The sequence below is a fragment of the Spirosoma harenae genome (assembly GCF_054776975.1).
In genome coordinates, this window is record NZ_BAAHBD010000006.1 from 1 (window position 1) to 115,343 (window position 115,343).

A 115,343-nucleotide genomic window follows, 5' to 3' on the forward strand; every position below is an offset into this window, starting at 1 on the left:
GGACAGTTGTTGCGCAGGTTATGCACCAGCGGTGGCATCACCGGTTGGGCAATGTTCACCACTACCTCCTCCGACTTGACCGAGCTACACCCATTTGCGTCCATGAGTTGCACGCTATACGTTCCGCTCTGCTTGACGACGATGGCCTGCGTGGTCGCCCCATTGCTCCACTTATAACCGGCACCCGCAGATGCTTTCAGGATGACCGAGTCCCCGTAACACAGACTCAACCCACCCACGGCACTAACCGATGGCGGTGTTTTGATGCCGTTGATGGTGAGTAGCATCGCATCACTAGCCACCGGGCAGCTGGCGTTGTTGGTGCTCACCGACAGCGTCAAGGTCACCATACCCGCATCGACATCCCCGGCACTGGCCGTATAGATGGCATTCAGCGCGTATGGGTTATCGAAGCTACCCGTACCGCTGGTGGTCCAGTGGGCCAGGCTACCCGCCCCGCCCATGGTACCCGCCAGTTGATAGGTCTTGGCCGCACACACACTCGCATCAGGACCCGCAGAAGCCGTGGCTGGGTTCTGAGCATCGCAAGGCGAGGGATCACTGCAGGGGATGATCTGCACATGGATCGCCAGCGGCAGGCTGGTGCAGCCATCGATGGTGCGTTCCACCACGTAGTAGGTCCCCGCTCCCACGTGGGCTGGATTCGCTACTTTCGACGTCAGGCTGGCATCACTGTAGTACTCGAACACCCCACCCACCGTTTTCGGACTGCTGGTGACGGCTTTAGCCAGTTCAGCAGTGGTCATCGGGCAGGTATTGGTGATGTCACTCACCGTTGGCTGGGCCACCTTCTTGAGGACCGTTACCAAGACGCTGTTGGAGGGTTCACTCTTACAAGCCGCCGAGTTGCAGCAGCGGGCGGTGAAGGTTTCCGAAGAAGCCAGCGAGACGGTGATCGAGTTACCCACCTGATTGTTGGACCAGGTGACGTAGCTATTCGGTGAACAGCCCTGAGCCGTCAGCGTTACGGGTGCTCCGAAGCAGGCGGTGGCACTGGTGCCGCCATTGACCGTAACGGTCGGCGCGAACGGTTGACCCACGTTGATGGTCGTCAGCGCTGACCAGTCGCCTTCGCACTGACCGACCTGACACTTGACGCGGAAGCTCACATCCTGGGTTGGGGTGACGGTGAGTACCGAACCGGTGCTGCCATCCGACCACAGGTAAGTTCCAGCGCCACAGCCCGTCGCCGTCAGCGATACTGTTTCGCCTACGCAGATGGCCGACTTGTCGCTCACCACGATCGGCACGGCGGTGCTACCCAGACTGATCTGTACGCCGGCTGATGGTTTGCTGGCGCAACCATTCACGGTGCAGATCGCCGTCAGCCCTTGATCGGTGAGGATCGCTTTGGTGTAGGCGGCTCCTACCGTACCATCCGACCAGGTTATTGTCCCATTAGCACAGCCCGTTGCCGTTAGCGACACGGTTCCACCGCTACAGACGGTGAGCGAGGAAGCCGATAACACGGGTGGTTCGACAACCGATACATTGACACTTGCCCCCGTCGCATCCAGAGCGGCACACTTACCGAGGATCAGCTGAGCCACATCCGTTGCGGTCGTAACATTTAGATTCACCTGGGCCAGATCGAAGTAGTTCGCGTCGCCAGCGTTCGCATCGTATACCAAAGTATGGATACTGTAGTTAGCAGCCTCAGCTGGTACTGTGAACTGTGGTGTCACACTGATTTGTGTGATCACACCTGCTTTCGCTAACAGGTAGGAAACAGAGTAGCTGGCTGGTTGTGTTAGCCCACCGTTTGGCGTAGCCGATACCAGCACGGTGCTGCTCGAACCGGCACAGATCGTACCACTCGACGCCAGCGTACCCGCGTTGACCGCACAGTCGCCTGGGTTGAGAACAACCGTATTCGACGGATTGCTCAGACAAGCCCGGAACTGACATTGTGCGTAGTAGCTCTGCGTACCCTGTGGCATCACCACGATCGAAGACCCTTTATTATTGCCATTCACATCATTGGCCGACCAGATCACCGTACCCGCACAGCCCGAAGCTGTTAGGGTCACCGAACCACCTGCCGTTACCGCCGAAGCTGAAGCCGTAATCGTCGGAGCCGCTACTGGAATCACCGTGATGGTGTACGGTGCGGTGCTCGTGCTCTGGCAAGCGCCATCCTGGCAGTAGACGCTGTAGCCCGTGGTGACCGTTGGCGATACGATGATGCTAGTCGTTGTCTCGCCATTGCTCCAGTGCGGAGTACCCTGGCAATTTTTCACCGAGAGTTTGACGTTTTCACCCGGACAGATCGTATCGGCACTGCACAGGCAGCGAACGATCGATGGAGTCGGGGTTGGTGTCACACTCACGTTGATGACGTTTGATTTATCTGATCCTGCGCATGCGGTTCCGTTGGTTGGCGGTACACACACAGCATAGAACTCATGATTCGTTGGCGTCGGAGTAACGGTAACCACGGCTCCAGTCTGACCAGTAGACCATTGGATCGTACCATCGCAACCCGTTGCTGTCAGCGATACAGTTCCACCGCTGCAGATCGATGTCGACGAAGCGATCACCACAGGAGCTGGGGCTTTCGACGTGCTCACCGTTACCCGAACGGAATTAGAAGCGGTGCTTTCACAAGCGCCTAGTTTACAGGTCGCATAGTATTCTTTGCTTTCCGTTGGGTAGATCGTGATCACCGAGCCCGTCAGATTCACCCCGTGCCATTGTACTGTACCCGCACAGCCTGTCGCCGTTAACGATACCGGCTGACCGCTACAGATTCGGGTCGTGCTCACCTTCACAATCGGTGCCGTTGGGTTGACCACGACCACACTCGCTGTGTTCGACTGCGCACTCAGGCAACTACGGAACTTACACTGGGCATAGTAGCTGATGTTGGCCGTTGGCGATACGGTGATGCTGGCCCCGGTTTCACCCGTTGACCATTGAACCGTACCGTTGCAATCTTCCGCCGTCAGTTTCACCGAGCCACCCACGCAGATCGTGTCGGCGCTGGCGGTGATGGTTGGGATGACCGGGGCCACCACGTTGATGGTGTAGATCGGCGACGACTGGCTCACGCAGGTACCATTCTTACAGTAGACTGAGTAGGTGTTGCTACCCAGCGATGGGGTCACAATGATGCTGCTGGTGGTGGCCGTGGTACTGTTCCAGACGGGCGTACCGATGCAGCCTTGTACGGTCAGCGTAGCGGTTTCACCGGGGCATACCACCGAGCAGCAACTCACAATCGTTGGTGCTGGCAGATCCGTCATCATATTGATGGTGATCTGAGCGGGATTGCTCAAGCAGTTATTCAGACGACACTGAGCGGTGTAGGTCGTTTTGCCATACGGCATGACCACAATCGAAGCGCCGGTCTGGGCTTTGTCGGACCATTCGATCACACCACCCGCGCAGCCCGAAGCGGTCAGGGTCACGGAAGTACCGGGGCAAACCTCGGTCGCACTAGCCGTGATGACTGGCGTTTCTGGCTCGGTTACGGTCACCGTGATCGGTGCCGAGGCTGCGCTGGTACAACCGTTGACGACGCAGCTCGCGCTGTAGGTAGTCGTCACGCTTGGCGTAGCGAAGATGGTGACTCCGGTGCTGCCATTGCTCCAGCGGACGGTGCCGTTCTCACAGCCTTTGGCGCTGAGCGTTGTGGTATTTCCCTTACAGATCTGGGTGATCGCACAGATCAGCGTTGGCGGCTGCACGTTGCAGTTAATCACTGGGGTTACCACACGGGAAGTATCGTTGCTTGTAAGCGCCGGATCGTTGTTGGTTCCGCCGATGATAGCCGTATTCGTCAACGAATTAACCCCACCAGTGATCGTCGCTTCGATCAAGAGCACTCGGCTCGAACCGGCCGTCAGCGTACCGATGTTCCAGATACCCGTTGCTGGGTTATACTGGTTAACTGGCGTCGCACTCACAAAAGTCAGCGTTGGTGGCAGCAGATCGGTCACTTTCACATCGGTTCCCGTTGCAGGCCCGTTGTTGGACGCCATAATCGAATAGGTGATTTTCTGACCAACCGAGAACGGTCCAGCCGACACCACATCTTTCAAGACTTCCAGATCAGCCAGACACTGACCTACCGTGATCGTTAGTGACGAACGAGTGCTACTCACGCAACCTTCGGCACTAATGGCTTCAGCCGTGTACACCACTGCGCCAACCTTACCCGGAGTAATGGTCAGTTTACCACCACTAACGGTAGTGCCGATCAGCGTTCCAGCTTCATCATACCAGTTTATTTTTCCATTCGGTACAAAACCAATCAACATTGTACTGTTACCCTGACAAACGATTGTATCGTCGCAGGCAACACCCAATGGCGCATCTGGTCGTTTGTTTATTTGCACCAATACTGAGTAGGTAGCAGGCGTACAGATACCGCCTTGTCCATCAGGATCATTCGTCGTAGCTGTAATCAGTACACTACCCGCTGCTATATCAGACGGAGTTGGTGTGTAGCTCGCTGTCAGGCTCGTGCTGAATGCACCACCTGCCGAGGTACTCCAGGTAACACTCGTTGCTGAACCACCCAGTACAGCCTGAAGCGGGATCGCATCACCGCTGCAGATCGATGCAATAGCCGTAGCCGTTACGCTTGCAGGATTCTGACAGTTACAATCAACGATGCTAACTGTCAATACTTCTGGCGTGCTATAGCAAGTACCCAATCTGCCGAATACGTAGTATGTACCTGAGCCAACTGACGTCAGATTCGCGACTGGCGTTGTCCGGTTAACATCTGCATACCATTCGTAGGTCACACCAGAAGCTGCGTTTTGGATCGCAACCTGAGCCAGGTTAACCGTTCTGGCTGGGCAGGCATTGGTAGCCGAGCCAGCAATAATTGGTTTTTCGACCACATTAACTGTTACCGAAACCGGCTGACGTGGGCTTACACAACCGTCTGCATTGAAAGCTTCAGCGTAGTATATAGTCGTTGTTGACGGTGTAACGGTTAGCGACGCACCATTCGATGTCGTTGCAAACGAAGTCGGATCACTTCCTGCATGCCAGTGAATCTGCGCTGCCGTTACCGACGAGGAAGCCGTTAATGTCGCAGCCTCACCCACACAGATCGCCAAACTATTCGAGACAATCAGGCTGAAGTTAACTGGACACGTAAAGAAGCCAGCATCCAGTGATAGATTCTGCTCAACAGCCGCCAGAGTCACGGATTGTGTACGACCCGTTATTGGATCGGCATCACTATCCTTCTCATCATCACCCTGGTTGGCGAGCGTAGCGGTATAACCTGCTGGCGCTGTGAATCCAACTGAGTAGCTGAAGCTGCTGCCTGGTGTTAAGCCCGTGAACGAGTAGAGGCCAGAAGCATCCGTAGTAGTTGTCAGAGACGCTACATTATTGACATACAGCGTAACGACTACATTCGGAATGCCAGGTTCGGTGCTCGGATCTCCCTGAATACCATTTTTATCGGTATCTACCCACACATAATTACCTAAAGTAGCCGTCGGTAGCGTGATGTTGATGATTGAGTAATCACTATCATCTTCATCATCAGCCGGATTGGCTTTATGATTTTCAGTGATCACATCATCCTTCGGCGTACCATCGTTGGTCGGATCATTGTCCGGAGTCGAATCGATGTCCGTTGGTGGGGTGTTGGTCGGATCATTGTCATCATCCGCAGCACTGATTTCAGCGACGTTGGTCAGGCTGGTGCCCTGGAAGTTAGCCGCAACCGTCATCACTAACGATACGACCGTATCCCGACCAGCAGCCAACGTACCACTGATGGTGCGCGTGGCGATGTTACCAGTTTGACTCCAGTTGGCATCTGCCAATACTAAGCCCGTTGGTAAATAGTCGCTTACTTCAATGCGTTGTGCAGCCACTGTTCCCTGGTTAACAACCCGAAGCTGGAACGTTACCTGAGAACCAGGCGTAATTGGCTGCGTTTGCGATGGAGACAGGCTTTTCACTAGAGCTAGATCAAAGACTGGTGTTGCTACGACTCGTATCGGAGCGACATCACTATCGTCCTCTCTTGGTGTACCATCGTTGTTTGGATCATTGTCCGGTGTCGAGTCTACATCCGTTGGTGGTGTATTGTTCGGATCTTTATCGTCGTCTGCTTTGCTGATTTCAGCCACGTTGATCACGTCGGTGCCTGCCTGAGCCGATACGAGTGTTAGGACGAGCGGAATGTTGATCGAATCTCCAACCGCCAGCGAATCAACCGTATGGGTAATTAAACCAGTGGCTGATCCTGTCCAGGTGCTGGCTGCTGCCAGACTCATGCCCGTCGGAATGTAGTCAGTCACTTCGATGGCATACGCTTTTACGTTGCCCTGGTTGTACACTGTAATGGTATAAGGAACATTCTGGCCCACTGTTGCCGTGGTAGCAAGAACTCTCTTTTTCAGAGCCAGATCAAACACACCTGGGATGTAGAAGCCAGCATCCAGCGTCTCGTTGTTTTCGCCAGCCGCCAGAATGATCGGCGAGGTTTTTCCATCGACATCCGCATCGCTGTCCTTCGTATCATCAGCGCCCTGATTAGCCAGTGTAGCCGTAAAGCCTGCTGGTGTAGTGAAGCCGACTACATAGCTATAGCTGCTGCCCGGTGTTAAGCCCGTAAAGCTGTAGTAACCTGTTGATGACGTTACCGTCGTAGCCGACATTGCTCCGTTGACGTACAGCGTAACAACTACGTTCGGAATGCCAGGTTCATTCGTATCCTGGATACCATCCTTATCAAGGTCATTCCAGACGTAATTACCCAGGCTCGCATCAGGTACATAGAAGCCAGCATCCAGTGAGAAGTTCTGCTCACCAGCCGCCAGAGTCACAGATTGTGTACGACCCGTTATTGGATCAGCATCACTATCATTCTCATCATCAGCGCCCTGATTAGCCGCTGTAGCTGTATGACCTCCCGGAGTCGTGAAGCCCACTGAGTAGCTGAAGCTGCTACCCGGTGTTAAGCCTGTGAAGCTATAGAAGCCAGTCGGACTAGTATAGGTTGTATCGGTTGGATTGCCATTGGTATAGAGAATAACCATGACACCCGCTAAACCTGGCTCACTTCCATCCTGAATACCATCCCGATCCGTATCGTTCCATACGTAATCACCCAGGCTGGCAGTTGGCAGATAGAAACCAGCATCGACCGTAGGATTATTGCGGGCTGTGCTCGATATCGGCTGGCTTGTATCAATTGTATAAATGCCCGTAAAGCCGTTTACACCCGCGTCACTATCTAAGTCATCCGTAACCCCTGCGGCATTAACCGACGAAGACTGATAACCCGTTGGTGAAATGAATCGGACGATATAGTTCCCATCCGTAAGGCTATCAAACTGGTATAGACCGCCACCAGCGGTAACGGTTGAATCTAATAGGGTTGTGCCAAGCTGATCGTACAGGTAAACTTTTACCCCATCGATACCGGGTTCGCCATTATCCTGTTTTCCATCATGATTACTGTCAGCCCAAACAAAATCGCCCAGACTTCCATAAGGTCCCTGCTCTACCTGTATATCGCAGCAATTTGACGAAGGACAACTATTCCGGTAGGTTACAAATCGATAAACGCCGGGGCTTTTGATTGTCAGCGACGAATCACTGTTCACCTCGGCTAAAGAAGTCGATACAGCCGATGTGCTGATTGGGACACCATTCCGATACCAAACAATCTGGTCATACCCCGATGGAACCTGTACGGTGTATTCATCGCCAGTGTACCAGAGAATAGGGACCGAAAAGCAAACCGCGTCAATATCATCTTCAACCAGAACATGGTTATTCGGACTTGAGTCAATATCGGTCTGGTCAGCGGCTGTTACTTCGGCCGTATTGAACCAAACCCCTTGTCCCATCACGGTAGCCTGAAACACCAAAACGGCCGAGTCGCCAGCAGCAATGGAAGGAATATTCCAGAGAAGACTGGTAGCTGTAGCCGATCCGGTTGCCGTGATCGTACCCGATGCTCCGTGCGTAACACTGGCCGAGTTCGGAATATAGGCGACCCCTCCAATGGGAAGGTCATTTTTAACAGATACGCCAGTAGCCGTTGTTAGGCTGGTGGCAGTTGAACTTGTTGTATTGGCTACAACAACGGTATAAGTAAGAATGCTACCACTAGCTGGCAACTGGCTACTAACCGTTGTACGGACATTCAGATCGACTCCTGGTGCCTGCTGGGCCTGCGCTGTCAATGAGGCAAAGCTAGCTAGCAACAACAGGACCATCGATACCATTCCATTCAGAATAGGTCTGGCTGTAAACGTAAGATGATCCGCAAACGAGGATAGCGGGACAACCAGGTTGCCTCGCCCGAACGGATTCTTTCTTACAGTCACCGATCCTGTTTCCGTTGCTACGGACAAATTCGTCTTATGAGGTGATTCGCTTAGTAAAAGTTGCTCATTCATTGGACATTGTACTAAAAAATAATAAGCTTTTTTTATCGCATACAGCAGATACCCTGGGGGACCGGAATCGATAAAATTAGGCGGGTCCTGGTCAATCTCAGCGAGATAATGATCTGCTTTTTCACGCCGGATTGATTGTGGAGAAGCGCTTGTGAGGTGTCTATTTTTTTGAGCGTGTTGAGTAGCCTGAGTGAGTCTACTTCCTCGATGCATTAATTCCCAGATAAAGCGAATTATCCGCCCGATAAATGGAACGATCCGGCCTGAATCATCCGTGGTTTGATGACTCTTCGTTAACCTGAAATAGGTATTTACAGGCTTGGGATGTTCTGTTTGTAGTGTAGACATTTTCTCCATCTGAAACTGGTTTGGGACGTTCTCCTGGTAGCCTGATAAACTCTGGCTATCCTATCATAAAATAAGTTACGGCGAATAAGCCTTGTGTTACAGGGCTTTTTGCTACCCAAAAATCAACTAAAACTATGCCAAACAACCGTTTCTAACCGGCGTTTAGGCCAATAAGCCTAAAAAGTCTGTTTTACAGATATTTATTAAATCGTAACCTCAGACCTGGTATATCGTAAATGGGTACGGTGGGGCCGCTGACTCTACAGTAGCGACTAGTAGACGGGGTAATGGATGGTTAGCGAAAACTATGCCAACTGTATGTAAACAGCTTCGCGACTAGTATTAATTTATGGAAAAGTCAGCTCACTATACAAATATGACCTGATTTAATCCGTCGGAAGATGTCCTGAAGAAGTATACGGCATCCATCTATATTCGCTTATCTACCCTAAGTGAATCTATTCGGAGCACACTGGGATGAATAAGGCATTTACTTTTCGGCCATGATGGAACATAAAGAAAGCCACCCTTTTTAGAGTGGCTTTCTGATACTATCGGGTAAGTTCGTCAGTTAAAAATCATAACCCAGTGTGAGGTAAGCAATTGGCTTGCCAACCGTTTTGTCCTCAAGGCCCCAGGCGTAATCGAATTTCACGAAGTAGCCAAAAATCATGGTTCTGGCCCCGGCACCGTATCCAATTAAGAATGGATTTTTAAAATTGGTCACAATTGCCCGGAACGGGATTGGGTATCCACCCACAACCTCCGTATTCAGACTATTCTGCTGACTGAATGGACCATTTCCTGTCCATGCCGTTCCAATGTCGGAGAAGGCTACTAACTGAAGATTACGCAGGAAATTCGAAGTTATATTCCCTCTGTATAAGTATCGAATTAACGGTACGCGAAGCTCGGCGTTGAACAGCATGTAGCTATTTCCGGTCAACTTGCCCTGACGGAAACCCCGTAAAGGAGCCGCAAAATCCAGGAAGAACACATCCCGATAATCATAAGGGACTTCGTTCCGCATGGTATTGGGTACGATAAGCGGATTCGAAGCAACGGCTTCCTGCGTGGCCTGCTTGGTACCGATCCAGTTTTCCATTCCACCCAACGTAGCCTTCTTTGGCGCTGCACCACCCGACTGACTAAAAGCAAACCGAGCCGCTAAAATGAGGTCGCGATGAATTTTCTGATAGTGCCTCAGGTCAAGTGATAAACGGCGGAATCCATCCGATGATGATCGCAAACCGGCGTACTCTTCGTAACGAAGTTTGGCCTTGGTCCCTTCCACCATGTTCATGCCGTTCATCTTCGTATTATCAAAGACAAATTCGCCCCGCAGGCCAGCAAAATCAGAAACGCGATCAGCTTCGGCAAATGACGATAAATCGATCAGGCGAGTCATCGCATAAAAAGGCGATACCGTGAACCGGCTGTTGACTGAAATCGGGTATGAAGCGGATACCGCAAACCGGTTATACCGATATTTTTGCAATAATCCGGCTCCATCAACAAAAAGTGTTTGCCGGTCAATTCGAGCACCGTAATCGATTCGATGCGTCAGGTTTGTGTATTCAGCAAACAACTCACTGTTACGGAGTGTATTCGTCAGACTGATAAAACCACCAGCTCGCACCACGTGATTTTCCAACAAATCGGTCAGCGTAACATCCTGAGCATACCCAAATCCTTTAATTGGATCGATTCGCCAGCTTGAGGGTGCTTCGTTGATGCCAAATGTGCCCTTGTATTCAAATGGTCCCCGAATGGTAATATTTTCGCGACGGCGATTTCGCGGCAGCGTCGTTGTCAGGCCAGGCGATACCCCCGTTGTAGAGCGACGCTGGCGATATTCCGTCGCTTTCAGTACATCCGCATCGAACTGGTAATTATCGGTATCCACTTCACCCGGATCCAGGGCCAATCGTTTTATAGAATCGGGTTTTGCCTGAATTGTCGCATTCCGAGCCGTTGCGCTTGAATCGGATAACGTTGGTTTAACCTGACCAGTCGAGTCAGGTTTCGCCTTTACGATCGCTGTTCCATTAGCCCGGACGTTAGCCTGGCTGCGTTGTGTAGGAGGAGATTGTAACGGCTGAGTCAGATTGATCTGCGAACGAAATCCAATAAATTCATTCCCGTTTTTCAAACTGCTGTAGACAAATCCACCGTTGGATGGATTTAGATCATATAACCGGATGCTTTGCGGAAAAGCCGTTAGTTGCACTACAGAACGACCTTCTGTTTGTAGTCGATATAAATTCCGAATGCCATTAACGTCATTCAGGAAATAAATTGTGTTTTCGTCGGCGGGAATTGGCTGTGTAGCATGGTAGAGCGAATCCGTTAGGCGAACCACCGATAAATCGCGGGCACTTCCCTCGTGTGAGAAAAGCACCATCTGATCCCGAATGGTTTTATAAGACCCTTTGTCGACACCCAATGTATCTTCCCGACGGTTCGAGCTAAAGACAACCTGCCGAGCGGTGCGGCCAATAAAGGACGGATACATGTCGTCATAAAGATCGTTTGTCAGTTGCTGATACGAACCACGGTTGATGCTGTACAGAAACAAATCGTTCTGCCCTTTTCGATCAGCACTCAAAATCAGACTACCGCCATCCTCAGAAGCATCCATCCAGACAACCTGCGATAAACTATTGACCTTGCGTTTAAATTCACGCTTGGGCTTTTTCTCGATCGAGTATTTATACAGATTCGTTTCGCCTAGTTCATCCGTGATAATAAGCAGATTATTGTCCTTCTGCCAGGCAACCAGGGGTGTGCTTGCCCGATTAGCCTCACCATCAAGTCGATACCCACCCGACAGAACCGACATTTTTTTGCGGTTTGTGGTGTTAACGACTTCTATATGAAACTTACCATCGCGCAGAATTGAATAAGCAATAAATTGTTTATCAGGGCTTAACTTCAAACTAACCAGGTTAGTCTTATCGTCAGCCGAACCAACTTTAAATTCAAACGAATCGGCTGAATGTTGATACGACTGCGCGATGCTGTTCGCCATACCGGCATAGTATTCACGCCATTCGCGCAGGAATCGACTATAAGGTATGCCCAGCGTACTGGAAATACTATTCTGCTCATTGCGAATGATCCGGGTCAGGTTCAGGATATTCGATACATTATCACGACCGTAGCGCTGAACAATGTAATTCCAGATTGAATGGCCAACTTTTTCGGCATCAGCTCCCGACAGTAGGGATGGTTTTCGAACAGGGCGAGTCAGCGAAACATCGCGCATGTAATCATCCAATTCCAGGCTATTCCCTTCCGCTATGTACGACGCAATACCGGGCATAAACCAGTCGGGAAGGGTAAGCAGCAGCGAACTCTGGAGGGCGTCTTTCAAACTTCCGCCATACAGCATATCATACACGAACAGCATGGACACATCGTGTATAATCTGTCGTCGGAAACTAATCTGATCACCGGTAAACGCCAGTTCGATCCGCGATTTAGACAGATTTTGTTCGCGGCTATTCAGGCCACTCTGCGCGTTCAGACCAATATTGCTCTGCGTAAGTTCGGAGGGGGAATTAAACAGAAAAATCTTGACCCGATTGTAAGGTGTATACCCCAGCAATTCAGTAATCCGATCAAACTCGGATTCAGCATATTGTGCCGTCAGATTAGCAACCTGGGTTCCATCCTGATAATAGTAAATTTCGAAGTTCGACGTTCGGATGATTTTCCACTCAAAATTCCGGTACTGAATTCGATTTTTCCCGAATCGCTCCAGCGATGGATAGTTTTGTGCCGTAGCTACGCTCAATCCGCCCAGCCACAAGCCCAACATGACTATGTATTGATTGCGCATAAGTTTATAAATACGCCTAATAACTAATTACTATTATTTTTCTCCTCCTAATAACGAAACACATCGGCTAATATTCGCTTCCGGCTCCAAATCTTCGCCATCTAATAAATACCTCGCAAATTGTTCGGCCAAATAGGGCGCTAATGATACGCCTTTTGTGCCCATTCCACCAAAAATACCAATGGTTGGGTGGCTGGGATGCAGTCCAATAAAGGGACGTCGGTCTTTTGTCGATGGGCGAATACCGGCTTGTTGCCCTACCACGGTATAAGGCACTTTCAACAACTCACGGACTTTCGACTCTAAAAACGCCCGACCGTCATCGGTTGTTTGCCAATCCAAATCATGCCAGCTATAGGTTGCTCCTATTTTCAGCAAACCTTTCCGAACGGGCAACATAAAAATTCCCTGATTGACGATATTGGAAATCGAATAATTCTCAACTACCGCCGTCAGAATCTGACCTTTCACAGGGTTGTAGGGAAGCCAGCTGAACAACGGATTTTCGCGGGCCATAACGCCATCACAAAATATAACTTTTCCAATAGTCAAGCCTTTCCATTCAACGTCACTATCGCTAATTTTCAGGTCAGCTATTCTGACTTTCCCCTCGAAATATTGATTCTTTTTTATGAAATACCCTTTAATAATTCTGCCAAACTCCGTTAAATCCAGCCAGCCTGCCTGCGTGACTTCAATGCCCCCAAAAGGATTGTTGATAAAACCACTATAATTCTCATTATCAACATTTTCAATCACATACGATTGAATTTCCGGTTCGCTCGTAAATGCTAAATAAGCTTTTTTTTCTTCGGTTGACCGGAAGGGACGATAGATATTTTTTGGATGGTAGAACCGAACAGCAAGATCCTCTTCTATCTGGCTATAAAATTGATGCAAAAAGGGAAATAACGCATCGGCTTTCCAGGTTCGAACGAGTTTCCGCCCGGTTAGGGGATTGACTATACCAGCCGCTACACCCGATGCAGATGGTAGCCCAGGGTCGTCAGCCAGTATGACCGAACAACCACGTTGATCGAGTGTCCAGGCTAATACTGAACCAGCCACACCCTGGCCAACAATCAGAAAATCAACGTTCATATTTTTAAAAACAAAAAAGGATGTTTTTGTCATACTGAGAAACGAAGCGTCTTAACGTCTCTTACCTCATAGGTTAGGAAACATTAAGACGCTTCGTTTCTCAGTATGACAAAAACATCCTTTTTTAGTCGATTTCAATAACTGAAACAACTTCTATTTGAGCAATAGCTTTTTTTCCCGTTTCCGATGCAATTCCGCCAATCGTCGGTCGGCAAGTTCGATTACCCAATCTACCTGTTCTTCAATGGTCATGTAGGATGTATCGAGCAAAACGGCGTCGGGGGCCTGAACGAGCGGGCTCTCAGCACGCGTTGTATCAATGAGGTCGCGTTTTTCCAGATTTTGGATAATCTCCTCAAGGTTAACCAATTCACCTTTGGCCAGTAGCTCCTGTTGTCGGCGTTTGGCCCGCGTGTAGGTGTCGGCCGTCATAAACACTTTTACTTCGGCATCGGGGAAGACTTTGGTACCAATATCGCGGCCATCCATCACCAATCCTCGTTTACGCCCCATCTGCTGTTGCTGCGCCACCATTGACCAGCGCACCTCAGGAATGGCACTAACCTCACTGACTATATTGGAAATGTACATTTTACGAATTTCCTCTTCCACGTTCAACCCGTTCAGACAAGTTTCGTTCTTGCCCGTACGCGGGTTATGTTTGAATGCGATGTGGATTTTTTCCAGTGCTAATACAACATCTCTATGACTGGAAAGGGAAATACGTTCCTGTATAAAATACAGGCTGACAGCGCGATACATTGCACCAGTATCGATGTATCCGTAGCCCATCCGGGCCGCTACAGCTTTAGCAGTTGTGCTTTTTCCGCAGCTCGAATATCCGTCAATGGCAATAACGATCTTCGGCATGAATGGTCGATCCGCCGAAGCGGTTAGGTTCCTACAAAGTAACCACAAAAATGGCGTATAGTTAAGGAAGTTTTCGTCTGTCGACTCTGAAATTTGGTTAATATCAGCTAATCAACAGCAAATGACTACGTTATATCCCTATGTTCGCTACGAAGAATAGCGAAAATATGCTCGTCTAAATACTGATTATTTTTCACAGCCGCTTTTTTCAGAACAGCCTCGTGTCGATAACCCGCATGTTCGAGTACGCACATCGATCCGATGTTGCCTTCAAGCACACAGGCAAAAATGCGATTTACCTGAAAATTCTGAAATATATACTTCGTCATGATCGGTACGGCCTCTGTCATTACGCCCTGCCCCCAATAATCTTCACTGATCCAGTAGCCGATTTCAGCATTGTAGCGGTAGATATCATCTTTCACGGTAAATCCAATGTTGCCGACGGCCTCGCCATTTATTTCAATAGCCAGGTTACTCGGTTGCTGATACGACTTGTTTGAGCGTATCCAGGAGTGCGCATCGCGCGGGGTGTATGGATAGGGGAAAAAATCACGAACGTAATTCCATATATGCCGATTGCTGGCATGATGAATTAACGAATCTTCATCTCCTTCACGCCAGGGGCGTAATTGACCAATAGAAATCGGAAAAGAAATCAAAGCAATAGTAGTGGTTAAGCCAGGCTATGGGTTAAATAAACCCTAACAAAGTATACGAATAAAAGTTACTCAAGGCCGCTAATTACTGAGGCTAAGTTAACGTTCGCCACCCAATACTACGAAATAACTTTATCCTTCGTTTATCCACTTTCACACCTTTCTTGCTGGGATTCGTCGGAAAAGGCAGGTAGTACGCTACTTAGTATACTAGTTTTGAGTCATTCCCGTTCACCTCACCCCTAGCCTCTTTCCTAAAGGAGGAAAACTGGCAACAACTTGTAAATCAATCCAATTTCACAACTATGAAAACTGCCGTTGCTCAAACAGACGAAAGTGCCGTTCGACAGGTATTCGACAGGCTGGCGGTTGCCTGGAATGCGGGAGATGCTCATGCCTTTGCGCAATGCCTGACCGACGATTGTGATTACGTCACCTTTGCGGGGCAGCATATAAAAGGTCGGCAGGAAAACGAACAGATCCACCAGGATTTATTTACCTCATGGGCACTCAACGGATCAACTATGCATTCAGACGGGTCGAAATCATCCATTACTTTTTTGAGTGATACAATCGCGTTGGTTCATTCGACCGGCACCATACAACTACGGTTTCAGAAAAAGCCACCTCTGGATCGTCTTTCGATTCAAACGACCGTTTTGGTAAAAGAAGCTGACGAGTGGAAAATCCGGGCGTTTCATAACTGTCGAATTCAAAAGCCGGGGTTATTTCAACGAATTCTGATGGCGTTGAAAAGTAAATAAGACCACCGAAAATTTAGTACATTTAAACCAACCGTAAACTAAGAAAATGACTCGCGAGCAACTCATTGGGACAATTGGCAAAAATGGCCGACGAATCAATATGATGGGGTCTGACCTGGAAAGGTTTGACTTCAGTGATCTCGACCTAACCCAGGCTGACCTTAGTTTCTCTAATCTGGAGGGGGCTAATTTCCGGGGAGCTATCCTGCGACAAGCTAATCTGAGTTTCTCTAATCTGGGTGGAGCCGATTTTACCGATGCGGATCTTTACGAGGCCAACCTGAATTTCAGTTCACTCGAAGGGGTGAACTTAACGGGCGCTAATGTCGAAGGGGCTACGTTTAATTTTTCCGGACGTAGCCGCTACCGCCCGGACTCAGAACTACGAGCTGAGCCGATTACGCTGACGACCGTTTTGCAAAAACCTGGCTGGGGTACAGTTATTGGCGCTTTGTTGGGAGCACTGCTGATCTATGGTTCGAATGCGATCATCTTCTTCACGAACCTAATTGCCAAAACCGATGACCCCGTGATGGCGGGTCTGTATCGGTATTTAATTGTTCAGAACTTATCCGAAGGTAGCATTTCCTTCCTGGTCACCTGGGCACTTTCCGGCTGGCTCCTGCATCAGTTTTCATCCGTCTGGGCACGCCATTTAGCTATTAGCTTTGTAGCGCTTGTTTGCTTTTTCGTGGTTAACTCAACGGCCTATTTGTTGATGGGAAGGCAATATATTGAGGAGTTGATTAAGCGGCCCGAAGGCATTCAGGAAACAGCCAGCTGGTACTTTTTTGCTTTAGGCAACCTAGTGATTGCCAACCTATTTCTATACGTATTGCATCAGGGTCGGCAGCTGTCGCGGAAGCTGTCGGAACAGGAATTTCAGTTGCTGAATCTGGAAAAGCTGAAAACTCGTGCTGAATTAGATGCACTACAGGCCAAAATCAACCCCCATTTTCTGTACAACGCTCTCAACAGCATTGCTAGTTTAGTACACGACGACCCCGATAAGGCCGAAGAAATGACGCTTTTACTATCGAAACTATTTCGGTATTCGACCGGGCGGGATGGTGAACTGTTCTCAACCCTGGCCGACGAACTGGAAATGGTCCGTACATACCTGAAGGTAGAGCAGGTGCGATTCGGGAATCGGCTCACGTTCAGCGTCGAAGTCGCTGATCCAGCTCTGAATGAGTTGAAATTACCTCAGTTTCTACTGCAACCTGTAGTCGAAAATGCAATCAAACATGGCATCGCTAAACGAGCCGATTCGGGCCGAATTGACGTTCGAATTTATGAAAAAGCGGGTGAGCTGAATCTATGTGTCCACGATAACGGCCCAGCCTTTCCGGATGATATGGATGGCGGTTACGGACTACGCAGTATTCAGGATAAACTGAAATTGTTGTACGGCAACGATGCCAAGGTTGAACTTCAAAATTGGCCCCTCAAACAAGTATTGCTCTCAATTAGCATGATGAAAATCAAAAATTCCGATAACGCCGTAACTCCCAATACATAATCTCAACATCCCTATGACATTTCCTTTAAAAACCATCCTGGTTGACGACGAACCCTTGGCAATCAATCGTTTACGTCGATTATTAGATAAGCATCGCGATACATTTGAGATTATTGGCGAAGCAACCAACGGAGCTGAAGGACTCACCCTGATCGAAGCCGAGCGACCAGATATTATTTTTCTGGACATTGAGATGCCTTTATTGAATGGCTTCGAAATGCTGGCGAAAGTAACGGCTGTTCCGATGGTTGTTTTCGCAACCGCGTTTAATCAATATGCCATTCGCGCTTTTGAAGAAAACTCAGTAGACTACCTGCTCAAACCCATCGAAGCGGAACGACTGACTCGCACAGCGCAGAAAATCCGGACACTAGTCGAACGAAACGATACAGGCCCGCCCGCCAATAATCCGATGACAGACAGCGTCATGCGCTTGTTGGCCCAGATGCAGCCCAAGAAAGAAATTTATTCGATTTCGGTAAAAACTGGCGAAAAAATCATCCTCGTTCCACTCTCCGACATCGCCTATTTCGAAGCAGAAGACAAATATGTTTTCCTTGCTACGATCGATGGTCAGAAGTACCTGACGAATTATACGCTCACCACATTAGCCGAAAAACTACCGGATACGTTTGTACGCATCAGCCGTTCAATCATGATAAACCGGCATAAAATAGGCGAAGTGCACCGCCATTTCGACGGGAAATTCGTGCTGTCCATGAATGATAAAAAAGGCACAAAACTGAGTAGTGGAAGTACCTATGGTGACGCCGTAAAGCAATTGCTGGAACTGTAAAACAAGACGATGAAAGCAGCTACTGAACGAAAAATCATCCGCTGGTTCCATATTCTAGCCAGCATTCCAATACTTGGCTACATCTACGGTCCGGTTGCTACCTTACCGGAACCGGCCTTTGCTGTTCGCTTCGTCATTCTCCCAGCGGTTATTTTATCCGGTTTCTGGCTCTGGCTGGGTCATTATGCCAAAAAATGGTGGCGTACCCGAGTGCGTTAGTGCAAGTTTTTATCAGCCCATGACTTTAGTCGTGGGTTGCCATATAATCGCACCAAAGCCTTAGCTTTGCTTATAAAGAATCGTTTTATGAGCAAGAAAAACCGGTCTGGCGTAGTGTACTCCACCAATCCAGATTTTCAATACGAATCGAACGAGCAACCTCAGGCCGAAACTCTCCCTCCTACCCAGCAGAATCTCAAAATCTGGCTAGTCAAATTAGGTGGTAATAAAGTCGTGACGACTATTCGAGGGTTCATTGGCACCGAAGCCGATCTGGCCGATCTGGGGAAACAGCTAAAATCAGCCTGTGGAGCGGGCGGTTCTACGAAAGACGATGAAATTCTAATTCAGGGCGACCATCGTGACAAAGCATTGGCGTGGCTCACTGGCAAAGGCTTTAAAGCCAAGAAAGCGGGCGGTTGATTACAAAAATCGCTAAACCTTTGCACAGGCTTCGTCGTTATCGGCGAAAGTTTTCACGTCAATTCAGTACATAATTTTCATGGCAGATAGTATAAAAACAGCTCTCATCACGGGCGGTTCGAAAGGAATTGGGTACGGCATCGCCGAAGTGTTGATCAACGCGGGAATCAAAGTGGCTATCACCAGCCGCTCCTCTGTAGCCGCTGAATTAGCCGCTACTAAATTGAACGAAATCAAACCCGGCTATGCGCTAGGCATCGGTGCCGATGTACGGGATCTGGTATCGCAACAAAAAGCGGTTGAACACATCATAAACACTTGGGGGCAATTGGATTATGTCATCGCCAATGCGGGTGTCGGCCATTTTGCTTCCATACAGGAGTTAACGCCAGAACAATGGCAGGAAACTATTGATATTAACCTGACGGGCGTATTCAACACCGCCAAAGCCACACTCGATTCCCTTAAAAAATCGGAAGGTTATTTTATTACGATTGCCAGTTTAGCGGGCACCAATTTCTTTGAAAAAGGAGCGGCTTACAACGCCAGTAAATTCGGCCTGGTTGGTTTCACGCAAGCCGTCATGCTCGATTTACGGAACGAAGGCATTAAAGTAACCACGATCATGCCCGGCTCCGTAGCCAGCTATTTCAACGATCACCAACCCAGCGAGAAAGACGCCTGGAAAATTCAACCGGAAGACATCGGACAGATTGTCGTCGATCTGATCCGAATGCCAGCCCGTACTTTACCCAGCAAAATTGAAGTACGCCCCACCCGGCCGGGTGGGAAGTGATCATCTGAGAATTAATGAGGGAGCCATTGTAGAGCTTCCTCATTTTCTTTTTCAATAGCAAGATCACGAGCCGTTAATCCGCGACTATCTCGCAGCGAAGCGTCAGCCCCACTGTCAAGCAGCAGTTTAACCAGTTTATTCTGGCTAAACATAACAGCATACATCAGGGCCGTACCACTACTGGCATTTTGCAGATTCACATTAGCACCACTCTCGATTAACTGACGGGCGATATCCGTATAGCCTTTAAAGGCCACCCCCATAAGCGCTGTACTACCGCTGGCATCCTGCATATTCACATCTGCGTTTGCATCCAGCAAAACGCGAACCGCTGCCAACTGACCACTGTAGGCGGCAAGCGTTAGCGGAGTAAATCCTTTGTCATTTTGGATATTTACTTCCACACCACTATCAATAAGTTGATTCAGGTAACGAACGTCACCCTTACGGGCAGCATCAAACAATAAATCTTCTGGACGATTCAATTGAGACGACATACAGAGTCAGAGTTTTCAGGTTGTTAATTAGCCGAGAGCAAACAAGTGGCTATCGATTGCTTGTTTTTAGAAAAACCCCGGTCATGGCAGAGAGTTCCCAACATCAGGAAACGCTACAAACCCGCTGCTGCCTTATTGGTGGCCCCGCCGATATCATGTTAGGGTCGGTACAGATGGACGACATTCGATCATCCAGGAAAAAGCGGGGCTAGGTGCACAGAATTTCAGTGTACCGATTGACATACTCTGGATGCACATTCCAAAAGATCCGGCTATTGGCGAACAATCGCTTGGCTACGTGAAGGGCGATAAATTTATGGTGCTCATTGACCGACACGACTACTTCCAATGTAGCTTTCTGATCCCTAAAGGGCAATATGACTCTATAAAAAAAGCGCGGTCTACCAGCGTTCCAGGCCAATATTCTTGATTTGGCCACCGTTAATACTGACCGGCTGCGACAGTAATATAAGCAGGGATTACTATGCCTTGGGATGCGGCTCATGCCATGTCGCCAGCGGGTAGTGCTGGCGTAAATCTGGCGATTCAGGATGCGGTGGCTACGGCGCATCAGTTAACGAAATCACTTCAGAAAGGACCTGTAAATACCAATGAATTATCCCAAATTCAACGTCGTTGAATGCGGCCATGTCTAATCATGCATAAAGGCAATCCCTTGTCGAATGAATGGCCGTAAACTCCCCGTGTCTGTGCGGCCAGCGTCCCGGTCCTCACAGACACCCGTGCGTCAGCAAGTGTTGCCATCCGGTAAGGGGTCTGTGAGGACCGGGACGCTGGCCGCACAGACCTTGGAAGCGAGAAGCTAATCTCTACTTTACTTCTTCACTGCCTTTACTTCCTGGCCGTCGCGGATTTCTTCAGATGCGGTTCTGACGATAGCCATTCCGGGTTTTACATCACCGAAAACTTCCACCAAGCTATCCAATACATTACCTTTTTGCACAGAAACCCATTGCGCCCGGTTGTCCTTCACGTTGATCAAAAACATCTTTTCGCTGGAACTGACAACGGCCGTTTTAGGAACAAACATTGTTTTCCCTGTCCGTTCAATCGGCATTTGTACTTCGGCATACATACCTGCTTTGAGTTCATGCGATGTATTTGGTACATCGAATTCAGCCATCATCGAGCGATTGGCTTCGACTAAACTCTCAGCCGAACGGGCGAGTTTGGCGTTGAATTGACGGTTTGGCATAGCGTTTACGGTGAACGAAACGGAACTCTTCGCCTGCAATTGATTGGCAAATGTTTCTGGAATAGCGACTGTCAGACGTAACGTTCGGCTGTCTTCCAGTACGAAAAGCGGTTTACCGGCATCACCCGCGCCGACCAATGCGCCGGGGCTGATATTCCGCTCAATGATTATACCGTCAAATGGAGCGGTAATCGTCAGATATTGACGTAGTTGCGTTTTCGCCTGGATGTTCGAACGAGAAGCCTGTACGGTTCCGCGCGCTACGGCGACCATTGCGCTATCGGCTTCCATACGAGCCTGCGCCTGATCGATTTCGTTAGCTGATACGGCCCCTTCCGTTTTGGCAGTTTGCATCAATCGCTGATAAATCAGCCGACTAGCCCTTGCACGAGTCGTTTGCTCAACCAACGTAGCTTCCTGCGACTGCAATTGAGCCTGCGCCCCGCTTAGTTCGGCTACTACTTCAGGAGCGTCGAGACGAGCGAGCAGCTGGCCTTTGTGCACAACCGTTCCCCGATCAACGGGAATGTCGCGAACGAATCCTTTTACTTTGGCGTAGATATTTACCCGATTCCAGGGTTTCAGTTCGCCGGGCAATGAAACGCGTTTGCTAGGCTGTAATTCCTGTACATCTGTCACGACAACCTGTTGTACTTCAGGCTCTTTAGCGGCTGGTTTTTTCTCACTGCTGGCCGATGAACAGGCAGTAATAACAACAGGAACAAAGAGCGAAAGAGTGCCGCAACGGATGTTGAAAGAATGAAAGAGCGAATAGCTACGTCGCGGATTAATACGTGAGTGATTTATGATTGACGGATTCATATCGATTTCCTTTAGAGACAGTTGATGGATGACACTTTCCTTACCCCTAAATCCCCTAAAGGGGACTTTACTTACTCTCTGACGAAGTCCCCTTTAGGGGATTTAGGGGTATTTATGTTACAGGCTATGACTCAGTTCCTGCGATTCCTGATGGTAAAATTTGCTTTCGGGATCTTCGGGATCGAGCGAAACGGATTGCGTAGTGGCTTTGGCCTGAAGTTGGGTAAATACGCAAGGCAGAATCAGGAGAGCAGCTAGCGTAGAGGCAATCAACCCGCCGATAACGGCCTGACCGAGTGGGGCAATCTGATCACCCCCTTCCCCTAATCCCGACGCCATTGGCACCATCCCGGCAATCATGGCGATACTAGTCATCAGAATTGGACGAATTCGGCTGTTGGCCGCCAGGATGGCTGCTTTGCGGGTTTGTCCAATTTCCAGCCGCAGATTTTCGGCATTAGTGACCATCAGAATGGCGTTGGCCACCGATACACCCACCGACATAATCAGGCCCATATACGATTGCAGGTTCAGCGTAGCGCCACAGGCCAATAGCATGAGCAATGCTCCAGCTACTACCGCCGGAATGGCCGCCAGAATTACCAGTGACAACTTAAATGACTGATAATTAGCCGCTAGCAACAGGAAGATAATGACGATAGCCACCAGCAATCCCGTTTGCAAGCTACTTAGCGTATCGGTCAACAGGTTGGTCTGTCCACCCATTTCGACAATGACCCCGCGAGGTGGATCGCCGGCTTCCTTGATTGCCTGTTCAACCGCTTTCTGCGCTGAACCAAGGTCTTTCTTCTGCAAATTAGCCGTAACGGTTACGAGGTTATTCGGTCCAGCGCGGTCGTATTCACCAGGTGCCGTTCCTTCCGAAAACGTCGCTACATCCGACAGAACCGGGTGCATTTCGCCACTTTTCAGGGGAATGTTACCGATGTCATTAGCGCTGCTCATCTGGTATTCCGGAATTTGCACCTGCACCTGATACGCCAGCCCTTTCGATTCATCGAGCCAGAGATTCTTGTCCGTGAAACGGCTTGATGATGTAGCGGCTACCATCGAGCGAGCTACCTGCGTCGACGTTACGCCCAGTTGACCGGCGCGTTCGCGATTCATGGTCACTTTTAGAATCGGGTACGAAAGCGGTTGCGAAATCTGTACGTCGCGCAGGAAGTCAATTTTCGCCATCCGCTCCCGAATTTTATTGGCGAAACGCCCCGCTTCGGCCAGGTTCTTGGCCGCTACGGTTACTTCAATAGGCGTCGACGCGCCCTGACTCATGATTTTTTCGGTCAACTCAATTGGTTCAAACGAAATGCTTGCATTGGGCAGGGCCTTGCCAATCCGCGTCCGAAGTTCTTCTTTTAGATCATCCATTTTCACAGAATGCTCTTCGTTTAGCGACACCTGCAACACGGCTTCGTGCGGACCGCTGTTGAACACGAAAATGTTCGACGTACCGTAACTGGACGGCACCGTTCCAACATAAGCCGACGAAATATCGACGTTCTCGGCTCCTACCGTTTCTTTGATGATATTTAGCACTTTTAGCGTCGCCATTTCGGTTCGTTCCACCCGCGTACCATCGGGAATGCGTAGGCGCATCTGAAACTGATGGCTGTTGCCATGCGGCAAAATGTCCGTACCGATCACCATGAAACAAACAACAATCAGAGCCAGACTTCCGATCAGGTAACTACCCACAACGATTCCGCGACGGTTCAGTATTTTCTCGAGCAGAGCCGAATACCGCTGCTTGAACTTCTCAAATCCTTTGGCGTTGGCGACTGGTTGTTCATTCTCAATCATGTGACGCTCCTCGGCGTCGAGAGCCAGCGTCGGGGCTTCGTGTTCGGGATGGCTTTTCAGCAGCCAGTTAGCCATTACCGGTACGAACGTCTGCGAAAGCAGGAATGACGCAATCATGGCGAAACCCACGGAAAGCGACAGCGGCAGGAACATCGAGCGCGGTACACCACTCATCACGAAGGCGGGCGCAAACACGGCCAGAATTGCCAGCAAGATCAGGAATTCGGGGAATACAATTTCCTTACAGGCATCCCAAATAGCAACAGCCTTTGGCTTGCCCATTTCCAGATGCTGGTGAATATTTTCAATCGTCACTGTGGCCTGGTCGACCAGAATCCCGATAGCCAGCGCCAGTCCCGACAGGGTCATGATGTTGATGGTTTGCCCAAACAGATTGAGCATAATCACTGCCGACAGAATCGAAATTGGGATGGTCAGAACCACGATAATCACACTTCGCCAGTCGCGCAGGAAGAGCAACACCATTAAGCCCGTTAATACCGCCCCCAGAATTCCCTCCGATACCAGGCTTTTCAGGGCGTTGGTCACATAAACTGACTGATCAAATTCGTACGAAATTTTGACGTCTTCGGGTACAGCAGCCTGCAATTCGGGCAAAGCTTTACGGATGTTATTTACAACATCGAGTGTCGACGCATCCGATTTTTTTACGACCGGAATGTATACCGCTCGACGACCATTGACCAGCGCATAACTCACCGTTACGTCGGCACCGTCTTCCACTGTACCAATATCGCGCACGAACACCGTTGGTCCTGAACCGACCCGAATGGGGATGTTTAGAAAATCCTCTGGCCTTTTTACCAGCGAGTTTACCGGTGTCATCATCGCTTTATCGCCAACCCGAATGTTCCCGGCGGGCGATGGCTGGTTGTTGGTTACAATGGACTTGATGACTTCCTCCGGCGTCAGTTGATAACTACGCACCAGTTGCGGATTTACCTTGATCAGGATTGTCCGCTGGTTACCACCGAATGGCGGTGGGCTGGATACGCCCGGAATCCGGGAAAACATCGGCCGCACCCGCGAGGACGCGTAATCCTGAATTTCATTCAGCGAACGGGTGGGGCTTTCAAACACCAATTGCCCGACCGGCACTGAACTTGCATCGAATCGGACAACCTGGGGCGGCACGGTTCCTTCAGGCATGTAGGCCTTCGCCCGCGATACGTTATTAGCCACCTCAGCCGCAGCTTGTGCCATATCGGTACCCGGATAGAACGAAAGCTTGATCAGCGATAACCCCTGAATGGTTTTTACATCAATATCGCGGATACCCGACACATACAGAAAGTGATCCTGATAACGGGTCGCGATGAAACCGTCCATCTGATCAGGCGCCATACCGCCATACGGCTGCACCACATAAATAGTAGGAAGGTCAAGATTCGGAAAAATGTCCACCGGAATGGTGAACAGCGACATCACCGAGAAAAACAGCAGACCCATAACCGCCACTACCACTGAGATGGGTTTCCGAAGTGCCGAGCGAATGATATTGTACATAGTGTTTAAATTTTGTAGAGACCAATTCGCCGGTCTCTACGCGATTATTTTACCTGATTCATAAACAAGGACAGATCACCGTCGGCGGCTGCTTTGAGGAGCAGGAATCGCCAGACGTTGCTGATAGCGACATAGCCATCGACTTCCGCACGATTTAGCGTAACGACGCTTTGAAGCAGCGTAGGCAAGTCGGTCAGGCCACTTTCGTAGCGTGATTTTGCCTGATTAAATGCTTGTCGGGCGGCTCGTAGTTGGATGGGAGCCTGCCGAGCCTGCTCCAGTCCCAGTTCATATTGCGTGTCGGCTTCCTGATACTGGCGATTAATTCGTAATCGCTGTTCATTGAGAAGCTGACGAGATCGTTCAACCAGAAATTGATCGGCCAGATAATCGTGCCGGGTACGAAGACGATTCGTAATATTCCAGCGGGCCACTACGCCAACCAGATAGTTACCAACCTGATAACCAAGTCCATTAACTTGATTGTTCAGGAAAATATCTCCCTGATTCGAAAAGCCTGAACCCCGTGCATTGCCTACGCCCACCAGTGAAATCATCGGCATGCCTGATCGCTGAGTAGCTAAACTTCGAGCCGCTGATAAGGTAATCTGCGACTCGAATAATCGCAGCGTTGGGTTCTTAGGCGAAATAGAATCTGACAAAAAAGCATCAGTCGGCAAATCGGCGTAAAAACGCATACTATCGACCCGCAGATTATGTTGAAGTAAACCCGTTAGTTCGGATAAGCGTAGCCGCTGTACTTGCTCTTGTTGCTGGCTGTTTAGTAATAGTAATCGAGCGCGAACGGATTCGGCTGTCGCCAGCGAACTATCCACACCCGCCCGCATCCCTGAGCGAACACCCGCATCGACTACGCGCTTGAACGTCTGCGCCCGGTCGAGGTTAGCCTGCTGAATCTGAACCAGTTTCTGATTAACCAGCAACAATAGATAGGCATCAATGGTACGTACCTGATGCTGAAAAATCTCGTTTTCGTAATCGATCTGACTACGCTGTAAATCAGCTTTGGCGACACCAATATTCGCTTTCACTCGGCCAAACGTAATGGCTCGCCATTCGATGGATGCCGTTGAAAAACTCCCGAAACTAGCCTGCGAAACCGCCGTAGGACGTACTCCGCCCGATGTTGAAATATTGACCGCTTCGTTCGGAAAAAATGATCCGTTCAGGCTATTACTGGTTGCGTAATTGTGCTGGTGCTGAAGCATCATAATGGGTAACAACTCCGTCTGACTGGCCTGAACCCGGCGTTCAGCACTGCTGATTTCAGCCTGTTTGGCCCTCAGAAACGGGTATTGTCTGACACTTTGTTCAACAACCTGATTCAGGTTCATCGGCTGCCCACTAGCAGAGGCTATTATAGCCTGGATTCCCAAGGCAATTAGTGCAGTCCGTTGGTAGAGCGAGCGCTGTCGAAAACAGGAGAAAGGGAACTTTATCATGCACAACAACCTGACCGCGTTTAGGCGAACGTACGGTCAAGTGCCTGCAAAACAAGACGTCAATTTTGGAAACATTTGGGAAAAGCGTCAGTAAGCAGTGGATTTAGCGCGTCTTTGATTGAAAAACAGAACAAATAGAAAACCGATTTTTATAGCTCCATAAACTTTACCCTAATGTCATTTGAGGAACCACAAAGGATAAACGAGCTTTTTGCAAATTACACAGGAATCTGGGCAATTGCAGGTGGCTGGGCGATAGACTTATTTTTAAACGCAACAACCAGATATCATAAAGATATTGAGATTGTTATAGCTCGTAACGAACAGCAAAAACTACGAGATTATCTGCCCGACTGGACGTTTAGATATGCTCTTGAAGGTCTTTTATTGACCTGGAACAAAAGCCATCATTTAGTATTACCCATTCATGAAATTTACGCTACTGCTCCAGACGGTAAAATGCAGATTGAAATCCTGCTGAATGAGTTCGTTTATGATCACTGGGTGTTCAGGCGTAATCCGGAAATCACCTATCCAAGCGCGCAACTAATTACTCTTTCGCGTCAGCAGATTCCTATTCTTGCGCCTGAAATTGTCCTGCTTTATAAAGCCAAAATAGATAAAATCAAAGACCAAGCCGACTTGTTGAATACCGTCCCTCATCTAGCCCCAACGGCACTGGATTGGTTGAAAAACGCTATACAATCCACTCATCCAAATCATGACTGGCTAACACTGCTCGAAACTATTTAATTGGTTAGCTTTACGGCAGTTAACTAGACAAATACGCATTTATGAACCTCCTCCCCATTCACCAAACGCTTCCGGAAAACGACCAATTTCAGCATCATCCCGACCTCGAATTGGTGTTACCAATGACAATCGATTTTTTTGACAGAATTGGCTATAATCCGCCCTGGATTGGTTATGTTGTTCAACTCGATGATATGCTGGTCGGTAGCGCGGCTTACAAAGGCAAACCCAAGGATGGCCGAGTTGAAATTGCCTATGGCGTGTTTCCGCCATATCAACAAAAAGGTATTGGCGCTGAGATCTGTCGGCAGTTGGTTACGCTTGCTTTTCAGACCGACCCGACGGTTACCGTTACGGCCCGAACGCTGCCGGAACCGAATTATTCAACCCGAATTCTACAGAAAAATGATTTCGTTCATATCGGCACCGTCTGGGACGACGAAGATGGCGACGTCTGGGAATGGGAATACCAGGGGGCGATGGCGAATAAGCAATAAATCAATACATTTGAGTAGATCTATTTTCCCCCCTATTCCTCATGACATTCTCTCCTAAATTCACCAAAACCTTAGACTGGACATTATCGACGATCCGGTTTTGCCAACATCATTTTCTGTTCATTTTCAGTCTCGGATTGGTTGCAGCTTTTGGGCGGGCTATTCAATTACGAGCGTTCGGCCCTATCAGCCCGACAGCACATGCGTTGCTGGAAATTGTCGTGGAATCAGCCCGTATTCTGATTTTTCTGTATGCGCTCGGATTTACGAATATTAGAAAAGGCGTTAGTCGGCTAGTTCAATTTGTTACGAATAAACAGGAGCGTAAACAAAATTGGCGGGTGGCTATGCAAACTTTAAAGTCAAAATGGGGAGCACTATTGATAAATTTTCTGGCGTTTTCGGTCATTGCCTTTTTGTTCAACTACCTGATTGATCACATTGCCTACGAAACCTGCCTGTACATCACGCTGAAAGCTCGCCAACTTATTTCCGATCAAACGTCAGAATGGGCTATTATCCTGTTTTTCAAGAACATATCCGTAATCCCATTCACCTTGATTTTCAACGCACTATTCTGTCTTTGGTTAGTCAATCGACTGCCGAAAGCCGTTGCTTATCGCTAATGGCGTTCGTTTGATAAAATCGTCGATCAAAAAGCACGGAAACGAGTTAAGGAAGTAGACAACCTTTTATTCGGATGACTTTTGAGCTATATACAGCGCCAGCCGCTGACTCGTCGGACACTGTTGAATCACCCATTTCAAACATTACTGGCGAACTTCCCGAACAGGAACCGGACATTAATCAAGATAATCTGCTGGGTAGTTTCGATACGCGGGAAGAAGCGATGGAATTTGTGCAATCCGGAACAATAGAACCAAATCAATCCATTATCGACAGTCACATCAAGCCATTCAACGATTATACGCACGTTGAATTATTGACGGTTACTGTTCAAAACGGCGATCAATCCAGCTTTTCCAGACGGTATTATTTGGTGAATGACGAAGGCTATTAGCGCGCTTATTTACGCGCTACCTGCGCCCGAATCCGGCTTAGCGAAGGTCCTTTGATGCCCAGATAGGAAGAAATATGGCCGAGCGATACGCGGTTCAGTATATCGGGCTGATTGTTTAGCAGATCCATATATCGTTCTTCGGCATTCTGCGTTAGTAGACTTTCCGAGCGCATCTGATTGAACATGAAATACTGCTCAGCCAGAATTCGGCCAAATCGCTCCCAACCATGCGATTGCCTATACAATTGCTGAAGACGCTCATAATCAATCACTAACAATTCCGAATCTTCCAGCGCTTCAATCAGATAAGGGCAAGCGGATTGCGTCAATAATCCTTTTAGCGAAGTTAGAAAGGCGTATTCGGGAATGAAATAAAGATTGTGTTCCTGCTCGGTTTTCGGATCGACGTAATACACGCGAAAAATGCCTTTCAACAGAAATCCCACCTGCCGACAAATCGAATTCTGAAACGTAAAATAATCGTGTTTGGCAATATGTCGGATGTGCCAGAATTCGTCGGCCAATCGAATGTCTTCTTCCGAAAGCTGGGCAAATTGATATAAGTGCTGATGTAGTGTAGTGCGTTCAGGCGATAGCATATTTTGTGGGTGCGATTCTTTTTTGACGAGCGATTTCACTTTTTAACATAGGTGAAAAAACGGCCGAAAATGGGCGTCTACCTTTGTCACAACAAAAACAAATCGCTCACAAAACTAAATCATACACACATGAAAATTTCACGGAATGCATCAGCACATTGGGCCGGAACCGGCAAAGATGGTAAAGGAACGCTGACCACAGCCAGTACAGTACTTAATGAAACGCAATATTCGTTCAATACTCGTTTCGCTGATGGCGTAGGCACCAATCCCGAAGAATTGGTTGCGGCTGCTCACGCGGGTTGCTTTGCGATGCAGTTGGCGTTCAACATTCAACAGGCTGGTTTTGCGGCCGATTCGCTGGATGTAAAATGTACGATTACCCTGGAAGATAGCGGCATTACCAGCTCGAAACTAACGCTGAATGCTAGTGTTCCAGGTCTGGACAAAGCCAAATTTGACGAACTGGTCGATCATGCCGAACACAATTGCCCTATTTCGAAACTGTTCAACACCAGCATCAGCGTCGACGCTACGCTGGCTTAAGAAGTAAGATAGGATTATATAGCAACAGGTGGACGAGATTGGGTTCGTCCACCTGTTGGCGTTTATGGATGAAGCGGTTGCGCAGTCAAAATAGCTTTTTGCTGTGCCTGAATGCTGTGCGACACCAGCGCACTAATCATGAGTAAGGACAGAAAAAGACTGAGTAGTAATATATTCTTAAATTTCATGGTAACGGTTGTTTACTGGTTGCAGAGGATGATACAAAATTGATCGACAACCAGTCAAACTCCTATTGTAATTTGATAAGACGTCAGTTTTATCGGATAAACTGTATAAAAACAGCGATAAGTCGCATTAGGTCGTTTAGGAAAAAAGCGATTTTGAAAAAAGTGAAAGTTTTTCTTGACTCTCCCCTTACGTCATAGTCTACATTTGCTTGCGTCAATCAGATAAAGCGAAGTATATGAAACAATATTCGGTCAATACCCTGGCGAAACTGGCGGGCGTAAGTATCCGCACGCTACACCATTACGACCGAATGGGTCTGTTAAAACCATCCGTCCGTACCGAGGCCAGGTATCGACTGTATGGCGAAAACGAGTTAATCCGACTGCAGCAGATTCTCTTTTACAAGGAACTGGATTTCTCGCTCGACGAGATTCACCACATCCTGAACGACCCGAATTTCGACGCACTAACCGCTCTGGAAAGCCACAAACTGGCGCTCCAGGCCCGACAATATCGACTCTCGAAACTGTTGGTGACGATTGACAAAACCATTTCAACTTTAAAAGGAGAACGAGTTATGTTAACCAACGACGAATTATACGAAGGCTTCCCAAAAGGTCAGGAGTACCGCCAGGAAGCCATTGAGAAATACGGAGCTAAAACCGTTGAATGTAGCGAAGCCAAATTGCGGCAGATGGGTAAAGCGGGTTTCGAGCAACTTAAAGCCGAACAGCTGGATATCGCCAAAAAATTAGCGAATTTAGTGGCGCAAGACCCGACGAGCGCAGTGTTACAGCAGCAAATTGCGCGTCATTACGCCAACATTCGGGGATTCTGGGGCGAAGAAACCTGTCAATCGAAAGATATGGCTAAAGCGTACAAAGGCCTAGCGCAATTGTACATCGACGATCCACGATTTACCGCCCAAAATGGTCAGGAAAACCCTGAATACGCAGCGTTTCTGAACAAGGCGATGGTGTATTTCGCCGATACGCAGATTAAATAACGTTATAAACCTAAAAGGTCTTGGAGACCTTTTAGGTTTGATTAAAAACTTCCAGAATCTTTCCAACATTGGCTTATACCTTCGTACTTCCAATGAGCTCACAACGGAATGAAAGTACTGGTCGTTGAAGATGAACAGGGGTTAGCCGAGAGCATAACCGATTACATGGAAAAAGACGGGTATGTTTGCGAAACAGCCGCTACGTTCCGCGATGCCGAAGAGAAAATCCATCTCTATACCTACGATTGTGTCATTGTTGATCTGACCCTACCCGATGGCAACGGCTTTCAGATTATCGAGATGCTAAAACGGCTCATTGCCACCACGGGCGTTATTATCATTTCGGCGCGTAACGCACTGGAAGATAAGCTCAAAGGCCTTGAAATCGGCTCAGATGACTATCTAACGAAACCGTTTCATTTGTCGGAATTGAATGCGCGGGTAAAGTCGTTATTACGGCGCAGGCAGTTTGGCGGGCATACTGAAATTCGATTTCAGGAAATTACCGTTGTGCCGCATACACGCAAGGTTTTTGTGAACGGTCAACTCACAACTTTATCGCGCAAGGAATACGATTTACTGCTTTATTTCCTCTCAAATGTAGACGTCGCCCTGACGAAAGCATCCATCGCCGAACACCTCTGGGGCGACAACATCGACTCGGCGGATTCGTTCGATATGGTGTATTCGCATATTAAGAATCTACGTCGGAAATTGCTGGAAAAAGGCGCTGCCGATTACGTTCAATCGATTTACGGCATTGGCTATAAATTCAGTCAACCTTGAAGCTGCTCACAAAAACCAACCGGATTTACCTTGCTTTCTCGCTGGTCATTTACCTACTGACGGCGCTGGTATTTTACCAGATTATCCGACTGTTGATTTACGACGAAGTGGAGAGTCGGCTGCGGGTTGAACGACGTGATTTTGAAGCGTACGTGCGTACGCATAATACCTGGACGACTAGCCCGTATTTTGTTGAGAATAAGATCGAAGTGATTCCCGTTTACAAGCGAGCATCATTTAAGGAATCGTTTATCGATACACTGATCCGCAATCGATATGATAACGAGCTAACTCCGTTCCGACAACTGACTTTTTATGAGCCCATTCAGGGCAAAATGCACCGGGTATCCATCCGTAAATCACTGATTCAGACCTATCGGCTTATTGAGGTTATAACCGCCACGATGCTCGTATTTCTGGGTTTGCTGCTCCTCGGTACGTTCTGGTTTCAACGTCGATTATCAGGCCGAATCTGGCAGCCTTTCTATGATACGCTTTCCCGCACCAAGCGCTTCGATCTAAGTCACGACACATCATTGGATCTGGATAATTCGGAGATTACGGAGTTCAATGAACTCAATGACGTTCTGCAAAAAATGTCGGCCAAAATGCAGCAGGATTACCGGAGCCTGAAGGAATTTACGGAAAATGCGTCGCACGAAATGCAAACGCCACTGGCACTAATTAACGCCAAAGTTGAACAACTAATCCAGACTGAGCAACTGACTGAGATTCAGACGAACTGGATTGAAACAATCTACCAGGCTTCCCGGCGTATCTCCCGGCTGAACCAAGGTTTACTGTTGTTAGCCAAAATAGAAAACCGACAATTCAACGATAGCCAGACCATCGATTTAGCAAGTTTACTGGCCGAAAAACTAGCCGATATGGACGAAGTCTTGTCGTTCAAAGAATTATCGGTGCAGGTAAATAGAGAAGCATCTTTTGACGTGGATTTACCAGCGGCACTGGCCGAAAGCCTGGTCACAAATCTGGTCAACAATGCCATCAAGCATAATCATCCGAATGGACGCATTGAGTTATCCTCAACCACCGATCAGCTTTGCCTGCGTAATACGGGGGGAAAACTACTATCGGAACCCGAGCGTCTATTTGAGCGCTTCAAGAAAGAAAGTACGGGAACCGATTCAGTTGGTTTGGGACTGGCTATTGTGCGGCAAATCTGTGATAGTCATGGACTAAACATTGCCTATCAGGAAACAAATGGCATTCACGAATTCTGTATCACACATGCAGCCGATTAATCAGGTTGCGTCGGCAAACTCTCGACTGTACTGCGTCGCTTCAGGCGATAAATCAATCCTATTACAACGTTATTTTTCCCACTTGCTGATTGCGGTGTAAATACGCCACTCTCAAACGTAGCCGGGTTATAGTTCGTCTGGTTCACCATACCCAATTGCAAAATCAGGTGTTGATCGAACTGGTAGCCAACACCGGCATAAACCCGATTTCGCTCAAAGACAGGCCCAATTGGATTAACGAAAATCTCGTCGTAGGCTGAAAAGAAGAACGTTTTATCCGTCACGGTTCGGTTGTTGATCGGGACAAACATATTCAACCGATAACGAATTCGGTTTCGGAAGGGCGCTGATCCATCGCGATACGTAAACCAGCGCTGCTCAATCCGATAGCGATGTTCAAACTTCAATCGATTTAGGTATTGATTGATGGTCAATTGCTCCCATAACCGTTTTTCGGTGTTGAGCGGACCTGTCGATAAATCCTGATAATCGTACGTAGCGTATCGGCCACCAGCGACCATTACCGAGAAATTTTTATCGACATCGTAGCTAATTCCCCCTTTCAATTCATTGTAAAAAAACTGCTTAAACACAGCGTTACTTCGCAGTTGTATTTCAGCAAATCCGCCCCATTTTTTTTCTCCACCCGGTAAGACAAGTGTACCAATTAACCAGGTTCCGGTGGGCGTTGATGGCGTGAGGGAGGTTTGTGCTAGAGATCGGTTGATCGTACTGAAGAAGAAACTGACAATCAGATAAAAAGCGAAGCGAGAACGGTTCACAACAGATACTTATTACGGTAACTAATCCTTAAGTAGAATTACTCCACAAAAGTAGGATACATGAACCGAACGTAAACTTCGCAGGCCAATAGTTAACAATTTCATAATTTCTCAACACACGGCTTAACAATTTGATAACATTACTCTCACCAGAGAAAAATTGGCCTATCTAATTTATTCAATCTGGACTATGCTCGTAGTCCGGTTAGAGTGGACTTTTGTAGAAAATAGGCATCGTATGAAATCTCGAATGAGTATAAAGGAAACGGAACCTCGTATTTATAAGGCCATGATGGAAGCCGAAAAACAGCTAGCGTCGTTTGGTCTTGACCCTATATTGGTTCAGTTAATTAAGATGCGGGTGTCTCAGTTGAATGGTTGTGGTTATTGTCTGAATAAGCACGCCAAAGAAGCCCGACACATTGGCGAAACGGAACAACGGCTTTATACGCTAAGCGCCTGGTGGGAAGTCCCGTTTTTCACCGAAACGGAACAGATAGTTTTGACATTATCGGAGGAATTGACGGACCTATCAAATCGCGGGATTTCCGACGAGATTTATGATAAAGCTGTCGTTCTGTTCGGAGAGCAAATGGTTGCTCAACTCATCTTTGCCATCATCACGATCAACAGCTGGAATCGAATAGCCATCGCAACACACATGATTGCTGAGTAAACCTTAAATCCCCTAACTCTATGAAACATCCTCTCCTTTTGAGCTTGATTTTTATCAGTTTAGTATCAACAAAACTCTTCGCACAGCACGTGCATCCTGCTACTAGCGGAGCAACCCCACCGACTTATGCTACAATTCTTCAACAGGCATTTACTGAGCAGGATTTAGCCAATCGGGAAGTTAAAATGCTGATTGTCGATTACCCGCCGAATAGTGCATCAGCCCCGCACCGTCATCCCTGCCCAACATTTGGCTACATTTTGGAAGGCGAAATCGAATCTACGTTTGAAGGAAAAACGCGCCAGTATAAAAAGGGTGATACGTTCTACGAATTTGCCAATGGTCTTCACAGTTCAGCCAAGAATAATCATCCAACCCAACCCGCTAAACTTCTGGTGTTCTTTCTGGCAGAAAAAGGAAAACCTACATCGATTCCCGAAAAATAATTCCTATTGCCGACTGCTTATCTTTCCCTTAATTGATCTGCAAAACTTCCTAACTTGCCCGAAATCAATCGTTTCATCAAATTTCTGGCAATGAAGAAGATCTTTCTAGCGATAGGCTTATTCGTCTACGCCCACGGAATACTGGCGAATCCAGCCCCAAAAAAGGCGGTGCCTAAATACACCATCGAGCAGTTCATGAAAACGATCCGATTCGGAGGTTCGGATATTTCGCCCGATGAGCAGACGGTATTGTTTAGCAGCAATCAGGATGGCGTTTTCAATCTCTACGAAATTCCATTCAACGGTGGAGGTCAGCCCAAGCAACTAACCTCTTCCAAAACCAACGCCATCTTTGCGATTGGGTATTTACCCGATGGGCGGATTCTGTACAGCAGCGATCAGGGCGGAAATGAACTGAGCCACATCTACCTGCGCGACAAAGATGGTACGGTAAAAGATTTGACAACCGCCGAAAAAGCGAAGTTTCAATTTGCTGGCCTCAGCCACGATCGCAAGAGTTTCTTCTATCAATCGAATCAGCGGAACAAAGCTGCTTTTGATGTGTACGAATTAGATCTAGCGACATTAACGCCAAAACTGATTTTCGAAAATCCAGGCGGTTTCTTCCCCGGCGATATCTCACCCGACAAACGTTACATAGCTCTCGCGAAAACCATTACGACCACCAATGGTGATGTATACCTGTACGACACAAAAACGAAAGAAAATAAACTTCTGACCAAACACACGGGTGACGTCAACAATGGCCCGGAAGGATTCACACCCGATGGCAAAAAACTACTTTTTTCTACCGATGAAGGTGCTGAATTTGCCTACGTAAAAGCCTACGATCTGGCAACGGGCCAAAGTACGGTACTTGACAAAGCCAATTGGGATATTGTCGCCGATAATCTGTCTTACAAAGGGCGCTACCGTGTGCTATCCGTCAATGAAGATGCCCGTACAGCCCTGAAAATCATTGATACCAAAACAAATCAGCCAATCAAATTACCTACTCTCCCCGGTGGCGACATAACGGGCGTGAACATTACGGACAGCGAAAATCGGATGACGTTCTATATCAACAGTTCCAACTCGCCCGCTACACTGTATTCCTATGATTTCAGATCGGGCAAAGTAACTCCGTTGGTACGCGGTTTAAATCCGGAAATCAATCCTGACGATCTGGTAGCGGGTGAAGTCATTCGATACAAATCATTCGATGGTATGGAAATTCCGGCGCTGCTCTACAAACCCAAAGATGCGAAAGCCGGGGATAGATTACCCGCTATTCTGTCGATTCATGGCGGACCAGGCGGTCAAACACGATTAACGTATTCACCCTTAGTACAATATCTGGTCAATAACGGGTATGTGGTATTGGCCGTTAACAACCGGGGTAGTTCAGGTTATGGGAAAACATTCTATGCGGCCGATGATCGGAAACATGGCGATGCCGATTTAAAAGATTGTGTAGAATCGAAGAAGTTTCTGGCCGGAACAGGCTACGTTGATCCCGCCAAAATCGGCATCATGGGCGGTTCCTACGGCGGATACATGACGCTGGCCGGTTTGACCTTTACACCCGATGAATTTGCCGTAGGTGTTGATATTTTTGGCGTAGCGAACTGGCTTCGTACGTTGAACAGCATGCCTGAGTGGTGGGGACCACAGCGCGATGCCATGTTTAAAGAAATCGGCCATCCGAAAACGGATTCAGTTGCTCTGTATAATAAATCGCCGTTGTTCCATACGAAGCGCATCAAAAAACCACTTCTGGTTATTCAGGGGGCAAATGATCCGCGCGTATTGAAAATCGAATCCGACGAAATTGTAGCCAATGTGAAACAAAACGGCGTACCAGTCGAGTACGTTACGTTTCCGAATGAGGGCCACGGTTTTGTAAAAAAAGAAAACGAAATCACGGCCAACAAAGCCATCAAAGAATTCCTGGATAAATTCCTCAAAGGACCAGGACAGTGACGGGGTTTAAATAGTGTCAAACTATTTTTTGTCATTCTGACCGAAGAGAAGAACCCGCTCCAGTGGCCCGGTCAAAGTCCCTTCGCAGGCAAACTTAAGATTCTTTCCTACGGTCAGAATGACAAACTAAAAGGCTATCTACTGGCCGAATTGAACGGTGCTACCCTGCTCGAATACTAGCTGCTGTCCTGCATCGTAGCTTACCCGTCTGACCTGCGCCTGATAACTAGCCGGAATGGTTACTACGTGTTTCAGCTGCACCAGATCGGAACTAAGCGGAATACGACCACACGACCAGACAGTAGGATCAGTCCATAAACCAGTCTTAACCGTATACATCGATGGGCAGGGATTTACCGTTTGAAATAGATTAGATGACGTAAAATTTGAGCTTGATGTAGGTGAACAGATTGTCTTTATTTGCCATTCATACTGCGCATTACCAGCCAGTCCGGTCAGGTCGAACGTACCAATCCCTCTGTCACTACTTAGATTGGTGAGCGTTATCCAATCCGGTGCCCCTACCAACCGATAGCGGCCTTCATAGCGAGTATTGGCGTCAGCCGCTGCAATGACCCAGGTTAAGCGAGCGGAGTTTGTAGTAATGTTGACGGCATACAACGCAAAGGGAGTGAGACAGGGCGTTGTTGTAAAACCAGCTATACTCGAAAATTCCGAGTCGCCCCCACCCCCACAACGAGTTCTGACCTGCCATTCATAATTTGTATTTGTGGTTAAGCCTGACACCAACACGCTTGTGCTGGTTAGATTACTGATCGTAATCCAATCCGGTGCGCCTACCAATCGATAACGCACGTCATACGTCACTCCGTATCCCGGTTGTACCCAGGTTAAGGTAGCGGCTGTAGGATGAGGAGTCACATTGAGCGTATGAGGAATTGAGCAGCATGTAAAGAAATCAAGACCGACGGCAAAACCAGACGTTTCGTTGGCTGAACAGATCGTTCTAAGCTGCCATTTATACTGCTTGTCAGGAATCAACCCCGTCAGCTCGAACGTGCCACGACCATTATCTGTACTAAGCCCAGCAACACGCGTATATTCATTCTCTTCGAGTGTCCGGTAAGCCAGTTCGAAGCGTGTATTAGGGTCCGCAACGCCAATATTCCAGGTAAAAAAGGCGGAGGTTGTGTTGGCCTTGGCGACCATATTGAACGGCATATCACAGGTAGTCGTTCGAAAAAATCCGGTTGAGAATCCAGAATACGAACCATCCGCACAACGGGCACGAACCTGCCATTCATAGTTTGTATTACCCGTTAAACCCTCCGGTATAGTCAGATTAGTACTGGTTATATTGCTAACCATTGTCCAGTCAGTAGTACTTTCTTTTCGGTACCAAACGTCATACGTTGAGCCGGGTTCAGTCGGGTTCCACCCCACCGATGCCGACGCCACTTTAGGAAGAACTGTCAACGAATTGGGTTGTGAACAGCGTGTAGTGAAATTTGGGCCCGGCGTGAACGTTGAACTTTCTGTAGGTGAACATACCACCTTGAGCTGCCATTCGAATTCGGTATTGTTTGGTAATTCGGTCAGGCGAACACTACCGCCATTAGAGCTGGTGGCCGTCAAGCTATTGAGAGTAGTCCAGTCGGGTGCCCCAACGGATCTATAGCGTAAGGAGAAAGTTGTACCGGGATCAGTGGACAGATACCAGGCGAGATCAGCTGATGATGAGAACAGCGAGTTGATCTGGAGATTGCCAGGAGCCGGTGCAAAACAACCCGTTGAGAAAGTGGCTACCGATGAATAATCCGAGAACGTATTAGCTGTACAGGCCGTTCGCATTCGCCATTCATAGCTTGTATTGGTTGCCAATCCGGTTACCGTTCGCGAGCCGTACGAGCTATTTATAGGCCCCGTAAACAGTGTCCAGTTGGGGTTGCCTACCTGGCGGAACTGTATTTCGTAAGTACTACCCGGTTGTGGTACGCCCGCAAAGCCAAACGTCAGGAAAGCAGTCGTAGCGGTGGCAAAACTGCTTATTCCAACCGGTCCCAGGCAAAAGGTTGTGAAGGTAGTTAGTGAGCTATAATCTGACGATTCAGTAGGGGAGCAAATACTTTTCACCTGCCATTCGTACTGCGTATTGTTTGCCAGCCCCGTTAACGAATACGTTTGGGTCGTAAGATTAGAAATAGTGACCCAGTTCGGGTTCCCCACGGGCCGGTAACGAAGCTCGTAGGTTCTATTGGGTTCATTGAAAGAACTAGACCAGGTTAACCCTGCCGAACTTGACCTGACGGTGTTTGTATACGCATAAGGAACCAGGCATGGATACGTACTAAACACCTGTAGGCTGCTAAACGCTGAATTAGCCGTAGCTGAACAAACACCCTGCACCTGCCATTCATAGGCGGTTCCTGACGTTAATCCCGTTAGCGAATATACTGAACCTGTAATGGGACTGACCGTATTCCAGTTGGGCGAACCCTGCGCCCGCCACTGGAGCGTATAAGACTGATATGAATAGCTACCTCCCCAATTTAAAGAAGCTGAAACACGAGCTGGGTTGCTGAAGGCATATTGAGGTCCAGTAGATGGGCAGAGTGTAGTGAATGTTACGGGACCAGAATACGTTTCGCTGTCGGTTGCTTTAACTTGCCACTCGTAGGTTGAATAGCCATTTAGAAAAAATAAGGATACGGTTGTTTGGGCTATATTGGTTATGGAATTCCAGGTAGGGCTGCCCTGCAACCGCCATTGTACATCATAGTTTATACCATCACCCAGGCTGTTCCAGTTTAGTTGAGCTTGATTCTCGGTGATGTTGGTCGTTGCCAGTCCGGTAACGGCCCCGATTGCTTCAGGCGTGACAATATCCGCGATTTGGCTAATGCTGGCGGTTGTAGTGTTCGATGGGCGGATGCGGTAATAATAATGCGTATTTACTTTTATATCACTGTCGTAAAATGTAGTCGTATTCGCAGCAACACCCCCAATGTAGACAAATCCGGTAGTCGGTGAGGTAGAGCGTTCAATAAAATAGCCCATCTCGTTGTCAGCATTGTCCTGCCAGGTAAGCGATATACGACGCCTATCCAGCGAGGCCGCTAAGTTGGTAGGCGTAGTTACAACGGAGGGAAGATACGTAAGCGAATAATACGTGTGCGTTTGTCGGAGTGCCAGCCCGGCCAGCATCCGCTCATGCTGGCCAGGGGTAAACATTGGATTGCAGCCTACATAATAGGACATAATATTGCCTGTCGACGGGTTGAACGGGTCGCCATTAGCATCGCGAACGGTGTTGCTGGGCGAATATACCGGGCAACCATTGTTGTCATAATCAAGAGTTGGAGGGGCGCTCGATAAGAACGGATCAGCCGGTGTATCGCAGACCAGATCACCAGCGAGGGTACAGTTGGCACCCGCTCCTCGGGTTACTAATTCATCGGTGAAGTATTCGCCATTAAAAAATCCGAATGTATGTGCCAGATCAAACCCATGTCCTAACTCATGGGGAACCAGATGTTTAATCATAAACTCTTCCCCATACGTAACATTGATATAGGAGCGGGTCGAAACGATATTATCATGCGGATAACGTGCAAACCCAGATACGACATTGGGCGAAAAGTTATTGACATAGTATTGGTTCATCGCGTTGGGCGCATCCCGATCATCGACTATGTGTCCTTCAGGAAGCGACGAACCTGCTTTATATGGAATAGCGGCAAATAAGGCATCGTCGTCGATATAATCGGGGGTGGTACCCGCGAAAAAAAATTGAATGCCTGCGCCATTGTTCATGAAATAGTTATTGGTTTTGGCCATCACCTGATTGAGGCTAGCCAGGCTCAACCCTCCTGTGCCATCGCTTCGGCGAAGGATATGCGGTCGGAGCGGGATATAGCTTATACCCTCGGCGGCAGTCCGGGCAGAGGCTCTTTTGCGCTGAAGAGCCAGATTAGCCTGCCGCACCAACGACAGAGCCTGAGCGCGCGTTAGTGTTGGGGCACCACACGCAAGTGTGCTCGAAACAGGCGCTTTCTGAGCATGGGCACTACGCCATGGACTAAGTCCTGGCATAAACCCGATCAACAATAAGACAAGTAAAATTTTATACATCATACGATCAACAAGGTCAGGGGAGACTAATTTTTTCGGGACAAAGCGCTTGTATTTAGACCTTTATCCAATGGGTCTATGGAAGGTCATTCGCAAACGGCCGTTGAGCGGCTTTTTGGATAGGGTCAAATTAGAAATAGCCACCAGACTATCTCATACCGACTAATAAATTGCCCCAAAAGTGACAGAGATAGTCCCCAATTTTAAAGCTTCGAGTAAAGCCCTGCTGACACAATTCAGCCAGCATCTCCAGATCCTTGATTGATTAGCCTAAAATAGTGCTCGACTCAATATCTGTTCAGTCTTTAAACGTGGTCAATTTAAGTTCATTGGATTCAAATGTCTCCGGCAAGGCTATGTAATAGGTTTGCCCTTTTATTTTGATAGTAGTCTCTTTGACTTTTGCTTCTAGCTGAAGTGGAAAATATTTATATCGATAAGTGCCCGACAAATTGAGTTCTCGTCTGAAATACTTTAAATCTCTAAATACTTGTTTAGGATTTATGATTATACCGAAGAGTTTATTGTGAACTGATGAATCTGTGGCATGTATGCCTAATTGGGCTAGCTCTTTCGTTGAAATTTCAATTAATTCCTGTTGATTCTCACTGTTTTTAGTTATTAATTTTTCGTATAATCCGTTATAATTTGGCCTAGAAAAACCTTTTCGATTTTCAAATTTTTTACTTACCGAACTAGCATTAATACTATCAATAAAAATTTTAATATGATCTCGAATTGGCTTATTATGTAAAATAATTTGCGGTTGGTTAGAGATATTTTCCAGTTCAACCAGGATAGCTTTTTCTTCAATATCTGACACCGTAATATCTTCAGAAGTCACGCTATTAATTACAATTGATAAATTAGCTTTTATGGCTATTTGTGCATTACTATTGGAATTTACGGCTAGAAAAATGCTTACTAAAAGACTTTTGGACGCTTTCATGGTAAAAGTTTAGTATGTTCAACATCATCGTCATAACCACCACATAAACAGCTGGGATAGATAGAATGAACCTACCGTCTGCGGAGAAAACCCTGACGTCGGCATGAAAAATTAGCGGTAATTTCCTGGTCTAAAAGTTTAAATAGCTTCTATTGAGAGCGGTGCAGTTGGGTTCATTGCATACGGCTGTAAGACTAGTTGAAACCAGGCTACACTATGCCAATCCCCCATTTTGTAGCCAATATTTTTATAGATGCCAACGGGTTCAAATCCCATAGTCTGATGGAACGCTTCACTCTTTGGATTAGGTAGCGTTATACCTGCATATGCATTATAATATCCCTGCTGACGAAGCAAGTCAAATAATCGGGTGTATAATTGCCGGGCAATACCTTGTCGATGTCCATCAGGATGAATATAAACGGACGTTTCGACCGACCATTGATAAGCCGTTCGGTCACGATGTTTCGAGGCATACGCATAGCCCATTATCCGCCCCTCGACCTCGGCTACCAGATATGGGAATTGTTTCTGAATCATCTGGATACGTCCCGTAAATTCCTCTACAGTTGGAACCTCATATTCAAATGACGTGGAAGAGTCCGTAATAAAAGGCGCATAAATCGCCAGAATAGCGGGCGCATCGGCCAGGGTAGCAAAGCGAATGGTCATAACAATAATGTGAACAAGTAGACCGAATACAGGCTTTTTGTATCTTTACAGAAACGAATTACAATCGAATGCAGGAAACTACATTAAAAAGCATTGTATGGCAAGAGGGTGCCCATTTCATCGCACAGTGTCTGGCGGTTGATGTATCGAGTTTTGGCGATACACGCGAAGAAGCCTTACAGAATTTAGACGAAGCTTTAGCTTTATATTTTGATGATGAGCCAGTTCATGAGCTACCTGTAGTAATGAATCCTGAGATTGTTGACGCGCACGTTAGGTATGCCTAAATTGTATTCGTCAGCGCATATTATAGCTGTTTTGCTCCAGAACGGCTTTTTATTTGTGTCTCAGAAAGGAAGTCACGCCAAATATCGTAAAGTAGGGAACCCTACCCGGACAGCTATTATACCCGTAGGACGTAAAGAAATTCCATACGGCACGTTTCGATCCATTGTTCGCCAATCTGGCTTAGCGGAAGCCGACTTCAATTAGCAATCATCATACCTCGGCTAGCAACGCCTGGGCGATCAGGAAATAAACGCCAATGCCGATCAGGTCATTCGCCGTAGTAATAAATGGTCCCGATGCTACAGCCGGGTTAACGCCGATTTGATTAAGGATCAATGGGGTAACGGTACCCATAAACGATGCCAGTAATACGACAGCTAAAAGTGAAGTGGCTACCACAAAAAACAACCGGGGTTCACCGATGATAAACGTATAGGTTCCGGCTATCAGGCCAACCACTAAACCATTAATGATTGCTACCAGTAATGTTCGAAGCAACCGTTTAGCCATCGTCATACTCAACCCCGACGTGTCAGTCAAACTTTGTAGAATCAGCGACGAAGTTTGAATGCCTACATTCCCACCCGTTGACCCGATAATCGGTATAAAGGCTGCGAGTGCCGCCACTTTCCCAAGTTGACTTTGGAAACCATTGATAACTGTAGCGGCCAGCAAACTTCCAACCGCTCCAGCCACGAGCCAGGGCAGTTGTACTTTAGAGCGTTGCCAGACAGTATCGCTTTCCTCAGCCTCACCTGATAAACCCGAAATCACCTGAATATCTTCTTCAGCCTGATCAGTAATCACGTCTACCACGTCGTCAATCGTAATCCGACCTAACAAACGTTGCTGCACATTCACAACTGGAATAGCGTCTAAGTCATATTTCTGCATCACCTCGGCGACTTCAGCGACGGGGCGGTAGGTTTCGACAAATACCACATCTTCGTCGTAGATGTCAGCGATTTTGGCGTTTTTACGAGCCAGCACAATCTTCTTAAGCGAGATCAGGCCGAGCAGTTTACCCGCATCATCGACCACGTACACGGCATACACATTTTCAACATCTTCAGCTTGCTTCCGAATTTCCTCAATACAGGCATTTACGGTTAGATTGACGTTGATTTTAATCAACTCTTTCTGCATCAAACTACCGGCAACGCCATCCTCATAATGCAACAGATCCAGAATGAAGCGAGCCTGTTCGCGGTCTTCCAGCAAACCCATGACTTCCTCACGAACCTGAATAGACTGTTCATTCAACACGTCCACCGCATCATCCGAATCCATTTGATTGACTAACGGAGCCAGCTCTTCCGATGTGAACAGTTTAAGCAGGTTCGTCCGCTCAGTCGATTCGATGTTGGCCAGAATTTCGGCCCCAACCGATTTATCCAGTAAACTCAGCAGATAATGAGCCGATTCGGGTTCCAGTTCATCCAGAATCCCCGAAATATCAGCCGGAAACAATTCCTCCATTTCCGTCTTCAACAGCGCATCATCCCGCGTGTCAATAGCTGACTGAATATGATCGAGATAGTCTTTGGTGAGTTCGAACGTCACGATTGCAATGAGTTAACGATGAACGATGAGTGTGAACGATGAATGTGATTAGGATTCATCACTCATCATTAACCTTGTCAGTTCCACAAATTGTGCCACACTAAGTTGTTCAGCGCGCTTTTCCAGGTAGGGACTCGCAATTGCAGCTTCCGTCAAGCCTAGTGGTTTTAGCGCATTTCGGAGTGTTTTACGTCGTTGGTTGAATCCATGTTTTACGACCTGAACAAATTTGCGTTCATCACAACCCAGTTCAGTCTTTTCGTTACGTCGAATAGAAAGCACTCCTGAATGGACTTTAGGAGGTGGATTGAATACGTCCGGTTCAACGGTGAACTCATATTTGACGTCGTACCAGGCCTGTAGCAGCACACTCAGAATGCCGTAATCTTTATTGCCCGGACCGGAAGCTACTCGTTGGGCCACCTCGCGCTGAAACATACCCACAACTTCGGGTACGCGGTCGCGCATATCCAGCACTTTGAAGAGAATCTGACTTGAGATATTATAGGGAAAGTTGCCAATAACGGCAAATTTCTCCGTGCTTTCAGGTTGTTTGTCAGGCAATAAATCCGGTCGAATATTCAGAAAATCAGCTGGTAGAATATGTCCATCTAAAGCTGGAAAATGCTGCTTCAGATAATCAACGGATTCGCGATCAATCTCAATAACGTATGTCTCGAATCGACTATCTTTCAGCAAAAATTGGGTCAATACGCCCATACCCGGCCCAATTTCAAGGATTTTACGATACCCCCCGTGCCCTGTCAGCAAATCAGCGATGCGTTGGGCAATGCTGAGGTCTTTCAAAAAGTGTTGACCAAGTTCTTTTTTGGGCTTTACAAACATAGCACGGGTAGTTTTCGGACGCAGACGTAATCGATGCAAAGGTACAAGGCATCGGGCAAATTCCCGGCGATTAATCAAATCCGAAAACTGATTCGTCTACGCTACTAATCGGCTATGCTGATATTCCGATGGCGTATAGCCAGTGTATTTTTTAAATGCTATCGAAAAATGTTGTGAATGTTCGTAGCTCAATCGGTCGGCTACTTCATCAACGGAAAGGTTGTGATGGCGCAATAGTTCTCCGGCATAATCCATACGCAGTTTGCGGAGATAATTAAACACCGTAGTGTCAAACAACTGTTTAAAACCCTTCTTCACTTTAAATTCATTCAGCGCACAAAAACGGCTGAGATGCGCTAACGTATGATCGGCCAGAAAGTTAACATCGAGGTAGGCTTTCAATTGGTACAATTTCTCGACCTCGTCGAATGGAAGTGAATTGGAAAATGTAATAGCAGGTAGTCGAAACTGGTCGATCTGAAGCGCCACTAATTCCAGTATCCGCGATTGAATCAATAGATTACGCATGGGACCCGTAGCCCGACAATTTCGAATTTCGTCAATCAGAAAAGCCATCTGGGGTGTGATGGATTGCGTTTCGCGTACGCCCATAACAGGTCGTTGATGCTCCAGATCGTTATGCACAGCCTCGCTCCAGGCATCATCATGTCCAATCGACGACGTAAAAAAATCTTTCTCCAGATCAATCAGGAGCATCGATAGGGACTGCCCTCCGTGTATCTGATTCACATGACCCACTTCGGGCGTGTGGACCAGATTATGCGTACCCGAACGCATTGGTAGCTCATGCGACAAGCCTTTAAATCGCGAATTCAACCGCCCTTCTTCGACAAAATTGAGGCTAATCGTTTCGACAGGATCAGGATCAAGCAGTGTAAAATCGCTATTCGTTTGCCAGTGTAAATCCATAAGCTGCAAATGGGGGAAAGCCGTATGTTTAACCCGCACTTGGCCAGCTTCAGGATGTGTAAAACAAAAGCCCAAAGCAGGATCAGCTGGTGAATGAACCAGAAACTGCGGGTCAAAAATAGCGTTGGCTTGTAGAACTGGCGCTGCCATAGATCGAAAAGAAAAGAGGTTGATCAGTTGTATTACCTGATTCTAAGTAATTGTAAATCTACCAAACTGCTTATCGCTACCCCACCCATTTTACTTTGAACGGTGAAATCCTACCTCTGGAATGGGCTTTTCCAGTTATAAACTGTTTAAGCATGTTCAACAAGGCGCATTAAGATTGGTAATCCCTTTTGCGTAGGTGCTAATCCGTTTTGCGTAGGCATCGGAGCCGGTTGAAGGCTGAATTTTGTCCCAGTCAAACGCAATACCAGCGTGGACATCCTTCAACAAATCCTCATGAACACACGTAAAAAAATTGGAAAATGGGTTGGCCTCAGCCTGCTAACGCTGATCGTCATTGGGTTGCTGACCTATGGCTTTATAGCCTATAACATCAATCAACGATCCCAGAAAACCTACGCATTCGCCAAAGAATCCTTACCCATCTCGCACGATAGCGCAACGTTGAAGGCGGGAGAGCATTTGGCAACCATCAAAGGATGTATTGAATGCCACGGCACCAATCTGGCCGGGAAAATTATGGTCGATGACCCAGCTTTGGGCCGACTGGTAGCCTCAAATCTAACAAAAGGCAAAGGCGGCTTACCTGCCGATTACAGTACCACCGACTGGCTCACTGCACTCCGACATGGCGTTGATCGAGCCGGACGACCGCTTTTGTTTATGCCTTCACACGAAACGACGCTACTCTCCGAAGCCGATTTGCAAGCTTTAATTGCGTATTGTCAGCAAGCCCCTTCTGTTGATAATACCCTTCCGAGCAATGATCTCGGGCCTGTGGTCAATGTAATGGCGTACTTTGACAAGATGCCTCTCCTGTCAGTCGAGAAGATTGATCACGCCAAACCTATGGTAGCTCGCGTGGATACGACCGAAGGAATTGCCTTAGGAGAATATCTGGCGGTATCGTGTACGGGTTGCCATCAGCCTTCCCTGAAAGGTGGTGATCCACTGGCTCCTGGGCAGCCGCCCGTACCGGATATTACCCGCACAGGTAACGTGGGTCGATGGACACAGGCTCAATTTGTGAATACGCTGCGCACAGGTAAAACACCGACGGGCCATCAGATCAATAATGACGATATGCCCTGGAAGATGACGGCTCAATACAGCGACAAAGAATTGGCCTCCCTTTACCGCTATTTCCGCTCGATTCAGTAATACCGGTATTCATTGCCACTCATCTGATGATCTCCAATCTCATGATAGTCAACCATTTTCTGTTAATGGGATTAGGCCCACCGCATCCCCAGTCCAGCAGGTCGCAATCAGGAAGTAGTTCAATCCTAACCAAACGGGATAGCCACATTGAACTTATAATCGACGGCCATACACGACGATACGATAACGTAAATGATTGCCAGTTTACCGAACAGGGTACTACCCAATTCTGGTACCTCAATGTAGGCTTCGGCACCACAACATATCTGTCCATCGCCCTTTGTGGGGACTGCCAGGGCATTTTTTCACTCGGCAATAATCCGCCTGAACAAAGTGGAATGGGTGTAATGACCTATTCGTCGAGCCAATTCATCTACTCATCCTACGGATCTACCGCCTGGGTAACTTCCGAATCGATACTCACGCATGGTCAGGTCATAGTCGAACGATTTGATCGCAACAGGCTGGTCGAACTGACATTTACGGGTACACTGCTCTCGCTCAGTAGTGGCAAAAATCCAGATCGAACAGTGTCCATTAGTGGCCATGTTTGCCTGAATCGGAGCTGATTCTGAACACCAAGTTTTTCTTTCAATTTCTCTTTTTCTCAATTTTCTAAACAACAATACAATGTTCTCTTCAACAAAAATTACGTTTTCGTCGGGTTGCCCGGCAGACTCTGTTTCCAGTATAAGCCTTCGTCGCTTCTTCCTATTCTTTGTGCTAGCTAGCCTCTATCTTACGGGCTGCAAAAAGGATAAAATTGACCCAATACCTACGCTGGTAGCTAATGCTGGTACTGATCAAGCTGTTCAGGTAGGCCAACTCGTAACCCTCGACGGAACAGCTTCCCGCGACGCTCAGGGAGCGCCCCTCACCTATCAGTGGACGTTCATTCGCAAACCTGCCAAGAGCGCTGTCACCATAACAGCTCCAACAACCGCCAAACCAACATTCAAGCCGGATGAAGTTGGCGAATACGAACTGACGCTTACAGTGTCGAACGGCAAAGAGACGCATTCCGATAATGTACTGATTTCAGCATCGGTAGCGCAGCCCATCGCAATCAGCGCGGATATTACCGTACAAACGGTGCTGGAAGATCGCATTCTGAACCCCGCCCTACCGGATTACATCGTCACGAAAAGCATTGCGGTCAAACATCAATTGACTATCAAACCCGGTGTAGTCATTGCCTTCGAGCGCGACGTTCGATTCGACATCAATGCCAACGGTGGTCAGTTGATTGCTCAGGGTACCGCCGACCAAAAAATCCGTTTCGATGGTGTTAATCAGACCAAAGGTTTCTGGACAGGAATCATGCTTTTCTCAGGAAGCAGCGCTAACGTACTGGAGTATGTAGAAATCCGCAATGCTGGTAGTCAGACGCTTCTCGACAACAAAAAGGCAGGACTGGTTCTATTTAAAGAAAGCCAGTTAGCTGTGAAAAACTCACTGTTCGCTCAAAACAATGGCTATGGTCTGTTCGTAGCTGAAGGGGCTCAATTACGCGAACTCTCGACGAACTCATTTCAAAGCAATACTGAAGCCGGTATTCTTCTCTCCACTGACAACGTCGCTAAACTGGATGCAGCGTCGACATTTACGGGTAATAATGGCCGTAACGTAGTCGAAATTAACGGCGATTATATTGGCGAAACAGGCCAGCGCAATGAAATAATCTGGGGTGGATTTACCGACAAAACGCCGTACCGAATCCTGAACGATGTAGCCGTACGGTCGGCCTGGAAACTGAATCCAGGTGTAACTGTTGAGCTGGGCCGCGATGTGTCGATTCACATCAACGAGTCGGGCTACCTGAATGCGAAAGGAACAGATACACAGAAGATTCGCTTCTCGAGCGTGGGTAATACAGCGGCTTACTGGAAAGGAATTCTTTGCCTGTCGCCAAGTACGCAAAACGCTATTGAAAACGCCGAGATTCTAAACGCCGGAAGTACGCCATTAGCCGCTGGTAACCGAGCCAACCTACTACTCTATGGTGATAACGTTACGATGTTGGTTCGTAAAACGCTGATCAGTGGTAGCGGTGGTTATGGAATTTATGTGGGTTCCGGTGCCGAACTCAATGCCGATGCAGCAACCAGCAACACATTTAATCAAAACGCTCAGGCCAACGTAGAACGCGAAAACTAGCGCAGAGCCATGTCTACTCACTCTTTTTTCCTATCAGGCATAGCCCTGCTAACTTGCCTACTTATAGGGTGTAAACACGATTCCGAACTTGTTGTCGCACCCATTACTCCGACCTACGCTATTGGCGAGCCTACGAGTCCTCAAACGACCTTCACTGTTACGCCAGCCGGGGGCGAATTCAGGTCTCCCGATCAGTCGGTCAAATTGATTATTCCTGCTGGGGCTGTTAGCAAAGAAACTCAAATCAGTATGCAAGCCGTTGAAAATACGGCCCCTGCTGGCACTGGACCGAGTATTCGACTGCTTCCACATAACATACAATTTGAGCGTCCTGTCACGATTCAATTCTCGTATGCCAAACAAGAAAGCATGCCCGAAAACACATTGGGGCTAGGACTGGCTTTTCAGGAGGAAACCGGCATCTGGCGATTTGCGGCTAAACCCGTCGTGGACCAGACCGCAAAAACAGTTTCGGTCGCAACGACTCACTTCAGCGATTGGGTAATGGCCCATTATTACAAACTCATTCCGGTAAAAACGTCCGTTATGGCGGGTGAAGACGTAGCACTACAGGTCGTAACGTATTTTGCGGATGACTTACTCGCTCCGTTAATTATTCCTGAGAAAAAGCGACCTATGGGCGATGCGGTTCCTTTAGATCCCAAATACATCAAAAACCAAGGTAAAGGATCAGCCTGGACGCTGGGCGGCATCGGTACATTAACGGCGATAGGTTCTGGAGCAACGTATGGATCACCGAAATCCGTCGCGAAACCAACGCAGGTAAATGTCATGGTAGAACTAAACAATCCAAATCCGGACGATCCAGGAAAACACTGGTTGGTATCGACTATTACCGTCGTACCTACAGGAGGAACCATTTATCGCATCAACGGCGGTGTCTGGGAATTCGCGGAAAGTGCATCCGTGATCAAAATGAATCAGGACGTATTTACGATTACCTCTCCTCATCCTGAGAAAGAATTTCACTTTACACTCACCTGGAAAGGGGGCGTTGGCACTCATCCCTGGAACACACAATCAGATCCTACCCCAGACCATGCGAACGTGGTTCAATTAATTGATCATCAGGTTGGGCTAGCCTCCTGGTGGTATGATGAACAGGAAGGATTTTTAAATAGTGAGGGAGGAATTATTATCGAAGATTTGGGCGAGAAAGACGGGTTTGTCAAAGGAACATTTCGGGCAACGTCAGCCGGAATTTTCAACCTCAAGACCGGCAAAATGCTGGAGAAGACCACAATTGAAGGATCGTTTAAAGTCAAGCGCTTATTTTGAGAATAACCTGTTTACAAAACGCGTCAATCGCCCTAAAAACATGGATTTTCGGGCGATTGACGCGTTTGTTAATATCCTGATATACTGCTTATCGCTGTAGTATTTCACCGTCTATGATCAAAATAAGCGTAGAAGTTGTTTAGTTTTATAACAAAATAGCCCAAACATATGACACTTGTTCTGGAGACTCAAAATAAAGCCGACTACCAGCTCTTTATTGAACTGGCTAAACGTCTTCAGATTGCTTACCGAGAGGAGCCGCAATCACTAGAGGAGTTAGCGTCAACGGAAGATGACTTCTTCGCATTGGCAGGGAGTTGGCAGAGTGACCAATCTACTGACGAATTAATTCACCTTATCGAGTCTACCCGTACGACCAAAACAGACGACTTACGGCTCTAAATGTATTTGCTAGACACCAATATTCTGATCCATCACTTAAACGATAGACATGGAATCAGTCAGAAAATCCGCGAAATAGGGTTTGCAAATTGCTTCATCTCTGAAATTAGTATCCTTGAACTTTTGTATGGAGTAGCTAATAGCAGCCTAGCCAAACGAGTTGAAAATCGGGCAAAAGTCCAAGCATTAGAAAATTCGCTAAAAGGTCGAATCATCCCAATTCGTTTAGCATTTGACGCATTTGCAGAACAGAAAACAACCCTGCGCCAACAAGGATTACTTATTAGCGATTTCGATTTATTGATTGGAAGCACCGCCCTTGTTCATGGCTATACACTCGTTAGTGTTAATACCAAAGAAATGCAACGAATAGAAGGGTTAAAGTTAGAAAACTGGGTTGCGGCTTAATTGAAGCCAACAAGGTAATCAGAGACTGACTCAAAAATCAATATCTGTCAGTTCGAAATTCTGTTTGACTCGGATGGTTCCGTTTTCTTCGGTACCCGGTGCGTAGATAATTCGTTCGGGCTGAATTCCTTTCTGAACATTCCCGATATCGCGCTTGCGATTACCGTTGCCATCGATAATCAGTCGAATCCTATACATACCCGGCTTCAATCGCCCGAAGCTGTAATTAGGCGTTCCGTAGACTGATCGGACAACTTTGTATTTTTCATCTAATAATTCGACAATAATCTTATTTCCCGCGGCCCCAACAGTGGCTAGACTTACCCGTCCGGCGAGCAATCCATAGTCGTCATCTGTGGCGATTGTATAACGAGCTGAATACCGGGGCAATGTATCGCCTTGAACACTAATGAAGGACCCTTTCTTTAACCTGAAAAGCAAACTATCCTTTAGGGTCGTTTTCTGCTTGATTACCAATCGGGAGAAATTATTACTCCAAACCAGATCAGCAGCTGAAAATTTGAGCGGCTTTGTACTGTCAGGACCGACAATAACCTGATCCATATGATATTGCAGTACAGGTTTGTTGAATGTCAGTGTAAATTCCAGATTATTATCAATCGGATCACTGGTTGGCGGACTCACTTGCACACTTAAGCCCGTTCGGTTTTTAGCTCGGGTTTTTAGGGGCGAAAAATAAACGCGCTCCCGCAATTCCGTCACGTTGCCCACGGAATCTTCGGCCATAATCGTTACATGAATTGTATCATCAGCAGCTCGATTGGCTGGCCGGAACAACCGAATCATCTTCGGGCTTTCCAGAAACGAAATCAACGTATCTCCTGATGAAGCTGACGAGGAATTTGCTACCGTCGTCGTTGCTTTTGTGGTCGATGTTACGGTTGATGAAGTCGCGGAGGTAGAGGCAGCCGACGTAGATGTGGCTGTAGTAGCCGTAGCCGATGTAGACACGGGTTTTCCGAATCGGATAGTGTACCCAGCAATAGCACTGCTTAATTCCAGACCAAGCGTTTCATCCGTACGCTCCCGCCGACTAATGCGCGGCTTGCCATATCCGCGAAAGGCTACCAGGTTGATATCGGTATAATTCCGGTTCAGGTTCAACACACTATCTCGAAAAGCCACTCGCTCACCGGGCGTATTATTCACCAAATTCAAGTCCTTATCATCGAACCCATACACTTTATAAGGCCCAGCTTTCACGTTTTCGATTCGGAAATTGCCGTTGCTATCCGTCCGGGCAAAATACTGCGGACGTTTTCGATTGATGGGCAGCGTATCATTTGGACCAAATAGCCCAACGACAAAACTCAACAGCGGTGTCCGACTTTCATCATCGACCACATTACCCGTCAGGTAGAGCGAATCGATTACTGACCCTGTACTGAATACCACCTTCGTATCTTTGGCAATGTTCCGCTCGGTAATATCTTTGATGCCGTCGGCGAAGTCGATGGTATACGTTGTGTTCTTGAGAAATGGCTTGTTAAAATTCAGTCGAATACCCTTCGGAAGCGATTTTACGACGAACGTATTGCTGTCCTGCGGGGTGATCGTAATTTTTTGCTGAAGATTTTCACTGTTCACGTACTCATCAAACTCCAGTTCAACGAACTTGCCATCGTAATTCAACTGCCGGTTGGCTGGCATACTGCTCACTAACTTGGGCGCCAACGTATCTTTCTTGCCACCAGGGGGTTGAGCAACCTGTGCACAGTTCTGCAGAAAAATCGGGAGAGCCAGTAAAAGAAAAAAAACGAAATGGCGAAACGTCATATTGGGTGTAATCAGATTACAAAGGTAAACGTCCGTTCATCGTTTAAGCGTACCGATTGACATAAAATGGATGGTGTCTTCGTTACGTTCTATAGAAATTTAAGAAATTTTAACCATTCATGATTTGTACCCGTTTTTGCGCACTGCTGTTCTTCATTGCTTCGCTCGGCGGATTGGTGGCCTGTTCCAGCTCTACCGATAAGCTGGACGAGCAAATTAGCGATGCGCTGGATGACAACACCATCGACGTAGCCGAAGCCGATGCGCTCCGGGTTTTTATTGGCCAGGAAAGCAAAGAATTAGGCAAGGACAAGAAAACCGTCGCGTTGCTAACGCCCGATGGAAAGCTGGATGAATCGGCATTAGTGGCCTACATCAAGCGCAATCGCACCTATCGAAAGTTAGCGAAAGACGGTAAAAACCCTACGATCAACTTATCGGGCGCAGCTACTTCGGGCAAACCACTTCGGCTGAAACTCTACCTCGAAGCCAGCGCCAGTATGTTTCCGTACGATGCGCCCAATGGCAATGGTGCCTTTAAGCGAACACTCAATAATGTACTGACGCAATTTGACGCGGTGAATCCCAATCAGGGGAAACTGTTTGTGGTGAATACCGAAGTCAACGACTTAGGTTTATCGCTGTCGCAGTTTTTTAAGGAGCGCGACATTTTTACGGTCGCCAAAACCAAAGGAAAAACAACCAGCACCGATTTTGAAGGCATTTTCAGCGACATCCTCAAAAACACGTCTGGCGACGATCTGAGCGTGCTGGTTTCCGACCTGATCTATTCAGACCCCAGCCTGACAGGCATGAGTGCGCAGAAAACGCTGGATGCCGCCAGTTCCTTACTAACTACGGTATTTAACCCATACGCTAATACGCATTCGATGCTGGTTATCAAGCTCAAAAGCGATTTTGATGGTACGTATTATAGCTGGAACAATGCGAAGAAAAAGTACGCTGGCGAACGTCCTTATTACCTCTGTCTGATTGGCCGCAACGAAGCGATGCAGCGATTGTATCAGGATCAAACCTACCAAACCATTCGACGTTTTGAGCAATTACCAGGCTATCAGGATTCCTGGTTTTTCGGTCGAGATGACAAAGCTGTGACGCCGTTTTATAGCATTCTGGTAACCGATCCAGCCCGGAAAGGGCGCTTTAAACGGTCGGCTGAAGAAGTAAAAAACCATTCCAAAGCGATTCATTCGCTGACCGATATACAACCTGATGTGACGGATAAAAGCCTAACCATTCCGGTAGCTGTCGATTTATCCGCTTTGCGCGTCCCCGCTAGTTTATTGACCGATGCCAGTCAATATGCGGTGTCGGGGAAAGATAATTTCCGAGTATCGGCGGTTCAGTCGTACGCAGGGGCAAACGGCACCACACACAAGCTGTTACTAACGACCGATAAGCCCGCTCGGGGTGAACGGACCGCAACCATTCGGCTTCGTCGCGAGTTTCCTCCTCGATGGATTACCAACACGAACACGACTAATGACCTATCACCCGATGCCAGCTCAACATTCGGCCTCCAAAACCTATTACAAGGCGTCGAACGAGCCTACAATCCCAACAATCAAACCGACTACTTTACACTAACAATCAATTTAGAATGAGAGAATGGTAGAATGATTGAATAGGGTTTTCGCCAATATTATTCACTCATTCTACCATTCTCTCATTCAATCATTGGACTATGGAAGAATCGCTTTATAATTTTTACAACCTGTTCGTAAACAGCGCGTTGCTTGAAGATTTATATCAGGAAGAGTTGCTCTCTCCACTTACTCTGACGGCCATTGGTATCTCGCTCGTCGTTGCGTTTGCCTTCTACATCTGGCCTTTCAACAAAGTGAGTTTCAGCGAAATGAGTAGCTGGTTACTAATGATGGGTGTAAGTTCCATCTTTGTGTTTATCATTACACTGGTCACCTGTTACCAGAAAGCAGGGCAGGATATTCCACGCGACGAAGCCGATCCCGACCAAGGCACACTTTTCGATCAGGGAATCAGCGTTTTCCTAAGCTATGCCTTCGAGATGGCCCTTCTGACCGTCATCATTTTCTTCATCATCTCGATGGTGATGAAAAATTTCAGTAAAAATGCCAAACACCGGCCCATGTTGTGGCCATCAAAATGATAAAAATTAATGGCTAAACTATTTGTCTTCGCGATTGGCGGAACGGGCTCGCGGGTGTTGAAAGCACTCACGTTTTTGCTGGCCTCTGGCGTGAAATTGAACAATACCGACGAGATCATTCCGATTGTATTAGACCCCCATGCAACCAACGACGATCTGTTGCGCACAAAAGATTTACTGCGGGAATACAGCAACATTCGCGCAAATCTGCAAACCAAGCCAACATCGGGTTTCTTTAGTACAGAAATCAAAACCCTAAATCGCTCCATTGGCGGCAATGCTACGATTGCGGATAGCTATGTATTTGAATTACAGGGCGTCCAACAGGAGAAGTTTCGGGATTACATCAATTACGAAGGGCTGGACGCGCCTGCCAAAGCGTTTGCGAGTCTCCTGTTTTCGGAAGAAAATCTGGAAACGAAAATGGACATTGGCTTCGTCGGCAATCCAAATATTGGAAGTACAGTTCTGAATCAGTTTCGCTATTCCGATGTATTTCAGGCCTTTGCGGAGAACTTCGGCGCGAACGACCGCATTTTTATCGTCAGTTCAATTTTTGGGGGAACGGGTGCGGCAGGTTTTCCAATTCTGCTAAAAAACATTCGGGGAGCACAGTCGCTGGGGCAGATTCCTAATCCGGCGTTTCTGCGCGATGCGAAAATTGGTGCCGTCACGGTGATGCCGTACTTCAGTCTGACGACCAATGAGAATAAACTGATTGATCCAGCTTCGTTCATCGCCAAAACCAAAGCAGCGCTGAACTATTACCAGAAAGGTGTGAATCCGTCGGTCAACGCTTTGTATTACATCGGCGATGATCAGACGAAAGCATACACCTACGATCCGGGTGCGGGCGGGCAAAAAAACGAAGCGCATTTTGTGGAAATGGCGTCGGCTTTAGCTATAGTCGATTTTATGAATACCGACGATAGTAGCTTAGCCGTTTCCAATGGTCGGCCTGTGAATCCGGTGTTTAAAGAATTTGGCATTGAGCAGGATGGCATTAGCATCCAATTGGGAAATCTGGCAGCGGCCACCAAACAACTGATCAGCTTGCCGCTATCGAAAATGGCCCTGTTCAGTACGTATCTAAGCCAGCGTCTTCGTCAGGCGGCCGGCACGGTACAGTGGTCCAAAGCGAATCCGACCATTTCGACGTCTTTTCTGAATTCGTCGTTTTTCAATAGCGTCAAAAACTTCGATGCGGCTTTCCGGCAATGGCTTACCGAGATGCGCGAAAACAAACGCTCGTTCGAACCGTTCCTGCTCGATGCGGGCAATCTCGGCCATACCGTTCGCGGGTTCGAGCCTAAGAAGCGAGGTATTTTCGGCGGAGAATCGGATGTGAAACTCGACATCGTGGACGACTTCGACCAGATGCTCAACAAGACTGCCGAAGGAAAAGCTTACGGCAGCGAAGCCGACAAATTCATTCAGTTATTTTCGGAAGCCACCGACCAGTTTGTTCGGGAGAAGCTACCTAAAGTGCTTGATTATTAATTGTTCAATGTTTCGGGTTTCAAGTTTCACGTTCGTCTTAGGCTAACCTGAAACTTGAAACCCGAAATCTGAAACAGAAAAGATGCCAACAACATTCAGCCTACATAACCCGGTACCGGGATTGCACTGGTACGTTAGTAAACCGTTCGGCACGGATCAAATTGCGGCTATTCGCGATCCACAAGGCGGTCAGACGGTCAAGCAACCGACATCGATTCCCAGCCCATTTGCCCGAATGGACTTAGTCCGGTCGGCGTTCCTGAATCTGGCACTTAAGCCGGATCTGAGCGGTACCGTGAACGACCAGCGTATCGTATCCGACGCGCTCGACGTGGGCGAATTATTTTTCAACTACGACAAGCTCAAAACCTACGTTACGATCACCCCATTTGATATCCGCACCGATCTCGAACGGCTCCGGCAATCGACTAACCTAGGGCATAAACGACTGGGCGATGCGCTGAAATTGTTCCTGGATCAGGACGCACCGGAATACAATTTTGGCGATATCAGCCGTCTGTTTGTGCTGAATTATCGCGGTCGCGTAGTTGGTGGAACGTCGCCGAAAACGCTGTTTTTTAGTTCGGGGAATGACCTGAGTTGGGTTGATGTATCAATGGGGAACGACCGTCTTTTCGATTCGTCGGTTTGCCCGTTATATCAGCGCGATATTGAGTACCAAAAATTCTGGTATGCGATTAAGCAATTCATGCCGAATTTCCGCGACCGTTTCCGCGAGGTTGACGATTACCTGAACCGAAGTCGAGCGTTATTACAGCAGCATAATCCGGGCCTGTTTTACGAACATATTGAATCCCATAACGGCCAGCCATTACTGACGCGCGAGAAGTTCGATCAGGATTTCGATGAGTTAACTACTGGACCAGGCGACATTGTTGAAGTATTGGGTTTTCCACTTCGCAAGAAGAAATCCGACTCACGCGCTATTGGTCAGGTCAGCGATTTCATCATCAAGTCGGATAAATATAATCGGATTTATGGGAGTTCCCTGCCGCGCCCGATGGTGTTGCAGAACCGCTTTTTCCGGCAGTTTACCTACGTACCACAAACGCTGTGGAATTCGAATACTCCTGTCCCCTATTACGCTCGTGAATCATGGCGGGATAATCAGCGACCGTTACCGGGTCAGCCGGGAAATTACCCCTGGCTCACTGTCAGCGATTTCCTGGAGCCGTACCTGATTCGACTTCCTTTCCCAACCGATCGGGGTCGATTCTTCGACGGAAATCTGCAAACGCCCGCAACCGACAAAGGCTTTCTGTTACCACTGAAAAAGGATTTCTTCGATTTCTTCGACGTCGACGATTTGTTCAATGGACGCGTTCGACTGAAGATGACTCCGCAAAGTGGTGGCATTGCCGTTACGCTCGACATTCCTGTTACAGCGCCTAGCCAGCCCGGCAATCAGTTCGTCACGTTCGAGCGTTTGTATAGCACCACGGCTGGCGGATCAAGTGCGCCAAATGAGCTGACGAACGAGGGCATTATTGTTGAAAATTCGTTCACGGTTAATATCTATCCGTTTGTTCGCTCCGGCGCTGTAACCGTTCCTGCCGACTATCGGGTTCAGTTAATCGAGTCGGGTTTTGACAGCCAGAATCAATATGAACTAACGTATTTCGGTCAGCAGAGCAATGCTGAGATCACTATTGAATCGAAGCATCAGCGCACCGTTCGTCAGCAGAATACCGACGGATCGAGCGTGTATTATGTACTGCGAAATGAGTTCGATTACCTGCAAGCGCACATTCGCGGAGATGGCAAAGAGATGAACGGTCTCCTGATTCCGCGCTGGCAGATTTATAATGGCGGTAGCAAGCAGTTCGAATTTTCGGTCGATTTTGGCACGACGAACACACACGTTGAATACAAAGTAGACGGTGGTTCACCACGACCGTTCGATGTGGCTGAATTGACTCCACAAGTCGCTACGTTAGTCGCTCCGGCGCAATATAATCCGGCGTTATTTGAGCTGTTTTTGCTCTACGATCTGGAATTTGTACCACCAACCATTGGCCCCGGCAAGCCCGACAATTTCCCGACGCGCACCGCGATTGCGGAGCCAATGAACCTGAGTTTCAATCAGCAAACGCAGGCCTTGGCTGACTTCAATATTCCGTTCTACGTTGAGCGTCAACCAGCAGGTTCCAACCGCATTACGACCAACCTAAAATGGGCCAAAACCAGCGATCAGACTGAACGTCGTGTAGAAGCGTTCCTGGAAGAATTGCTGATGCTCATTAAAAATAAAGTATTGACGGAAGGCGGTAATCTGGCAAACACAACTGTTTACTGGTTTTTCCCGGCCAGCATGACACCCGGTCGCGTTAGTCAACTACGGGCCGATTGGCAAACGCTCTACGACCGTTACATTGGCGGAGCAGCCGGACGGTTGCGTGAAGTTTCCGAGTCTGTCGCTCCGTTCTATTATTACAAGCAGAATCCAACCCTGAGTGCCTCCGCCCGACCCGTTATTAATGTTGACATTGGCGGTGGTACGTCGGATGTCGTTGTGTATGAGCGCAATGAGCCGAAACTCCTGACTTCCTTCCGATTTGCCGGAAATGCCATTTATGGTGATGCGTTCAGCGAATACGGGGCAGCCAGCCATAACGGTTTCGTCCGCAAATACGCGGATCGCATACAGACGCTGCTCGACAGCCAGAGCCTTGGTAATCTGAGCGATAATAACCGACGAATCCTGGATACGAATCGCTCGGAAGATATTATGGCGTTCTGGTTCTCGATTGAAAAAAGTAACGATGTGAAAGCCAAAAGCATGCTGTCGTTCAACGGGATGCTGGCGAAGGATGAAGACTTGAAAGTGGTTTTTGTGCTCTTCTACACGGCGCTGCTCTATCACATTGCCCGGTTGATGAAACACAAAGGAATCAACTTACCAGGAGCAATTACCTTTAGTGGAACGGGTTCTAAACTACTGACAATCATTAGCTCCGACGATCAGATGCTGGGCAAACTGGCGCGGGTGATTTTCGAGAAAGTGTATGAGCAAACGTACGATGCCAGCGGTTTGACGTTGTTCTACGAACGCAAAGGACCAAAGGAGGTAACCTGCAAAGGGGCGCTGATGCAGCCCGCCAACAACCGCCCGGTCGATACGGAAGCAATCAACTATGTGTATCCAGCCACGTTCAACGATGAGTATCCAACCCTGAGTTACGCAGATCTGCGTAAACCAGAAGTGACCGACTCGTTGCTTAAGGAAACCAATGCGTTCATCGATTTCTTCTTTGCCGTGAATCAGCAGTTTAGCTTCGCCAGAAATCTGAACGTATCCTCCCGCTCACTGGTCGTGGCACAGCAGGAATTGCGGACGCATCTGGATACATCGCTCATGGATGGCATTCAACGCAAAGAAGGCGATCTGATGGCCGAATACAGCGGTATGACCGATGCGTTGGGTGCTCCGATTGAAGAAACGTTGTTTTTCTATCCGCTAATCGGTGCGATCAATAAACTGGCCAACGCGCTAGCATAGACAACTATTTTTTGTCATGCTGGCTCCCCGTGTCTGTGTCCTCACAGGTGCCCTGCCGAATGGTAGACGTTGCTAACGCACGGGTGTCTGCGAGGACACAGACACGGGGAGTTTAATCTTAGTTCTAGTTCTGACAACATTATGCGAACAACTCCCCTTTTCTTAACCTTACTAAGTTTACTCGCATTCGCAACGTGTACTGTTGCCCAAAATGCCAATCAGGCGGCTGTTGATACGTTGACAAAGGACGTTGCCAAAACCGTGTTTGCGGCTATTAATCAGCCGAAAGCACAGGATATTTATGACCAGCTTTTAGATTGTGGCGACGGCTGCGATCCGCAAACGATTATCCGATCGGTTGGTGGTTGGGACGCGGTCGGGGCAAAAATGGAAGAGCTGAGTATGCTGAAAAACACAGCTGCCTTTGCCGCTATGTCATCTGCGGATGCCTACGCGGCAATTCGCAGGCAATTAGCTCAATTTTACGCCCGTTATAAGAACGATAATAATTACGGTAAACCACTTAGTCCAGCTGTACAACTGGCCATCTTACAAAAAATTGATGGTTTACTGCCCCCTAACCAAGAGTCAGAAACCGCACCAACAGCTGCCGCTCCCGCCCCTACACAAGATGGTAGCCTAGGAGACACTACAGACGTTGATCCGACGTTGTTCCGGCTGTCGCAGTTAGAAAAAGAGCTAAAAGAACGGAACGACAAAGATCTTTGGACAATGATTTTATATGCGATTGGTGGTTTGCTGGCTGGTGGAGGAGCCGTTTATTTTTTACTTTATCGGACGGCACTAGCCGAAATCAACGCCTTACAGGATGAAAACAATCGCGTACGAAATGCTTTAGAAACCGCTCAGCGAGCAAAATCTGGGAATGATGTGAATAGCATTCGGACGGATTACCGACAGAAAGCTTCGGCTTATGACGCAATTGTTGCAGAATTAGGGGGTGAAAACCCGTTGATTGCCATCCGACAGCTGAAACAGCAGGCCGGCAGTAAACGAACAGAAATCCCACCCGTTTCTCGTTCCGGCGAACCAACCGTTGAGCCCAAAACGAAGCCTACTACGCCACCTGAGCCTATTCAGACGCAAACAGCTTTACCTCCACTGCCACCGCTCGAGCCGCTTCCCCCACTCAATCGTTCTGAAGTATTTTATTTTCCCCCACCCGATCCATCCGGGCAGTTTGATCTTTCTCAGAAGGCTAGCGCACTGTCGCCCGAGTCGGCTTATCGGTTTAGTGTAAATGCAGATAATCCGTCTGTTGCTACTTTTCGATTCGAAGCGGAGCCAAGTCGCCTGGCGCGTTTTTTGACCTATCGGAATTATATGATCGAGCCTGCCTGCGAAAGTGAAAACAGCTATAGCACCGCTTACACCCGAATTTCTATGCGCCGGGATGGTGAAGCCGTACTCGAAAACGGTGTCTGGCGAGTGAAAACGAAGGCGCTAATTCGATACGAATAGAAGCACTAACTATTTTTGTCATTCTTCACTACGTTCAGAATAACAAAATTTGATTTACTCAGCTTTATTACTTCATAATCGTTAATTCGTCCACTACTTTTTCGTTGGCGTCATACACGGTATATTTCAGTGTTTTCCCGTCAATTTTCATGTATTGATAAAAGGGGCCGTTTTTATAGCGAACTTGGGCATAGTCGGCATCAGGCCAGATTTCGTGTTCGCTGGGTATACCAATGGAAATAGCATAAATCGTACCCTGCGCTGGTGTCGCAACGGGTTTTTCGGCAAACATCGGCTTCGTTCGCTGGTAATAATGCACATGTCCGCTCATGACCATATCGACGTGGTATTGATCGAATAGCCGACACCATTCCCTACGGATGTCGGCGTAATCTTCCTCAAAATTGTAGGGAGGGAAATGAAAAAAGGCGAATTTCCATTCCGCTTTTGAGGTAGCAAGTTGTTCCTTGATCCAGGTCGTTTGCGCTTCAATCTGTGCTGTAGCGTCGATCATCAGGAAGAGCGCATTTTGATAGGTAAATGCATACGTTTGTTCGGTAGGAACCTCTGGATGAGCAGGGCCATTCTTGGGCAAACTGAACATTTCCTGATACATCCACGCGCCCAATCCATCCTGACTGTCGTGATTTCCAGGAATCGGCAATAGCGGTTTATAGCGAAAAATGTTGCCTGAATGCTGCCAGAGTTCATCCCATTCGTTTCGATGCAGTCCGGTACTAACCAGATCTCCAGCAATCGAGTAAAAGGCAATATCTGAATGTCGAGCTATTGTTTTTCGGGCCATAGCGCCCCAGTCCGGCGATTTATGCGTGTCGCCAAACCAGATAAACGAAAAGCCATCGGACGTTAATGATTGCGTTTTAAAGGAAGCCGGAGCTGACCATTGGCCTATTTTTGAGCCTACCCGATACGCATACGTTTCGCCCGGCTTTAAACCTGATAACTGCCCCGTAAACCGATTCACATAGCGATCATTCTGCAATAAGCGATCTTCCATCCGAAAAATAGATGCCTGTTTGGATAGCGTATCCGTCGTGCCTTTTACCCAATATTGCACCCAACCGTCTTTAACCGAAGCCGTCGTTCGCCATTGAATGTCCTGTGTGGTAGCCGGATCATTACTCCACGTGAGCAAAATCTGATCGGGCTGTTCCTGTGAGGGTGTATTAGTTTTTCGGAATGCACCAATTAGGTGCGCTTCTCTGGCCCGTCCGCGAATCGTCTGGAACAGTGTCTGTCCACGTAACGATGCTGGCACTTCTGTCAACGTTAAGTCACTCCAGTCGTGGTAGGTGAACGCACCGACACGCATTGTATCGAACGTTTGATGCGCTGGATAAACGTTTGAAATAGTTACTTTATCGCCCGGTTTTTGCGCGCCTACACTGATGAAATACACAGGGCGGTGTTTATCGAATCCATTGATACCGAGCTGTATTTTGCCGGGCTGAAATGCTTTCTGCCACACTTCGTAAGTATATTCTTCATTTTTCACGAGCAGATCGGTTTTTCGAAAACCACTTTCGTTCAGCCAGAATGGTAATACTTTCTGATCCTGATGCCGCATAAGCGAAACGGTTACAGGCACATCAACCTCAAATGTCCAATATTGGGTAGCCAGTATTTTTTTCTCCGAATCACTCAGAAAATGAAGTACATACGCATGGCTAATCGTATCCAGTTGCTCTGGTTTTAGCGTAGTATACAGACGAGTAACCGCTCCATCCATTACTTCTTTGACCGATGCCGGAGCCGATTCCTGACTGGTTTTACAGGATAAACAACTGAAAATAGCTAAAACAATTAGATTCGTAACGGAAAAGAAGAGACGCTTCATGGCTTCGTTAGTACCCATTCAACTATGGTTTTTACGTCGTATGTAGACGTACCTTTATACTACTTCCTGGTTTCTGAGAAAGACTATGTGAGTCTGCATAATTCGAAAAGTAGTTAGCACTAACTATTTCGTGACGGAATGTTTGCCTGTAACATTGTGGCTCATTTAATGTCCACTAACAAACCAGAAACACGTTATGATTCGCTCGTCCAAAATCGCTTTCCTCCTTGTCTGCAGCCTCTTCTCGATTGTTTTCCTCAGTTGTAGTATCGAGGAAGCTCCAGTAAAAGAAGAGTCCGAATTAAAAGGAACCTACAATGGTACTGCAACAAATAAGGCCAACAGTAGTGACCAGAAGCCGTTGAGCGTAACGATCACCAGTTCTGACAATCCAGTTGCGGGAACCTACAAACTAAATAACGCTTCGGGAAAAATAACGGGTTCTATCATCGGGACGATTTTAAGTACGACGTTAAAACCCGATGCCGCCGGAACCACCTATACATTTTCGGGCACGTCTGAGAATAACACAACTTTAAGCGGCACCATGACTGGCGTAGAATCCTCGACAACAGTGACGTACAATGTTCTGGCAAAAAAATAGCGATGAGAATCAGTATTTTACGCTATCGAACGTCTATTGATTTGTCAACAAACTCGCTTATATTTAATCTCTTATCAACTTGACAATCATGTCGATTGAGCGCTAAATAACCAAGTATCCACTCAAACATCAACTGGCGAAATGGCAAGGTCTGTTTACGTCTATAGTCAACTGCTGGCTTCTCGATGGGTGTTTTTCGGGTGGATATTCCTTGGTTATTCGGGAGTAAATCTGCTCTACGCGCAAACGGCAGTAGAGCGAAAGGTTCAGCAACTGACTTCGCTTGCCGATAAAGAGGCTGACCCTGCCAAAGCCGAAGCGCTGTATTCCGAAGCCCTGCAACTCCTTCCCAACGCCGACGCGGTACGCATTGCCCGCGCAATTGTTCGTGGCAAACTCGGTCGTTATCCTGATGCCATTGCGGATGCTACGGCTGCGATTGCGCTTGTCGATACAGCTGCTCGTTATTATGCCCAGCGAGGTTATTTATTGGTTCAGGTCAGCGAATATGATCGCGCGGCTGCGGATTACGAACGTGCCATCCAACTGAAACCCAAAGAAGCCAATTTCTACAGTGGTCTGAGCTATTGCCGCGTTAAGCAGAATCGGCTGGCCGAAGCACTTAATATTGCTGAAAGAGGCATTACACTTAATCCAAATTCGCCCTATTCCTATCGAAATCGGGGGCGGGCGCAGTTATACAGTGGCAAAACAGCTCAGGCGATTACTGACTTTCAAACGAGTTTAGACCTTAAACATGGCGAAGCATATCGCGTGCTGACTGATCTGGGCGAAGCGTATGAACGTAAAAAAGACTACGCTCGGGCAGCCGATTATTATACTAAAGCATTGGTCTTAAAACCTGGCTATCCCGATGCTGAAGCGCGGCAGCATGGCCTGCTCCGACAAGGTTTGGTACCATCGAAAACAGGGTCAAATCAGCAAACTTCCGGAACGAATACTACCGGATTGGCTTCTACCTTTACGGGCAAACGGGTCGCGCTGGTGATTGGTAATTCTGAATACCTGAATATCTCTCCACCGTTGCAGGATCAGCCGATCAATGATGCGAAAGCGATTGAGAATCGGCTCAAAGAGTTAGGTTTTTCGACCACACTGGAAACGGATGCCGATGAAACTACGCTTCGTAAAAAACTGACCGATTTTTACGAAAATGCCGCCACTGCCGACGTTGTCTTTTTCTACTTCGCTGGTCACGGGCTCCAGTATAATGGCGCTAATTACCTGCTGCCAACGGACATTGAAGTGCATCCAACCATTCCAAAACGATACGATGAAGATCTGACGAAACATGCGTTTTTACTCACAACACTGATCGAGCAACTACAAAAGAAAAATCCCCGATTCTGCGTCATTATGCTCGATGCCTGTCGCGAAGATCCCTTAAAAAAGATCAAAACGGTTACGCAGGAAGGTATTGATAATCTGGCTCGATTTACCCCACCACCGTTTACTCCCATTGTCGTCGAGAATTTTATTCGTAATTGTTGCGTGGCCCAGGCAACCACTGCCGGAAGTCGGGCCTGGAATGGGCCGGGACGAAACGGCTGTTATACCGAAGCGTTACTACGATATTTGAAAAAAGGGAGTAATCTGGAACAGGCCCTAAAAAATGTCCGTAATGATGTACTCGAAACATCGCAGAAAGCGGGGGCTTTGCAACGTCCTGAGTATCTGAACCAAACTACCGATGATCTTATCTTTTGACGCTATCTGATTCGATCCATACATCATGAAACCGGCATTTTTCCCACTTTTTCTACTGCCTTTATCGCTGGCGTTGCCATCAACAGCGCAAACGACAATGAATGAAGTACCGCTCGACAAAAAAATTGCGAATGCTACGGTTCTCAGCTTTGGGGCACCTTATAAAGAGATGAAGGTTTATCTGGAAGACGATCCGGATGGACGCTATTCAACCATAATGGTGAATAATACCACACTGTTTCTAAAGAAATTCCGCAAGCTCGACAAGGTTAAACAGGAAGACAAAATTATATCGGCAGCCGTTGTGTCCGGCATGAAAGTCGATCTGTATATCGATCATTATCAGCGGAGTCTGAAAAATATAGCAAAAGAAGTAGTGCTTTCCGACAACTATTACGGCCCTGTTACTTTAACGGGTTTGTTTGAGTTGTTAGACGGTCAGCGCGCTTCAGTCGATGGGCAGTTGGCAATTCTCGAAAAGGGTGCTGTACTGTCAGGAAAGAATGAATGGAAGGATAAAAAATTCAACGCCTTTAGTGAACTCCAGCTCGGTTGTGAATTAAGCCTGCATGGCCAGCGGGAAACGGATGGCATTATTTACGTATCGAAAGGCACCGTCAAGCCAGTCGAAGTGGATACCGACGATCAGATGATGCGCAAGGCTGTCGATCTGGGCATGAAGGTCGATAAGAACAAACTTACTATCGGCAAGACCTTCACGAAGACTTTTATTACCGACAATACGCTTCAGGATTATGTTAATAGCGTGGGGCGAAAACTGGTACCGGAATACATACGAACGCTGCCCATCGACCATCCGGATCACATCGATTTTAAATATTATCTGGTCAATGACGAATCGATGAATGCGTCGGCATTCCCGAATGGAACGGTGGTGATTCATACGGGTTTGCTCAGGAATGTGGTTAATGAAGCGCAGTTGGCAGCGATTTTAGGTCACGAAATTGCGCACGTTACGCAGAAGCATCAGGCCAAAAATTTCCGCAATCAGAAAAGCTGGAAAACCATTACGGACGTATTGTCTGTGGCTACAGTAATGGGCACTACAATGCCTAACCAGCCGGCGAATCGGAACAATCGGCAGAACCAGATGGTCAGAACAAACACGCCCAATCAACGGGGTGGAACACCCATAAACGGTGGCTTTCCCATTGCTTTTCTGAACATTATCTCGGAGATGTACGTCAGCGAATACAGCCGTTCGCAGGAGATGCAGGCCGACCGAATTGGGCTGCGCTATATGTACGATGCGGGTTACGACCCGCGCGAAGCGGCCAATACGTGGAAAAAGTTGGCTCAGGATGAGTTAAACGCGAAGCAGGATGTAGCCGCCACAACTATGATGATGCAGATGATGGACGAGCCCACCAAGGCCAAAGAAACATCGGGTAAATCGACCGAAAAACGAGAGTCGATTTATGCATCGCACCCTCGTTCGCGTGATCGATTTAATCACGTTAGCTTTCTGCTGTCAACCGCTTATGCGAATGCCAATTTGAGTACGAAGATGATCAATACCGATCATCACCAGCGTATGCTAAGTCTGCTGAGTAGCTATTCCAGTTCAACGCGTCCATCTACGGCAAAACGGCCTCGACCATGAAATACGCACTGCTGTTTGCAATCTGGATCATTGTACTCCTGACTGGTGTTCCGACAGCTCAGAGTCAGACGCTGCATTTTATTGTTTTCGCCGATACCGACGATCCGACTGTTGGCGGAAATGATATGAAAACCTACAGTTCGCTCACAGGAAACGGCGGATTAGCGCAAACCATTGCCCAATACAGCGGTCTCACCCTGAATATGGCGGGATTCTACGGACCTCGCTTTCAGTCGGTTGAAGTCGATAAAAAATTAGCAGAACTGACGCCGGGCAACGATGATGTAGTGCTGTTTTATTTCGCTGGACACGGATTTAACAGTCGTCAGAATTCGTATCCATCCCTCATTTTTGGGAAAGCCACCGCCGATATTGCTACTATCGACGCATCGGCCCGTAACCTCCGCGAGTTGTATGCGCGTATTCGAGCTAAAAAACCACGACTGACAATTGCCATTGCTGATGCCTGCAACAAAGAACGCACTGATCCACCATCCCCCATCACCAGCGGACGTCCAATTGATGTCATGCCACCAACTAATCTGAGCCCTGACCGAATTAAAAGTCTGTTTAGAAACTGGCAGGGCGGTTTTTTGATGAGCAGTTCGCAACGGAATCAGTTTTCGCATAGTGATCCAAAAGGCGGCTGGATGAGTGTTTCGTTTGAAAACGCATTTCTAGACTGGTGTTCGGCCAATCGAAAAGGGACGCTGACCTGGAAAATGCTGCTCGACGATGTAGTAAAACGAACAGAAGCCACCGCCCGACAAAATCGCCAAACGCAGACTCCACAGTTTGAGCTGGAACTTCTGCCGTTCAGTACTGCACAACCGATTCAACCAACCATCGCAAGCCGTTCTCCGACCTTTAATCGCCCACCCGATGCGCCCTGCCCCCCGCTCAATCAATTTGTGAATGAGATTGCGCTGGCGGGAATTAAGGAAGATATGCCGCTGCTCCGCGACATGAACAATTCGATTAACAGCAATAATGCGAATAACTATGCTGCGTCGTTCTCAAAATTTTACAAGAACCAGAAGCCATTTTACGAAAGTCTGAATCGGATTTTGTTCAATCGAATTAGTGATCTGTCGCCCCGTTGCCAGCAGCAACTCGACAACGATACGAAGTGGGTGAAAGCCAATACGGACGAAGTGAACGAGCGGTATCAGGTTATCCAGAAGTATGCGCAACGACCTAATCAACTCGTTCAGCAGGCTCGCAGCGATTTACCGTCCATCATCCGCCGACTGGAGGAAATACTGGAAAAGTTTGATAAATAGGTTGTTGTTCGTGGGTCAGCTTTGAGAAGTTAACCCTAGTGCACTTCCCATTTAGCGTTCAGACGAATTCCCGTGTCTGTGTCCTCACAGACACCAAACCGGATGGTAGACTTGGCTGACGCAAAGGTGTCTGTGAGGACACAAACACGGGAGTTAGTCTGAGATTTGGTATGAACAAGTACTAGCGAGGTTTTAATATTCCGAATAGAAGTAGCCATGCGTATTCTGAAGATTGTGTTTTCCCTTGCGTTTCTGGCCACATTAACCGCACAGGGTCAGGCTAAATACCGGGTGGGTTTATGCCCCGGTTCCGCGACGGCTTATCTGACGCTAGCCAAACAAGTATCGACACTGCCCGTTCCCAAACCGAACAGCACTCCAAGCGAAATGGAGGAAGTTATAAAGAAAAACGAACCGCTACTTAAGAAATATTTGACCGATTGGGTACGGGCCGAAAAACTAACCCGCTATCAGGTGGCTATTCATTATCCCGATAAAAAAGTTCGATTCTGGCAACCCACTTCGGGCGGAGAGGGAACATTCTTCAATGAATCGGTGAGTACGGCAGCCGGTCGGGGAGAGTTGAATACGGATGTAAAACCCGGTGATAATCAGCGCTGTTTTTTTCAGGACACCACCGTTGTTCTGGATACACTGCATATTCGATTGGGCGATTTTACTCCCGCCACTCGGTTTGCCCTTATTGTTGATAAAAAATCGTATCCGCTACCGTTGAATGCTCAAAAAACAGAACTGCTGTTGTATGCGAGCCTTCTACCCGACTCACCAACCGGACGTTATTTGCCAATTACCATGACTATTGAAGACGAAGTACGACCTGTTACGCTCTATTTTTTATCCCCTGATAATCGGGCACAACTGGTTCGCTCTTTACGCGCCTGGACAAGGGATGATCAGCCGCCGTGTACCGAATTACCAGAACGATTGGTGACTTTCTTAACGCATAATTGGGGTGGCAAACAATGTGTTAGCCCGGCTCTGTATCATTCAGCTCAACGTCAGGTAATCCGTAATCTGCTTCGTACTGAACATATTGGCTGTACACCATGAACATTCTGGAGCTTGAAGCAGAACATGGCTGGCTACTCGAAAGTGGACTATTTTTAGCCATTTTCACGGCGGTTTATGTGCTGTTAAAATCGGTTTCCCGCAAAACCTTTCGTTGGGTATTTCCGATTGCGAATTCGATTTTGTTAACCGTTTTTACAGTCGGTTGCTCGGGACAATTTCCACTGCTACTTGGCGAACAGGCCGTTCTATTTTCGGGCTTGCACCATTTCCACAGCCAACTCCATCAGAATCAGTCGATCAATGCCTTATTAGGTGATAATCGGCTCCTCTTGGTCGATGTTTCCCACGACCTCGCGCTGATTCCTGACTCGTCGATAAACGCAACCTGGCGAGCCAATCAACTTATTACCGATCGCCAGAAACTGGCTCAATTTTTAACTTCCCTCAACACCACAGAGGATTCCGCCCGCGATTTTGTCAGCATGGTGGTGTGTGATCTAACCTTTGGCGATTTTTCGACTGATCGGACGCAAGACAAAGCCCTTCAGGACGCACTCAATGCACTTAATTCCGAAGGAAAGTTATTAATCGCGAAAAGTGATCTGGCCCAAAGCAGGTCGATAAGAGGCAATCTGAGCATTGATACCGATGCAATGGCAGGTGGTTCGGTCGATATTAGGAAATATTATGAAGGCAAATTTTTCCGCTATAAACTCTACGAGCAAAATCCCGATTCGCTACCTAGTCTGGCCTACGTTCTCTACGATAGCATCCAGCATTTAACACCTATTCCACACCAGAGTTGCCCACCAAAACTGAGAAAGAAGCCCAGCGGATTTGTATTATCGGACACCTTCGTACCTGATTTCTGGATAGATAATAAAGACGTTAGTCGCGAAACCGAAGCAGGCTCCGAAGAGCCTCATCCGATGTGGCATTCACTCTTTAAGTTAATTAATCCTGAGCCGGAAGAGAATTTGCAGGAAGCCGCCGGGCAACTTCGGGACAGTTTTTACTATCTCGGCCAGGTGACGGATACTGACACATCTGAATTCAGCGGTCGACGCGCTTTTCAGGATCAGCTTCGGGATAATTACAACCGCTGCAAACGGAATATCGTATTTATTGGCTTATTCGAAGATCCTGAGCGCGATATGCACCATACATTGGTAGGCCCAATGCATGGATCGGTACTCCTGCTGAACATGTTTATGAACCTCCTGGCGGGCAGTCATTTGATCGGCTATGGGTATTTGTTGTACCTTCTAGTCGGTTTCTGGGGCATAGGCTATCTGTTAATTCAGGAAGTTCATCCGATCAATGAACACATTCCGTCGAAGGGAAAAGGCCCGTGGATTGTGGTGTGGGATTCCATTCGGGAAATAGGGTATCGAGTTCGGCAGTATATGGTTGAAAAACGAGCCTATCTACTGGCGTTTGTTGTTCTGTTAGGAGCCATCGCATTCTTCAATCATCTGATTAATCTGATTATCATAGGCGTTTACATTGCTACGGTTACGGAGGTATTTGAAAAGCTCTACCATGATAAACCTAAGCATGCAAAAGTACATAAACGCGCTCATAAAGGCCCTGCGGACAATACCCACCCCTAGCCAACCGTTTTCAGACATCCAGACCTATCGTTTGGTACGACCTGATGAACACCTCCACTACTCCTCGAATAACCGCCCATTTCCTGATGGGTGGGCTTTTTTTGTGTCTCGCCTTCTATTTATCAGGCTGCTCCGGCTGTTCTCGTTCGGGTAGTCATCAGCCTAAAAAATCGAAGCGGGCGAAAACAGAACAAACCCAAGCAGAAACTAGTCCGGCATCAACGTCGGCCCCCAAACCAACGCTTACGCAATTGGGTAGTGGGCCTACGGAAGTGGTGATGGAAAAGGAAAAAGGCGTGTATAAAATTCCGGTTCTGATCAACGGGCATCCGATGAAATTTATTCTGGATACGGGTGCCAGCCTGATTTCAATTTCCAGTACCGAAGCCGAGTTCATGGCGAAACAAGGTACGATCTCCGAAGACGATATTATTGGTCATTCGAAGTTTGAGGATGCTAACGGCGATATATCACCAGGCGACATCATTCGGCTCAAATCCGTTCAAATTGGCGACCGCGTTCTTGAAAATGTTTCGGCCAATGTGGTACGCAGCACTAAGGCTCCTTTGTTGCTTGGACAGTCGGCATTATCGAAATTTGGAAAAATTTCCCTGGATTATCGACGAAATGTGGTGACGTTCGACTGATTTTTGTTGTTTACGTAACTAAACCCTTTTGTCATTCTGACGCCAGGAAGAATCTTACTCTTTCCTGATGTTGAAGTAAGGGTATTTAAAGATCCTTCTTTACGGTCAGGATGACAGAAAATCGTTGGCAAATACCTGACACAAACTTTACCCACTCATGACGGAAACCGAACTGATCGACCGACTACGCGAAGCCATTGTGCTCGACGGCCCCGACGTTTGGCGTACCAACGGGTATCTTCAGGACGCGCAACGGGTAGGTCTGTCGCTGGCTGATGCTCAGAAACGGGCGGCTGAAATTGTTCAGGAAGTTGCGAATAATAGCCTGTTGTTTCAGAACATACAGACACGGATCGCTCGAATGGCTCAGCCATCGCGTAGCCATTTGAGAGAGCAGGATACAGCCCAGATCGTCAACGCGGCTACGTCGTTGAAACTCTCGGCTGATTTTGTTAAAAACCGCTGGATACCAACGGAATTAAAGCGAATTACGCCTGCTCCAGTACCCGAACCCAAGCCAATCGAGTCGGTTGTGGCCCCTGTCGAAGCGCCAGTCAAAACACCTGAAAAGCCAGCCGATAGAGAGCCTGTTGTATTACCCAAAGCTCCTGAGCAACCCGTTGATCGAGAACCTATCGTTCCTAAATACGAACCCGTAACCGCAAAACCTGTTGTCAATGAGCCGGTTGTGCCAGTTTCACCACCACCTGTTCCGGTTCAATCACCAACGTTTTCAGAATCATCAACCTATGATGAGCCTCAGCCAATTGTTCGCTCATTTACAGCGACACCGGCCCGAATCCGTCAAGGCCAAACGGTGACGCTGGAATGGGAAGTTGACAATCTACTAGCCGTAACGATTGATGATTTAGGCGAAGGACTATCACCTATTAACCGAGGTTGGGTAAAACCCTCAAAAAGTACCGATTACACGCTTTTCGATGCGAATAATAATCCACTGAGTACTGTCCGGGTTGACGTTATTCCGCGTGATCGGAGTGGTATTTATGGCGTATTGTTTGCGCTGATTCTGCTGGCGATTATTTACTGGTTCATTAAAAGCAATAACTCCAGCTCACCGAATCGGGAACCTGATCGTAATTCCAAAACTGAGAAATCAACAGGATCCTTATCAACCAATTCTTCGAAGGAAGTAGCGATCAATAGCCCGTCCAGTTCAGAAAAAGAGATCGAAGCAACGGAAGCTACTGATGATACGCCAGTCTCAACAGCTGACTCGGCCATTGCCTTAACTATTCCTCCGAAATCCATTGAGAAACCGGCTAAAAAACCAACCGAAGAGAGTACCGCTTCGCATTCGTCGGAAACTCAATCTACTACTCCTTCAGATGCCCGACAGGGAAAATACGAACAGGCTTTTGGCGGTAAACCCTACGACAAAGTCGAATTGGGCACCGACGAGCAGGGTTGGCGACGAGCGCGTAGTAATGGCCGATGGGGATATATCAACGAAGCCGACGAATGGGTTATTAAACCTGAATTTGAAGCCGTTACGCCCTTTCGCGGGAATACGGCTTCTGTTTTTTTGGACGGTCAACTGATGACCATTAATCGATCTGGCGAGTTCGTGAAGAATTAGAGTCAGTAAGCCGCCAATGTCAGCTACTGGCAACGATTGACTATCCGCTATCGACTTTTTACGGTCCCAGCGTAACGATCAGCTTTTGGAAAGAAGTCCAATAACCGGAAGCCGTTACGCCAATACCATTTCCCGACAGTATTTTGAAGGGATACGGGCTGCTGCGAATTTCCCGGTCATTAATATAGAAATGTAAAGCTTCACCTTTTCGTTGAATCGTGAGCCGATTACGATTTTTATCGACTGTTACCCCCGGCATATAAAACTCGCCCGTCATGTAATCACTAACCGTTTGGCCATTGGCAATCCGCATAACGGAAACTTCTCCTTTACCATTTAATGTGAACGCCGAATAATTAAGGGAATCCTTTACGCCAAACAGAATCCCCCCCGTTGGTACCTGCCCCGAATCCGCCAGCACATCGACCTTGATGGTAAAAATATCGGCACTGTTCAGGTTAATAGCCGTTGGTAATTCCACGGAGCTAAAGGCAATCTGCTTCGTATCGGGGTCGCGCTTGCGGATGCTATACCGCCCCAGGCCGATCTGATAATAATAATCACCCCGATTACCCGCTTTCCAGCCATTTCGGTTCGTTGCAAAATCGCCGGTAAAGGCAGGCCGATAGTCCACGTTTTCCGCTGGCGTTGGGCGAGCGGAGGTTGTCGTTGACTCAGTCCGATTCGTTGATGTCGTAGTTGGTATCGTCGGATTATTGGTTGACGGATTAGTCGCCAGAGAAGCAGTTGGCTTGAGAGTAACTTTCTGCCACTGACTGGAAGCTGAATAAAGCGTCGATTTTGCCCGTTGGCCCGATTGCGCCAGACTACTGATCGACAGGAGAGCGAATAAGCTGATCGTCAAGTATAAACGCATAGTAGTAAAGAGCGACTAATTACAAACCTAAAAGATCTCTGAGCCCTTTTAGATTTACTTAAAACGAATAACGTAACACCAGTTTAGGTTGCCCAGCCTGAATTCCTGGTCTTATCGAAACAGGTTGATTCTGCTGAGCAGCCTTTTGAGCGTTTACATTTCGAAGACCTTTGATAAATGTCAAAATAACATCCGCAGCGGCTACCACAATTGCTCCGCGCGTCGCTATCATATACCGATGATGGTGATCATTAGCCGTTTGATAATAAGGCTCAGCTGCGGTCAAATTCTTCTGGTCTTCATAAATAGCATACTCATCCTGCGCCTTCTTCCGCTCCATCAACCCGTACGCAATAAGCCCATAACACCCTACCGCCATTAACGGTCGTAGACCAATTTTAGGTTTAGGCGTTTGCACAAAAATATTCCCGACACCCGGCGCTATCACCGATACTAACGCCCACGCTGGCCCTGCATAACGGGCTTTTCTTGCCTTAACGGTATCAGTTGTTACAACCGGTGGACTGGTCGTAACAGTTGGCGGATTCGTTTGAACAACAGGAGTAGTAGCTGTTTGCGATGTTGCTGATTGAGTAGCTGGCACCGGATTCGTTACTACGGCCGGTGATGCAGGCTCAGGTTGAGCAGGGTCGGCGGCAAAAATAGACGGTTTTGATTGTTCGGCCCGCCGTTCCCGTCTTGATCGTGGTGGCGTTAATGTTACGGCAGCTGGTTGCGATGCGGCTGGTTGTGGTTCCGCTACGGCGACCGATTTTGACGGTTCTGGCTTCGTAGCTACAGGTTCTGGTTTCGAGGTTGTTGACGGTGAAGGCTGCGTTGCAATTGGTGCTGTTACTACTGGTTTAGAAGGTGTTGTTGATGCCGGAATCGTTCCTGTTTTGACAAAAACCCTGGCCTGCACTTCTTCATCCAGCCGATAGCCGTTGGCGAGTGCCTCCCAAACAATGCGTCGATCAGTTCCTGACGTCACATTCATACCTATATCACCCCGCACAAATTCGGGCAGGATACGTAAAGGCCCACGCAACCGACTACGCATCGTAACATACACCGAATCGCCGGATTGCGAATTAGTCAGATCATACAGAATTTCGAGTCGTTCCGCATCAACCACCCGTATCCGAACATTACGCACACGCTCCTGTGCATGGCCCGGCAGAACCAACGAAAGGAGAAGAATTACTAGTAGAAATAGACGCATCATGGGTTAGTTGCTGACGGTAATTTGCCGGGTTATTGAAAATTTATCATCGCACGAATTAGCTATCAGCAACGTTACAGTATACGTACCCGCTTTGTCATAGTTATACGTCACTCGCGTTCCAACTCGATTTTTCCCTTTGTTATCGCCAGGGTCCCAGCCCACAACACCAATATCGCCCTGAGGATTTTCCAGAAAGAACGTAACATCCAAACCATCTGACGTATAGCCAATGGAAGCCGAGGGTTTCGCACAAACGGGAAAGTTTTTTTTGGTCAGATCGTACGGCTCACAAGCTACCGCAATGATCCAAATCAACAAGCAGATAATGCGTTTTTGCATAATTAGTCACTAAAACAACTCAAAGTAAGCAATACTTATGCCACGTAAAACAGTCTATAGGCAAATCCATTACTCCGCCAATTTCTGAATATATACTGAATATATGTGATTGAGTCACTCCTAAAACCAACATTTTCGTAAATTTAATTAACTCATTGCCTTACCCAACCATGCCCCGGTCTGCTAAACCCCAAGATGAATTAGTGGCTGATACTCAACAACTACACCACCAACGCGACGGCCAACCGCTGGCCGATACGCAACCAATATTCGATGTTCGCCAAACGGTCGATCAACTTAACCTTGTTGGCCTTACCATCGAGCGAGACGGCACACTTAGCTACGCCAACCCGTACACCTACCGCGTAACCGCCTGGCAACCTGACGAAGTTATTGGCCAAAACTTCTTCGAAATCTTTATTCCCCCTACCGACCGTGCGCGGCTCGAAATTGACTTTGAAGAAGCACTCGGGAAAGGTGGTTTTCCTGAACAACGGGAAATTACGCTGCTGGCCCGAAGCGGTGCCCTACGCAGTGTACAACTCAATTCGGTCATTATTAACGATGTCGATGGCCACGTCTCGTCGTTCACGGTTATTGGCGAAGACGTAACCAACAAACGACGGGTAGCCTCAGCTTTATCGAATACCAACGCCCAATTACAGGATTTAGTCGATAATACCTCCGATCTGATCCAATTATTGACGCTTGATGGCAAGTTTATTTTTGTGAACCGTGCCTGGCGCGAAGCCTTGGGATATACGTCCGATGAGATTTCAGCCCTCAACCTACGCGACGTACTCCATCCCGATTACACAGAGAGCACTTTAGGGGCACTGAAACGGATTCAGGAAGGAGAAAAGCTTCCCTATGTTGAAACGGTTTTCAGGACGAAAGTGGGTAAAACATTATTCCTGTCCGGAAGTATTAACTGCCGGTTCGACAACGGCCGTCCAACAACGTTTCGCTGTATTCTCCACGACACGACGGGAAAAATCCGTGCTGAAAAGTCGCAGAAGCTGTATTATAGTATTGCAAACTGGACGATCAATACCCCAAACCTGAGTGAACTCTACCAGAAAATTCACGAAGAATTGGGACATATCATCGATGCCCGAAATTTTTTCATCGCCCTCTACGATTCCACCAAAACGTATCTGTCTTTTCCGTACTACGTCGATGAGTATTTCGGCAGTACGATGCGATTCACGAAACGGAAGTTGGGAAATGGTATCATTGAATATACGATCCATGCCAATAAACCACTGTTTCTGTACGAACGCGACATTCGCCGGTTAGAGGAAACCTACCATATTGATCTCTATGGTCAACGTCAGCCGCAGGTGATGCTCACAGCTCCGCTTCGAATTGGCGACGAGATTACCGGAATTATTGGGGTAAAATCGTATGATGATGAGCGAACGTATGGCCCTCGTGACCTGGAACTGCTGGAATTTATTTCGGGCCAGGTAGCGCTGGCTATTGCCCGTAAACAATCGGAGGCTCGGTTAGATAAGCAAAACGCCCGACTGAATGCCATTTTTGATAGTAGCACCTATCTGATCTGGTCGGTCAACAAAGCGTTGCATCTAACATCGTATAATAAGAATTACGCTAAGCTTATTGATTATCAGACCAATGGCGTCCCTCCTATTCAGGCAAACCTTACCAACTTAGGCTGGCGAATGATTGGTGATGAAAATCTGAAACGGCTTGAAGAACGCTATAAACAGGCATTTCACGGGCATCCGCAGAATTTCGAGCTTCATTTCATGACCCCAAGTGGTGAAACGTTCTTCGAGTTTCACCTCAATCCAATTTTGCTCGCGAGTGGTGCCATCGACGAAGTATCCGGCATTGCCCGAAATATTACCAACCGCCGACGAGCCGAGATTACGACCCGCCAGAGTGAAGAAAAATTCAGAGGCATCTTCGAGAACCTGCAGGATATCTACGCTCGTGTGGACAGAAAAGGCCGCATCACGATGATCAGCCCGTCGGTATTTAAACGAATGGGTTATACGCCCGACGAAGTGCTTGGACATGAAATAAGCCAGTTTTTTATTGATAAGAGCGCCATTCGTCGGGCCATGTTTAAAGTGGGTCGGAATCGGAGCCTGCGGAATTTTGAAGCCAGTATGCGCCGAAAAGACGGCAGTGAGCGGCAATACATGTTCAATATGCTGATGCTGAACGACGAGCCAAGTAGCGGCTCAGTCGTAGCTGTACTTGCCCGCGACATTACTGAATTGAAACGCCAGTCGGCAGAATTGGAAAAAGCAAAAGACGAAGCCGAACGATCGCTCAAAGTAAAAGAGCAATTCCTGGCTAATATGAGTCACGAAATCCGAACCCCTATGAACGGGGTTATCGGCATGATCGATCTACTGAATGATACACAATTAGATGAAGAGCAACGCAGTTACGTAAAAACCGTTAAGCGATCATCCGAAACGCTGCTCAACATCCTGAACGATATCTTGGATCTTTCCAAAATTGAAGCGGGTAAGATGGTGCTTCACGAAGCGCCGATCGCGTTCAAAGAGGTTTTTGATAAGCTGATTGCGCTCTTCGGCCAGCAAGCTCATTCGAAAAACAACGAATTGACCTATAAGCTGGACCCTGATCTACCAACCTTTGTCATTGCCGACCAAACGCGGTTGCTGCAAATTCTATCGAATTTAACGTCGAACGCCATCAAATTTACGGAACATGGCACCATACAGGTAGAAGCGAAACTACTCAGCAAACGGGGTAAATTCAACCGAATTCGGGTGGCGGTAAACGATTCGGGCATTGGCATTTCGCCCCAGAACATCAATCTGTTGTTCAACTCCTTCAGCCAGGTCGATACGTCATCACGCAAATCATTTGGCGGTACCGGGTTAGGGCTAGCCATTTCGAAAGAGCTGGCTCACCTGATGAAGGGCGAAGTGGGCGTCGAATCGACTGTCGGGATGGGTAGCACGTTCTGGTTCACGATCGAACTGAAAGAGACGTCTATCAGTCCAACACAGCAAACAACAGAGGTAGCTGAAATTGCCCTGGCTAATTTCTTCAGTACCTATCATCCGAATGTATTGCTGGTTGATGATAATGCCGTAAACCGAAAAGTAGCCAGCGAAATCCTACGCAAAGCAGGTTGCGTCGTCACCACTGCCGATAGTGGCCCGGCAGCAATTGCGGAAGTAACGCAGCGGGCAGAAGGCAAGGGGCATGGGGATCTCCCTCCCTTCGACGTAATTTTTATGGACATTCAAATGCCCGATATGGATGGCGTTGAAACTACCCGTCGGTTGCGGGAGCAGTTTGGTAAAGAGCTGCCGACTATTGTCGCAATGACGGCGTATTCGATGAAGGAAGATCGTGAACGATTCCTAAGTCAGGGTCTTGACGATTATATCGCCAAACCGATTCGTGCGCAGAGTCTGATTGCTAAGGTGAAAGAAATTTCGGATGCAGCCCGGGCTAAATCAGAATCAGGCACAATTCCAGAACCGGCTAAACCAGTCGTTGTGCCTGCTGAACCAGCGCTGCCCATTATCGATGAAGAAATAGTAGGACAGCTCCGCGACATTGGTGGTCAGGAACTTGTTGATAGCATCATGGAAGAATTCGTGACCGAAGCAACTGACTTAGTTAACAGTTCTTTATCAGCCTATGCACTGGGCGATATTCCAACCGTGAAAGGGCATTTACATACTCTCAAAGGCAGCGCCGGAACCATTGGCGTAGCTCGTGTAGCTGACATTGCCAGAACCGCTGAAGGCAAACTCAAAGTAGCCGATACGAGCGGATTAGCCGAAGCACTACAGGGCCTGGATAAAGCGTTTAAGGAATTTTTGGTGGAATTAGGAAAGTAAAAATAACCCCGTTATTATCCAATATATGGATGTATAACGGGGTTATTTTTACTTTGCAGCTTATTATGTCCTAAACTCAAATCAACATCACAAATTCGAGTCCTCGCGGCTGTTGAAGGTATCGCCCTGGCTAAGATCGCCGGTTTTCAGGCCTTTCTTGAACCAGTATACGCGCTGAGCAGACGAACCGTGAGTAAACGCATCTGGCACAACACGGCCTTGAGTTTGTTCCTGAATTTTATCGTCGCCGATGGCATTGGCAGCTGTAAGGGCTTCTTCTACGTCGTTTTCATCGATTGAAATACTTTGTCCCTGAGCGTGATGCGCCCAAACACCCGCGAAGAAATCAGCCTGAAGCTCCAGTCGAACCGAAACCCGATTGTACTCTTGTTTGCTGAGCTGCTGTCGTAATCGGTCTACTTTATCCATGATACCTAGCTGTTTCTGTACATGGTGACCAATCTCGTGCGCAATAACGTATGACATGGCAAACTCCCCAGGCGCCTGAAAACGCTCGGCAAGCAGATCATAGAAGGATAGATCGATATACACCTTCTGATCGGTGGGGCAATAGAAGGGTCCCATAGCTTCCTGCGCGGTGCCACAGTCCGAGGTAGTAGTTCCCCGGTACATAACCAATACAGGTTTACGGTATTGAGAGCCTTGTTCGGCAAACAGCTTTGTCCAGACATCCTCCGTACTGGCTAATACCTTTCGCGTGAAGGAAGCAGCCTTATCGTCGGCCTGCTGATCAACTGGAGCGGATGACTGTGAACTTTGATTCAGAATTTCAGTTGGATCGCCCCCAAGCAACGTAACAATAATAGCAATCACAACGGTGCCAATGCCACCGCCAACGAGTAGTCCTCCACCACCGCTTCCCCGGCGATCGTCGACATTATCACTTTCACGTCCTCCTAACCAACGCATGATTTCTCTGAGTTAATAAATGGTGATTACACAACTAATTATTTACTACTGTTGGCAAGATTACTGTTTCTGTGGATAAATTGTTTAGTCCTAGTGCAATTATTCATCGAGGCTTGGCCCGTTCATACTGCGCAGGCCAATTTATGTCCTCACCCAACTGATGAGCCGCGTGCATCGGGAAATAAGGATCGCGCAAAAACTCGCGGGCTAAAAGGACTAAATCAGCCTGACCAGCAGTCAGAATCGCTTCTGCCTGTTCGGCCGATGTAATGATGCCTACGGCAGCAGTCATGATATCGGTATTCTGTTTGATCTGTTCAGCAAAGGGCACTTGATAGCCAGGACCTATTGGAATTTTGGCGCCCGCAATATTTCCTCCTGTTGAGCAGTCGATTACATCCACGCCTTTTTCATGCAGGATTTTAGCTAAGGCAACCGAATCGTCGATACGCCAGCCTCCTTCAGTCCATTCCGTTGCCGAGATACGGACAAACAGCGGCAAATTTTCTGGCCATACGGTTTGAACACGCGCAATGATTTCCAACAATAACCGAATGCGATTCTCAAACGAACCGCCGTATTCATCTGTCCGCTGATTGCTCAATGGGGAAAGAAATTGGTGAATCAAATAGCCGTGTGCAGCGTGAATTTCAGCAACCTGAAAACCAGCCGTTACTGCCCGTTGTGCTGCCGATTGAAAGTCAGCGAGCACTTTTTGAATACCCTCTGGAGTTAATGCCAGAGGAGCGGGTTCACTCTCCTGAAACGGAATAGCACTCGGCGCCACGGTTTGCCAGCCTCGTTCTTCCGTTGGTAAAAATATTTTGCCACCGTCCCAGGGACGACGATGACTCGCTTTTCGACCTGCATGCGCCAGTTGAATACCGGCCACCGAGCCGTTCTGCTGGATAAATTGCGTAATGCGTTTGAGTCCATCGATATGCTCGTCCGACCAGATGCCCAGGTCATCGGGTGAAATCCGGCCTTCGGGCGAAACGGCGGTAGCTTCGGAAATAATTAATCCTGCTCCCCCAACCGCCCGACTACCTAAATGTACCAAATGCCAATCATTTGCGAAGCCATCCTGACTGGAATATTGGCACATCGGCGAGACAACAATACGGTTTTTAAGCTGAATGCTTCGAATGGAAAGTGGCGAAAAAAGAACAGACATACGAGTTTGTTTTAAGAGGCTCAAATGAGGGTTATGCGTTGGCAGACATAACTCCGAATTGATTGGACCGTTGCCATACCTGACCATTTTTTAATAAACATTCAACAATGACCACTGTTGGTTAATGACAATCAATTAACTCAACGATCATGGCAAACGACCCTAACATTAGTCGGCGTGACGACACTAGTCCGACAGAAGGTGAACACAAATATGGCGACGTTGATTTCGCCGATCGGACAAATAAGAAATATCCGATTGATACGCCGGAGCATGTCAGAGCTGCGTGGAGTTACATCAATCACAAAGACAACGCAGCAAAGTACGACGCTGACGAGGTGAGTACGATTAAAGAACGGATCAAAAAGGCGGCCAAGAAACACGACGTAGAGATTGAAGATAATTAAGCTATTCTTTGTCATGCTGAGGAACGAAGCATCTTAATGTTTCTAAACTTAGAAGTTAGGCTATGTTAAGATGCTTTGTTCCTCAGCATGACAAAAAACACTCGTTTTCAATTACGCAAAAACGCCCGGCTTTTCAGGCCGGGCGTTTTTTTTGACACTTTAGTCAGTTGGGTAATTCAGTGAATTATCAACTACCCATTTCATTATTACGCAGTGCAGCCTGATCGGTCAGTGTGGTCAATACTGATTTTGATAGTGTGGTTTCACTATCTTTTCCCATCGCCCGTTCTGTGCCGATACCGCCGGGGTTTGGTAAAACTCGCGCGACAAGTCCCATAATCTCAGCGATCAGATTTGGCGCAACGCCTTGAAGGGAAGCCCCTACTTTAGCGGGCAGGGAAATTACTCGCTCGGCTTCGCCATACCGACAGGCATCCACAATTTCGCGGGCTGCTTCCTCTGCATTTATGGTAAATAATGGAATCGAATCGCTGATTTTGAACGCAGCATATTCTTTCTCGTTCTGCCCTTTGAAAATTGCGTTTCGAGGACTTCCCGTTCGCATCAGGCCGGGGCAAATGGTCGTTACATAAATGCCATCCTTCTGCACTTCGGCCCGCAACCCTTCGGAATAACCGACGAGTGTAAACTTGCTGGTTGAATACGTCAACAGGTGTGGCACCGACACTTTCCCGCCTATTGAAGCAATGTTCACAATTCGGCCAGATTTCCTGAAACGCATCTGGGGTAACACCGCATTGATGGCATGGAAAGCAGCCCAGAAATTCGTATCCATCGACTCCCGAAAATCGGCTTCAGTCGCATGTTCAAATGGGGTTACGAGAATAATTCCGGCATTGTTGATCAGTACATCGATCGGACCAAGTTCTCGACTAACATCAGCCATAAAATCCTCAATCTGCGCTTTATCGGTCAGGTTGCAGGTTTGGGTATAAACTAGGCCACCGTAGGTTAGTAGCTCTTGTCGGGCTCGATCAAGTTCGGCAGGGTCGCGGGCGCAGAGGGCCAGATTCGCTCCTTCCTGCGCCAGTAATCGAGCCATTTCGATTCCAAGTCCACGCGATCCGCCTGTAATGACAACCGTTTTTCCCCGGAAATCAATTTCACGCTTTTTAGCCAGAACAGCCTTGATGGCCATCCAGGCACCCATCCCGGCCATACCCCACAGCATGGCTTTCGTTTGTCTTGAAACAGTCATAACGTTTGTAGTTGTCGAACTGAAATAACTGTTGGTAATCAGAAAGGTTATTACCCCGTAACAATTGTGAGAGACTGTCTAGGACTATACCTCGAACGGCAACTCGTACTCTTTCGCAATCACCTTCGAACTGCGTGTTTTCACTTCTACTTTCGCTTTGAGCGGAGAACCTACGACCAAATAATTTTTCACGAATTGATCTTCGTGCACCATCCAGGAGTGATCTTCCAGCAAATATTCCTCTACCCCTTTTTTCGAAGCCTGATAAGCCCATCGCTCTACAATCAAGGGTTCGTAATTGACAATATAGCCCATGTAATGCACCTGAATACCGGGTACGGATTGATTGCCGAGCTCAGTACACGATAAGACCGCAATTTTTAAGGATGAACCATCTTCTAAATCCCGAACTGACCACTCGTCGATTACTGTTTTTTCGTTTGCCATTGCTTTTTGTTGATTACGTTTAAAGCGATCCTTGCTAATTGATGATGCGTTAGTGGGCGCAAAACAACAAGGCTCAGAAACGGAATCAACGAGAGAATTGACAACTGGTAGAAACGAATCAATAAATAGCTGATTTTTGCAATACACGCCAACACTAAAAACAGAAAAGACCCCAGCACATTTGTAGCGGAGTCTTTTCTGTTAATGTCTTGCCTAACCTATTTATCCAACTAGTTTGTAGAAACTGTAATCGGTCATGGGCGCATCGGTCAGGCCAACTAATCGCCCGATTGTTACGACTTGGCCACGATGGTAAGTGCTATGATTCAGACAGTGCTGAATAAATTCAATACGAGTACGCGTACCAGACACCCAGGGGGTATCAAAATGAACCATTTCCTGAAGTTCCGATTCAGAGAGCGATGCAACGAACTCAGCAAACGTCTCAGAATGACCAACAATGGCCTCGAATACTTCATCTACCGTACCCGAAAACCCCTCTAATCGAAATGATTTCGGCGAGGGCAATTCCTGAATAACCGACAGCCAGAAGCGTTGGGTATCCCAGATATGCACCAGCGTTTCTTTCAAACTTGGGAAACTAGATGGCACTTCCTGATCCATGAGCACTACAGGTTTAGTTTGCAGCCAATCGACCAGTCGTTTATTGGCCCAATGATTATAGGCAGCATAATCACTCAACAAAGAAGCCAGCGTAAACACGGTTTTTTCGGAAGTTTCGAGTACCATATCGATGTTGTTTAGTATGATACAAAGTAAGCGCAGAGTAGTGACAGCCTTATGTCAGTAGCCTTTTCAGATTGGCTATTTTTTGTCAAACACTCGATCTATTGTCTAAGAGTAAGCAACTGTTCACTAGAACTTTATAGCCTAGCAAACCATTCCTTCCATGAACCAACGCATTGTATTTCTTCTTGCCATTCTACTGACAGTTCGCCTATCAGTAGCACAATCTATTGAATCAAAAGTATATGTATGGGCCACTACGCCCGTTGTCAAAAAAGGGCCGTCTGAGCAACGAGCTATTTTGGAAGGCAATACATTGGATTTCAGCCACCTCGAAGTACATGCTACTACTTTACCTCCACATCAGGCTCCGCACCCAGCCCACAAGCATGACGACGAAGAGTTAATCATTATTAAAGAAGGTAAACTGACAATCACCATCGAAGGAAAAACGAAAACGCTAGGCCCAGGAAGCATTGCGCTGATTATGCCTGGTGACGAACACGGTTTTACGAATAACGATGGCGCACCAGCTACCTATTACGTAATGCGCTATACGTCCAAAGAACCGGTTGATCTGGAGCGCGGCAAAAAAGCGGGCGGGTCGTTCTGGATTGACTGGACCGAAGTTCCGTTTCAGCCTCACGCTAAAGGTGGAATCCGCCGGATGTTCGACCGCGCTACCGCCATGACCAAGCGATTTGAAATGCACGTCACGACGCTGAATCAAGGCCTGTGGAGCCATGATCCGCACACGCACCGAGCGGCAGAGATCTTGCTGATGGTTGAAAACAATGCGCAGGAAAGTATCAATGGAAAACTGTTACCATCCACCAAAGGCGATCTAATTTTTCTGGAATCCAACGTACCACACGCGCTCCAGAACATGAGTCAGGGAAGTTGCATGTACTTCGCTTTCCAATTTGAATAGCATCAATCCAACGAAAGGCTCAAAATGGTTGGTTTTTGGGCGGGGAAATTGGGAACGGGTTTGCCTGCATTGTCAAACGCATCCCACTGACTATTCGCGATGTAGTAAAATTGCTTGCCCACAACGACGCCCAATGTCGGTTCGGTAGTCAGCGGATGATCGGAGTCGAGTAGATCAACTTGTTCTATTGCTAACGGCGCTTTAGACAATTTAATGCGGGTTACGCGATAAGGCTTCTTTCGATTCTGGATAGCGATCAGACTATTTTGATAAGCATATAATCCGTCAATGCCACTTAAATCAGTACTTAGCGTACAGGAGAGACAGGTCGCTTGTTTGGTAGCTAAATTTACAGCCAGTAATCCGCGACGATAATCGGCGACGAACAAGGTTTGTTCATCGTCAGATAGAGCTAATCCCTGTAATGACCGAAATAAGGTGTCGGTTAGAAATGGGGTAATTGCTTTTTCGCCCGCTTCGAGTCGGTAAATGCACGGACTTCGGCTGTCGGTGCTGTAAACCGTTCCGTTTTTCGCAATTGTCAAGTCGCCCAACAAATGGGGTTTCCCATCGATAGATACAGGGAAAGTATGAAGTAGACGATTGGTTTTCAGATCATATGCCACTAATGTTGTTCGTCCATCCAGGCTAGCAGTTACGCCTTCAGCCTGCACTAACGCCGAACTACAGGCCCATAATAACCGACGGGACGGGTCTACTTTCATACCGAAAATACCCCACAAACTATCGGCTGGCTTCGAGAAATCTATAGCGCCGTTTTTAGAATCATAGCAGATGATTTTTCGCTTGTGTACACTACTAATGTAAAACGCTCCCGTCTGCGGATCGTGCGCGATGCCTTCCGTAATCAAGCCGGTTTGGTCTAACTGAAACGCAACTTTACTTCGGTGATCGCCTACATCAAGTTGCTGGTTTTGAGCGCTAAGCAGCACTGGCAACAATAGATAGATTGCGAAAGTCAGTAGAAGAAATCGTCTCATCGGATAAAGGGTACAAACGAAACTTCCCGAAAGTCTTTACTATTCGGGAAGTTTCAGTAGGTGTAATTTTAGTCCTAATCTAGGCATTTTTATCCAGCCAGTCCAGAATATAATCGGCGTCTTCTTTCCAGGTCGATTGGCCGAGTACGAAGTGGTTACGTCCTTCGAACTCCTTGTAATTCAGTACAGAACTGTTTGGTTTATACGCTTCGAAATTACGGTTATTCAGGTGAGCGGGAATTATGTTATCGAGGCTCCCTGACGTGAGCAGTAACGGTGCGTGTGGTTTATCGAAATCAACGTGGGCAGCGCTGGTCAATCCACCCCGAGCTACTTTTTTCGACTCTGGAATGGTATTGGCTTCGTAAGCGGCTTTTTGCTCTTCTAATGGCATCTCGTTGACAAAAGCATATTGCCAATCTTCAAACGACATCAGGTAGGTTTCTTCTAGATCGGTAAACAGACCCAACGCTTTCCAACCCGCTTTCAGAAACGAAAATTCGTAGGGAAAAACGCCTTGAGGTGGTACCGAGTGAATAGCGACGGCGGCCGCTGCCAGATCGCGATTTAGAATAATTTGCGTAATCAATCCGCCCAGCGAATGCCCAATTACAATTGGTTTCTCGGGGAATGACTTCACAATGTTTGCGTAGTGATCTACCAGTTCGGCTAGTGATAAATTAGCCAGATCGGTGTCATTTGGTTGACGAGCGCGCAACTCGGCGGCAGTACCATCTTTATAGGGCCAGGCTGGCGCAATGGTATTGTATCCTTTGCTTTCAAAATAAGCTCTCCATTCATCCCAGCCGTGATGCGTAACAAAGGCTCCGGTAACAAAGACAACGTTTTTGGTTTTACTAGTTTTCATGATCGTACTGTTTTATGGTTTACGAGAAGATTTTTTTAGTCAATGGCCAATACGCAAGCAGCCTGACGTTTGTCTGTTCACTTATCTTGCGATTGAACAGAACAAAGGTCAGGCTACCCCGGAAGAATCAGTTTAACCTAAGTTAAAATCGATCAGCGCGTTGACATTCTTTTTCGTATACGACTCAGCGACGGTCCCTGAATGCCCAGATACGACGATATATGATATAACGGAATGGTATTATAAATCTCTGGATGCTGCTCGATCAGCTCTGTATACCGCTGCTCAGGTGTCTGAAACAGAAAATCTTCGGTACGACTCATGGCAATATTAAATGCTTTCTCAGCAACCAATCGCCCGAAACGCTCCCACTGGTGAGACTGCTGATACAGCTGCATTAAATGGTTGATGTGAATGTACAGAATAGTCGAATCGATCATCGATTCCGTAAAGTAATTACAAGGTGTTTGATTGATCATGCTCTTGTACGAGACGACAATCTGGTGTTTGGAAAAGAAAAAGACGTTCTTTTCATCGCCCGTCTCGTTGTTTACGCAGTACGCCCGGAAAAATCCATCCAGAATAAATCCGAGGTGTTTACAAACGTTTTTGTATTCGTTATAAAACTCTCCCTTTTTATACTGCTTTCTTTCCCAGTAAGGAAGCGACAGATTAAAGGCCGCGTCATCAATACCAGCAAACGCCTGTAGAGCGTGTCTCAGTAAGTCAAGATCTGTCATGAAGATGGGGTTTTCTGTAAAGATAAACAGCCCATCACTCATTAACGCCAATCTAAACGCCTACAAACTTCACTAAATCCTGATAGATGCGATTGTTTTTCCAGAACAATTGCGTTACCATACCGACGTGCTTCTTATCCGGCAGTAGTGTGTATTCATGCTTCACACCGAATTGCTGAAGTTTCTGGTGAAATCGTCGGGCACTATTGAGAATGCTCGGATACGTTTTCTCTCCTACATAGATGAGCATGGGCGGAGTAGTGTCATCAACGAAATACAGAGCGGATACCGATCGCCAGATTTCGGGTTGTTTACCGAATGGGATCAGATACTGCTCATCGTTTGGGTACTCCATTTTGGTCAGATAATCAAACATATCCAGACCCGCCGGATCGTCCAGAATAAGTCCTTTTATCCATTTTTGGGTTAATCCTACTTTCGCAAGTAATTGATTATCGGTAGCTAATAATGCGGCCAACCCACCACCGGCCGAGTGTCCCATCAGGTAAATCCGGGCCGGATCACCGCCGTATTCGGGAATGTGTTCCGTTACCCATTTTAGGGCACTGGCGCAGTCGGTAGCCATATCAGGCACTTCTACGGAAGGGGCAAATCGATAATTGATCAGAACGGCCACTACACCCTGCTTTGCCAAACGGCGACCAATAAACGAATACAAGTTTTTGCTGCCACTATCCCAGCTTCCACCGTGAATAAACACAACAACGGGTTTCGGTGCAGTCGATACCTGCTTGGGTGTGTAAACGTCCAGCACGTTGCGTTCAGCATCGAAGCTGATCGTTGTTGTAGCAATATAGGGAATGTCTTTCGTTCGCTTACTAGATCGGGCTATGGCGTATTCATTGATCATAAATACAATTGTTACGACAAGAATCAGGGCAAGCGGAATTTGCCAGAGTAATCGAAAAAAGAACATGAATAAAGCCTCAACCAGAGGAATTAAGGATTGTAAAGCGTAACCGTTTACAGCAATACATAGATCAAAACTAACCGTTTGGATTGCTGACCGGGATTGACAGAGAAACGGATTTTTCGACTACTTATTGACTGAGGACAACCGATTACCAAATCCAGCTAGATGAGCCTTTCCTTGTCTTCTACCTTTGAATCGGTTTACAACTCACCACTCACTTTTTTGGTCCTGTCGGGAAATAGTAGCTTCCCGGCAGGATCCAATTTCAACAAATCCAATGACTAAACGATCAATGAACGCTCTATTTCTTCCCCTACTCGCAGCTGGTTTATTTATGGTTGGCTCGGCTCAGGCCGATTGCCCTCCTGCCATCGCCAATGGAAAACTTCACGGCACTTTACCCGTTGTTAATCAGACCGTAACTTACACAGATGTAGTTGATTGTGGTAGTGTATCACAAGCTGATTTATTCCGGAGAGCCCGCTTGTGGCTTATGCAATCGTACCATTCGGCCAACGATACGTTTACACTTACTGACAAAGAAACCGGCGATCTGGTTGGGCGAGTTACGCAAGTGGTAAGTTTACCTCGTTCGGAGAGTTCGATTGGTGGGGTGTATTCGTTCCGATACAGCTTTGTCATTGAATGCAGCAATCGGAAATACCGGGCAACCATAACCCAGATTACACTCGAAGAAGGCGGTAGTTCCCGATCGACTCCGATTGAAATGTATTGCCAGAAATCTGACAAAGATCTACAGATGCTCTATGCAGAACTGGATAAGCAAATTAACAAGAACCTGGCTGCGCTTCAGGAAGCTGTCAAAAATTACAAAGCATTTTAGTTCTTAACTAGCTTGATTATGAGTGCTATTTGGTCACCTTATGTGTTTGGTCCGCTGCTACTAGTCAGTGTAGTACTTTTAGGGAAAAGCATAAGTGGCCTGATAGCTGTCTACACATCAGGACCAAGAGTTGAATGGGTTGCTCAATCGCCGGTATTCGATTTTTCACTGGATAAGACGGGCATTTATGAGATTGCCGTAAAACGATCTGCCATCTTCAGCGCCATTCCCCGGAATGTATCCTTTCAGGTAAGCAATCGCCAGACAGGAGCGGCTATTGCGGTTGACTCATATACTTTCTTAAACTTGAAGCGAACTGATATGTCAGGCAATCGAATTGTCCCAATCGCGGAACTGACTTTTGATCAACCCGGCACGTTTCGAGTCCTTAATGCATCTACCGATCGCTTTACCGAAACAGACAAACTAATGCTGGCTCCTAAAGCCGGTGTTAATGGAGTTCTGCTGATTCTAGCTACAGTCAGTATGGGAATTTTGACCATTGCCAGCCTGGTTTTATTCACACTTTCACTTATCAACAAATGACCCGTACGCTCACTTATCTACTTGGTCCTGAACTCGTTTGGATAGTCTTACTTGCCTTAACCGGCCTATTTATTTCATTCAGTCAGCCGCTGCCCCCAAACGACCATGATAAGCTACTGAATGTTGGTTGGTTCTTGCCAGGACTGGGTGTTCTTCTCGCATTCGCCACTTTGTATTGGGCAACTGGAAGTAGCTGGTGGTGGCTAACCAGAATTGGCATCGCCAGTTTGATTGGCATGTACCTAATTATCAGTTTTTTATGCGAAGCTGCCCGTTATAATGATAGCCGCGACTCGGGTATTGGAACGGCGTTTATGGCATTTATCGGACTTGGGGTAATGATATTACTTGCGCTTAGCTTCATAGCTGCGCTCTGCTTTCTCGCAAAATGGCCATTCCTCACTGTGTTTAAATGGATATTGATTGTATTAGGTATTTTAGCTATGCTGGGTAGTTTGATTGGTTGGTTAGCCTCATTAGGTCCTACTAAAACGTCATAAGATTCACTATCGGGTAGTATAAGACAATTCAATCACTTTGCACATAAAATACGGTTAATCGGTAACAACCCCGATCTATTTTGGTTATTTCAGTTATCAATGACATGATGTGATTTGGCCCTTATACAGCCAAAAACTGATTTTAACCAGCAATCGTATGGCAACGAAGACTGTTAAACGATTCTTTAGCAATGCCTGGATCGTCCTGACTGATGCCTTTAATGGCTTTCAAAATGACCGCTGTTTGAAACTAAGTGCAGCGCTCGCTTATTATACCGTTTTTTCACTGGCACCTCTGCTGGTATTAATCATTTCGCTCACCAGTATCTTTTTTGGCGAGGAAGCCGTTCGGGGTCAGATTTTCACCCAGATCAATGGACTGGTGGGTAATGAAGCCGCTAAACAGATTCAGGACATGATCAAAAGTGTTGAACTGTCGGGCAAAACCAGTACGGCATTAATCGTAGGAATTGTCACTCTTATTCTTGGCGCTACCAGTATTTTCATCGAAATTCAGGATTCGGTCAATCTGATCTGGCGAGTGAAAGCGAAACCCAAACGCGGCTGGTTGAAACTCATAAAAGATCGGCTGCTGTCATCGTCTTTGGTGGTAAGCCTGGGCTTTTTACTACTGGTATCGTTGGTTGTCAATGGACTAGTATTGGCACTAAGTAATCAACTAACGCAGTTTCTGCCGGGTCTTGGGGTTTATATCATTAGTACATTTAATTTCCTACTTAGCACAGGGGTTATCACCATTTTATTTGGCGTGATTTTCAAAGTATTACCCGATGCTAAAATTGCCTGGAAAGATGTGAGACTAGGAGCTATTTTTACGGCTCTCCTCTTTATGCTGGGCCGTTATCTGATCGGTCTCTATATCGAAACAACCAGCACTAGCTCGACCTACGGAGCCGCCGGATCGCTGATCGTTATCCTAACCTGGATTTATTACACAGCGGCTATTTTATACTTCGGTGCGGAGTTTACGCAAGCCTACGCCAATCAATTTGGCATCCGAATCGAGCCCGCTGATTATGCTGTTTACGTAGAGCAAACCGAACGTGAGCGCGACGTCGCAAAAATCCCTATTGAGAAAAAGGTCGAAGAAGCAAAGGCGTAAGTTAATAATCTGATGTCAATCGCCGTTCGAAATCAGAGTGATTGGATAATAAGGAAATTTCCTGTCGGCAGACAAAACAGTAAATCCTGTACTTGCCCCTTGAGCAAGGATAATTCGGTCAAACTGATCGCGGTGGTCTTTCATTAATTGAATCTCATAAAATCGTTGCGTGTGGTCAGGCGTGATAGCCAATAACTGAACTTGTAAGTCAATTAACGCTTTGTCAATGAATGCTGACAGCGGTACGTTGATTTTGAAGTCTTTTGGCTTTGATTCTACTAGTTGGGCAATTTCAATTAACGAAATGGCACTTAGAAATTTAGGGCTATTACCCTGAAGGATTCGAGTTATGGTTTGCCCAATTTTCTCTGATTTCATATACGCATTGAGAAAAATATGGGTATCCAATAACTAAGACTTCATCCTTTCAAATCTTCGTCGAACAGCGTATCTGAGATAAAACCTAAATGTCTACCAGTGCCAAGTTCAGCTTTAGGCTTACTGTTAGGTTAGGCTATATTTTGTTTTTTAACACCTGTAGGATTAATAGCTGACGGGCTAGCTTTACCTGCTGTTTTCATCGCATTTATCTTTAACTATCCAAAATCACAATAAAAATAGACAAAATTTGTACTATCTGCTTAATAGGTCTAGATGAACGATCTGAAAAAATGGTATTGGATTGTCAAATCTCTAAATGATTTTGACATAAAGTAAGCCTATTTAGAGAAATAATTGCTTTTTTACAGGCTGATTCCCAAAACCATTTTTCGTGCTGAAAACATGAACCAACTTATTCAGATCGATTACATTATTTTCTTCCTATATTTCATTGGGGTTTCCTCGTATGGATACTGGATTTACAAACAAAAACAGAAGACCAAACTCGATACTAAAGACTTTTTTCTGGCCGAAGGATCTCTAACCTGGTGGGCGATCGGAGCTTCCCTCATTGCATCAAATATCTCTGCCGAACAATTTATTGGGATGTCAGGAAACGGCTTCACGTTTGGCGTAGCCGTAGCAGCGTATGAATGGCTGGCAGCTGTAGCGCTTATCATTGTGGCCGTGTGGTTTATGCCCATTTACCTCAAAAACCACATCTACACCATGCCGCAGTTTCTTAAAACGCGGTATAACGAAACAGTCAGTTTGATCATGGCTGTTTTCTGGCTGTTCCTTTACGTATTCGTTAACCTAACTTCAATTCTATTTTTGGGGGCCCTGGCGATCAGCAGTTTGGTTGGGCCAGAATCGTTTCACCCTATCGTAATTGGTTTGAGCATTTTCGCCCTGATTATTACGCTGGGCGGTATGAAAGTAATTGGTTATACCGACGTATTTCAGGTAGTTGTTCTGGTCATTGGTGGATTGGTTACGAGCTACATCGCGCTAACACTGGTAAGCCAAAAGTTTGGATTAGGAGATGATATCGTAGCGGGTTTCTCTGCCATGATGCGCGATGCCGACGACCATTTCCACCTGATTTTCGAAAAGCCAGGTCCAAATACTTCGCAATTTGAAGTGAACAAATACCTGACTGTACCGGGCATTACGATGTACTTTGCGGGTCAATGGATTGTGAACCTGAACTATTGGGGTTGTAACCAATACATCACTCAGCGCGCCCTCGGTGCCGACCTGAAAACAGCACGTACGGGTATTCTCTTTGCCGCCATGATCAAGTTATTTATGCCTTTGATTGTGATGCTGCCCGGTATTGCCGCTTACGTATTGTATAAAAATGGTAGCCTCCAAAATGAAATGGCTCCAGGTGGAAAACTCCTCGCCGATAACGCCTATTCTGCCATTTTGACCTTCTTGCCGAATGGATTAAAAGGTTTGTCGATGGCTGCGTTGACGGCTGCGATTGTGGCTTCACTAGCTGGTAAAGCGAACTCAATTTCAACGATTTTCACGCTTGATATTTATCATAAGTACATCAAAAAAGACGCCAGCGAAAAACAGCTTGTCTGGGCTGGACGGATTACTATTTTAATTGCGATGCTGCTTTCGATTGCTCTTACCTGGAAAGACGCACTGGGCATCGGACGAGAAGGTGGATTTACGTTTATTCAGAAATATACGGGTTATCTGAGTCCTGGTATTTTTGCGGTGTTCCTGTTAGGTTTCTTCTGGAAACGTACGACGGGTGCCGCTGCCATTGTCGGTATTCTGGGTGGATTTGCGCTTACAACGCTCTTCAACAACTTCGCTCCTGAATTATTTGGCCATGAAACGATTCTGTATACCGCCTTCAAAAATGGTGATGGCGTATATGAAATTCCGTTTCTGGTAGCGATGGGTTGGGCGTTTGTGTTCACCGTTCTGGCGATGGTGTTAATTAGCTTAGCTGGTCCGGCAGTTAGCCCCAAAGCATTCGAGATTGACACGAAAATGTTCCGATTACCTCCGTCTATCACAGCTATGATTACGGTAATCATGCTGATTCTGACAGTGTTGTATGTCCGATTCTGGTAGAAAAAATTCATTAAAAGCAGAAAAAAAGAATAGCCGTTGTAAGTGCTTACAACGGCTATTCTTTTTCACACAATTAACTTATAACCAATTCCTCGCACATTGACGATCTGCACAGTTGAATCGTCGCGGAGGTGGCGACGGAGTTTGGTGATAAAGACATCTAAACTGCGGCCGTTGAAAAAGCTGTCGTCTCCCCAGAGTTCTAGCAAGACAGTATTCCGTTCCAGTACCTGATTACGTTGCTCATACAAGTGGCGTAGCAATTCGGCTTCGCGATGCGACAGGAGTACGTCGCGCCCATCAAGCGAGAGCTTTTGTTTGGGTGCGTCGAACTGATACCGACCAATCCGTACCCAATCTGATTTAGCTACACTAGTACGAACACCAACATTACGCCGGAGAAGGGCGTTGATGCGTACGATCAATTCGTCCAGACTAAACGGTTTTTTCAGGTAATCGTTTCCCCCCAACTCGAACCCCCGCACTACATCGGCCGTTTGCGAACGAGCTGTCAGGAACATTATCGGTATGTCAGGATCGGTTTGGCGAATTTGCTGCGTGAACGAAAAACCATCCATATGCGGCATCATCACATCGGCCACGATAATGTCGGGGCGTTCCTGATGGAATAAGGCCAGCCCTTCTTCACCATTCGCAGCATACAGCACTCGAAAACCACGTACTTCCAGACTGTCGCGGACAATCATTCCCAGAGCGGCTTCGTCTTCAATCAGTAAAACAGTTGACATACGTCAGAATGATAACAAGAATTCACTTCCCTGACCAGGTTCACTTTGCACACTGATGCGCCCACCATGTCGTTCGATCACCTGACGAACATAGGCCAATCCCAGGCCGAACCCTTTAACGGGATGCAGATTGCCGGTAGGAACCCGGAAAAAGCGATCGAAAATGGCCGACTGGTAGGTTTTAGGAATACCAATGCCGTTGTCCTGCACCGAAAGCTGCCAACTGGTATCGGTTTGTCCGAATTGCACCCGGACACGTACTTCCTCATTCGAATATTTGATGGCATTGTCGATCAGGTTGTTGAGCGCATTACTAAAATGAACCCGGTCGACCTGAACGACGGCATTGGCAGGAATGTCTATGGAAAACGAAACGGATTTAGATGACTGAAGTTGATGATTGGCAATTAGTCCATTAACCAGTTCCAGCAAATGAACCGACTCGGGCTGCAAGGCCAATTCCCGTTTTTCTTCAACAGCCAGATTCAGTACTTTTTCGACCAGATCGGAAAGGCGTTGCAGATTATTTCGGGAAATGGTCAGATAAGTTTGGGTTTTCTTTGGATCGTCTAACACACCAAAATGCTGCATGGCTTCTACGGCCGCCGTAACCGTAGCGATAGGTGTTTTCAACTCATGCGTCATGTTGTTGATGAAATCATTTTTCACGTCTGATAACTTCTTCTGACGCAGAATTGTACTTAGCATGAACAGAAAACAGCCCGTAGTAAGCAACAGCAAAAATACCGAACTACCTAACAACCAACCCATTCGTTGAAGCAGATAGAATGTAGGCGTCGCAAACGAGGCTTGAGCAAACAGGTCACGAACGGGGTTGAGGAGTACAGGAGCGGTATAGACCGTATCGGGTGAGTTACGCTCGTTTGTACTTGATTGCGATTGAAAAACCAATCTATTTTTTGCCGTCTGCTGGGGGCGAATATGGATTGTATCAAGCCGGAAATCAGTATCGACTCCGCGTCGCAGGAGTTCAGTATGATAAGCCGCTTTAAGTTTGTGTAGATCTACTCCTTTTCCCTTTGTCCAGTCAAGCAAAACAAGCGCTGAGATTCGGCGAGCCAGCGTATCGCTTTGTTTCTCAGCAAGTTTAACATTATAGGTAATTGTTCTTCCCTTTACGGATCTATCCGCCGATATGTCACTGAGTGAGCTGTCCGATCGTGTACGAATAATCACATGCGTCTGTTCGTGGTTCAAAGCGCTACTACCTAATCCATTATAATCACGAATAATCATCTGCGATGGACCATTAGGGCTGTCGAGTTGCTTTTTACCCAACAATCGGCTCGCCTGAGCCACCTGTTGCTGTTCCAGCACCTTAAAAAATGCATCCTGAACCGTCTGATTGAACTGCTGGCGGTTGAGTTGATAGGTATTCCAGAGCCAATACACCTGAAAGGCATTGATGCCAAGGATGCAAAAAGTCATCAGCCAGAAAATGGAACGAATGCGCTGGTTCATAAACAAAACTACGTCGTTGATCGGGTCTTTGCACGAGCGTTAACACTGTTTAACACTATGTAGCAGTGCGTTACAAAACTCCGCCTGACCTTTGTTTCGTCAAATCAAACAGACGACTGTTTATGAAAACGACGATTCGTTCAGTTATTCATCTATGGATTGCTTTCCTGACTACCTGCCCACTTTTGGCTCAGACGTCATCGTGGTCAGGGCAGATTACCTACGAAGTTGCCCAAAAACTCGACGCGTTGGGCTTTATTTTTAAAGATGATAAAACCGGCGAAGAGATGAAGCCGGGTGATCCGAACTTTCCTACCGACGCTCCCAATTCTCGAGTATTTGGGCAGAAAGTAGCTGTACTGGGCAAGTATGCTAAAGAGACTCGTGATGGCCAAAATACGTTCGTCCTCACAGATACAAAAGACGGAGTTACGCAAACGCGAAGTTTACCTCCCCCTTTTATTCAACAGTTCTTTGTGGACTTAAGCGACCGAAAAACGATTACGGTACTGACCATTGGCGAAGGTAAAAATGCCAAAATGTATCAGGCTGAAGCACCGATTCAGCAGGCAAGCGATTGGCAGTTCACCGATCAGACCAGGAAGATTGCTGGCTTTACCTGCCGGAAAGCGACGGTGTCTCATAAAAAAGAAACCTACACTATCTGGGTCACTACAGAATTGCCCATCACCTACTCACCCATCCATCAGCTTACGCCTGAACTTGGTGTGGTCTTGCTCATCGAAAGCAGCAAAGAGCAATTCAAAGCAACGAAAGTTAGTACTACCGCACCTGATGCCGCAAGTGCCACCCCCACTACGCAGGCTCAGGTTGTATCCCGAGAGCAACTGAATGATCTACGTCAGAAAGCTATGGCTGATTTTCAACAACAGCTCCACATGAACGATCGGAATTAATTGGCAAAGGGTGAGAAAAAAATCACTACATAAGCTCATCCATAACCCCCATGCCCTCTGCCCTAACCTATTAAACCAAACTATTTTTATGAAAACGACTATTCGAGCAGCTATCAGCTTCTTTTTTTTCCTCCTGGCAACCAACTTTATTTTTGCCCAAACGGCTGCGACTACGTGGTCGGGGCAGATTACTTACGAAGGTGTTCGAAAAATCGATCCCTCCCAAATGCGTATCGTTATTAACGGTGAGCAGGTAAAACCCGGTGATCCCAACTTTCCAGCCGATATCCCCGATTCACGCATGTTTGGTCAGAAAGTACTGATTAGTGGTACTTATGCGAAAGAAAGCCGCGACGAACAGGCAGCCGTTGTTCGGGTAAGGGGCGACGGTGGCCCTGCTCAAACCCGAAGCTTTCCACGTCCATTTACAGAACAGATTTTTGTGGACTTGAAAGACCAGAAAAAAGTAACGCTACTAACTGTTGGTAAAGATGCAGATGCCAAAACGTATCAGAGTGAAGCCCCGATTCAGCGCATAAGTGGCTGGCAATTAACTGATCAAACCAGGAAAATTGCAGGCTATACGTGCCGGAAAGCTACAGTACCTTACAACAAGGAAACGTACACGGTCTGGATCACGACCGAACTACCCATTACCTACTCGCCCATCCACGAACTCACCCCCGAAACTGGCGCGGTCTTGCTGATTGAGGGAAGCAAAGAGCAATTTAAAGCAACCAAGATAGATACTACTTCGCCTGATGCATCGACAGTTACCCCCAATTCAAAAGCGCAGACTGTAACACCGGCTCAATTAACCGAGCTACGCCAAAAAGCCATCACCGATTTTCAGCAACAACTACAGCTGAACGACCGGAATTAGCGGTTTTACCTCACCCCAACCCCTCTCCTGGTATTAGAAGAGGGGTTTATTCCGAGTCCTCTCCTAATACCAGGAGAGGGGCCGGGGGTGAGGTGAGCCGTTCCCCACCACTACACCTATGAAATACGTCCTTCTTCTCCTCTTTATTGGCTTTGCTACCAACCTGTTAGCTCAAAAAGGAACAACTAAATCCGACATTCAGGGGATGGTTATTGATTCAGTGAGTGGCAAATCGCTGCGGCAAGCGTCTGTCTCGCTGATGATAGCCCGCGATTCGAGCTATATAACGGGAACGATCACCGATGGCGATGGGCTGTTTCAACTACGGAACATAGCACCAGGAAGCTATCGATTACTCATTACGTTCCTTGGCTATCGAAATGTTTCTCAGTCGGTTACTGTCAAATTAGGAGAGTCAACAACGGGCGTGGGCATTCTGCGAATGGCCGAACAAAGTAATCAGCTTCAGGAAGTGGTTGTTAAGCAGGAAAGTGCGCCCGTTGCCGTGAAAGGGGATACACTGGAATTCAACGCGGGGTCGTTTAAGACGCAGCAAAATGCTGCCGTGGAAGAATTGATTCGGAAACTGCCAGGTATGGAAGTAGGTCGCGATGGGACGATAAAAGCAAATGGACAAACGGTCAGTAAGGTGTTGGTAGATGGGAAGCCGTTTTTTGGCAATGATCCTAAAATGGCTACCCGAAACCTGCCTGCTGATATTGTCGATAAGGTTCAGTTGTACGACCAATCGTCGGATCAGTCTCAATTTTCGGGTATTGATGATGGGAATCGGGAGCGAACGATCAATCTTACTCTCAAGCGAGATAAACGAAAAGGGTATTTCGGTCAGAATTCGATCGGACTGGGTACGGCCCGCGATGGCGAAGATAATCGGTATCAGGGCCGATTAAACCTGAATCGCTTTAATAATGGACGACAAATTTCCCTGATTGGCCAGGCCAATAACCTAAATCAGCAAAATTTCACCTTGGGTGCAGGACCAGCACAAGGCCCGGTTTTCGTTGGCGGCCTGGAAGGTGGCGGTGGACCACCCGGCAGTCAAACACCAACGAATGTGATCGAAGTGCGCGCAGTTGGGCTGAACTACCGGGATAAATTGGGAAAGCGAGCCGAAATCGCAACGAGTTATTTTCTGAATCAGGCCATCACAACTACCGATCAACAGAGTCGTCGCACGAGCATTTTGCCCGAACGTTCGCTCACAACCGATCAGCAGAATTATTCACAGAACAATCAGCTGACCCATCGATTGAACCTCCGTCTCGATTGGCAACTCGATTCGATGACCAGCCTTCGGTTAGCGCCCAGTCTGTCGTGGCAAAATACCGATTACAGCAGCCGACTTTCCAGCCGTTCTACGTTACCCGGCTTGTTGGGACAAACGGCTCAACTGGTAAATACCGGCGAAACAGCCTATAGATCGTCAGGCAATGGTTTGAATGGCTACAATAACCTGTTGCTCATGCGTAAATTCCGACTCGAAGGACGAACCTTATCGGTCAACCTGAATACGGTAGTAGCCGATGGTGAAACGAAGGCGTTGAATCAGTCTGTCAATACATTTTACGATTCCACTGGTGCCAATCCCGTTCCGAACGTATTGAATCAGCAGAACCGGCAAACAGCTTACAATCTGCAAAACACGCTGACGTTGTCGTACACCGAACCGTTATCGCTCACGCAGAAACTGGAACTTCGATACGCCTATTCGGTTAATAGTAATCGTGCTGATCGGCTGGTTACCGACCGAAATGAAGCTACGGGGCTTTACGATCGAGTCAATCTACCGTTGACAAACAATTTTAGTAACTCATTTAACTATCATCGGGCGGGCGCTACATTCCAGACCCAACGACTGCGCTATAAATATGCCCTTGGCCTGGATGTTCAACAATCGCAGTTACAACTTGATAATCGGTCGGTGGATACCAGTCAGCGACGACAGTACTTCAATCTATTGCCGAACGCTTTATTAAGTTTCACATTTTCCGGAAATCGAAATCTTCGTCTGCAATATCGCACTCGGCTAAATGCGCCTTTACTGACCCAATTACAGCCCGTTATCGATAATACAAATCCGCTCAATATCCGAGCTGGAAATCCATTGCTCGCGCCAGAGTTTTATACTACAGCGACTCTGACGTACAATGGCTCGACCGGGCTGGGCACCAAAAGTTTCTCGGTATTTGCCAGCCTGAATCAAAGCAATAACCGGATTGCTACGGCAACTACAATTAGTCCGTCAGGCGTTCAGACAACGCAACCTGTAAACGCAGGTGGTTTTTGGTCGGCCAATGGAGCAATGTCCATCGGGCGAACGCTGCAACCCTCGAAACTGGGGCTTACGTTCTCCACCAATATAGGACTGAGCCGGTCGATTAGTTTCATCAACGACCAGACGAATGAAACGCAGAACACCAGCATTGGGCAAGGAGTCCGGCTACAGTCTAATTTCAACAATACGCTGGAATACGGCATCAGTGGCAACCTAACCTACCAAACCGCTACTTATTCGCTACTCCCGAAGCAGAATACAGCGTTCTGGTCACAATATGCAACAGCCGACTTATTCTGGAAACTTCCGTTCCGTTTCGTGCTCACCAGCGATCTGACCTATACAGGCACAACTGGTCGGGCGTCGGGCTATAATCAGCAATTTATGCTTTGGAACGTAGCCCTGGCAAAACAGTTTTTTAAAGGCAACACGGGCGAATTACGGCTACAGGTTTTCGACGTATTGAATCAGAATCGTAGCCTGATCCGTAACACGAGCGATACGTATATCGAAGACATACAAAGTCGAATTCTCCGTCGGTACCTGCTGGTTAGTTTCGTGTATAACCTGCGAAAGTTTGGGATATAGGGAGTTCGCCTATAGATCCCGGCAACCTCATTTTGCCGATCTGTTTAGCAAATTATTAATAATATTTATCGTCAATATACCAACCTTTTAGAACCAGTTAGCATCTTTACCTAAACAGACTACTGGTTTGATCATGAAACATTTTCTTCTCTTATTGACTATATACTTACTCTTGAACTCGTGCAAAGAGACTGTGATTGACCCGACTAAACGAGTCAGGCCCGTTACATTGCAGATTTCGGTAAGTGGAGCTGATTATAAGCTCAGTTGGGAGGGGAATCGTATTATTTGTATCACGGCACCCTGCCCCGATATTGCGGATGTAGAAGCCGAACAATATGAAGTACAGATTGCCAACAGTGAGTTGGGATCATTTCAACCCTATCAGACCGTTGATGCCAGCGTAAAATCAATTAGTATTCCTGTCGCTCAGGGTGGCCAGCAATTGGTGGCCCGAATCGTATCGAAAAATAAAATTGCCCCATCTGTGAACTCCAATACGGTGATGGCTACAAGTGGATTTCTATCGCAATCCGCTTATTATCCCGGATTGTCGGGGGAGATGATCGGAGGAGATGTGACATGGGACGGCACGAAAGCAACGTATTCTTTGCTAGTTGAAGAAAGTCCCGGTAAATATGTTACTCCGCTGTATGTAGCCGACATGCAATATGAACGCCCTGTTTCAACGAAGCTTGTTACTCGACTAGGATCGGCTGCTACATTTTCGTCGGACGGCAAACAACTTGCCTACCCTTCCGGAGCAGATAATGGCCTAATTATCTATGATATTACGTCTGAGAATAGACGAGTCTTGCCGGTAGAAAACGCAGGCTTCATAAAAGGGGTAGACTGGTCGCCCGATGGCAAATGGATTGCTTTTTTGACGGTTACCAACGACGAATCTCGCCTTTGGAAAATTGCCACATCGGGCGGATCAGCGACGCCCTTGACTCCTCCCCAACCGATTCGAGAGGCAAACAATATTCGGTCAACGGATATAGATTGGTCACCTGACGGTCAGTTTATCGCGGTGTCACGCACCCGCAGCAATAGCCCCAATCAAAACGACTGGCGTGCAACTGTTTCACTTTATTCGCCCGATGGAACTGGTGAAGTGCGTTTTTTTGAAACGCAACCCGGCTGGATTGATACAGCTCCCGCATTTTCACCCGATGGAAAACAGCTTGCGTTTCTGAGTACACGAACCGGCCCCACGGCTACTTCCTATAGTTTATGGGTTCGGGATTTAGCAACTGGCAAGGTACGTCGGATCGAATTGTTACCCGGTTTGACACCAATAGATGACTATGTGCCGCGCTGGTTCGGCAATGAACGATTGCTATTTATGGGCACTCAACAAGGGAAAAAAGGGTATTTCACCGTATTCCTGTAGCACTATAGTTAATAGCCTTAATTCATAGACTGCCGAAATTCTACCGGGCTCTGTTTGGTCTTGGCTTTGAAGAGTTTGCTGAACGATTGTGAATGTTCAAACCCTAATTCATAGGCTATTTCACTGATAGAAAGCTGAGTAATGGATAGCTTTTCTTTGGCTTTTTCGATGAGTTTTTCGTGAATATGTTGCTGAGCCGTCAGCCCGGTTAGCTGTTTCAGCATGTCGCTCAGGTACTTGCTGGACAGGCTTAGCTTATCGGCAAAATAACTTACTGTGGGCAAGCCATCGGTTATGGTCTCTCCTGAAAAGCGATCTTCTAAAAGGACTTCAAATTTCGATAGCAAGTGATGATTTAAGGGCTTTCGGGTAAGGAATTGTCGGTTGTAGAAACGGTTGCTGTATGTCAGTAATAAGTCCAACTGGGCAATCAGCACATCCTGACTGAAATTATCGATGGGTCGGTCGAGTTCCTGTTTTATTTTTTGAAATAATCCCTCAACATCCTGTTCTTCAGCTTCTGATAGAATGAGTGCTTCATCGACCTCGTAATGAAAAAAATGGTAATTCTTGATTTTTCTGGCCAGATCATGGTATAGTAAAAGGTCTGGATGAACCAGTAAGCACCAACCGCTATCCGGTGCCGTAAACTCTTTATCAAGGCCCAATACCTGATTGGGTGCGGTAAATCCCATTACCCCTTCGTCGTAATCGTAACTCGTTTGACCATACAACGATTTGCAGGTGCAGTTGTATTTGATTGTAATCACATAAAACCCAAGCGTAAACCGTACCGGCCTCTGAATCGACGGCATAGGCATTTCCCCAAATTGGTAAATACCCATCAATGGATGCTTCGGCTTACCCAGACCACAGGCTGCATAATACTGAGCTATGGTTTTTACCTGCAAAACTTCACCACTTTTCATTGCTGGAATGTTAGCTGATTGACAATTTCAAATTTTTACGCATCATATCTCCCCAAAATTTCAATCCAAATCTGGTTGGAATAAGAGGCAAAAAGAATCGGGATAATTTATTCTGAAACCCGCTTATCGTTACAATCGATCCATTTTCCAGGCCCCTCATCGCCGATTCTACCACTTGTTCCGGCGTTTCCATGTTTCTGGTAGAGAAGCTACTTTTTCGATCGCTTCCAATTTTTGCGGCATCGAAAAAGCCCGTTTCGGTAGCACCGGGGCACAATAGCATGGTCTGAATATTGTATGGCCGGTTTTCTTCCCAAAGGGCTTCGGTAAAGTATTTAACAAACCCTTTCGTAGCGGCATAAATATTCATGTACGGGATAGCCCCAAAACTCGCCATCGACCCCACATTGATAATGGTTCCACGTTTACGCGCCCGCATCTGCGGCAAAAAGCGGTATGTGAGGGCAACCATCGCATCCATATTCAGGTGCATCATGTTCCAGTACTCCTCAAGGCTATATTCCAGAAAATCACCGCCTGTACCAATCCCGGCATTATTGATCAGCCAATTTACTTCCAGACCTCTTTTTGCTATTTCATCAGCGATTAGCTGGTCACTGCCCGCTTTAGCCAAATCGACGGCGATATACTGGGCAGAAATAGCATACTGCGTATTTAATTGTTGGCATAAAGCTTTCAACTTATCTTCCGATCGGGCAACCAGTACTAAATTGTGTTTATCGTTAGCTAATCGTCTGGCGAACGCTTCACCAATACCGCCTGATGCTCCTGTGATTAAGGTTACTTTCATTTTTCTGAACGTTTTGATGGGTCAAAATTGGGGTTCAGAGATTTTCGGCTCGTAGCCAAAAGGCGGGAGGTTGTAGTAAAATTTCCGGATTCTATTTTTTGCCGTACTTTCGACCTTATAATTACGCTTTCCGAACCGTTGGCCCGTATGCCGCACACTACTACCGTATCTTCCTCCGATTCACTACGCCCGCTTTTTGCACTGCCTGTTATTGTAGCAGCCCTCGGCTATTTTGTGGATGTGTATGACCTGCTATTATTTAATATTGTTCGTGTCCCTAGCCTGAAAGACATGGGTTTGTCGGAAGCCGATATCTCATTGGTTGGCGGGCGAATTCTCAATTTTCAGCAAGCGGGCTTATTGCTCGGCGGTATTTTATGGGGCATTCTGGGCGATAAACGCGGCCGACTTTCGGTGCTTTTCGGGAGCATTATTACGTATTCATTAGCCAATATTGTCTGTGGTTTTGCTCACGATCCGGAGCTCTACGCCTGGCTCCGGTTTATAGCCGGTTTTGGTCTGGCTGGTGAGTTAGGGGCCGGCATTACACTGGTAAGTGAGATTTTACCCCCTCGTTTGAGAGGGTATGGCTCCTCATTAGTAGCCAGCGTGGGTTTACTAGGGGCAGTTGTTGCTTACTTTACTGTTTCGCTTTTTGACTGGCGGATTACCTATTTTATCGGTGGCGGACTCGGGCTTGGCTTACTATTATTACGAATCAGCGTACTTGAGTCCGGGATGTTTACCCGGCTACAAACAACCAATATATCGCGGGGTAATTTCTGGGCTTTATTCAGGAATTGGTCAGCTGTGTTAAAATACCTGCGTTGCATGGGTATCGCCCTACCTACCTATCTAGTGATTGGTATTCTGGCTACATTCAGCAACGAATTCGGAAAAGCATTGGGTATTCAGGAACCCATCCCTCCCGGCCGGGCCGTTATGTTTACTTACATCGGCATTGTAGCAGGTGACTTATTCAGTGGATTTCTGAGTCAGTGGTTACAGTCTCGTCGAAAAGCCGTTGGGCTGATGATGGGCTTTACATTGTTGTGTATTGCTGTTTATCTGTTTGGCGGTATTAATTCGACCAACGCATTCTACACCGTTCTGATGATCATGGGTTTTGGCACTGGATACATTGCCATGTTCCTGACTATTACCGCAGAAAGCTACGGCACCAACCTCCGCGCTACGGCTACGACCTCGGTTGCTAACAACGTTCGAGCCACTACATTGATTACCATTCCAGCCTTTCAGATGATGAAGTTATCGCTGGGTGTTACCGAATCGGCAGCCATTGTTGCGCTAGTTTGTTTCGCGCTAGGATACTGGTCGCTCGCAACAATTGACGAGACCTATGGCAAGGATTTGGACTATTGCGAGTAATAGTAACGAAGTAACATCTTTTTTATAACAGAAGATACCAGAGTACGTTGTTTTAAAACTCGACTTTTATTACTCGTTGCTTATGAAGCTTTTTTCCTCGACTTACGTTGTTTTCTACAGTTGTTTGTTCAGTATTGGTTTACTGACCTCTTGCCAACCAAAGCCTGAACTAACGCCCATTCCACAAAAGCCTCAGGTAACTAAGACTGTTGAGAAGAATTTTCAATCAATTGCTCCATCAATTAGTCTCCCTACAACTATTGATTATCATGATTATGAGGGACAGTTACAGCATCTAATCTACCGGTCAACCTTTACCTACGATAATCAAAACAGGCTGCTAGACATTACCGATCAATTGACCGATTGGCCGGGTAGCAACAGTTCAACCTGGGTTCGATTCAATTATACCGATAATCGGGTGTCCAGCATCGACGTAAAATCTATTTCGGCAAATTTAGATGAACCAAATTCTGTTGAAGATCGAAAACCGGCTCGCTTTGAGTTAACGTATTCTGGTCAGGACGTACTGGCCAAGCTCCTGATTGAGGGTAAAGAAGTACAACAGAGTTTGCTTACGCTCGATGAGAAAGGCTTGCCTGTGAAAAGCAGTTTCAAAAAAATGTTTTTTGATGATAAGGGGAATATTGACTTCGTTACTAAATCGAAGCTATTTCCGTTAGTTGGTACGGAAATTATTGAACAGCGTTATGATGCCAATCGGGCGGTGCTCAGTCAAATTCGGGAGATGCAGCTTTTAGATGGTTTGTTAAGCTCGGTTAACCGATATGTTACCTCGAGCGGTTTAAGCGGATTAGGTAGCAGTCTGAGTACCAATAATCTGACATATACGAAACGTAAAAACTGCGATCCGAAATATGGGTGTAAGGAAATAGACGAACCGCATATTCGAGCCGTGACCGTCAATGAACTGAGTTTTCCTACGCGATTAGTATGCAGTATGGGCGCACTGGGCAGTTATGAGTTCACGGTTACCTATAAACAGGTAAGTAATTAGACCCTATAGAAATCGCGCCAGTTCTACCCCGGCTGAGACGAGTCGCGTTTTTGCCAGTGATAAGCAGCAATCGAGTTCTTCCAGAAATACTTTTCAGCTACCGTTCGACCTTTTGCGGCAAAGTATTCTTTCACCAGATTCAATCCAGCGTCAAAAGGCAGCCACTGATCACTATTCGGCCAATCGCTACCATATAGCAGTCGGTCTTCACCAAAGATGTTGAACAGATTATCCAATCGCTCGTGGTAGAAACTCAGTGATTGCGGAATTTTTCCGTCCACTCGGCGCAGGACTTCCGAAATCTTCACATAAACCTGGGGACGCTTTCCCAATTCCTGTAAGTTAGCTTCGTAAGTTTTCCGTACACTAGAATCCTCTGGAATAGTCATTTGAGGCAGATGATCGATGACTACCCGCAATGATGGCACTTGATCGGTGATACGAACTACGGCAGCAAGTAATGCAGGGTTTGGATTGGCCGTATCCAGCACTAGTCCGGTTTGGGCGAGAAGCTTCAGGTCGGTTATAAATGTTGGATTCGTTACTTGACGGGAAAGATCGTGCCCTTCCCAAAGATTTCCATAGCGAATGCCGCGAAACAGGGGATTTCGTTGGAAGCGTTCAAGTTGTTTACGAAAGCCTGGTTTACCCGGTTCAAGGTTTCCTACAATGCCAACAATTATTTTAGCTTTTTCAGCAACGTCGAGTACCCACTGATTATCCTCAAGCCAGGGGCTGGCTTCTACGACAATTGCCCCAACAACACCAAGCGGCATCGCGATCTTCCGGTAGCGGTCTGGAAGTGCTGGCTTATAAAGAATAACATCTTTTGGTGTCGGCCAGGGTACGCCTTGCGGACGAGTCGGGTCGAATAAATGAATATGCGTATCAATAATCGGGATGGCGGATTCTTCCGTCCAACTTACCAAGGGGGCCGTTATGGTTGCTCCCGCAGTCAGAGCAAGGAAATGTCGGCGGTTCATGAACATGAAGTTGCTGAAACAGAGAAAATCTCATTAATGAACGTTGCTCTTTTACAAGCTTGGTCGCTTATTGAACCAGGGTTGCGCTTTTTCTAATTGCCCTGCCAATCGAAATAAAGTAGCTTCGTCGCCAAGTTTAGCCGCGAACATCACACCAATCGGCAAGCCATCCGCCGACCAATGTAAGGGAACCGACATAGACGGCTGCCCGGTCATATTCGTAATTACGGTGAACGAAATATAGCCCAGCGAACGCTCCGCCAAATCCGTTACAGTTTTGCTGCCATTCAGGTATTTCAACCCGCCAAGCGAATCGACCAGTTTCAGCAAACGTTGCTCAGACGCCGTATTCTGGAACGTACCAATTTCGATAGGCGGGCGGGGTAATGTCGGGGTTAAAAACATATCATACGTTTCATGAAGCTGGCCCATTGCCCGGTTGAGCGAATTCCAACGCCGTTTCTGAAAAGCAACATCAGCCGCCGAAAAGCCCTCTGCCAAACGAGCTTGCGCCCAGGTATTTAATTCTACATCGTCGCGACGAGTCGGTCGGCCCAAATACTGTCCTAATTCACGCAAAACACCAGCTGTTTCGCTCAATACATTCAGGAAAAATGCTTCAGTAACTATCGTTTTCTCATAGGGCAGCGGAACTTCCTCCACTGTATGTCCCAGTTTTTCGAGCAGCTTGACCGCTCTCAGAACGGCTTCTACGCACTCAGGGTCAGTCGGTTGCGATTCGATCAGTGCCTGTGTAGAAAAGGCAATACGCAACTTATCCGGCTCTCGACCCACTTCATCTTTGAAAGGGCGTTCGGGTGGAGCAATGCCGTACGGATCACCAGCCAGAGGGCCAGCAATGGCGTCTAGCAAACCGGCACTATCGCGTACGCTACGGGTAACGGCAAGTCCGGTGACGGCTCCATTCCAAAGTTCACCATAGTTTGGACCAAGCGTAACACGGCCCCGCGACGGTTTTAAACCAAATAACCCACAACAGGCAGCCGGAATCCGTATGGAACCTCCCCCGTCGGTGGCCGTAGCTGCCGGAACAATACCAGCCGCAACAGCACTCGCCGATCCTCCGCTCGATCCGCCAGGTGAATGTGTGAGTTTCCAGGGATTATGCGCCGGGCCATACAGCTTCGATTCCGTATAGGGTGTCAGACCAAATTCGGGGGTATTCGTTTTTCCGAAAAAGATCAATCCAGCCGTTTTCAACCGTTTAATGACTTCACTATCGACCGTAGAAACGTAATTCTGATAGCCCCGACATCCCGATTTCATAGGTGTGCCCGCCCATTCCATCTCCAAATCTTTCAACAAAAACGGTACACCACGAAATGGCCCTGTTGCAGGAAGATGCTTTGCCATTTCCCGGCCTTTATCGTACAATGGCGTTACAATTGCATTCAGTTTGGGATTGACGGCTTCCGCACGAGCAATTGCTGTTTCCAGCAACTCGTCAGGCTTTACGTCGCCTTTCTGAACGAGCTCGGCCAGTGCCGTAGCATCGTACTTTACGTATTCGTCGAAAGATAAGGATCTGGAATTGGCGGTTTGCATACGTTCAGAACAGTTACTAATTATCGTTTATTGAGGAGCTACAGCTACGCCAATTTTAGAATCTGCTGTACCATAATACAAAAACCATCGTCCCCGAAAAGGAACCAATCCTTCCAGAAAACAAACCTGATTGACCTGCCCCTGAATCTCATATGGCTGATCAGGCTTAATAAAATAAGTTTCCGAGCGATCAATGAGTTTGGCCGGATTTTTTGCATCGAATAGCAGTTGGCCCCCGGCGTAAGCACCTTCAGGCAAATTCACATCGCCATTTTTTGCATCATTCATTCCATTGTAAATCAACAGAATACCTTTTGGCATCAGCATGGCCATTGGCCCCGGTTCGAGCAGTCGATAGTCATGCTTCCCTTTTCGCGATTCAGCCGCAACGACTGGTTTATCACCATCCGTTTCTAACGGACTCCAGTGCAACAGATCGTCGGAAGTAGCCACCCGGAGCTGTGGCTGATCACCCCAGTACATCCAATATTTGCCATTGATCTTCTGCGCGACAAACCGATTGCCAACACGCTTACACACAATAGCACCCGATTTTGACCAGCTATTCCGGTATTTCCCATTCTCAAATTCACCAAACGCCAGGCCTTGTTTGTGCCACTCGGTCAGGTTGGTCGACGTAGCTACGCACAGCCGGGCTTTGTCGCCATCGTAAGCTGTGTAGGTCAGTATATACACTCCGTTTGGGCTTTCTACTACCCTTGGATCTTCGCATCCTCCCTCCCATTCGTACGTTTTCATGGCATCGTTGTTTGGATAGAACACTGGCTTTGGCAGCCGTTTAAAATGAATACCATCATCACTGATTGCCAATCCCAGTCGCGACGTTCCACCGACCCGGCGAACCGTATCTTCGGCCCGATAAAGCATATACACTTTGTTATTACGGATCACAGCTGTTGGATTGTACACATCTTTCTCCTCCCAGCGAATCGTTTCTTTACGCACTGGGCAATCGAACGTAGTACTAGCCTTTGCATTCAAAATCGGGTTGTACTTATTTTCTTTTTGAAAAGGGCCTAACATCCAGGGCTTTTCGGGTTTCGCCTGCGCCCAAAGCAAATTGGGAAGCAGTAATAGGATGAATAATTGTTTGCGCATGAGTAATAAAACAAGAACTTTAGTTACTAAAGCAAAATCGTGCCAGATGTTAACTACGATTCGGCTGAATCGATTCAAAGAAGGTTGGGATAAAATAGGCTAAATACAAACCTAAAAGGTCTTCGAGACCTTTTAGGTTTAACTTACGCGAGTGCTTATTTCGCAACTACGTTTTTTCCAGCTTTTTCTTCCGGTACCAATTCTGCCTGTTGCTCAATGATAGGCTCTGTCAATGTACCCCCAAACCATTTCGCCCGGTGTTGACGCGTAACTGTTACCTCACCCTCAGGTTCTTCCAACTCCAATAACCGAATTCCACCAGGCTGGTCAAATGTGGGTTCTTCATAAACGACCTGCAACCCAACCCACGCCAGGTATTCATTCAATTTGGTTTCCAGGGGCTGGTTGCCGAAAATACACAAGTCATAATACCAGTCGAGCGACTCACCAGCTACTTCCTCGGTAATAGTTCGATAATCGTCCAGTGTATAACCAATAAAGGGCTTTCCAAAACGCTGCCACATCAATCGCATAACATCGTCGAGTGAACGGGCATGATTCGTCAACCGACGGATGTGCAAATCCAGAATTAGCGCGGCTATCGATCCTTTATGATAAACGGATACTTTACGATCGGGAACGCCTTTATCATAGCCATCAAGCCATAAATCCCAGGACGATTCTACCAGCGATTGGAAGGCACGTCCGTTATGTTCAAAATGACGTTTGAAAAGCACCTGCAATTCTTTTAGATACGCTTCGTCTGTAAAAACGCCCGATTGGCGAAGCATCAAATCTCCATAATACGTCGTTACCCCTTCGGCGACAAAACAGGTTGGGAAGTAATTTTCCTTCGTGAAATCGTAAGGAAGCAATTCCGTTGGGCGAATCCGAATAATATTCCAGGCATGAAATAATTCGTGCGACGACACCCCCAGCAAATCCTGATAGAGTCCCTCTCCTTCATCGTTTGGACCCAGAACCAAGACCGTCGAATTGCGGTGTTCGACGCCGTGATAGTAGGGTACCGTCAATATCAACGTCAGAAAATGGTATTCTTTCTCAGGAAATTCGCCGTATAATTCGAGTTGTTTTTGGGTAAACTGCCTGAAATCCTGCGCTAATCGTTCAGCATCATAAACCGGCGTACCATCGCTCCGCCAGCCGCCGTGAATCCATACATGAAACGGAATCTCGTTGACTACGTACTGAATATGTCGAAGTACTGGCGCGGCAATCAGCGGACAATCGACCAGTTCATAAAAATCAGAAGCCCACAATGAATTCGGGCTGGTCTGTTCTAAACCACAGGCAATTGCCCAGCCATCAGGAATGGCGAGTTCGAGTGTACAGGGCTCGTCAATACATCCTTCGGCATATACACACAGATTTACCGGATTGACATACAGCAATGTGTTATCTAGGTAGCTACTCCCTGCATTTAGATGATGGGATGTTGGCAGGATGGCATAATAATTATAACGGGCAACCAATTCCGTCGCTCCGTTCATCTGTATACGCCAGCGATCTTTCGTGATTTTCCGAAACGCAAGCGGATTTCCATCGCCATCAAACACCTCAAAACGCTGAATATTTTTAGCGAACTGCTGTAGCTCGTAACGACCTGGTCGCCAGGCGGGTAGTTGCAATTCGACTTCTGAGGTTGTGATGTTCGATAGATGTGCATCAACCGCAATATAATTCGGCAAAAATGGGTCGGCAGACAGACGATAATGCATAGAGGACCAGTTGAGTAGCGTTGGTTAAGAGATGCCGAAGATACCAAATCGTTTTTATAAACAGGGGCTTGGTAAACTGCAAGTATTTTTCTACCTTTGCGGACTCATTTGGAAAACAAGGATATTTAGGCAATATAGATCATGAAAAGAACGTACCAACCTTCGAACCGGAAGCGGAAAAACAAACACGGTTTCCGTGAGCGGATGGCCTCTGCTAATGGCCGCAAAGTATTGGCCGCTCGCCGGGCTAAAGGCCGCTGGAAACTGACCGTTTCGGACGAGAAAAAAGGCGAACGATTTAAAATCTAATAGTTTGACGTCTGTTGTGTGAAGTTTGAGGTTTAGCCTGTAAACAAAACGTCAAACGTCACACAACAAACTTTAAACTCTATGCCGCAAACCTTCTCCAAATCCGAACGGCTTTGCAGCAAAAAGATTCTTAGTGAATTATTTAAAAAAGGTAGTTCGACCGTCGGGACGTTCTACCTTTTTCCGTTTCGGGTACTTTATCTCCCTCAGCCCGAATCGCCCCCCGGAAGCAACGTTTTACTACCTTCCATTGTCATTACCGTACCGAAGCGGATATTTAAGCGAGCCGTCGACCGAAACCTGATTCGCAGACGTGTACGTGAGGCTTATCGACTCAACAAACACCTGTTCGAGCAGACATCGCAAGCATCCGTTTCGGCGACACCGGCCCACATTGCCTTTTTATATACCGCCAAACAAATAATTTCGTTTGAAGAAATAGAAAAAGGTATGAAATTAGTAATGAAAAAAATCGTCAGTCGATAGTCGTAAGCACTCCTACGACATTTCTGCCGACTAAAAACTTTCGACTATCAACTCCTGACTTCCGACTCAATTTATGCGATTCTCAAAACGATTTACCCTTTTAGCCTCGTCGGCGCTTGTAGCGGGTGGCATTGGCTTCTTCTCGTTTAAAAACGACGACCGTTTTTTCGAAATCGCTCGTAACCTCGACATCTACGCGACATTGTTCAAAGAACTAAACTTGTACTATGTCGATGAGGTAAACCCAAATCGCATGGTTAAAACCAGCATCGACGCGATGCTGAAAGCACTTGACCCCTACACCAACTTCTTTGCGGAAGACGAAATTGAAGATTACATGACCATGACCACTGGCCGCTACAACGGCATTGGTGCGTTGATTGGTCAGCGTCAGGGCAAAAGCATTGTGCTGATGGTGTATGAAGGAACGCCTGCCGAAAAATCAGGGCTGCGCATTGGCGACGAGG

General features: G+C 47.2%; 100 protein-coding genes (1 of these 100 running past the window's edge). 59 read left to right on the top strand and 41 right to left on the bottom strand.

The genetic code is table 11. The features are described from left to right. The 5 genes from ACYVE4_RS03745 to ACYVE4_RS03765 form a co-directional block, all read right to left on the bottom strand. Positions 1-8,768: SdrD B-like domain-containing protein (locus tag ACYVE4_RS03745; RefSeq protein WP_460995573.1), on the bottom strand; the 8,768-nt coding region annotated here is incomplete at its 3' end. 562 nt (positions 8,769-9,330) lie between these two features. Beyond that, positions 9,331-12,603 (bottom strand): hypothetical protein, encoded by a 3,273-nt coding sequence (locus tag ACYVE4_RS03750; RefSeq protein ID WP_460995574.1) that lies wholly within the window; start codon positions 12,601-12,603, stop codon positions 9,331-9,333. 33 nt (positions 12,604-12,636) lie between these two features. Next, on the bottom strand, positions 12,637-13,704 hold the full coding sequence (locus ACYVE4_RS03755; RefSeq protein ID WP_460995575.1) for an NAD(P)/FAD-dependent oxidoreductase: 1,068 nt from the start codon (positions 13,702-13,704) through the stop codon (positions 12,637-12,639). A 153-nt stretch (positions 13,705-13,857) separates the two neighbouring features. Then, on the bottom strand, positions 13,858-14,574 hold the full coding sequence (gene cmk, locus ACYVE4_RS03760) for a (d)CMP kinase (RefSeq protein WP_460995576.1): 717 nt from the start codon (positions 14,572-14,574) through the stop codon (positions 13,858-13,860). A 125-nt stretch (positions 14,575-14,699) separates the two neighbouring features. Next, entirely contained in the window at positions 14,700-15,236 is a 537-nt protein-coding gene (locus ACYVE4_RS03765; protein WP_460995577.1) for a GNAT family N-acetyltransferase, read from the bottom strand. Positions 15,237-15,538: 302 nt separating this feature from the next. On the opposite strand from ACYVE4_RS03765, the gene ACYVE4_RS03770 reads away from it, so the two are divergent. The 6 genes from ACYVE4_RS03770 to ACYVE4_RS03795 all read left to right on the top strand — a co-directional run bounded on the left by ACYVE4_RS03770 (position 15,539) and on the right by ACYVE4_RS03795 (position 19,753). Beyond that, positions 15,539-15,997: an SgcJ/EcaC family oxidoreductase gene (locus tag ACYVE4_RS03770; protein ID WP_460995578.1), complete on the top strand. Its 459-nt coding sequence runs from the start codon at positions 15,539-15,541 to the stop codon at positions 15,995-15,997. 46 nt (positions 15,998-16,043) lie between these two features. Further along, positions 16,044-17,519: a histidine kinase gene (locus ACYVE4_RS03775; RefSeq protein ID WP_460995579.1), complete on the top strand. Its 1,476-nt coding sequence runs from the start codon at positions 16,044-16,046 to the stop codon at positions 17,517-17,519. A 13-nt stretch (positions 17,520-17,532) separates the two neighbouring features. Next, positions 17,533-18,315: a LytR/AlgR family response regulator transcription factor gene (locus ACYVE4_RS03780; protein ID WP_460995580.1), complete on the top strand. Its 783-nt coding sequence runs from the start codon at positions 17,533-17,535 to the stop codon at positions 18,313-18,315. A 9-nt stretch (positions 18,316-18,324) separates the two neighbouring features. Further along, positions 18,325-18,534 carry a hypothetical protein gene (locus ACYVE4_RS03785; RefSeq protein WP_460995581.1) on the top strand — a complete coding sequence of 70 codons (210 nt, stop codon included), beginning with the start codon at positions 18,325-18,327 and terminating at the stop codon, positions 18,532-18,534. Positions 18,535-18,621: 87 nt separating this feature from the next. Then, the gene (locus ACYVE4_RS03790) at positions 18,622-18,957 is read left to right on the top strand and encodes a translation initiation factor (protein WP_460995582.1); all 336 of its coding nucleotides are present in this window, start codon (positions 18,622-18,624) and stop codon (positions 18,955-18,957) included. A gap of 79 nt (positions 18,958-19,036) precedes the next feature. Beyond that, entirely contained in the window at positions 19,037-19,753 is a 717-nt protein-coding gene (locus ACYVE4_RS03795; protein WP_460995583.1) for an SDR family oxidoreductase, read from the top strand. 11 nt (positions 19,754-19,764) lie between these two features. Here ACYVE4_RS03795 and ACYVE4_RS03800 read toward each other — a convergent pair whose 3' ends face one another. Beyond that, positions 19,765-20,250, bottom strand: a complete 486-nt coding sequence (locus tag ACYVE4_RS03800) for an ankyrin repeat domain-containing protein (protein WP_460995584.1) — start codon at positions 20,248-20,250, stop codon at positions 19,765-19,767. Between the two features lie 83 nt (positions 20,251-20,333). Between ACYVE4_RS03800 and ACYVE4_RS03805 the strand changes: the two genes are divergently transcribed. Genes ACYVE4_RS03805 through ACYVE4_RS03815 form a run of 3 tightly spaced genes read left to right on the top strand, consistent with a single transcriptional unit; the run spans position 20,334 to position 20,890 of the window. Further along, positions 20,334-20,462: a hypothetical protein gene (locus tag ACYVE4_RS03805; RefSeq protein ID WP_460995585.1), complete on the top strand. Its 129-nt coding sequence runs from the start codon at positions 20,334-20,336 to the stop codon at positions 20,460-20,462. Between the two features lie 38 nt (positions 20,463-20,500). Beyond that, positions 20,501-20,680: a hypothetical protein gene (locus ACYVE4_RS03810; RefSeq protein ID WP_460995586.1), complete on the top strand. Its 180-nt coding sequence runs from the start codon at positions 20,501-20,503 to the stop codon at positions 20,678-20,680. 54 nt (positions 20,681-20,734) lie between these two features. Further along, on the top strand, positions 20,735-20,890 hold the full coding sequence (locus tag ACYVE4_RS03815) for an FAD-dependent monooxygenase (RefSeq protein WP_460995587.1): 156 nt from the start codon (positions 20,735-20,737) through the stop codon (positions 20,888-20,890). 195 nt (positions 20,891-21,085) lie between these two features. Here ACYVE4_RS03815 and ACYVE4_RS03820 read toward each other — a convergent pair whose 3' ends face one another. From ACYVE4_RS03820 to ACYVE4_RS03830, 3 genes are all read right to left on the bottom strand, one after another. Next, complete coding sequence (locus tag ACYVE4_RS03820) at positions 21,086-22,288, bottom strand: efflux RND transporter periplasmic adaptor subunit (protein WP_460995588.1); 1,203 nt, start codon at positions 22,286-22,288, stop codon at positions 21,086-21,088. A 117-nt stretch (positions 22,289-22,405) separates the two neighbouring features. After that, on the bottom strand, positions 22,406-25,636 hold the full coding sequence (locus tag ACYVE4_RS03825; protein WP_460995589.1) for an efflux RND transporter permease subunit: 3,231 nt from the start codon (positions 25,634-25,636) through the stop codon (positions 22,406-22,408). A 44-nt stretch (positions 25,637-25,680) separates the two neighbouring features. Next, a complete protein-coding gene (locus ACYVE4_RS03830; RefSeq protein WP_460995590.1) occupies positions 25,681-27,099 on the bottom strand; it encodes a TolC family protein in 1,419 nt (472 codons plus the stop codon). 174 nt (positions 27,100-27,273) lie between these two features. On the opposite strand from ACYVE4_RS03830, the gene ACYVE4_RS03835 reads away from it, so the two are divergent. The 4 genes from ACYVE4_RS03835 (at position 27,274) to ACYVE4_RS03850 (ending at position 29,370) form a co-directional block, all read left to right on the top strand. Continuing rightward, positions 27,274-27,852 carry a nucleotidyltransferase domain-containing protein gene (locus tag ACYVE4_RS03835; RefSeq protein ID WP_460995591.1) on the top strand — a complete coding sequence of 193 codons (579 nt, stop codon included), beginning with the start codon at positions 27,274-27,276 and terminating at the stop codon, positions 27,850-27,852. A gap of 41 nt (positions 27,853-27,893) precedes the next feature. Further along, entirely contained in the window at positions 27,894-28,349 is a 456-nt protein-coding gene (locus ACYVE4_RS03840; protein ID WP_460995592.1) for a GNAT family N-acetyltransferase, read from the top strand. Between the two features lie 41 nt (positions 28,350-28,390). Beyond that, positions 28,391-28,975 carry a hypothetical protein gene (locus tag ACYVE4_RS03845; protein ID WP_460995593.1) on the top strand — a complete coding sequence of 195 codons (585 nt, stop codon included), beginning with the start codon at positions 28,391-28,393 and terminating at the stop codon, positions 28,973-28,975. Positions 28,976-29,049: 74 nt separating this feature from the next. Continuing rightward, the gene (locus tag ACYVE4_RS03850) at positions 29,050-29,370 is read left to right on the top strand and encodes a hypothetical protein (protein ID WP_460995594.1); all 321 of its coding nucleotides are present in this window, start codon (positions 29,050-29,052) and stop codon (positions 29,368-29,370) included. A gap of 5 nt (positions 29,371-29,375) precedes the next feature. On the opposite strand, the gene ACYVE4_RS03855 is transcribed toward ACYVE4_RS03850, so the two are convergent. Then, entirely contained in the window at positions 29,376-30,008 is a 633-nt protein-coding gene (locus ACYVE4_RS03855) for a Crp/Fnr family transcriptional regulator (RefSeq protein WP_460995595.1), read from the bottom strand. Between the two features lie 90 nt (positions 30,009-30,098). Between ACYVE4_RS03855 and ACYVE4_RS03860 the strand changes: the two genes are divergently transcribed. After that, the gene (locus ACYVE4_RS03860) at positions 30,099-30,515 is read left to right on the top strand and encodes an OsmC family protein (RefSeq protein WP_460995596.1); all 417 of its coding nucleotides are present in this window, start codon (positions 30,099-30,101) and stop codon (positions 30,513-30,515) included. Positions 30,516-30,577: 62 nt separating this feature from the next. On the opposite strand, the gene ACYVE4_RS03865 is transcribed toward ACYVE4_RS03860, so the two are convergent. After that, positions 30,578-30,703 (bottom strand): hypothetical protein, encoded by a 126-nt coding sequence (locus ACYVE4_RS03865; RefSeq protein WP_460995597.1) that lies wholly within the window; start codon positions 30,701-30,703, stop codon positions 30,578-30,580. Between the two features lie 236 nt (positions 30,704-30,939). Between ACYVE4_RS03865 and ACYVE4_RS03870 the strand changes: the two genes are divergently transcribed. The 3 genes from ACYVE4_RS03870 (at position 30,940) to ACYVE4_RS03880 (ending at position 33,761) form a co-directional block, all read left to right on the top strand. Then, a complete protein-coding gene (locus ACYVE4_RS03870) occupies positions 30,940-31,710 on the top strand; it encodes a MerR family transcriptional regulator (RefSeq protein WP_460995598.1) in 771 nt (256 codons plus the stop codon). A gap of 108 nt (positions 31,711-31,818) precedes the next feature. Then, positions 31,819-32,496, top strand: coding sequence for a response regulator transcription factor (locus ACYVE4_RS03875; protein ID WP_460995599.1), 678 nt, complete (start codon positions 31,819-31,821; stop codon positions 32,494-32,496). Then, the gene (locus ACYVE4_RS03880; RefSeq protein WP_460995600.1) at positions 32,493-33,761 is read left to right on the top strand and encodes a sensor histidine kinase; all 1,269 of its coding nucleotides are present in this window, start codon (positions 32,493-32,495) and stop codon (positions 33,759-33,761) included. Before ACYVE4_RS03875 ends, ACYVE4_RS03880 begins: the two co-directional genes overlap by 4 nt. Here ACYVE4_RS03880 and ACYVE4_RS03885 read toward each other — a convergent pair. Beyond that, complete coding sequence (locus ACYVE4_RS03885; protein ID WP_460995601.1) at positions 33,758-34,543, bottom strand: DUF2490 domain-containing protein; 786 nt, start codon at positions 34,541-34,543, stop codon at positions 33,758-33,760. The genes ACYVE4_RS03880 and ACYVE4_RS03885 overlap by 4 nt on opposite strands. Before the next feature lie 238 nt (positions 34,544-34,781). On the opposite strand from ACYVE4_RS03885, the gene ACYVE4_RS03890 reads away from it, so the two are divergent. The 3 genes from ACYVE4_RS03890 to ACYVE4_RS03900 all read left to right on the top strand — a co-directional run bounded on the left by ACYVE4_RS03890 (position 34,782) and on the right by ACYVE4_RS03900 (position 37,648). Then, on the top strand, positions 34,782-35,219 hold the full coding sequence (locus ACYVE4_RS03890) for a carboxymuconolactone decarboxylase family protein (protein WP_460995602.1): 438 nt from the start codon (positions 34,782-34,784) through the stop codon (positions 35,217-35,219). 20 nt (positions 35,220-35,239) lie between these two features. Further along, positions 35,240-35,665, top strand: coding sequence for a cupin domain-containing protein (locus tag ACYVE4_RS03895; RefSeq protein WP_460995603.1), 426 nt, complete (start codon positions 35,240-35,242; stop codon positions 35,663-35,665). 90 nt (positions 35,666-35,755) lie between these two features. After that, positions 35,756-37,648, top strand: coding sequence for a S9 family peptidase (locus ACYVE4_RS03900; RefSeq protein WP_460995604.1), 1,893 nt, complete (start codon positions 35,756-35,758; stop codon positions 37,646-37,648). Between the two features lie 138 nt (positions 37,649-37,786). Here ACYVE4_RS03900 and ACYVE4_RS03905 read toward each other — a convergent pair whose 3' ends face one another. The 3 genes from ACYVE4_RS03905 to ACYVE4_RS03915 all read right to left on the bottom strand — a co-directional run bounded on the left by ACYVE4_RS03905 (position 37,787) and on the right by ACYVE4_RS03915 (position 43,361). Next, positions 37,787-41,743, bottom strand: a complete 3,957-nt coding sequence (locus ACYVE4_RS03905; RefSeq protein ID WP_460995605.1) for a fibronectin type III domain-containing protein — start codon at positions 41,741-41,743, stop codon at positions 37,787-37,789. A 295-nt stretch (positions 41,744-42,038) separates the two neighbouring features. Continuing rightward, positions 42,039-42,689, bottom strand: a complete 651-nt coding sequence (locus ACYVE4_RS03910) for a hypothetical protein (RefSeq protein ID WP_460995606.1) — start codon at positions 42,687-42,689, stop codon at positions 42,039-42,041. Between the two features lie 138 nt (positions 42,690-42,827). Beyond that, the gene (locus ACYVE4_RS03915) at positions 42,828-43,361 is read right to left on the bottom strand and encodes an arsinothricin resistance N-acetyltransferase ArsN1 family B (RefSeq protein WP_460995607.1); all 534 of its coding nucleotides are present in this window, start codon (positions 43,359-43,361) and stop codon (positions 42,828-42,830) included. A gap of 68 nt (positions 43,362-43,429) precedes the next feature. Here ACYVE4_RS03915 and ACYVE4_RS03920 point away from each other — a divergent pair, with 68 nt between their 5' ends. Both ACYVE4_RS03920 and ACYVE4_RS03925 read left to right on the top strand, forming a co-directional pair. Continuing rightward, positions 43,430-43,648, top strand: a complete 219-nt coding sequence (locus ACYVE4_RS03920) for a type II toxin-antitoxin system HicB family antitoxin (protein ID WP_460995608.1) — start codon at positions 43,430-43,432, stop codon at positions 43,646-43,648. Then, the gene (locus ACYVE4_RS03925; RefSeq protein ID WP_460995609.1) at positions 43,641-43,853 is read left to right on the top strand and encodes a type II toxin-antitoxin system HicA family toxin; all 213 of its coding nucleotides are present in this window, start codon (positions 43,641-43,643) and stop codon (positions 43,851-43,853) included. Before ACYVE4_RS03920 ends, ACYVE4_RS03925 begins: the two co-directional genes overlap by 8 nt. A 6-nt stretch (positions 43,854-43,859) precedes the next feature. On the opposite strand, the gene mgtE is transcribed toward ACYVE4_RS03925, so the two are convergent. The 3 genes from mgtE to ACYVE4_RS03940 all read right to left on the bottom strand — a co-directional run bounded on the left by mgtE (position 43,860) and on the right by ACYVE4_RS03940 (position 47,138). Further along, positions 43,860-45,212: a magnesium transporter gene (gene mgtE, locus ACYVE4_RS03930; protein WP_460995610.1), complete on the bottom strand. Its 1,353-nt coding sequence runs from the start codon at positions 45,210-45,212 to the stop codon at positions 43,860-43,862. A 48-nt stretch (positions 45,213-45,260) separates the two neighbouring features. Next, the gene (gene rsmA / locus ACYVE4_RS03935; protein ID WP_460995611.1) at positions 45,261-46,058 is read right to left on the bottom strand and encodes a 16S rRNA (adenine(1518)-N(6)/adenine(1519)-N(6))-dimethyltransferase RsmA; all 798 of its coding nucleotides are present in this window, start codon (positions 46,056-46,058) and stop codon (positions 45,261-45,263) included. 96 nt (positions 46,059-46,154) lie between these two features. Beyond that, entirely contained in the window at positions 46,155-47,138 is a 984-nt protein-coding gene (locus tag ACYVE4_RS03940) for a helix-turn-helix transcriptional regulator (protein WP_460995612.1), read from the bottom strand. A gap of 294 nt (positions 47,139-47,432) precedes the next feature. On the opposite strand from ACYVE4_RS03940, the gene ACYVE4_RS03945 reads away from it, so the two are divergent. The 6 genes from ACYVE4_RS03945 to ACYVE4_RS03970 all read left to right on the top strand — a co-directional run bounded on the left by ACYVE4_RS03945 (position 47,433) and on the right by ACYVE4_RS03970 (position 52,583). Then, positions 47,433-48,317: a c-type cytochrome gene (locus ACYVE4_RS03945; RefSeq protein ID WP_460995613.1), complete on the top strand. Its 885-nt coding sequence runs from the start codon at positions 47,433-47,435 to the stop codon at positions 48,315-48,317. Positions 48,318-48,358: 41 nt separating this feature from the next. Beyond that, positions 48,359-48,886 carry a hypothetical protein gene (locus ACYVE4_RS03950; RefSeq protein ID WP_460995614.1) on the top strand — a complete coding sequence of 176 codons (528 nt, stop codon included), beginning with the start codon at positions 48,359-48,361 and terminating at the stop codon, positions 48,884-48,886. A gap of 61 nt (positions 48,887-48,947) precedes the next feature. Continuing rightward, positions 48,948-50,474 carry a right-handed parallel beta-helix repeat-containing protein gene (locus tag ACYVE4_RS03955; protein ID WP_460995615.1) on the top strand — a complete coding sequence of 509 codons (1,527 nt, stop codon included), beginning with the start codon at positions 48,948-48,950 and terminating at the stop codon, positions 50,472-50,474. A 9-nt stretch (positions 50,475-50,483) separates the two neighbouring features. Continuing rightward, positions 50,484-51,773 (top strand): hypothetical protein, encoded by a 1,290-nt coding sequence (locus tag ACYVE4_RS03960; protein WP_460995616.1) that lies wholly within the window; start codon positions 50,484-50,486, stop codon positions 51,771-51,773. A 168-nt stretch (positions 51,774-51,941) separates the two neighbouring features. Beyond that, the gene (locus ACYVE4_RS03965) at positions 51,942-52,175 is read left to right on the top strand and encodes a hypothetical protein (protein ID WP_460995617.1); all 234 of its coding nucleotides are present in this window, start codon (positions 51,942-51,944) and stop codon (positions 52,173-52,175) included. Next, the gene (locus tag ACYVE4_RS03970) at positions 52,176-52,583 is read left to right on the top strand and encodes a PIN domain-containing protein (protein ID WP_460995618.1); all 408 of its coding nucleotides are present in this window, start codon (positions 52,176-52,178) and stop codon (positions 52,581-52,583) included. Positions 52,584-52,613: 30 nt separating this feature from the next. Here ACYVE4_RS03970 and ACYVE4_RS03975 read toward each other — a convergent pair whose 3' ends face one another. Continuing rightward, positions 52,614-54,380 carry an Ig-like domain-containing domain gene (locus tag ACYVE4_RS03975; RefSeq protein WP_460995619.1) on the bottom strand — a complete coding sequence of 589 codons (1,767 nt, stop codon included), beginning with the start codon at positions 54,378-54,380 and terminating at the stop codon, positions 52,614-52,616. A 119-nt stretch (positions 54,381-54,499) separates the two neighbouring features. On the opposite strand from ACYVE4_RS03975, the gene ACYVE4_RS03980 reads away from it, so the two are divergent. The 5 genes from ACYVE4_RS03980 to ACYVE4_RS04000 all read left to right on the top strand — a co-directional run bounded on the left by ACYVE4_RS03980 (position 54,500) and on the right by ACYVE4_RS04000 (position 63,031). Then, complete coding sequence (locus ACYVE4_RS03980; RefSeq protein ID WP_460995620.1) at positions 54,500-56,005, top strand: hypothetical protein; 1,506 nt, start codon at positions 54,500-54,502, stop codon at positions 56,003-56,005. Positions 56,006-56,085: 80 nt separating this feature from the next. Next, on the top strand, positions 56,086-56,529 hold the full coding sequence (locus ACYVE4_RS03985; protein ID WP_460995621.1) for a hypothetical protein: 444 nt from the start codon (positions 56,086-56,088) through the stop codon (positions 56,527-56,529). Positions 56,530-56,538: 9 nt separating this feature from the next. After that, the gene (locus ACYVE4_RS03990; RefSeq protein ID WP_460995622.1) at positions 56,539-58,029 is read left to right on the top strand and encodes a hypothetical protein; all 1,491 of its coding nucleotides are present in this window, start codon (positions 56,539-56,541) and stop codon (positions 58,027-58,029) included. Between the two features lie 82 nt (positions 58,030-58,111). Then, a complete protein-coding gene (locus tag ACYVE4_RS03995; protein WP_460995623.1) occupies positions 58,112-61,549 on the top strand; it encodes a hypothetical protein in 3,438 nt (1,145 codons plus the stop codon). Positions 61,550-61,690: 141 nt separating this feature from the next. Then, positions 61,691-63,031: a hypothetical protein gene (locus tag ACYVE4_RS04000; protein ID WP_460995624.1), complete on the top strand. Its 1,341-nt coding sequence runs from the start codon at positions 61,691-61,693 to the stop codon at positions 63,029-63,031. A 67-nt stretch (positions 63,032-63,098) separates the two neighbouring features. Here ACYVE4_RS04000 and ACYVE4_RS04005 read toward each other — a convergent pair whose 3' ends face one another. Next, positions 63,099-64,907: a purple acid phosphatase family protein gene (locus ACYVE4_RS04005; protein ID WP_460995625.1), complete on the bottom strand. Its 1,809-nt coding sequence runs from the start codon at positions 64,905-64,907 to the stop codon at positions 63,099-63,101. A 178-nt stretch (positions 64,908-65,085) separates the two neighbouring features. On the opposite strand from ACYVE4_RS04005, the gene ACYVE4_RS04010 reads away from it, so the two are divergent. From ACYVE4_RS04010 to ACYVE4_RS04045, 8 genes are all read left to right on the top strand, one after another. Beyond that, positions 65,086-65,493, top strand: coding sequence for a hypothetical protein (locus ACYVE4_RS04010; RefSeq protein WP_460995626.1), 408 nt, complete (start codon positions 65,086-65,088; stop codon positions 65,491-65,493). A gap of 141 nt (positions 65,494-65,634) precedes the next feature. Beyond that, positions 65,635-67,221: a caspase family protein gene (locus ACYVE4_RS04015; RefSeq protein WP_460995627.1), complete on the top strand. Its 1,587-nt coding sequence runs from the start codon at positions 65,635-65,637 to the stop codon at positions 67,219-67,221. A 25-nt stretch (positions 67,222-67,246) separates the two neighbouring features. After that, on the top strand, positions 67,247-68,845 hold the full coding sequence (locus tag ACYVE4_RS04020; protein WP_460995628.1) for a M48 family metallopeptidase: 1,599 nt from the start codon (positions 67,247-67,249) through the stop codon (positions 68,843-68,845). After that, a complete protein-coding gene (locus ACYVE4_RS04025; RefSeq protein WP_460995629.1) occupies positions 68,842-70,128 on the top strand; it encodes a caspase family protein in 1,287 nt (428 codons plus the stop codon). The genes ACYVE4_RS04020 and ACYVE4_RS04025 overlap by 4 nt, the downstream gene beginning before the upstream one ends. 216 nt (positions 70,129-70,344) lie before the next feature. Next, positions 70,345-71,199 carry a hypothetical protein gene (locus tag ACYVE4_RS04030; protein WP_460995630.1) on the top strand — a complete coding sequence of 285 codons (855 nt, stop codon included), beginning with the start codon at positions 70,345-70,347 and terminating at the stop codon, positions 71,197-71,199. Beyond that, on the top strand, positions 71,196-72,773 hold the full coding sequence (locus ACYVE4_RS04035; protein ID WP_460995631.1) for a hypothetical protein: 1,578 nt from the start codon (positions 71,196-71,198) through the stop codon (positions 72,771-72,773). The genes ACYVE4_RS04030 and ACYVE4_RS04035 overlap by 4 nt, the downstream gene beginning before the upstream one ends. A gap of 44 nt (positions 72,774-72,817) precedes the next feature. After that, complete coding sequence (locus ACYVE4_RS04040; protein ID WP_460995632.1) at positions 72,818-73,420, top strand: retropepsin-like aspartic protease family protein; 603 nt, start codon at positions 72,818-72,820, stop codon at positions 73,418-73,420. 157 nt (positions 73,421-73,577) lie between these two features. After that, the gene (locus tag ACYVE4_RS04045) at positions 73,578-75,020 is read left to right on the top strand and encodes a WG repeat-containing protein (protein ID WP_460995633.1); all 1,443 of its coding nucleotides are present in this window, start codon (positions 73,578-73,580) and stop codon (positions 75,018-75,020) included. A 58-nt stretch (positions 75,021-75,078) separates the two neighbouring features. On the opposite strand, the gene ACYVE4_RS04050 is transcribed toward ACYVE4_RS04045, so the two are convergent. Genes ACYVE4_RS04050 through ACYVE4_RS04060 form a run of 3 tightly spaced genes read right to left on the bottom strand, consistent with a single transcriptional unit; the run spans position 75,079 to position 77,461 of the window. Then, the gene (locus ACYVE4_RS04050; RefSeq protein WP_460995634.1) at positions 75,079-75,897 is read right to left on the bottom strand and encodes a hypothetical protein; all 819 of its coding nucleotides are present in this window, start codon (positions 75,895-75,897) and stop codon (positions 75,079-75,081) included. A gap of 58 nt (positions 75,898-75,955) precedes the next feature. Continuing rightward, positions 75,956-77,122 (bottom strand): hypothetical protein, encoded by a 1,167-nt coding sequence (locus ACYVE4_RS04055; protein WP_460995635.1) that lies wholly within the window; start codon positions 77,120-77,122, stop codon positions 75,956-75,958. 3 nt (positions 77,123-77,125) lie between these two features. Continuing rightward, positions 77,126-77,461 carry a PKD domain-containing protein gene (locus ACYVE4_RS04060; RefSeq protein ID WP_460995636.1) on the bottom strand — a complete coding sequence of 112 codons (336 nt, stop codon included), beginning with the start codon at positions 77,459-77,461 and terminating at the stop codon, positions 77,126-77,128. A 170-nt stretch (positions 77,462-77,631) separates the two neighbouring features. Between ACYVE4_RS04060 and ACYVE4_RS04065 the strand changes: the two genes are divergently transcribed. Then, complete coding sequence (locus tag ACYVE4_RS04065) at positions 77,632-81,324, top strand: PAS domain S-box protein (RefSeq protein ID WP_460995637.1); 3,693 nt, start codon at positions 77,632-77,634, stop codon at positions 81,322-81,324. A gap of 87 nt (positions 81,325-81,411) precedes the next feature. Here the strand turns inward: ACYVE4_RS04065 and ypfJ are convergent, their stop codons facing one another. Then, positions 81,412-82,254 (bottom strand): KPN_02809 family neutral zinc metallopeptidase, encoded by an 843-nt coding sequence (ypfJ, locus tag ACYVE4_RS04070; RefSeq protein WP_460995638.1) that lies wholly within the window; start codon positions 82,252-82,254, stop codon positions 81,412-81,414. Between the two features lie 103 nt (positions 82,255-82,357). After that, complete coding sequence (gene namA, locus ACYVE4_RS04075) at positions 82,358-83,428, bottom strand: NADPH dehydrogenase NamA (protein ID WP_460995639.1); 1,071 nt, start codon at positions 83,426-83,428, stop codon at positions 82,358-82,360. 149 nt (positions 83,429-83,577) lie between these two features. Between namA and ACYVE4_RS04080 the strand changes: the two genes are divergently transcribed. Beyond that, positions 83,578-83,835 carry a DUF6582 domain-containing protein gene (locus tag ACYVE4_RS04080; protein ID WP_460995640.1) on the top strand — a complete coding sequence of 86 codons (258 nt, stop codon included), beginning with the start codon at positions 83,578-83,580 and terminating at the stop codon, positions 83,833-83,835. Between the two features lie 187 nt (positions 83,836-84,022). On the opposite strand, the gene ACYVE4_RS04085 is transcribed toward ACYVE4_RS04080, so the two are convergent. From ACYVE4_RS04085 to ACYVE4_RS04095, 3 genes are all read right to left on the bottom strand, one after another. Then, positions 84,023-85,054, bottom strand: coding sequence for an SDR family NAD(P)-dependent oxidoreductase (locus ACYVE4_RS04085; RefSeq protein WP_460995641.1), 1,032 nt, complete (start codon positions 85,052-85,054; stop codon positions 84,023-84,025). Positions 85,055-85,138: 84 nt separating this feature from the next. Then, positions 85,139-85,501 (bottom strand): hypothetical protein, encoded by a 363-nt coding sequence (locus ACYVE4_RS04090; RefSeq protein WP_460995642.1) that lies wholly within the window; start codon positions 85,499-85,501, stop codon positions 85,139-85,141. 222 nt (positions 85,502-85,723) lie between these two features. After that, a complete protein-coding gene (locus ACYVE4_RS04095) occupies positions 85,724-86,251 on the bottom strand; it encodes a DinB family protein (RefSeq protein ID WP_460995643.1) in 528 nt (175 codons plus the stop codon). A gap of 160 nt (positions 86,252-86,411) precedes the next feature. Here ACYVE4_RS04095 and ACYVE4_RS04100 point away from each other — a divergent pair, with 160 nt between their 5' ends. Beyond that, positions 86,412-87,179 carry a cupin domain-containing protein gene (locus ACYVE4_RS04100; RefSeq protein WP_460995644.1) on the top strand — a complete coding sequence of 256 codons (768 nt, stop codon included), beginning with the start codon at positions 86,412-86,414 and terminating at the stop codon, positions 87,177-87,179. 2 nt (positions 87,180-87,181) lie between these two features. Here the strand turns inward: ACYVE4_RS04100 and ACYVE4_RS04105 are convergent, their stop codons facing one another. From ACYVE4_RS04105 to ACYVE4_RS04120, 4 genes are all read right to left on the bottom strand, one after another. Continuing rightward, the gene (locus ACYVE4_RS04105; RefSeq protein WP_460995645.1) at positions 87,182-88,180 is read right to left on the bottom strand and encodes an SMP-30/gluconolactonase/LRE family protein; all 999 of its coding nucleotides are present in this window, start codon (positions 88,178-88,180) and stop codon (positions 87,182-87,184) included. 79 nt (positions 88,181-88,259) lie between these two features. Then, entirely contained in the window at positions 88,260-89,048 is a 789-nt protein-coding gene (locus ACYVE4_RS04110) for an alpha/beta hydrolase (protein ID WP_460995646.1), read from the bottom strand. 152 nt (positions 89,049-89,200) lie between these two features. After that, positions 89,201-89,788, bottom strand: coding sequence for a Crp/Fnr family transcriptional regulator (locus ACYVE4_RS04115; RefSeq protein WP_460995647.1), 588 nt, complete (start codon positions 89,786-89,788; stop codon positions 89,201-89,203). 52 nt (positions 89,789-89,840) lie between these two features. Further along, positions 89,841-90,725, bottom strand: a complete 885-nt coding sequence (locus ACYVE4_RS04120; protein WP_460995648.1) for an alpha/beta hydrolase — start codon at positions 90,723-90,725, stop codon at positions 89,841-89,843. Between the two features lie 289 nt (positions 90,726-91,014). Here ACYVE4_RS04120 and ACYVE4_RS04125 point away from each other — a divergent pair, with 289 nt between their 5' ends. From ACYVE4_RS04125 to ACYVE4_RS04140, 4 genes are all read left to right on the top strand, one after another. Beyond that, a complete protein-coding gene (locus tag ACYVE4_RS04125) occupies positions 91,015-91,566 on the top strand; it encodes a DUF4468 domain-containing protein (RefSeq protein ID WP_460995649.1) in 552 nt (183 codons plus the stop codon). Positions 91,567-91,584: 18 nt separating this feature from the next. Then, a complete protein-coding gene (locus ACYVE4_RS04130) occupies positions 91,585-92,112 on the top strand; it encodes a hypothetical protein (protein WP_460995650.1) in 528 nt (175 codons plus the stop codon). After that, complete coding sequence (locus ACYVE4_RS04135; protein WP_460995651.1) at positions 92,109-92,612, top strand: hypothetical protein; 504 nt, start codon at positions 92,109-92,111, stop codon at positions 92,610-92,612. Before ACYVE4_RS04130 ends, ACYVE4_RS04135 begins: the two co-directional genes overlap by 4 nt. Before the next feature lie 157 nt (positions 92,613-92,769). Then, positions 92,770-93,735 (top strand): YihY/virulence factor BrkB family protein, encoded by a 966-nt coding sequence (locus ACYVE4_RS04140; protein ID WP_460995652.1) that lies wholly within the window; start codon positions 92,770-92,772, stop codon positions 93,733-93,735. A 15-nt stretch (positions 93,736-93,750) separates the two neighbouring features. Here ACYVE4_RS04140 and ACYVE4_RS04145 read toward each other — a convergent pair whose 3' ends face one another. After that, a complete protein-coding gene (locus ACYVE4_RS04145) occupies positions 93,751-94,143 on the bottom strand; it encodes a type II toxin-antitoxin system VapC family toxin (protein ID WP_460995653.1) in 393 nt (130 codons plus the stop codon). A 138-nt stretch (positions 94,144-94,281) separates the two neighbouring features. Between ACYVE4_RS04145 and ACYVE4_RS04150 the strand changes: the two genes are divergently transcribed. Together ACYVE4_RS04150 and ACYVE4_RS04155 are read left to right on the top strand one after the other, a co-directional pair. Further along, positions 94,282-94,350 (top strand): hypothetical protein, encoded by a 69-nt coding sequence (locus tag ACYVE4_RS04150; protein WP_460996056.1) that lies wholly within the window; start codon positions 94,282-94,284, stop codon positions 94,348-94,350. Between the two features lie 168 nt (positions 94,351-94,518). Then, positions 94,519-96,216 carry a sodium:solute symporter family transporter gene (locus ACYVE4_RS04155; protein WP_460995654.1) on the top strand — a complete coding sequence of 566 codons (1,698 nt, stop codon included), beginning with the start codon at positions 94,519-94,521 and terminating at the stop codon, positions 96,214-96,216. 65 nt (positions 96,217-96,281) lie between these two features. On the opposite strand, the gene ACYVE4_RS04160 is transcribed toward ACYVE4_RS04155, so the two are convergent. Beyond that, positions 96,282-96,965: a response regulator transcription factor gene (locus ACYVE4_RS04160; protein WP_460995655.1), complete on the bottom strand. Its 684-nt coding sequence runs from the start codon at positions 96,963-96,965 to the stop codon at positions 96,282-96,284. A gap of 3 nt (positions 96,966-96,968) precedes the next feature. Beyond that, entirely contained in the window at positions 96,969-98,447 is a 1,479-nt protein-coding gene (locus ACYVE4_RS04165; protein ID WP_460995656.1) for a sensor histidine kinase, read from the bottom strand. A 122-nt stretch (positions 98,448-98,569) separates the two neighbouring features. Between ACYVE4_RS04165 and ACYVE4_RS04170 the strand changes: the two genes are divergently transcribed. The 4 genes from ACYVE4_RS04170 to ACYVE4_RS04185 all read left to right on the top strand — a co-directional run bounded on the left by ACYVE4_RS04170 (position 98,570) and on the right by ACYVE4_RS04185 (position 104,527). Beyond that, the gene (locus ACYVE4_RS04170) at positions 98,570-99,364 is read left to right on the top strand and encodes a GLPGLI family protein (protein ID WP_460995657.1); all 795 of its coding nucleotides are present in this window, start codon (positions 98,570-98,572) and stop codon (positions 99,362-99,364) included. 88 nt (positions 99,365-99,452) lie between these two features. Continuing rightward, entirely contained in the window at positions 99,453-100,247 is a 795-nt protein-coding gene (locus ACYVE4_RS04175; RefSeq protein ID WP_460995658.1) for a GLPGLI family protein, read from the top strand. Between the two features lie 118 nt (positions 100,248-100,365). After that, complete coding sequence (locus tag ACYVE4_RS04180) at positions 100,366-103,131, top strand: outer membrane beta-barrel protein (protein ID WP_460995659.1); 2,766 nt, start codon at positions 100,366-100,368, stop codon at positions 103,129-103,131. Positions 103,132-103,264: 133 nt separating this feature from the next. Further along, positions 103,265-104,527, top strand: a complete 1,263-nt coding sequence (locus ACYVE4_RS04185) for a hypothetical protein (protein ID WP_460995660.1) — start codon at positions 103,265-103,267, stop codon at positions 104,525-104,527. Positions 104,528-104,544: 17 nt separating this feature from the next. Here the strand turns inward: ACYVE4_RS04185 and ACYVE4_RS04190 are convergent, their stop codons facing one another. Both ACYVE4_RS04190 and ACYVE4_RS04195 read right to left on the bottom strand, forming a co-directional pair. After that, positions 104,545-105,456 carry a helix-turn-helix domain-containing protein gene (locus ACYVE4_RS04190; RefSeq protein WP_460995661.1) on the bottom strand — a complete coding sequence of 304 codons (912 nt, stop codon included), beginning with the start codon at positions 105,454-105,456 and terminating at the stop codon, positions 104,545-104,547. Between the two features lie 10 nt (positions 105,457-105,466). Then, a complete protein-coding gene (locus tag ACYVE4_RS04195) occupies positions 105,467-106,267 on the bottom strand; it encodes an SDR family NAD(P)-dependent oxidoreductase (protein ID WP_460995662.1) in 801 nt (266 codons plus the stop codon). A gap of 147 nt (positions 106,268-106,414) precedes the next feature. Between ACYVE4_RS04195 and ACYVE4_RS04200 the strand changes: the two genes are divergently transcribed. Together ACYVE4_RS04200 and ACYVE4_RS04205 are read left to right on the top strand one after the other, a co-directional pair. Next, complete coding sequence (locus ACYVE4_RS04200; RefSeq protein WP_460995663.1) at positions 106,415-107,656, top strand: MFS transporter; 1,242 nt, start codon at positions 106,415-106,417, stop codon at positions 107,654-107,656. 82 nt (positions 107,657-107,738) lie between these two features. After that, entirely contained in the window at positions 107,739-108,674 is a 936-nt protein-coding gene (locus tag ACYVE4_RS04205) for a hypothetical protein (RefSeq protein ID WP_460995664.1), read from the top strand. Between the two features lie 23 nt (positions 108,675-108,697). Here the strand turns inward: ACYVE4_RS04205 and ACYVE4_RS04210 are convergent, their stop codons facing one another. The 4 genes from ACYVE4_RS04210 to ACYVE4_RS04225 form a co-directional block, all read right to left on the bottom strand. Next, positions 108,698-109,657, bottom strand: coding sequence for an amidohydrolase family protein (locus ACYVE4_RS04210; protein ID WP_460995665.1), 960 nt, complete (start codon positions 109,655-109,657; stop codon positions 108,698-108,700). A 51-nt stretch (positions 109,658-109,708) separates the two neighbouring features. Then, entirely contained in the window at positions 109,709-111,223 is a 1,515-nt protein-coding gene (locus ACYVE4_RS04215; RefSeq protein ID WP_460995666.1) for an amidase, read from the bottom strand. Between the two features lie 27 nt (positions 111,224-111,250). Beyond that, entirely contained in the window at positions 111,251-112,342 is a 1,092-nt protein-coding gene (locus ACYVE4_RS04220; protein ID WP_460995667.1) for a glycoside hydrolase family 130 protein, read from the bottom strand. Positions 112,343-112,497: 155 nt separating this feature from the next. Continuing rightward, the gene (locus ACYVE4_RS04225) at positions 112,498-114,081 is read right to left on the bottom strand and encodes a M61 family metallopeptidase (protein WP_460995668.1); all 1,584 of its coding nucleotides are present in this window, start codon (positions 114,079-114,081) and stop codon (positions 112,498-112,500) included. A gap of 141 nt (positions 114,082-114,222) precedes the next feature. On the opposite strand from ACYVE4_RS04225, the gene rpmH reads away from it, so the two are divergent. From rpmH to ACYVE4_RS04240, 3 genes are all read left to right on the top strand, one after another. Then, positions 114,223-114,390, top strand: a complete 168-nt coding sequence (gene rpmH / locus ACYVE4_RS04230) for a 50S ribosomal protein L34 (RefSeq protein WP_460995669.1) — start codon at positions 114,223-114,225, stop codon at positions 114,388-114,390. An 81-nt stretch (positions 114,391-114,471) separates the two neighbouring features. After that, positions 114,472-114,876, top strand: a complete 405-nt coding sequence (locus ACYVE4_RS04235) for a ribonuclease P protein component (RefSeq protein WP_460995670.1) — start codon at positions 114,472-114,474, stop codon at positions 114,874-114,876. A gap of 73 nt (positions 114,877-114,949) precedes the next feature. Further along, on the top strand, positions 114,950-115,343 hold the beginning of the coding sequence (locus ACYVE4_RS04240; RefSeq protein ID WP_460995671.1) for a S41 family peptidase. The gene runs 1,268 nt beyond the window's last position; the window shows 394 of its 1,662 coding nt (coding positions 1-394); its start codon is at positions 114,950-114,952; the stop codon falls past the right edge of the window.

Coding starts and splice junctions, on each gene's coding strand:
- ACYVE4_RS03750 (WP_460995574.1), bottom strand. CDS start 12,603: ATGCGCAATCAATACATAGTCATGTTGGGCTTGTGGCTGGGCGGATTG.
- ACYVE4_RS03755 (WP_460995575.1), bottom strand. CDS start 13,704: ATGAACGTTGATTTTCTGATTGTTGGCCAGGGTGTGGCTGGTTCAGTA.
- cmk (WP_460995576.1), bottom strand. CDS start 14,574: ATGCCGAAGATCGTTATTGCCATTGACGGATATTCGAGCTGCGGAAAA.
- ACYVE4_RS03770 (WP_460995578.1), top strand. CDS start 15,539: ATGAAAACTGCCGTTGCTCAAACAGACGAAAGTGCCGTTCGACAGGTA.
- ACYVE4_RS03775 (WP_460995579.1), top strand. CDS start 16,044: ATGACTCGCGAGCAACTCATTGGGACAATTGGCAAAAATGGCCGACGA.
- ACYVE4_RS03780 (WP_460995580.1), top strand. CDS start 17,533: ATGACATTTCCTTTAAAAACCATCCTGGTTGACGACGAACCCTTGGCA.
- ACYVE4_RS03785 (WP_460995581.1), top strand. CDS start 18,325: ATGAAAGCAGCTACTGAACGAAAAATCATCCGCTGGTTCCATATTCTA.
- ACYVE4_RS03790 (WP_460995582.1), top strand. CDS start 18,622: ATGAGCAAGAAAAACCGGTCTGGCGTAGTGTACTCCACCAATCCAGAT.
- ACYVE4_RS03795 (WP_460995583.1), top strand. CDS start 19,037: ATGGCAGATAGTATAAAAACAGCTCTCATCACGGGCGGTTCGAAAGGA.
- ACYVE4_RS03800 (WP_460995584.1), bottom strand. CDS start 20,250: ATGTCGTCTCAATTGAATCGTCCAGAAGATTTATTGTTTGATGCTGCC.
- ACYVE4_RS03805 (WP_460995585.1), top strand. CDS start 20,334: ATGGCAGAGAGTTCCCAACATCAGGAAACGCTACAAACCCGCTGCTGC.
- ACYVE4_RS03810 (WP_460995586.1), top strand. CDS start 20,501: ATGCACATTCCAAAAGATCCGGCTATTGGCGAACAATCGCTTGGCTAC.
- ACYVE4_RS03815 (WP_460995587.1), top strand. CDS start 20,735: ATGCCTTGGGATGCGGCTCATGCCATGTCGCCAGCGGGTAGTGCTGGC.
- ACYVE4_RS03820 (WP_460995588.1), bottom strand. CDS start 22,288: ATGAATCCGTCAATCATAAATCACTCACGTATTAATCCGCGACGTAGC.
- ACYVE4_RS03825 (WP_460995589.1), bottom strand. CDS start 25,636: ATGTACAATATCATTCGCTCGGCACTTCGGAAACCCATCTCAGTGGTA.
- ACYVE4_RS03830 (WP_460995590.1), bottom strand. CDS start 27,099: ATGATAAAGTTCCCTTTCTCCTGTTTTCGACAGCGCTCGCTCTACCAA.
- ACYVE4_RS03835 (WP_460995591.1), top strand. CDS start 27,274: ATGTCATTTGAGGAACCACAAAGGATAAACGAGCTTTTTGCAAATTAC.
- ACYVE4_RS03840 (WP_460995592.1), top strand. CDS start 27,894: ATGAACCTCCTCCCCATTCACCAAACGCTTCCGGAAAACGACCAATTT.
- ACYVE4_RS03845 (WP_460995593.1), top strand. CDS start 28,391: ATGACATTCTCTCCTAAATTCACCAAAACCTTAGACTGGACATTATCG.
- ACYVE4_RS03850 (WP_460995594.1), top strand. CDS start 29,050: ATGACTTTTGAGCTATATACAGCGCCAGCCGCTGACTCGTCGGACACT.
- ACYVE4_RS03860 (WP_460995596.1), top strand. CDS start 30,099: ATGAAAATTTCACGGAATGCATCAGCACATTGGGCCGGAACCGGCAAA.
- ACYVE4_RS03865 (WP_460995597.1), bottom strand. CDS start 30,703: ATGAAATTTAAGAATATATTACTACTCAGTCTTTTTCTGTCCTTACTC.
- ACYVE4_RS03870 (WP_460995598.1), top strand. CDS start 30,940: ATGAAACAATATTCGGTCAATACCCTGGCGAAACTGGCGGGCGTAAGT.
- ACYVE4_RS03875 (WP_460995599.1), top strand. CDS start 31,819: ATGAAAGTACTGGTCGTTGAAGATGAACAGGGGTTAGCCGAGAGCATA.
- ACYVE4_RS03890 (WP_460995602.1), top strand. CDS start 34,782: ATGAAATCTCGAATGAGTATAAAGGAAACGGAACCTCGTATTTATAAG.
- ACYVE4_RS03895 (WP_460995603.1), top strand. CDS start 35,240: ATGAAACATCCTCTCCTTTTGAGCTTGATTTTTATCAGTTTAGTATCA.
- ACYVE4_RS03900 (WP_460995604.1), top strand. CDS start 35,756: ATGAAGAAGATCTTTCTAGCGATAGGCTTATTCGTCTACGCCCACGGA.
- ACYVE4_RS03905 (WP_460995605.1), bottom strand. CDS start 41,743: ATGATGTATAAAATTTTACTTGTCTTATTGTTGATCGGGTTTATGCCA.
- ACYVE4_RS03910 (WP_460995606.1), bottom strand. CDS start 42,689: ATGAAAGCGTCCAAAAGTCTTTTAGTAAGCATTTTTCTAGCCGTAAAT.
- ACYVE4_RS03915 (WP_460995607.1), bottom strand. CDS start 43,361: ATGACCATTCGCTTTGCTACCCTGGCCGATGCGCCCGCTATTCTGGCG.
- ACYVE4_RS03920 (WP_460995608.1), top strand. CDS start 43,430: ATGCAGGAAACTACATTAAAAAGCATTGTATGGCAAGAGGGTGCCCAT.
- ACYVE4_RS03925 (WP_460995609.1), top strand. CDS start 43,641: ATGCCTAAATTGTATTCGTCAGCGCATATTATAGCTGTTTTGCTCCAG.
- rsmA (WP_460995611.1), bottom strand. CDS start 46,058: ATGTTTGTAAAGCCCAAAAAAGAACTTGGTCAACACTTTTTGAAAGAC.
- ACYVE4_RS03940 (WP_460995612.1), bottom strand. CDS start 47,138: ATGGCAGCGCCAGTTCTACAAGCCAACGCTATTTTTGACCCGCAGTTT.
- ACYVE4_RS03945 (WP_460995613.1), top strand. CDS start 47,433: ATGAACACACGTAAAAAAATTGGAAAATGGGTTGGCCTCAGCCTGCTA.
- ACYVE4_RS03950 (WP_460995614.1), top strand. CDS start 48,359: ATGATAGTCAACCATTTTCTGTTAATGGGATTAGGCCCACCGCATCCC.
- ACYVE4_RS03955 (WP_460995615.1), top strand. CDS start 48,948: ATGTTCTCTTCAACAAAAATTACGTTTTCGTCGGGTTGCCCGGCAGAC.
- ACYVE4_RS03960 (WP_460995616.1), top strand. CDS start 50,484: ATGTCTACTCACTCTTTTTTCCTATCAGGCATAGCCCTGCTAACTTGC.
- ACYVE4_RS03965 (WP_460995617.1), top strand. CDS start 51,942: ATGACACTTGTTCTGGAGACTCAAAATAAAGCCGACTACCAGCTCTTT.
- ACYVE4_RS03970 (WP_460995618.1), top strand. CDS start 52,176: ATGTATTTGCTAGACACCAATATTCTGATCCATCACTTAAACGATAGA.
- ACYVE4_RS03975 (WP_460995619.1), bottom strand. CDS start 54,380: ATGACGTTTCGCCATTTCGTTTTTTTTCTTTTACTGGCTCTCCCGATT.
- ACYVE4_RS03980 (WP_460995620.1), top strand. CDS start 54,500: ATGATTTGTACCCGTTTTTGCGCACTGCTGTTCTTCATTGCTTCGCTC.
- ACYVE4_RS03985 (WP_460995621.1), top strand. CDS start 56,086: ATGGAAGAATCGCTTTATAATTTTTACAACCTGTTCGTAAACAGCGCG.
- ACYVE4_RS03990 (WP_460995622.1), top strand. CDS start 56,539: ATGGCTAAACTATTTGTCTTCGCGATTGGCGGAACGGGCTCGCGGGTG.
- ACYVE4_RS03995 (WP_460995623.1), top strand. CDS start 58,112: ATGCCAACAACATTCAGCCTACATAACCCGGTACCGGGATTGCACTGG.
- ACYVE4_RS04000 (WP_460995624.1), top strand. CDS start 61,691: ATGCGAACAACTCCCCTTTTCTTAACCTTACTAAGTTTACTCGCATTC.
- ACYVE4_RS04005 (WP_460995625.1), bottom strand. CDS start 64,907: ATGGGTACTAACGAAGCCATGAAGCGTCTCTTCTTTTCCGTTACGAAT.
- ACYVE4_RS04010 (WP_460995626.1), top strand. CDS start 65,086: ATGATTCGCTCGTCCAAAATCGCTTTCCTCCTTGTCTGCAGCCTCTTC.
- ACYVE4_RS04015 (WP_460995627.1), top strand. CDS start 65,635: ATGGCAAGGTCTGTTTACGTCTATAGTCAACTGCTGGCTTCTCGATGG.
- ACYVE4_RS04020 (WP_460995628.1), top strand. CDS start 67,247: ATGAAACCGGCATTTTTCCCACTTTTTCTACTGCCTTTATCGCTGGCG.
- ACYVE4_RS04025 (WP_460995629.1), top strand. CDS start 68,842: ATGAAATACGCACTGCTGTTTGCAATCTGGATCATTGTACTCCTGACT.
- ACYVE4_RS04030 (WP_460995630.1), top strand. CDS start 70,345: ATGCGTATTCTGAAGATTGTGTTTTCCCTTGCGTTTCTGGCCACATTA.
- ACYVE4_RS04035 (WP_460995631.1), top strand. CDS start 71,196: ATGAACATTCTGGAGCTTGAAGCAGAACATGGCTGGCTACTCGAAAGT.
- ACYVE4_RS04040 (WP_460995632.1), top strand. CDS start 72,818: ATGAACACCTCCACTACTCCTCGAATAACCGCCCATTTCCTGATGGGT.
- ACYVE4_RS04045 (WP_460995633.1), top strand. CDS start 73,578: ATGACGGAAACCGAACTGATCGACCGACTACGCGAAGCCATTGTGCTC.
- ACYVE4_RS04050 (WP_460995634.1), bottom strand. CDS start 75,897: ATGCGTTTATACTTGACGATCAGCTTATTCGCTCTCCTGTCGATCAGT.
- ACYVE4_RS04055 (WP_460995635.1), bottom strand. CDS start 77,122: ATGATGCGTCTATTTCTACTAGTAATTCTTCTCCTTTCGTTGGTTCTG.
- ACYVE4_RS04060 (WP_460995636.1), bottom strand. CDS start 77,461: ATGCAAAAACGCATTATCTGCTTGTTGATTTGGATCATTGCGGTAGCT.
- ACYVE4_RS04065 (WP_460995637.1), top strand. CDS start 77,632: ATGCCCCGGTCTGCTAAACCCCAAGATGAATTAGTGGCTGATACTCAA.
- ypfJ (WP_460995638.1), bottom strand. CDS start 82,254: ATGCGTTGGTTAGGAGGACGTGAAAGTGATAATGTCGACGATCGCCGG.
- namA (WP_460995639.1), bottom strand. CDS start 83,428: ATGTCTGTTCTTTTTTCGCCACTTTCCATTCGAAGCATTCAGCTTAAA.
- ACYVE4_RS04080 (WP_460995640.1), top strand. CDS start 83,578: ATGGCAAACGACCCTAACATTAGTCGGCGTGACGACACTAGTCCGACA.
- ACYVE4_RS04085 (WP_460995641.1), bottom strand. CDS start 85,054: ATGACTGTTTCAAGACAAACGAAAGCCATGCTGTGGGGTATGGCCGGG.
- ACYVE4_RS04090 (WP_460995642.1), bottom strand. CDS start 85,501: ATGGCAAACGAAAAAACAGTAATCGACGAGTGGTCAGTTCGGGATTTA.
- ACYVE4_RS04095 (WP_460995643.1), bottom strand. CDS start 86,251: ATGGTACTCGAAACTTCCGAAAAAACCGTGTTTACGCTGGCTTCTTTG.
- ACYVE4_RS04100 (WP_460995644.1), top strand. CDS start 86,412: ATGAACCAACGCATTGTATTTCTTCTTGCCATTCTACTGACAGTTCGC.
- ACYVE4_RS04105 (WP_460995645.1), bottom strand. CDS start 88,180: ATGAGACGATTTCTTCTACTGACTTTCGCAATCTATCTATTGTTGCCA.
- ACYVE4_RS04110 (WP_460995646.1), bottom strand. CDS start 89,048: ATGAAAACTAGTAAAACCAAAAACGTTGTCTTTGTTACCGGAGCCTTT.
- ACYVE4_RS04115 (WP_460995647.1), bottom strand. CDS start 89,788: ATGACAGATCTTGACTTACTGAGACACGCTCTACAGGCGTTTGCTGGT.
- ACYVE4_RS04120 (WP_460995648.1), bottom strand. CDS start 90,725: ATGTTCTTTTTTCGATTACTCTGGCAAATTCCGCTTGCCCTGATTCTT.
- ACYVE4_RS04125 (WP_460995649.1), top strand. CDS start 91,015: ATGAACGCTCTATTTCTTCCCCTACTCGCAGCTGGTTTATTTATGGTT.
- ACYVE4_RS04130 (WP_460995650.1), top strand. CDS start 91,585: ATGAGTGCTATTTGGTCACCTTATGTGTTTGGTCCGCTGCTACTAGTC.
- ACYVE4_RS04135 (WP_460995651.1), top strand. CDS start 92,109: ATGACCCGTACGCTCACTTATCTACTTGGTCCTGAACTCGTTTGGATA.
- ACYVE4_RS04140 (WP_460995652.1), top strand. CDS start 92,770: ATGGCAACGAAGACTGTTAAACGATTCTTTAGCAATGCCTGGATCGTC.
- ACYVE4_RS04155 (WP_460995654.1), top strand. CDS start 94,519: ATGAACCAACTTATTCAGATCGATTACATTATTTTCTTCCTATATTTC.
- ACYVE4_RS04160 (WP_460995655.1), bottom strand. CDS start 96,965: ATGTCAACTGTTTTACTGATTGAAGACGAAGCCGCTCTGGGAATGATT.
- ACYVE4_RS04165 (WP_460995656.1), bottom strand. CDS start 98,447: ATGAACCAGCGCATTCGTTCCATTTTCTGGCTGATGACTTTTTGCATC.
- ACYVE4_RS04170 (WP_460995657.1), top strand. CDS start 98,570: ATGAAAACGACGATTCGTTCAGTTATTCATCTATGGATTGCTTTCCTG.
- ACYVE4_RS04175 (WP_460995658.1), top strand. CDS start 99,453: ATGAAAACGACTATTCGAGCAGCTATCAGCTTCTTTTTTTTCCTCCTG.
- ACYVE4_RS04180 (WP_460995659.1), top strand. CDS start 100,366: ATGAAATACGTCCTTCTTCTCCTCTTTATTGGCTTTGCTACCAACCTG.
- ACYVE4_RS04185 (WP_460995660.1), top strand. CDS start 103,265: ATGAAACATTTTCTTCTCTTATTGACTATATACTTACTCTTGAACTCG.
- ACYVE4_RS04190 (WP_460995661.1), bottom strand. CDS start 105,456: ATGAAAAGTGGTGAAGTTTTGCAGGTAAAAACCATAGCTCAGTATTAT.
- ACYVE4_RS04195 (WP_460995662.1), bottom strand. CDS start 106,267: ATGAAAGTAACCTTAATCACAGGAGCATCAGGCGGTATTGGTGAAGCG.
- ACYVE4_RS04200 (WP_460995663.1), top strand. CDS start 106,415: ATGCCGCACACTACTACCGTATCTTCCTCCGATTCACTACGCCCGCTT.
- ACYVE4_RS04205 (WP_460995664.1), top strand. CDS start 107,739: ATGAAGCTTTTTTCCTCGACTTACGTTGTTTTCTACAGTTGTTTGTTC.
- ACYVE4_RS04210 (WP_460995665.1), bottom strand. CDS start 109,657: ATGAACCGCCGACATTTCCTTGCTCTGACTGCGGGAGCAACCATAACG.
- ACYVE4_RS04215 (WP_460995666.1), bottom strand. CDS start 111,223: ATGCAAACCGCCAATTCCAGATCCTTATCTTTCGACGAATACGTAAAG.
- ACYVE4_RS04220 (WP_460995667.1), bottom strand. CDS start 112,342: ATGCGCAAACAATTATTCATCCTATTACTGCTTCCCAATTTGCTTTGG.
- ACYVE4_RS04225 (WP_460995668.1), bottom strand. CDS start 114,081: ATGCATTATCGTCTGTCTGCCGACCCATTTTTGCCGAATTATATTGCG.
- rpmH (WP_460995669.1), top strand. CDS start 114,223: ATGAAAAGAACGTACCAACCTTCGAACCGGAAGCGGAAAAACAAACAC.
- ACYVE4_RS04235 (WP_460995670.1), top strand. CDS start 114,472: ATGCCGCAAACCTTCTCCAAATCCGAACGGCTTTGCAGCAAAAAGATT.